This window comes from Ruminococcus sp. XPD3002 (genome assembly GCA_900119535.1).
Taxonomy (GTDB): domain Bacteria; phylum Bacillota; class Clostridia; order Oscillospirales; family Ruminococcaceae; genus Ruminococcus; species Ruminococcus flavefaciens_H.
In genome coordinates, this window is sequence record FPJT01000002.1 from 230,686 (window position 1) to 346,028 (window position 115,343).

Here is a 115,343-nt window from a genome sequence, read left to right on the forward strand (position 1 = left end):
ATAATGAAGTTGACATGCTCGGAAACGTTGACATCGATGTTAGTCTGTGATACAATAGTAAAGTTGATTCAGAGGAAAAAATAAATGGATCGTCGGATAGGACTTCAGGATGAGATGCCTGTTGTTTTATCCGGCATTTTTTGCGGAGGTATCTATGAAAAACAATGATTTTACAAGCGGTGCTATCCTGCCTAAACTGCTGAAATTCATGCTTCCTGTACTGTTCGCCATGTTTTTGCAGGCAATGTATGGAGCAGTCGATCTTCTCGTTGTGGGACAGTTTGCGGATAAAGCGGATGTTTCGGCAGTTTCTACAGGCTCGCAGATAGTTATGACGCTGACTAATCTGATAGTCAGCTTTTCAATGGGAATAACAGTTGCAGTGGGACAGAGGATAGGTCAGAAGCGTCCCGACGAAGCCGCACAGACTATTGGTACTGGGCTGGTTATATTTGCGATAACGGGACTTGTTTTCACGGTGTTGAGCCTGTTCGGAGCCACAGGTCTTGCAAGTATGATGCAGGCGCCTCCCGAAGCCTTCGACACTACAGCGGACTACATAAGGATATGCGGCGGAGGCTTTCTGGTCATCACGGCATACAACCTTCTCGGAAGTATCTTCCGCGGACTCGGCGACTCGAAAACTCCGCTAATAGCAGTAGGTATAGCCTGCGCATTCAATATAATCGGTGATCTGTTATTTGTTGCCGTATTTGGTATGGGAGCTTCGGGTGCAGCTCTTGCAACTGTTATGGCACAGCTTATAAGTGTTGCTGTATCATTTGTAATGATAAGACATGCGAAACTGCCGTTTGATTTCCACAAAGATAAGATAAAGCTGAAAAAGAGCTATGCTCAGGTGATATTCCGTATAGGTACACCTATAGCGCTTCAGGATTTCCTTGTGGGCATATCTTTCCTTGTAATGCTTGCAATAGTCAATCGTCTCGGAGTTACAGCTTCGGCAGGTGTCGGAGTTGCGGAAAAGGTGTGTGTGTTCATAATGCTGGTGCCTATCTCATTCATGCAGTCCATGACGGCGTTCGTAGCACAGAATTACGGCGCAGGAATGCCGCAGAGGTCAAAGCTTGCACTGAAAACAGGTATCTCGGTATCGTTTGCATTCGGAGTTGTCATGTTCCTGTTGACGTTCTTCAGAGGAGACCTGCTTGCAGGGATATTCTCGCAGGATGCAGATACTGTTCAGGCGGCGTGGGACTACCTTAAGGCGTATGCCATAGACTGTCTGACAACATGTTTTCTGTTCTGTTTTATCGGTTATTTCAACGGCATCGAGAAAACGAAGTTCGTTATGCTTCAGGGCATATGCGGAGCATTCCTTGTAAGGATACCTGTAGCGTTCCTGATGCAGCATATAGGAAATGGTTCACTTTTTCTCATTGGTGTTTCGATACCGTGTTCAACAGTCCTTCAGATCATAATGTGTTTTGCAGCTTATCATTACTTCAATAAAAATGATAAAATGCTGACGGAGAATACGTAAGAATTATCGGGGAGACCTTTCTGATGAGAGATCTCCCCGATAAATGTATATAAACCTTTTGAATAAGCATTATTCATATGTGATACCCAACACGCACATAACGGCATCTATCGTTTTTTCACGTAATACATCATAGTCCATTTCCACTGCGCTTTCGTTCATTTTCATATGGCAGTACTGTTCCATTATACCTACGGAGAGGTAAGCCTTTTCGCGGATATTAACCGCCTCGGGAAGCAGAACGGTCAGTTTTTCTATGACATTTTCCATTTTTTGACTGCTTATACTGTTATAGAGCTTACGAACGTCCTCATCGGTATGCTGAAGTCCTTCAAGCTCCTCATGTATATCACGGAATTTCAGATGCAGTTCCTCGAACCCTTTCAGCACAGCCCTGAGATATGAAGTTATATCCGCAGTAACTTCGGGAATGTCAATGCCGTCGATATGAGCGATGCTGACTATGTTCCCGGCTGCATATTCTATAGCAGAAAGGAGTATGTCCTTTTTGTTGCGGAAATACCTGTAAGCGATTCCCGTGGAGACATCCGCTTCGGCAGCTATCTCGTCTACTGTAGTGCAGTGATAGCCTTTTTTTGAGTACATCGAAAGTGCAGAACGGAGTATCTTTTCCTTTGTCTTTTGTGACCTTGCCTGTATAGGCATTGCAGTATCTTTCATTACTTCACCCTCTTCGGGACAAATGCCCTGAACATGTCATACCCGAGTCCCTTTGCCGCGGAACTGTCTGCGGCATTTTCGATAAATCGCATTTCTCTTTCTGAAAGCCTGATATCGGCAGCTTCTGCAAGCTCACGGACCTGTTTCGGCTTGCGGCAGCCGCATATCGGTACAATGCCTTTGTTTATACAAAACGCCTCCGCTACCTGCGGAACGGTTATATTATGATGCTTTGCAACAGCTATCAGCACACGGTAAAGGTCACGCATCTTCTTTTTCTGACGGTCCATTATCAGCTTCATGATGGTCTTTTTTCCTTTTACTCTCGGATCGGTCAGGAGTCCTTCTTCAAGCACTGCCCATGCCCAGAATGAGATATTGTTTTCCCTGCACCAGTCCACGAGTCCGTTCTTTTCCCATTCACGGGCAATGATGCTGTAATGGTTCTGAACTCCGTAAAGGGGGATGCCGTTCGCTTCAAGTACTTTTCTGGCAAGTCTGCACTCTTCAAGATCGAAGTTTGAAACGCCTATATTACGTATCTTTCCCTCTTTGTAAAGCTCGGATATTTCCGCAAGATGCTTCTCGATATCAACAGGCAGATGCAGCCAGTATATGTCAACATAGTCACGTCTGAAGTCGGAAAGGTCCTTTTCAAGCGACTTGCGGACGCAGTTCCTTTTGTATCTTCCTGTCGGGGTAAACTTAGCGGACAGCAGGATATTATCCGTACCAAACTCGCCTATCATCTTCTGTGCTTTGCCCAAGCCGTAATCACGGGCAAGGTCGTACATTTTCAGTCCGAGCTTTTCGGCTTCGTTCATTGCTTCACGGATGACACTGTCCTCAACGCAGCTTCCACGGAGCAGTTTTCCGTAGACTTTTCCGCCCCAGGAATTTGTACCTATAACAGCCTTTATATCGTTCATATTTATTTCTCCCTTATAAAATGTGAGGATTATCTCATGTTTAGTATACCGCAGAAAATCGCAGTTGTCAATAGAAAGTGAGAAATTTCTCACATTTATACAGATCATTCAGCATTGACATATGCTCTCCTTCATCGTATAATGATAAAAGATGTAAAAAACGGAGGTATAAATATGAAAAAGGCGATTAAGATCACAGGTAAAATATTGCTTGCATTGCTGATGCTGATAATACTATTCCTGCTTGTTATGTTTATCAGCAACAGAATAATGATGAACAGCGAAAAGGAACTCCTGAAAACCTATCCCGGAGAACTCGTTGAAGTGGATGGACACAACATGAACGTTTATACTAAGGGCGAAGGAGAACATACACTCGTATTCCTGTCGGGCAGCGGTACAGCCGCACCTGTACTTGATTTCAAGAGTCTGTACAGTCTCCTTGAAGATGACTACAGGATAGCTGTAGTTGAAAAATTCGGCTATGGCGCAGCAGACGTAGTTGATGAGGAAAGGCCCTTTGATACGATACTTGAACAGGACAGAAAAGCACTTGAAAAGCAGGGCGTCAATGCTCCTTATATACTTTGTCCGCACTCCATGTCCGGAATTGAAGCGATCCTGTGGGCGCAGAAGTACCCTGATGAAGTCGAGGCTATAGTGGGACTGGATATGGCGCTTCCGAGACACTATGATGAACTCGATCTGGAAGGAGTTGAAAAAATGGAAAAGCTTGCTTCGTTTGCAAGTAAACTGGGATTGACAAGGCTTTTCTATACCGACAGTTCACTTCCTGCGGCACTTGATGAAAATGATAAAAAGCTATACAAGGCAATAGCCGCAAAGATAGCTGTAAACTGTGACATAATATACGAAAGCAACGCTATACCCGATGCATGTGCAGAGATAGACAGCATGCCGATACCTGATGTTCCGACTCTGCTTTTTGTTTCGGATGGAAGTGAGGTGGACGTTCCAAGCTGGATATCCGCACAGAAGGACTACGCTGAAAAAATATCTGACGCAGAGGTCATAGAACTTGGATGCGGACATTATGTACATAATTTCAGGCAGAAAGAGATAGCGGAGAAAATGAACGGGTTTATCTCATCGATCGATACAGAATGAACGGTGATATATTACATCGGATAAACGGTTGTTGCAGTTCTGTCTGTTATCGGATTTTTCTGCAATAACATGAGATACCACAGTACGGAGGGCGAAATGATGGACAAAAAACGTATACTTATCGTAGATGATGATACTGATCTTTCATTCATAATTTCCGAGATGCTTGAAGGCTGCGGCTATGAAAGCCTGCGGGCTGTAAGTGCTGAGGAAGCGTTTGATATACTTTCACACAAGAGCTTTCACCTGATACTTCTTGATATTAATCTTCCTGATTCCGAAGGCTTCGAGATATGCCGTCAGCTGCGCGAGGTATCGGATGTTCCGGTTATATTTGCAAGCGCGCGTACTGCCGAGGATGACCGCATCAGAAGCTTTGATATCGGCGGTGATGATTACCTGCCGAAGCCCTATTCCATGAAGGAGCTGCTTTCACGGGTTAACGCCCTTATAAGACGCGCTTACGGTCAGACTGAGGACAAACAGCTATCCTTCGGCAGCGTCGTGATAAATACAGCTACAAGGACTGTAACACGGAACGGCAAGAAGGTCATGCTTGCACAGCGTGAATTTGACCTTCTTGTATATCTTTGCCGCAACAGGAACACAGCAATACCGAAAGAAAAGCTTCTTTCCGAGGTGTGGGGAGCATTTGCCGAGGTAGAACCTTCAACGCTTACCGTGCATATACGCTGGCTTCGTGAAAAACTGGAGGATGATCCCGCCTCGCCGAAATACATCAAAACTGTCTGGAGACTTGGATATATGCTGGAGGTGGATGAATGAAAAAGCTCATAAGTGCGGCAGTGCTTTTTGCCGTTATCATCATAACTGTCTGCGGAATATCGTATTTCAGCGCTTCCGACATTTCAAACAGGAAAGGCAGCTATATAGTCAGTCTCAACGAGATAGAAAAGCTATGTGAACAGGGAGATGATTCTGCTGCATCAGAAGCTGCGAGAACGCTGAAAAGTGAACTTATAGCTGATGCACGTATACCTGAGGGGCAGTCCGCTGTTCTTGTTACAGGGGCGCTGTGTCTGCTGTTTCTTGCGGGAGTGAGTCTGTACTGCGGCATCGTTATAATACATCCCTTTCATAAGCTGTCGGATTTTGCAGATAAGCTTGCAGGCGGTGATCTGGAGATTCCTCTCGTATATGAGAGAACTAACTACTTCGGAAGGTTCACATGGGCGTTCGACAGTATGCGGAGGGAGATATTACGTGCCCGTGCATGCGAGCGTGAAGCTGTTGAAAATCAGAAGACCGTTATCGCGGCACTATCTCATGATATAAAAACTCCCGTAGCTTCTATACGGGCATACACAGAGGCACTCGAACTCGGTATAGGCAGTTCTCCCGAAAAATGCAGACAGTATACAGAGGTGATAGTACGCAAGTGCGATGAACTTTCAAAGCTGACCTCTGATCTGCTTACTCATTCCCTTACCGAGCTTGAACGTCTGAAGATGTCCCCTGAGGAGTTTGAACTGGGAGAGCTTCTCAGCAAGGCTGTTGCCGATATATCTCCTGACGGAAGCGTGGAGTTGGAGATGCCTGCTGAGAAAACAGTAGTCTATGCCGATCCCGAAAGAGTAGTTCAGATAACCGAGAACCTTATAAACAATGCGAAGAAATATGCAGGTACGGGTTTAAAGATAACGGCAGAACGCAAGGATAATATGGCGGAGATACACTTCCGTGACTATGGAAGCGGAGTTCCCGATGAGGATATGCCGTTTATCTTTGGTAAGTTCTACCGCGGCAGCAACAGCCGTCAGCAGAGCGGTGCAGGTCTCGGACTGTATATAGTCAGGTATATAGCAGAGCAGTCGGGCGGCAGCGTAAGATGCAGGAATACGGACAACGGTTTTGAAGTTACAGTGAGCCTTCCCTTGAAAAATAATGATATCACATAAGGATTTCTTAATAGTTTCTCTGTTAGAATAGAATCATGAAATGTCAGGAAGGAGAACTGCAATGAAAAAAACTATTCTATCGGCAAAGGAAGTGTTCAAGAGCTTCGCTCATAACGGTAAACAGGTCCATATTCTCACAGGGATGAACGTTGATATATATGAGGGAGATTTCACTGTGATAATGGGCGCTTCGGGATCGGGCAAGTCAACGACTCTGTACGTACTTAGCGGCATGGACGGTGCTACAGGAGGCTCTGTAATTTATAACGGCGAGGACCTTACCAAACTCAGCGAGAAAAAGCTTTCGGTCCTGAGATACAGTGATTTCGGCTTCGTGTTTCAGCAGATGCACCTTGTAAGCAACCTCAGCCTGTACGAGAATATTATAGTTCCCGGCTATCTCAACAAGAAAAGAAGTGCTTCAGAAACTGAAAAACGTGCGGATGAACTGCTTGAAAAAATGGGGATATCCGATATAAGGGATCATCTTCCTTCACAGTGCTCAGGCGGTGAACAGCAGCGCTGTGCTATTGCAAGGGCGGTTATCAACGAACCTAAGCTTCTCTTTGCGGACGAGCCTACAGGTGCGCTGAACAGGAAGAACACCTCCGAGGTGCTGGACCTGCTGACTGAACTTAACAGGAACGGTCAGAGCATACTTATGGTCACTCATGACCTGAAGGCTGCCTGTCGTGCATCAAGGATACTTTACATAGAGGACGGCAGGATAATCGGCGACCTGGACCTTGCAATGTACGATGAAAAGGATGAAAAGAGCCGCGAGACACAGGTGAACGCATGGCTCACATCACTGGAATGGTGAGGTGAGAGCATGAAAAGTATACTTAAACTGATGCAGGCGCATATCCGACGCGGAAAAGATGCGTTTTTTGGAATACTCCTGCTTATGTCGCTGATAACCTTTTCATTTTCTGGTACAGTCAGCAATGATGATGTTCTGAGGAATGAACTGGAAAAGAACTTCGCTGAGGAGAATGTCGGAGATCTGGTCATAATGATGTATGATGATAACCTCACCGAAGATATGCTGAGTTCTCTTGACAGTAATACCAAAGTTGCAGGATACAGCGTGAAAAAATTAATGTATCTCAAAAGCTTGCCTGTTGTTGACGGTCATGAGGAAGAGGTCGTACTTAATTTCCGTCGGTGGAATGAAGATATCAACATATTCAATGACAGCAGCGACGGTTTTACTGAGGACAATGAACTTAAACAAGGTGAGATCTTACTACCGTACAAGCTGAAGATGAACAAGCGGATGAAGCCCGGTGCAGAAATATCCTTTACGACAAGCAGCGGCAGGATCGAGAAATATACCGTCAAGGGCTTCTATGAGGATAAGGTGTTTGGCGCTACAACAGTTACCGACAGCTATTGTGTGCTTCCCGAAGAGGATTATGACAGACTTGCGGCAGAAGAACTTGACCATACCGACAGTCCCCGCCGTCTGCTGCTGATGGCCGCTGAGATACATATATATGCCGCAGACGGTGTTACTGCCGCAGATCTCAGCCGTGATCTGACGGATGGTCCGCTGATAAGATCGGCAAATGCTGTTTCAAGTCGTCAGCATCTCATGGAACTGTTTGAGATGTATTCCAATACAGGTACAAGAGGTATGGCTGTATTTACACTTATTCTTCTGACTGCGATACTTATAACCATGCATAACAGTATCAGCGCATCCGTGGAAATGGAGTATACCGATCTCGGGATACTTCGGGCGCTTGGTTTTTCTGTAAGCAGGATAAGGCTTATCTATGTTGCTGAATACGTCCTTGCACTCGTTGCGGGAAGTATACTCGGGATCGTTGTATCGATACCTGTATGTGCCGTGCTGATACGCAAGTGGATGAACATAACCTGTATACTGACCGATACAGGGGTATCCCTTTTCAAATGCGCGGTGATGGCGATAGCAATGATATTAGTATGCATCGGTTTCATATTTATAGCAACGTCAAAGGTCTCGCACATCTCACCTGTAAGAGCGATATCAGGCGGAAGAAGCGAGGTCTACTTTGACAGCCGTCTTAACAGCAGGATAAGAAAGCATCCGTTTTCACTGTCCCTTGTTCTCAGACAGCTTAACACTCACCGCAGAAACTATGCGGGAACTGCTTTTATCGTTGCGATACTTGTTTATTTCCTTGTCAGCATCACTCTCCTTACGGCAAATCTTGATCCCGACAAGCTGTTTTCAACCACAAAGGGTGAAATTAACATTCTGAACACAGGCGGTCTGACAATAAGCAATGCCGATGAGATCGAGGATGCTGTACGTGAAATGGACAGCGGTGCATCACTGTATACGAAGTCCGCACACAGGATGATAGTGGACTGGGAATTCGTGTCTGTAGATTCATTCCGCCGTACTGAGGATCAGTATGATATCATTGACGGCAGACAGCCGAAGTTCGACAATGAGATAATGCTTACAAAGAATCTTGCTGATGATCTCGGGAAAACGATAGGTGATACGGTAACAGTCACCTATATGGACAAAAAGGAGGAATACATAGTAACAGGCTATTTCCAGACGATATTTGAATTCGGTAATGTTTCGATGATGACATCGGAAGGTATGACGAAGCTCGGATATAATGATATACGGGAGGCGCAGGTCAGTCTCAGCGATACTTCAAAAAAGGACGAAATAACAGACATGCTCAACAGTCGGTTTGCTGACAGACTATCAGCAAGCGAGAACAAGGAGAGCGCAACTATGCTTACCTATAAAAAGATAGTCAATGTGCTTATGAATTCAAGCATATATACGATGTATATCGTTATACTGATATTTGCAGCTGTTGTAGTTGTTATGCTGTGCAGACGTTCATTTATCCGCGAACGCACCGATATCGGCATATTCAAGGCACTGGGCATGTCAGCAGGCAGTCTCAGGAATCAGTTTGCGCTGAGGTTTGCAGCTGTTGCGCTGATCGGTTCTGTTGTCGGAGGAGCTGCAAGCGCTTTTCTGGCACGTAAAATGATAGCGTTCATGCTAAAGATAGTCGGACTGACCGATATTAAAGCAGCAGTATCACCCATGACTTTTGCACTTCCTGCGGCAGCGGTATGCATTTGCTTCTTTGTGTTTGCATATATTGTTTCAGGAAAGATAAAGAGCGTGGATGTAAGAGAACTGATAACTGAATGACCATGATATAGTTTGCAGGACCGTTTCCGAATAAAAGTCGGGGACGGTCCTTTTATGCTGTGCAGTATTTACAGCTATAAAGGGTATGGATTGTATAAGATGCATAAAGTGGGCGATGCTATTTGATTTTAACTAACGCTTGATGTATAATTAATGTGTACTCAATAACCGCATAATGGCGGTTATTGCCCCGAACTTCGTTCGGGGAGCGCAAATTCTTCATAAAATATTGAATTTGCGCGTCGCATTTCTTTATGTCAAGCTCATTTTGCCCTTTCGGTCAAAACAAAGCGCAATAAAAATCTTTTGTATTATAAATTTTATTGCGCTTTGACAACTTAAAATCTGCTAAAACAAGCTGTATATAGCCGATTTTAAGTTGTTGAGCAGACATTAATTAATGTGTACTCAATAACCGCATAATTGCGGTTATTGCCTCGAACAATGTTCGGCGGATCAATATAAATGTAATTGAGACAGGAGGGTATCATATGCCGCATACAATTACTGTGGAGCGTGACAGTGTCTGCATGGGAGACGATGTCACTGCACCAAATACGACAACAGTGTCCGTCAACGATGAAATGCATCTTTCGGCGGTTCTCAGCCTTATCGCTGAAATAATGCCGAACATCAGTGACGATAATACTATCGTGTGGTCGGTACATAACAATGAAAAAAACGGCAAGCCGCTCGGTATGTTTGAGATAGACGATAAGAAATTAAGCGGAGTGACACTGTTTGTACCTGATAAGCCCATGAAAGAGCTCGGTGTCAAAAAAGTTTATTGCAGATATTTCCATTCACACTCGTTTTCGCTGTATTCGGAATGTCCGACGCTCGGACTGAAGGTCATGAAGCATCTCAACGTCTGCGGGAAGAAATAATATTTCCGAAATAGTGGAGATTATTTGCTGATAAGAAGGTGAAAATATGCAGGACAGATATGCAGGCGATATCGGTGATTATGGGAAACTCGGACTGCTTCGTAAGCTGTCAGAAAAGTTTAGTATCGGCATAAACTGGTACGATCCCGGAGAGCTTGATTTTGAGCGAGACAAAAATGGTGAATTCAAGCAAGAGGACGGAAAATACCGCGATTTTTCAAGTGTTGTTGATTATGCTCCTGAAATAGCATCAGCACTTGAAACTTTGAAAGATAATCATTCTATCGAAATGCTTGAAAAGCTGAAATTGATAAATAATGCAGTTTACTATAATAAAACTGTTCCAAGAGAAAATGTGGAACGTGAAAAATGGCATAAGTCCGCACTAAAAAAACTTAAAAAGTGTGACATTGTTTTCCTTGATCCTGATAACGGACTTTTATGTGATTCAGTAAAAATGGGATCCCCCCAAAGTGTCAAATACACTTATTACAGTGAGGTCAGTGATTATCTCGCACAAAATAAAACTGTGATAATCTATAATCATCGGAGCCGTAAAAAGGAAGACATGTATTTCAATGAGATCATTGAAAAGCTGTGCAGGAAAACAGGTGCTGAACGTGATTTGATACAGGTCGTAACGTTCCGCAGATTCTCCGTCAGAGACTATTTTATCATCAGCAAAGATGAGCATATGCATAATACTATAAGAGGTTTGATCAGTACATTAGTAAAGAATACATCGAATGATAATAAACCGTTTTGTACTGTTTCTGATTTGAAAAATACTCGGAGAATCAGCGATATGTTCAAAAACAAAGTAGCCGTAGTAACAGGCGGCGCAAATGGTATCGGAAAGTGCATAGCCGAGGAATTCCGCAGAAACGGAGCGGCAGTGTGCGTTATCGACAAGGCTGAGGGAGATCACTTTGTCGGCGATATTTCCGACAAGTCCGTACTTGAAAGGTTTGCACAGCAGGTCATTGCAAAGCACGTACACATCGACTTTCTCGTCAACAGCGCTCTGCCGCTGATGAAGGGCATTGACGAGTGCAGCTATGAGGAGTTCCAGTATGCTCTCTCAGTGGGAGTGACTGCGCCATTTTATCTGTCCAAGCTGTTCGCACCGCACTTCAACAAGGGCGGCAGTATCATCAATATCTCGTCCTCACGGGACCGTATGAGTCAGCCGCAGACCGAGAGCTACACTGCGGCGAAAGGCGGTATAGCTGCCCTCACTCACGCACTTGCGGTGAGCCTTGCAGGGAAGGTGCGTGTGAACTCCATATCGCCCGGCTGGATAGATACGTCATACAAGGTCTATGAAGGTCCCGACGCCTATCAGCAGCCCTGCGGTCGTGTGGGGAATCCTCTTGATATTGCAAATATGGTCATGTTTCTCTGCTCCGACAAGGCAGGCTTCATTACAGGCGAGAACATCTGCATAGACGGCGGTATGACAAAGCTGATGATATATCACGGCGACAATGGCTGGGAGCTGAAATAGGAGAAAAAGAGGAGATGTAAATGTTAACGCTGCAAGATTTGATCAATTTAGAGAATCTTTCCAAAAAATATCCTGATATTACAAGGGTGCAATATTGGTGGTATGGGAAAGATATAGAGTCACTTTATATCGGCAACGGTGAATTGCGTATTCCACCCAGTCCGTTCAGGGGAGCAGACTATAATACATTATATTTGATCGGTTCAGGAATTGACGGAAATAGAAGCATGTACAGGTTTGCAATAAGGCTTGCTAATTTCAATGATGAAACCAAGCGATATGATTACATACGAGTTCCTTTGGCACTTGATGACTATTCAAACAGATTAGTTTTATTTAAAAAGACACGTTTTACTTTTTACTGCGGTCAATTAGATCTGTTTGAAGTTGAAAAAATAAATGCTCCTGATAATGGAAGAACTGTTGTACCGTTTACGGATTATGAATCTGTTGAACTTTCATTTTCAGAGCTTAGAGAAGTGGTCGCAAATAAATATTCTGATTACTATAAGCCTTTGTCTGCTGTAAAAGGCGTATATATGATAATTGACGGCAATACCGGTAAGCAGTATATAGGCAGTGCTTATGGGGATGAAGCAATCTATTCCAGATGGGCTAATTATGCGACTACATATCATGGCGGAAACCTTGAACTCATAAAGCTTTATGAAGAATGCGGAGAAGAATATTTCAATCAATTCAAATTTTTCATACTTAGGATACTGCCGAAGAAAACGCCTGTTGATGATATAATAGCAGCTGAAAATTATTATAAAGAACGTTATCTTACAAGAAAATACGGATTGAATGCAAACTGAAATGAGGTAACTATGTTGTACTTAAAGCAGGCAAATAATGAAGACATCGAAAAAGAGTGGCTGTTCCAGCGCAGTATCCCTGCGGACGAAAACGGTTTCATCAATGATTATCCCGATATAAGCAGGGAGGACTTCAATAACGCACTTGATACGATAATAGCACAGTCAAGGGGAGAGAAACTGCCTGAGGGTTATGTGCCGCAGACGGTATACTATCTCTGGGATGATGATACCATAGTCGGTACGTTCCATTTCCGCCATTATCTCTGTGAATCTCTCATTGAGGGCAGCGGACATATCGGCTATTATATAGCTCCGGGGTACCGCGGAAAAAATTACGGTACGAAGGGACTGGAACTGCTCATTGACGAGATCAGGGACAGTGTCCGCGAGGAGGAGATATATCTGCGTGTGAACAGGGATAATCCTGCATCGCTTCATGTGATGCTGAATAACGGCGGGTATATCCACCATGAAGACGAACATTCATATTTTGTGCGTATAAAGAAATGACAGCGACAGCCTATTGGTGTTTATAGCTGCATCCGTCATATGACAGTTTTATGACACTTTACTTACATAATCATGAGGATTCTTCTTTGAGAAAATGTTATCATATAAACAGACCTGAAGAGGTCGTATAAATTTTTTTCAAAGGAGGTTTTCTTATGAAAACTATGATCATCAAACCACTCGTTGTTGCTTGTCTTGCTGCTTTACTGCATGTTAATTTCGCAGCTGTTCCGGCAGCAAAAACTGAAACAGAAGAAGTTGAAACCGATACTTCCTTTGCAGAGACCGAAGAGGATGCAACTGGGTATGAGGTGACGTGCGAAACGGACGAAACAGGTGCCTGCACTGTAACTGTCATTACCTCTGACGGCGAAGAGCAGACTTTTGAGGTGCCGAGCGGCGAAAATTTCAACAAACTTGTCAGCACTGTTGACGGAGATATCACAATATACAGTGAACCCGATGAAAACGGCAATGACTGTGTATACGTATCTTCGGAATGTGTTATCGATGACGGTGAGGATGACGGTATCGAAAAAACAGGTACATGTACGATAAACCTGTCTGATGCTGACGCACCGCCGATCATTTCAGAGTAATATAAAAAAAGCCGGAGCCTGCCTGTAGGGATACAGGCAGGTGTACGGCGTTCGGAGGAATTTATGAAACAGCTGATCTATGCAGCAGATGATGAAAAAGATATTCTTGAAGTTATAGAAGGATTCCTTGAAAATGCAGGCTTTGATGTGTGTATATTCAGTACGGGAGACGCTCTGTATGAAGCGTTCCGTGAGAAGCCCTGCGACCTTGTTGTACTTGATATAATGATGCCCGGAAGGGATGGACTTACTATATGCAGGGAACTTCGTGCTATATCGGATGTTCCCATAGTTATACTGACTGCAAAGGAGAGCGAGACCGACCATATGCGCGGTTTCATGCTCGGCGGAGATGATTACCTTATAAAGCCTTTTTCGCCTTCGCTTCTCGTAGTAAGGATACAGGCTCTTCTCAGACGTGTGGGCATGAGCGGTCCTGTACATTCGTCACTTTCTTTCGGGGACATCACTTATTCGGAGGAAAGTCATGATGCACTCTGCAACGGAAAAAGCATCGGTCTTACCATGACGGAGTTCTCACTTCTCGGATGTCTTATCAAAAATGCAGGTTCGGCTGTATCAAGAAATGAGCTTCTCGATAATGTCTGGGGTATAGATAATAATGATATAGAAACAAGAGTTACTGACGAAACTGTTCGCCGCATAAGAAGGAAAATGCGCGAAGCAGGAAGCAGTGTGAAAATAACAGCCATATGGGGATATGGATATAAACTGGAGGAAGGCGATGAATAAGGTTCGTTATCGTATAGCAGTCCTTGCGGGAAGCTCAGTTATCATCGCCATTCTTATAGTTATGGTGATATTCAATATAACTATCAGACATAAGATAGAACGTGACGCATACAATTCTCTCAGCAGTGAGATGGCTTCTGCAAACGAAGGTGCTTCGATATATATGCCCGAAAGTATAATAATATCGAAGGATGATAACGGCAAGGAAGTGGCTCCCTTTTTTATGACACCTAAGGAAAAGTCCATAATGGAATGGTACGGCCCGGAAGAAAGAAAGGGTATTTTAAAAGCAGTTATAGACGGAAATACTTACTATCTGAAAAAGGAAGAAAAGGATGAACTTGGTGATACGGTTTATATGGGAGGATATTATGTGACCGATGATGATGGTGAAGATGATATGTACAGCGTTGAAACGAGTATAGCTACCAGCGGTGATATAGAAAGTATGATCTCATATATCGATGTTACAGGCGAGATAAAAATGATAGGACGTATGGACATTTTCTTCATACTTACCGCACTGCTGATAGGTACGATAAGTGCTGCTTCGGGTTACTGCATAGGACGCAGACTCGAACAGAATCAGCTTGCACAGAAGCAGTTCTTCGAGAACACATCCCACGAGCTGAAAACTCCGCTTACAGCCATTCAGGGTTATGCGGAGGGCATTGAAAAGGGAATAATAACCGACATGGCGAAGACGGGACAGGTCATATCTGCCCAGACTTCAAAAATGAGCCGAATGATAGAGGAGATACTCTGTATCGCAAGGATAGAAAGCGGAGCGGTCAGACTTGAAAAAGAGACCGTTGCACTTGATGAACTGATACAGGACTGCCTTATGCCCTTTGAAGGAACGGTACAGAATAAGGGACTTGAAGTTAAACTCGGACTTTCTGATATAAAGGTCGAAGCGGATGCGGAGAGACTGGAACATGCGATCTCAAATCTGCTAATAAATGCCATAAAATACGCTCAGACACGAATAGAGATATCGTGCAGCAGCAAAAGCATATGTATCTCCAATGACTGTCCTCCTATTTCGGACGATGTGCTGAAGCATATTTTCGACCGTTTCTATACAGGTCGGGACGGCAATACGGGGATAGGTCTGTCTCTTGCGAAGGAGATAATCGAGCTTCACGGCTGGCATATCCGTGCAAAGCGGCTGGATAACGGGATAATGTTCAGTGTAGAGCTTGAGTGAGATGCTCCTGCGGCATTGAAAAAACAATAACAGAACAGGAGAAAAAATGGGTTCATTACTTCTTGCGGTCATTTATCTGGCATTTATAAGTCTCGGACTTCCTGATTCACTTCTGGGTTCGGGATGGCCAACTATGCAGGCGGATTTCGGAGTTCCTTCATCATATGCAGGATATGTGTCGATGTCCATATCATTCATGACTATACTGTCTGCGCTTATCGCACCGACGCTGATAAAAAAACTGAAGACACAGTGGATAGTTGTGTTATCGATATTACTGACAGTCGTGGGACTTATCGGCTTCTCTTTTGCAAAAAGCTATGCTGTCCTGTTTATGTTCGTTGTGCCTTATGGCTTTGGGGCGGGTTCTGTGGACTCGGCTCTCAATAACTATGTAGCCAAACACTATTCCTCGTCAGTGATGAATTTCCTGCACTGCTTCTATGGTGTGGGAGCTATGATAAGTCCATATATTATGTCACTTGCCCTTGCAAAGGCACACTGGAATGAAGGCTACCGCTGGACTGCTTATATACAGACGGGAATAATGCTTGTATGCTTGCTTTCGGTACCTCTTTGGAAGCGGAGCGTGTCCGATGAAGCGGACGACGAACAGGAAAGTGCAGGTATAAGAGATGTGCTGAAGCTTCACGGTGTTATACCTACACTTATAGCGTTCTTTGCATACTGTTCGGGAGAAAGCACATGCTTTCTCTGGACGTCCAGCTATTTTACAGGAACAAGGAATGATATCAGTGCCGAAACGGCAGCGGCTTTTGGTTCGCTGATATTCGGCGGACTGATGCTCGGAAGACTGATATCAGCATTTGTATCGGACAAACTGGGAGACAGACTTCTGATACGCATTGGAATAGCTGTTGAAGCTGTCGGTATTCTGATGATGCTGATGCCTTTTGAGAGCTTTATACCTGCTGCTGTCGGATTTGCGGTAACGGGTATCGGCATGGGACCTGTTTATCCTGCGATACAGCACATGGCTCCCGTGAACTTCGGCAAGAAAAACAGCGCAGCAGTGATAGGACTGCAAATGGCTTCGGCTTATATCGGAAGCACGTTTATGCCTATGGTATTCGGCCATATACAGCAGGCTGCCGGAATATGGATAATGCCGCTGTATCTGACGATATTCGCTGTAATGACAATAAGCCTTCTGGAATTTGCTTACAAACGCCTCAGAACATGATAAGTAAAAAGCCGCCTGTGTGCAGTATTGAACACAGGCGGCTTAGTATATGGAATCAAATTGAAATGGATGAGTTATCTTAAAGACTCGATACAGCTTTCTATATCTTCGGCGGAGAAACCTGACGTTCTGATGACCATTATATGCTCATCATCTATCCTTCTCGCATAGCTGATGTGGTGCTGTGAAAATGCATTGTAGCTTGCTTTGCAGTAGCTGACTCCGCTGATAGTTACTTCCTCGGGACCGCTTACATCGGTTGCTTCGATATCGGTAAGTTCCAGTTCGCTGCGTCTGATGAATTCTTCGGGTGATATATCCGGAGTTTCGGGGTATCTGAGCTTTGTATCATAGAACCAGACATCTGCCATTTTTACGCTGTCCGTATCCTCGCTGTATGAAGCGGAAGCATCTAAAATACCTGTCAGATAGAAATCCTTATCTTCGGGACTCATGAACCTTGTGGGCATCATATAGTGAGTGTAAAGGTCGGCTTCATCAAGGAAATGTGCGGCTTCGGGAAGTGTGAGCTTTATTCCTGCATAATCGGAAATATAGACGTTTCCCTCAGAGGTTCCTTTTTTGATCTCAAAGCCTTCGGATGAATCGCTCTGCGAAACGGTTTCTTCAGAACCTTCGGTGTCTGTTTCGGATACGTCGGTTTCAGCAGATACTGCCTCTTCGGTATTCAGTTCGGGTTCTGTATCTTCGGTAGGCTGTGGACTTGTTTCCGAAACTGCTGCAATAGTGGATACGGCTGAACTTTCTGCATTAGGGGTAGTTGTATTATTTCCGCAGGAAGTAAGTGTGCAGACTGCGGCTGCAAATGCAATGATAGCTGTTATTTTTTTCATAATGGTTGACTCCTTTTACGTATTTTTACATGTGGAAGCACTTTAACTTCCTTTCATAAGTACTATTCGTACCAGTATGATAAACTGTAACAGTTAAAATGAAATTTTTTTACAGTTCGTCACGAATGAAAAGGCATGAACGTTTCCTTTGCTTGAATAATTCGGAAATTCCGGCAGATAATATTACCGCACCAATTATTCTCGGAGGTAATAAATATGAAAGCAACAGGAATAGTAAGACGTATCGACGATCTCGGGCGTGTAGTGATACCAAAGGAGATAAGACGCACAATGCGAATCCGTGAAGGTGATCCTTTGGAAATATATACCAATAACGACGGCGAAGTTATATTCAGAAAGTATTCAGCCATAAATGAAATGAGCGAAAATGCAGGCTATATCGCAGATATAATGCACAGGACAGCAGACTGTCCCGCACTTGTTTTTGACAAGGACCATGTTGTGGCTTCTTCGGGAGTCTCAAAGCGTGAATTTGCAGAACGCAGGGCTTCTTCTCAGCTGGAGGAGCTTATGGATAACCGCGGACAGTATTACTGTCCCGACGGAAGGAACAACCGTTTTTACCCTGCCGAAGGCGTGGAAAAGACAGCTATTGCGGCAGTGCCTATAATAACGGCAGGTGACGTATCGGGAGCGGTAGTTTTTCTTACGTCGGATAAGTACACCGAAGCTACCGACCTTCAGAAGAGTCTTATAAGTGCGGCGGCGCAGTTCCTTGCCAGACAGATAGAGTGATATATAATGCAAAGAGATCCACCATGCAGAAAAATGGCGGATCTCTTTATGTTTATCGGTTCTTTTGGGGACGAAGCTCCTGAAAGAAAGCTCCGCACCTGTTGCAGTACCACAACAGTCTGCCTGAGCGGTACATTGGCAAATTGATATTGATACCCCATTCGGGATATTGTCTGAACATCATGACGCTTGCATCCGATACATAAGCTGCAAATGTTATATAATGCTCCTTTGTCATTGGATGATCGGAGGTGATGTACCATTCTCCGCCCGTATCCTCGACCTTTAACATTTCGCTGTCCTCCGCCTTTTTGAATTCAAGGGGAGTGAGTACATTTCCGCAGCAGGTGATCTTTGCCTCGGAAGTTGAGGTCATCACGTTGCCGCACTCTTTGCAAACGTAGAATCTGAGTTTTTTCATATTTCCTTTCTCACTTTCATTTTTATCGATCTCGCCCTTAAGCAGAACCTGTATATCCGTGCCGAATACCTCAGCCAGCGCCGAGAGAAGCGATATATCGGGACATCCGCTTCCGCATTCCCATTTTGATACTGTTTTATCGCTGACGCTGAGATAGTCTGCAAGCTGTTTCTGTGTCATTCCCAGTTCTGTTCTGAACTGCCTTATGAGTTTTCCCGTTTTCATCTGATCCATAGTATCACCTCTGTTATCAATGTGTTGTTTCCGCTGATATTTATTATACGCTAAAGGCGCTGTACAGTCAATCTACGCTCCGTAGGATGCATCTCGGAACATCGTTTGACAATTCCCTTTCAGGATGATATAATAAATGTGTACTCAATAACCGCCTGATGGCGATTATTGCCCCGAACTTTGTTCGGGGAGCGCAAATTCTGCATAAAACAGTGAATTTGCGCGTCGCATTTCTTTATGTCAAGCTCATTTTGCCCTTTCGGGCAAAACAAAGTGCAAGAAAAACTTCTATATAATAATTTTTTCCTGCACTTTGACAACTTAAAATCGGCTAAAACAAGCTGTATATAGCCGATTTTAAGTTGCTGAGCAGACATTAATAATATTTAAGACTCTTTTCCGAACGGAGAAGCAATAATTATGACCATATGCGCTTTGCGCTGAAAAGGAGAGTATATCATGAGCGGAAATTACAATAGCTATGAAAGTCCATTCTGTACACGTTATGCAAGCGAGGAGATGCAGTACATTTTCTCGGCAGATAAGAAGTTCACAACCTGGAGAAAGCTCTGGGTAGCACTGGCAAGAGCAGAAATGAAGCTCGGTCTGCCTGTTACCGAGGCTCAGGTTAAACAGCTTGAAGAACATATAAACGATATTGATTACGAAATGGCTGCCGAGCGCGAGAAGATAACACGCCATGACGTTATGGCTCATGTATTCACATACGGTCAGGCTTGCCCCGATGCCGCAGGTATCATCCACCTCGGAGCTACATCCTGCTATGTCGGAGACAATACCGATGTTATCATCATGCGTGATGCTATGCAGGTAGTACGCAGAAAGCTCCTGAACGTTATGAACAACCTTGCAAAGTTCGCAGAGCAGTATAAGGACATGCCTTGTCTGGCTTATACTCACCTTCAGCCCGCACAGCTCACTACAGTCGGCAAGAGAGCTACACTCTGGCTCAACGAGCTCCTTATGGACTTCGAGGACTTAGAATACCGTATATCAAAGCTGAAGCTTCTCGGAAGCAAGGGCACAACAGGTACACAGGCTTCATTCATGGAGCTTTTCGAGGGCGATACCAACAAGATAAAGCAGCTTGAAAAGATGATAGCTGAGGAAATGGGCTTCGATGCAGTTGTTCCCGTATCAGGTCAGACCTATTCACGCAAGGTGGATTCAAAGGTGCTGGAGGTGCTCAGCGATATCGCACAGACAGCAAGCAAGTTCTCTAATGACATGCGTATACTCCAGTCCTTCAAGGAAATGGAAGAACCCCGTGAGAAGAAGCAGATAGGTTCATCAGCTATGGCTTACAAGCGTAATCCTATGAGATGTGAGCGTATCACTTCCCTTGCACGCTATGTCATGATAGACAGCCTAAACCCTGCATTCACAGCAGGTACACAGTGGTTCGAGAGAACTCTTGACGACTCGGCAAACAAGCGTATCTCAGTTGCAGAGGCATTCCTCGGAGTGGACGCTATCCTCAACATCATGATGAACGTTACAAACGGTATAGTCGTATATCCCGAGATGATACGCCGCCGTGTAATGGCAGAGCTTCCTTTCATGGCAAGCGAGAACATAATGATGGACGCTGTTAAGAAGGGCGGAAACCGTCAGGAGCTTCACGACCGTATCATGGATTACTCTATGGAGGCAGGTGCAAACGTCAAGGAGCGCGGTCTCGATAACAACCTCTGCGAACTTATCGAAGCTGATCCTATGTTCATGGTAACAAAGGAGGAGCTGGACGCTGTTCTCAAGCCCGAGAACTATACAGGCAGAAGCTCACAGCAGGTTGACGAGTTCCTTGCAGAGTGCATAAATCCTGTCCTCGAAGCCAACAAGGATATCCTCGGCGAAAGCTTTGAAATGAAGAACTAAACGCAGCCTTCGGCTGCTCAGTTGAGAGTTTTTGATACCCTCCGCTGTCAAGAGCAGCTTTTTCAACTCTCAACTCTAAACTCTCAACTTTTTGCGATATTCCGCACTCTACGAAGCGTAGACTCCGCTTGATACCGTAATTCTACGCCTCATGGGTGTACTTTTTCTCCGCGGCATGATACACTTTTCTCAGAAAGGAGGACACATGAATGGATCAGGTAAAGATCGGCAGATTCATCTCTCAGATGAGAAAAGAAAAAGGACTTACACAGAAACAGCTTGGCGAAGAACTCCTTATCAGTGATAAGACAGTTTCCAAGTGGGAGACAGGCAAGGGTATGCCCGAGGTGTCCCTTATGCTCCCCCTCTGTGAAAAGTTAGGTATCAATGTAAACGAGCTCCTCACGGGCGAGCGTATCCCCGACGAGGACTACAAGAAAAAAGCGGAGGAAAATATTATGAATATCATGCGTGAAAAAGAGGAAAGCATAAGAAAAATAATCATTTCGGCTATTTCAGCCGCTATCGCAGTACTTGCAAGCGTTACGATCATATTAGTGGCAGGCACACTGAAAATGGAAACATGGCAGAGGATTCTGCTTATCGCAATAGCCGTGATCGTTATGGCAGGCGGTATCGCTGTTGCCTGCATGGCGGATCTGAGCGCAGGCACCTATGAGTGCACTCACTGCGGAGCACGTTTCGTTCCGTCTGCAAAGAGCTATATTTTCGGCGCTCATACTATTACAAAGAGAAAGCTCACCTGCCCAAAATGCGGCAAGCGTTCATACTGCAAGCGCAGATTAACTCACTAAACGCAGAGCCTGCGCACCCTTGCCACGCGAGCTGAGCCAGCTTGCTCACTATTACTAAATTTGTAAAATGTACATTGCTTACGGCGCTTTGTATAAATTACGCCCTGTAGGAGCGCCCGCAGGATACAAATATTATTGTCGGGCGGCGTTCCGCCGCCCCCACACTGAAACATCAAACAGGTAAATAATAAAATGAAAAAAGAATATCTCGAAGCAGGCAAGATAGTCACCACCCACGGCATACGCGGCGAGGTGAAGATAATGCCTTACACTGACAGCCCCGAGCTTCTTGCGGAGTTCGACAGGCTGTTCATCGGCAAGAACAAGGAAGAATTATATATCGAGCGCTCCCGTGTGTTCAAAAACATGGTCATAGCCAAAATAGAGGGCATAGATACTCCCGAGGCGGCTGAGAAACTCCGTAACAAGATCCTCTATATGCACCGTGATGACCTTGAACTGGACGATGATACCTATTTTATACAGGACCTTATCGGTCTTGAAGTCCGTGATGCTGATACGGACGAGGTCTACGGCAAAATAGCTGACGTCCTTGAAACAGGCGCAAACGATGTCTACGTCATAAAGGGCGAGGACAGAGAGTACCTCATACCTGCGATCGCAGATGTGGTAGTTTCAACGGATATCGACAATAACCTCATGACTATACGGCCGCTGGAGGGACTTTTTGACTGATGAAGATAGAAATAGCTACACTTTTCCCCGAGATGTGTGAGGCAGTTCTCGGCGAGAGCATAGTCGGCAGGGCAAGAAAAGCAGGCAAGATAGAAGTTCACTGCCGACAGATAAGAGAATACACTCAGGATAAGCACCGCAGAGTGGATGATACTCCATACGGCGGCGGTATGGGAATGGTAATGCAGTGCGAACCGATATACAACTGCTATAAGGCAGTATGTGAGGAGTTCGGCACAAAGCCCCATACTATATATATGTCCCCGAAGGGAAAGATTCTGACTCAGGAACGTGCCAAAGAGCTTGCACAGCTCGACAGTATACTTATTATATGCGGTCACTACGAGGGCGTAGATCAGAGAGTCATCGACAAGATAGTTGACGAGGAGATATCCATAGGGGATTACGTCCTTACGGGCGGAGAGCTTCCTGCTATGGTGCTTACGGACTGCGTTGCGAGGATGTGCAAGGGAGTTCTTTCCGATGATGTGTGCTTCGAGGACGAGAGCATATACAGCGGACTTCTTGAATATCCGCACTATACCCGTCCCGAGGTCTGGGAGGGTGAGGCTGTACCGCCTGTGCTGCTTACGGGACACCACAAAAATATTGAGCAGTGGAGGCATGAGCAGAGTCTTGCGATAACAAAGGAAAGACGTCCGGACCTCTTTAATAGTTACTCTCAAAATAAAGATTGACCATTTATTGCGGTTTAGCTTGTTAAAATGTGTCTGAATTGTTAATATGAATTCTATATATCCCCATTGTAATTATTGATAAACAACTTGTATACTTTTTAAAATTTTCTCCGATAAGCATATTCAATACAATCCTATGTTGAAAGTTGTCGGTTTTGCACAACGAATCTCAACAATTTTTTATGGTGATAATCCACAAGCGGATGAAATAAAACCGATTCCGAATTCGTCTAAATGTAGAATTTAAAGGTTTTACGGCTCTTATCCGCAAAAATCCGTTGACTATCACGAAAATTGAAGGTATAATTAAGACAGCAAATGAAACGTGGTCACTTTAACGCCTAATGAATGTTTCTTAATTATGAACGAGAAACTTCATAAGTGGTCAGCTAAAGTTTGCGAAAAAACAGCTCCGTGAGAGGGGCTCCACCATGATAAGTCTTGAAAAAGACTTTGCACAGAGAATAGGAGAGTTGTATATGTTTGTAAGAGAAGTAATGGTAAAAAATCAGGTCGGACTTCACGCAAGACCTGCAACCTTCTTTATTCAGAAGGCTAACGAGTTCAAATCGTCTATCTGGATCGAAAAGGAAGAGCGCAGAGTAAACGCTAAGAGCCTGCTTGGTATCCTTTCACTTGGTATCGTTGGCGGCACTAATGTAAAAGTTATCGCTGACGGCGCTGACGAGAGAGCTGCTGTAGATGCACTCGTTGATCTCGTAGACAGCGGATTCAGTGAAGAAAACAGATAAAGAATAAACCAATAATTTTGGCGGTCACTAAGCTGTGACCGCCATTTTGTTTTTTATGCGCCGTTCATGGTGTCATACATTGTCTCGGCAAATATGCCGTATCCACGGGTAGGATCGGCTACGAATACATGAGTTACAGCACCGATAAGCTTGTTATCCTGTATTATTGGACTTCCGCTCATGCCCTGAACTATACCTCCTGCGGTATCAAGAAGCAGGGGATCGGTTATGTGTATGACCATATTCCTGCCTGTATCATCAGCTTTATAGTCCACACGCTCTATCTCGGCGGAGTACTTTTTGGGTTCTCCCCCCTGTATAGTTGAAAGGATATATGCCTTCCCTGTTTTTACGTCCTGACGCCGTCCCATCGGGAAACTTCGGATGTTTCCGGAAAAATCACCTTTTGCGGTAAGAGTTCCGAAAACGCCGCTGGATGTGTTCTTTTCCAGTATACCTATGGTCACTCCGTTATCAAAAGAACCCTTCAGCTCTCCGGGGATGCCTTTTTCGCCTTTTTGGGCTTCGGTTATATCTACAGATACCGCCTCGCCGCTGTGAAGGGGAACGTTCTCTCCCGTATCCGAATCGCAGACAGGGTGTCCGAGACCTGCAAACTGTCCCGTAGCAGGATCGAAGAATGAGACTGTGCCTATTCCTGCGATGCTGTCTCTTACCCACATTCCGCCGCGCCATACTCCCTCGGCGCTGTATACGGGCATGAGGTCGATATTACTGTCTGTACCGTTCCTGTTTATGATGAGCCTGACGGCTTTTCCGCCGCTGGAGCTGATTATCTGCTGTAATTCGCCGTTTGATGAGACTTTTTTACCGTCGGCAAGCTTTATTACATCTCCCTTTTGTATACCCGAAGCATCGGCGGGACATATCCTGCTTCCGTGGGTATCCGTCACTTCCCCCAGACCTGTTACCATTACGCCTTCCATAAGAAGCTTTATACCGAATGGCATACCGCCTGCACAGAGTACGGGAGTTTCCTCCTGTTTTACCGCTACCGATTTTACGGGAACAGTCCCGAACAGTGCAAGAGTAGCCGAATCGCCCTCGGGACTGTCGATACAGCCGATATCGGGGTAATTTGCGATACGGAGCTCTGTTCCTGCGTCTACGGTCACAGCATCGGGAAGCCTTACAGAGTAATATTCTGCCGTACAGAAAATCCCTGCGAGTACAGCCGCAAGCACTGCCGCTATACCTCTGGAAAATCCTCTTTTCAGCTTCATTACATACCTTCTCTCGTTTTTTTGTATCTTTGCAGATACAGTTATAGTTTTACTCGGAGTGTTACTTTTTATTCTGTAGTTTTTTTCAATTTGGTTTTCATAACATAAAGAAATGTGATGCGCAAATTCTTTATATTTTAGGGAATTTGCGCTCCCAGAACAAAGTTCGGGGCAGTAACCGCCCAAAGGCGGTTACTGAGTACACATTAATTATAACACGTAAAAAACGGGAAAAAGGTCGGTTTGCGGAGCTGTTATCCTTGTGGTTCGGGCGGTGTGAACCAGCTAACGGTAAAGCCTTCGTGGTTCTGTTCCTGTTCGATGATGATGTTATCGTTTTCATCGGACCTTACTCCTCTGCCCCATGATGCCGAGTAGGTATAGAATCTTTCGCCGCTTTGGAAACACGACTGACCGAAGCCTATGGGGAATTCCGTACCGATATCGGGTATGATGAAGTAGTGGAAATTGCCGCCGTTGATGACTATTCCGCTTTCAAAGGCTATACCACGGTCGCCTATCTTGCTGATATCCATGATATAGCGTTCCATTTTGTTAAGGTCGTATACATAGAGAGTCGCTTTGGTATTGCCTGTCATCCTGTCCGCTGAAATTACGTAAACACGGTCACGGAATGTGCCGTTAAGATCGCCTCTTACCTCGGTGGTGAGGGTGTAATAGTCGGAATCCACAATAAGACAGCGGTCCTCACTCTTTTTCGGAACTGCGAGGATATCACCGCTTGAGCCATATCCGTACCATGCGAAGAAGTTCGAGGTTTCGATCTGCATCTTCTCGGTAGGTTCGGTCTCTGTTACAGAACCGTTTTTCAGGTTCAGCACGTAAACAACAGCCTCATTGCCGTCTTCACTGAATTCGGTAAATGCAATATCGTCGGTGCAGTCGAAGAAGTTCCACACTTTGCCTGTGTAAAGGGTTTCAAGGGAACCGTCCTTAACGTGGCATACTTTGGAGCGCTGTACCTGCATAAAGCCTTCTTCGTTTGGTTCCGCCTCATCGGAACAGATTAGGTAGACTTCTCCGTTACTTATTTTCATATCACTTATGGATAATCCCTTGTCGGGGGAGCTGTGGCGGAAAACCTCCGCAGTTTCTTTCGTGTTCATATCGTAGCTCCACACGGAGATATCGTGGAAAAGAACACTGTTATTCGATTCCATGCAGAGGTCATCGTAGTTGACAATGAGGTAGAGGGTGTTTCCGTCTGCCTTGACATTTGTTATCATGCCGATGCTCTCGTAATCGCAGATGGCGGTACATACCTTGTGCGTCCATTCTTCGTGATAGGCAGGCTCAGCAGGAAGCTGAGGTATATAGCGGTCACGTACACTCTCCGCCTTGCAGGGTGAAAGCCGTGAGCCGAGGTCGATGTCTGAAAGGTCGCATGTGCCCGAGTCGAAGGGCACATCCTGCATAAGGCTGATATTGACGTTTATGTCCGTAAAATCGGCATCGGAAAGCTCCCTTTTCTGAGTGGGGACATCATTGACGCTATTGTCTGAATCGGGAGCTTCACCATTGCCGTCGGAAGAAGAAGGAGAAGCGGATTTTTTACTGTCTGACTGTGGCTTTGCGGCTTTTTCCGTACTGTTTTCGGACTTTTCAGCCTGTACCGTGTTTTCGGAAGTCGTTACCACGGTATCCGATACGGTCTGCTCCGAGGAACTGTCCTTATTGTTGTTCTTGCAGGAGAAAAGGCTTGTTATAGCCGTGAACGCCATTAATAACGCAATTGATCGTTTCATATCATTTTCACTCCTTATCTATCCAGAAAAGCTCGGTAGGCATGGTGTGGCTTCCAATATTTCCGTTCGCTGCGGGATAATCTATTGTGAGCATAGTGTATCCGCCGCTGTATTCCGAGTACCAGCCGAATACTCCTTTTACTTCCTTCTCGAATATCTGTCCGATGTCGGGAACTGCTGTAAGCAATCTTCCGCCCTGTGAAAAGCCCATTATACCTTTGCCGACATCGAAATAGCCTGTATTTGCGCTTGTAAGCTGAAGCATATGCCTTTCACCGCGGTCAAGGTCGTAGTGGTAGAGGACTGATCTTCCGGCACCAAGTAATTCATCCTGTGAAATAACTGTACAGTCCCTTTCGTGGGCAGAGATAAGACGCAAGCCTCTTAGTCCCGTATCTATGCGGTAATCATCGGTCACAACGGAATAGGTGCGGTCTTCATTTTTTTCGAGCCTTGCTGTGCCTTTGCCGTATATCATGGGAGGCTCGTTGCTATCAACATGGGGCGCTATCATCGTTAATTCTCCGCTGTCCATATCGTATTCCTGCACATAGCTGTAGCTGTCTATAATGTCACGGACAAATCCCACAAGGAGAACTCTTTCACCGTCGCAGTCGTGTATATGGTCGAAATCACCCTTGTAAAGAGTAGTGATACTTCCGTTTTCTTTGTTTATCTCAACAAGCTCGCCCAGATCGTCAGCATACATTACACCTATCAGCTTGTCACGAACGCAGAAGAGGTTGTATACCGAGTAGTCCCTGTCCGTACCTTTGAGTTCCGTGATCTCGGTCATTTGCTTTGTAACTGCATCCACCGAGTATATCACAGTACAGTGGCTGTTATAGCAGTAGTCGTCATACAGCACACTGAGGTAAAGGGTATCACCGTCAAATGCGTAGGAGGCGAGTCTCGGCTTATCGGGACCAGCGTGTCCTTCATCGTATTCCCTGCATTTTTCCTCATATTCGGGATCGTCGGGACTTGCTTCCCAGTATGGATCACGTATTTTTTCAGCTCTGCAAGGAGTCTCTCTCGTTCCGAAATCAAGTTCAGAGAGGTCGAGACTGTGTATCTCAAATGGCGGTTCGTTGTCCGTATGAGTGACGTTCATTGTAACCTCGCTGAAGCTGTTTTCTGCAAGCTCGATGAATTCGGCAGGTTCCTCCGCCGAGTCCGAAGCCTGTGATCCAGTCGATGCGCTGTTTGCTTCGGGACTGCTTTCGGTTGAAGTGCTTTTGCCTGTTTCCGTACTCTTTTCAGCCTGTACCGTGTCTGCGGAAGTCGTTGCCGCAGTATCCGCTGAAATCTGCTCCGAGGAACTTTCTTTATTGTTGTTCTTGCAGGAAGTAAGTGTCATTAATGAAACAAGAGCGAGAATGATAAATTTTTTCATATTTTATGCCTCCTCTATGATATGCACTATTCTAAAATATCCATTCTTTTATTGTTAGATAAAGGTAGGTATATAAATAAGTGACTTTAAGGGACGAAAAAGACTAAATAAAACAAATAACTTTATTCAGGCTCTTCTGAACGTCTTAAAGCGTCCAGTGTGAAGTCTTAAAGAAGTCTTAAGAATGTCTTAAAATAGCGTAATTTCGGGATTTTTGTATTGACACCGACAGGAATTTGTGTTATTATTTTAACATCGGCTGTGCATACATCCGTGTAAAGATATGAAAGAAAGAGGGTTTTATTAATGGATAAGGTCCTTGAGGTAAAGGAGCTTTCAAAGCAGTATACCAAAGTGCTTGCTGTTGATAAAGTTTCGTTCGATATCGCTCCGGGAGAGATCTTCGCCCTGATAGGTCCCAACGGCGCAGGAAAGACCACTACCATACGAATGATATCAACGCTGCTGACTCCGACTTCGGGAGATGCGATAGTTGCAGGAAACAGCATCGTAAAAGCACCGAAAAAGGTAAGAGAATCCATAACCTACCTTCCCGATGAGGCAGGTGCTTACAAGAATATGAAGGGTATCGAATATCTGCGGTTCATGGCAGGTCTTTTTACAAACGATCCCAAGAAGGTAAACGAGTATGTTGAACGTGCAAAGAGCATAAACAAGCTCGGCGAACGTCTCAATGACAAGCTCGGAAGCTACAGCCGCGGTATGATACGTAAGGTACTGCTTTCCCGTGCGGTAATGACTCAGCCTAAGCTTGCGATACTTGATGAGCCTACCAGCGGTCTTGACGTACTCAATGCCATTGAGATAAGAAAGACCATAAAACAGCTTGCGGCAGAAGAAGGCATGTCCTTCCTGCTTTCATCCCATAATATGCTTGAGATAGAGTTCGTTTCGGATCGTGTCGGCATAATCGCCAAGGGACATCTTCTCGTAACAGGCAGAACGGATGAACTTAAAGCAAGATACAATGCAGCTAATCTTGAAGAAGTATTTGAAAGGGTGGTGAACGGAAATGAAATTCTTTAACCTCCTGAAAAAAGAGATAAAGGACCTTGTGAACCTTCAGATGATCATGGGAATAGTTGTAGTAATGATGCTGTTCTTCATGCTCGGAAATGTAATGGGAAGCACTATGGATGAGGTTTCCAAAATGGGAAGCACCATTAATCTCTGCGACAGGGACAATACTGCTCTTACTGCCGAGATCATCGATATGATGAAAGAAAACGATACAGAGATAAAGCTTGTCGATTCACAGGGCGATGATTATGCAGCGATACTCAGTTCAAATGATATCGATAATCTCGTGATAATCCCCGAGGGATTCTCAGAAGCCTTTGAAAAGGGTGAGAAGCCCGAGGTCATCAATATAACCCGAATGAAATCGGCATCTGCGTTCGCAAGCATTACAAGCGACAACACTGCGGCTACGGATCAGATAAGCTCATGCCTTACGGATCTGCGCTATAAGGATGCGGATATCTCGGAGGATGAACGTGATATCATCACTGATCCTGTTGAGGTGGTTGATAATACCGTTGTAGCTGATAAATCGGCAAAGATATCGTCCCTTGTGGTTGCAGGAAGCCTTTCATTGCAGGGCATGCTGCTTCCCATAATAGTATTTGTACTCATTATGATGACTTCTCAGGGACTTATGAACGCTATCTCGACCGAAAAGATCGACAAGACTCTTGAAACACTTCTTTCAACTCCCGTTTCAAGAACATCCATACTCGGCGCAAAGATGCTTGCAGCTGCAATAGTTGCAATGCTTCAGGCTGTAGCGTATATGATAAGCTTCTCAACATTTGCCGCAGGAATGGCAGGCAATATGGGTTCTGCAATAAACACGGGGACCAATGTTGCATCGGATGCGGATACTTCGGCTATCATAGGCAAGGTAATGTCCAGCAGCGCAGCAATGAATCAGCTCGGACTTACTCTTTCGGTTACCGATTATCTTCTTGTTGGACTTCAGCTCTTCCTTACCATAATGATATGCCTTTGTGTATCGCTTATACTCGGTTCACTTGTAAGCGATATGAAGTCCGCACAGACTCTTATACTTCCGCTTGCACTTTGTGCAATGATACCGTATATCATAACCATGATGACGGATGTTAACTCGCTTCCTACTGCACTTAAGCTTGTGGTATATGCTATACCTTTCACTCATACATTTACTTCGATACCGAATCTGATGTTCGGTCATGATAATGTATTCTTCATCGGACTTATCTATCAGATATTATTCTTTGCTGTATGCCTCTTCTTTGCACTCAGACTATTCAATTCGGATAAGATACTCACTGTATCACTTAATCTCGGACAGAAATCAAAGTTCAAGAAGAACCAGAAGCAGTATACCGATGACTGATAAATAGCTGTTCAAAGGGGACACTCCTGCATTTATGATGCGGAGGTGTCCTCTTTTTGTCACTTTTGTCACTTTTGTCACCTGTCACCTGACACTGTACACGAAAAAAACATTGTCATTTATGTCACAAAGCATATAGTAAGCCATTTTTAATAATTGTTAATATATATATCCAACTATTTGCTTTTTTCAGTTCATACCCCGAGTGACGGGTGACAAAAGTGACAAAATGCATCAATAAGTTGTCAGGAAGCTGTTATAAGAACTGAGTGCAGGGGACGCCTTTGGCGGTACGCACAGTAAGCAGAGAGCAGAAAAGTTACAGAATTTATACGATGTAACGAAAATGTTGTAATTTGTAAATAAATATCAATGGCAATGTTATGAAATATTGGTTGACTTGATAGCCTTATTGTGATATTATATAGAAAAACCTTAGTTCAAAGGAGGAAATGGAAATGAAAAAAATATTGATATCAGCAGCATTCGCTGCAACAGTTGCACTTACATCCTGCGGAGACAGTATGTCGACAAACTCTGCGGCAGACGCTCACAATAAAAATGCACCTGCTTATGAGATGCAGGCTGATAATGCGGCATACAATTCCGATAGCAGTGCGGCAGAAAGCTACGATGCAGAAGAATCATCCGACAGCTCAGCTGCATCCGAGGACCTTGAACAGAATATCCTTAAGGTAGTCAACAAGCAGATGCTTGTATATTCCTGCGATATGAATATAGACGTCCTTGAATTTGACGAATCTGTTGATAAGTTCCACGACCTTATTGACAAATACAAGGGTTTCATAGAGAGCGAAAGTTACAGTGACGGCGGTAATTCAAGCAAGTGGCAGTATTCCGAGGACGAGAAGTGGAAGACTCTCAACGCAGTTATAAGAGTACCGAGTGCGGATTATGACAATTTCTGCAAAGAGGCGGAGGAAATAGGCGATATGCGTATGAAGAATGCTTCCGTCCAGAACCTTACCACCGAATATTCCGACCTTACCACCACTCTTAAGATATACGAGGCAAAGGAACAGCGCTATCTTAAGCTTCTTGCCGAGATAGAGGACGAGAGCAGGGCACTCTCAATGGAAAGAGAGCTTACCGATATACAGGTTCAGATAGCAAATATCAAGACTCGCATGAACTCGATAGAGAACGATGTCGCTTATTCCTACATCAACCTCAGCCTGAACGAGGTGCGTGAGTATCAGGAGGTCAAGGTAAGAGAGCCTGAGGATACCTTCGGTCAGCGCTTCAAAATAACAGTCAAGAAAACAACAAACGGCTTCCTGAACTTCCTTGAAGGACTGCTGTTCGTTATCATAAGCATGCTTCCATACCTTATCCTCATAGGAATAGCTGTATTTGCCATAGTGAAGATAAGAAAGTCGCTCACCAATAAAAAGAAGAGAGAATATGAAGAGCGTGAAAGAAAACTTAACGCTTCAAGGAGCGAGTCCATTGCGGAAACTCATCCGGAGGAGTCTGCTGAGGAGAAAAAGGACGATATCCTCTGATATCGGCGCAGCAACAGACGGTTGCTTGATTACAGATGTAAAAGATGATATAATGTCTGTGAGGTGAAAAAACTATGGAAACCAAAGACATTATACTCGGATTACGCACAAAAAACAATCTCTCACAGGAAGAACTTGCTGAAAAGGTCTTTGTTACAAGACAGGCTGTTTCACGCTGGGAAAACGGCGAGACTGTCCCCAACACCGAGACACTCAAGCTGTTGTCTTTGCTGTTTGATGTATCGATAAATACACTGCTTGGCTCTCCGAGAAAGCTGATATGCCAGTGCTGCGGTATGCCGCTTGATGATACTTCAACAAGCAGGGAACCTGACGGTTCATTCAACGAAAGCTACTGTAAATGGTGCTATACGGACGGCAAATACACCTATTCCAGTATGGAAGAACTGACAGACTTCCTTTCTCAGCACATGGCAAACGAGAGCTTTACTCCCGAACAGGTAAGGGAATACCTGGGGAATATGCTCCCGACTCTTGAACACTGGAAGAAGTGAATCTGTGCTTCGGACGGTGTTCATTAAAAAGAATACGTATAAATGAGGGAAGTACTATGTATAGTGCTTCCCTCAGATTCTTTTCGTTATATGTTATCAGTCTTTGCTGCTGAGCTGCTTCTTGTATCTTCTCTCTCTTTCGAGCACGATACCAAAGACCACAGACATAAATGTAAGACCAAACCAGTCTGAGCCTGTAATCTGGCTGAATGTGGCATGAGGATCGAAGAACTCCGAGAAATAAACAACTGCTGCTGTAATGAGAGTTACGACGTAAACTGCCTTAAAAACGAAGAATGCTATCTTTTCTGACTTTTTCATAATAATTACTCCTTTAGGTTCGTATTTTTTTCCGGGGCTTTTCCCCGTTTCCATGATCTTATTATACACCGCCGCAAGTCTTTTGTCCTTCGTCTTATATTACAGAACGTTACAATTATGAAATGTTATGCCGACTTGATAACTACGAGATGCAGCATAGGTGTGCATTTCGACGATAATTGTGAAAACTTGTTATTACCTCTTGAAAATAAGGAAAGAATATAGTATAATAATATGGATAATATAATCGGGAGGTATGCTCTTTCCGAGAAAAAAGGAGGAACAAAATGGCTAATACAAAAGCCGTCAGCAGTAAGCCGTCGGGTGCATTGTCAAACCCGTTTCAGGCAAGTCCCTACGTTAAGTACAGACCGCTGTACTATATCGCAGCATTCCTGATACCTGCGCTGCTGACATTCATTGCTTACGCCTTGTTCGGTGTTTATCCGTTCAATGGACGTTCAGTACTGACTCTTGACCTGAACGGTCAGTACGTATACTACTTTGAAGCTATCCGTGACGCTTTCTGGGGCGGACGAAGCGCTCTTTACAGCTGGGAGAGAAATCTCTCGGGAGGTTTCCAGGGCGTTATAGGCTATTATCTCGCCAGTCCGTTTACCTTGATAGTGGTGCTTCTGCCAAAGAAGTTCATACTCGAAAGTCTGATGATAATGCAGATTTGCAAGGTCGGAGCCGCAGGAACCTCTTTCTGTGTGTACGCTCAGAAGTCGAAAAAGGTGCCGCCGCTGCAATCGGTCATCTTCTCTACGATGTATGCGCTTATGGCATTCGTTGCGATACAGCTCATCGATCCTATGTGGATCGACGGACCTATCTTCCTGCCGCTGATAATCCTCGGTGTTGAATACCTCATCGACGACGGCAGAAAGATAAACTATATCATCCCGCTTGCTATCATGTTCATTGCCAACTTCTATATCGGCTTCATGGTGGCAATATTCGTGGCATTATACTTCGTGTTCTATCTGTTCTTTGGTACAGACCGCAAGTTCAGGAATTCTATGGACTACGCAAGAACATTCGGCAGAATGGTTCTTGCAACAGGCGTTGCACTGATGTGCAGCTATATCATGATAATGCCTGTATACAACGCTCTTGCACTTGGTAAGTTTGACTTCTCAGAGCCTGATTACAGCTTCAAGACCATGTTCAATCCGCTGGAGCTCATTCCTACTCTGCTGCCGAACCAGTATTACTCCGTAAACGTGGATGAAGGTACAAGAATGTACGGACGTCCCGAGATATACTGCGGAGTTCTGTCGCTCGTACTCGTACCGCTGTTCTATATGAACAAGAATATCCGCAGAAACAAGAAGATCGGCTATTCGCTGATACTCTTCGTGATGTTCTTCAGTATGTACATCAAGCCTATCAATATGATGTGGCACGGCGGTCAGGATCCTAACTGGCTCCCTTACAGATATTCATTCCTGATATCATTTATACTTGTCGCAATGGCAGCCGAGGCGTTTGCAAACCTCAGAGAAAGCGAGATATCTATCAAGCACGTATCGGAAGTTTTTGCAGGTCTTGCAGTTCTTGTATTTATTTTCAGTACTGTAATGTCCACGTTCAATTACAACGAGGAGAAATACAAGTACGTTGCAAAGTTCCCCTATAAGACCACAGAGAACTATAACGGTCAGGACTTCACACATATCTGGCTCGGAACTCTCTGCTTCGGACTTATCCTTGCTGCTGTCTATCTTGCAGGCATCTATCTCTACAGCACTGTCAAGAAAAAGAAGGATGCCCGTATAATAAGTCTCTTTATGGCAGCTCTTGTCATTTTCGAGGCAGGCTACAACACCTATGATACTATCTGGAAGATACACAAAGAGGTCTATTACTCAGACCACAAGACCTATGATGTTATCAAGGACGCATATAAGGTAGTGGACGAGCTTGAAGAAAAGGACAGCTCCTTCTACCGCTCTGAAAAGACCTTCTTCCGTACAGTAAACGACAACCAGGCATGGGGACTTAAGGGTATATCCCACTCCAGCTCTGTCATGAACGGACGTATACTCCGCTTTATCGAGACTCTTGGATACTCTTTCAAGACCTATGAGACAAGATACGACGGAAATACTCCTGTTGCGGATTCGCTCCTCGGCATAAAGTACGTCTTCGACGATCCCGCAAAGCATACCGAAGGCAATAAGAAGTCGCTTCTCAGCCCTTACTACAACAAGATATACTCAACTACCTATACGGACGATTCAAGCAAGCAGGCTACTCTCGATGTATACGAGAACCCCGATGCTCTTCCGATAGGCTTCATGGCTGACGATGATATCACAATGCTCAGCTTCCTCGGAAACGATAACCCCTTCAACAGCATGAACAACTTCCTCAGCTCGATGACGGGAAATACTCCGAGCTATACAGGTGCTCTTGAACCTAAAGAATACTTCAAGAGAATAGACATCGATCCTTCAACAGACGTTGTTCTGAATGACTGCTGGGAATCTGATTACGGCGGACAGCACTGCTATAATGCAAATGCAGGTGCAGGCGATCCTACTGTAAGGATACACCTTACAACTCAGTCTGATGACGCACTTTACATGTTCCTTAAGTCTGATAACGCAAAGAAGAGCAACCTCTGGGTATCTACCACAAAGAACGCTGAAACAGGAGAGTTTGAGGATTTCTCATCCTACGGCTCATACTACGACGGCTATGACTATTCTATCGTAAATCTCGGAAAGTTCCCTAAAGGCACGGAAATGGAAGTAAGACTTACTATCCTTCCTACAGGTGACGGCGGAGCTTATGTAGGTTCCAACGAGTACATCATGGTAAAGGATTTCCAGTTCTATCACCTTGATTACGAGACATTCCACAACGACATATCAGCTCTCAAGGAACATCCGTGGGTTCTTGATATGAACAAGACAAAGGATAACTACCTTACAGGTGAGATAGACGCTCAGGAGGGACAGATAATGTACACATCCATCCCTTACGAGCCCGGCTGGACTATCAAGGTAGACGGCAAGAAGGTCGATCCGCTCTATGTTGAGGCTGATACTGCCGACGGTACAAAGCGTATGCAGAATACTGTTGCAGGGGATCTCGGTTCGATAGTAATACTTGATGCTATGATAGGTCTCAGACTTCCTGCAGGTCATCATACAGTAACTATGAAGTATTCGCCTCCGGGATTCAATACAGGTATCATACTCCTTCTTCTCGGTATTGCAGCATGTGTTGCATTCTATATCACAGACAGAAAGAGCAATCCTGTAATGATCGCCGAGAGAAAGGCAAAAGAACGCAGAAAGGCAGGACTTCCCGAAGTTAATGCTGCTGACGGAAAGAAGCCTGTACAGATAATCAAGTCCAAGGGCAGCGAAGTAGCCGCAAAGGCGGAAGCTGTAAAGGAAAAGGCTGCCGAAAAGGCAGAGCAAGCCGCTGAAGCAGTTGAAAAGGAAGTGCGCGAGACTGCTGAGGATATTGCCGAAAAGGCTGACAAGACCGCTGAAGCTGTTAAAGAAACTGCCAAGGATGCAGTAAAGACAGTGAAGAAAGAGGTAAGCAAGCCGGCACCGAAGAAAAATAACGGCGGCAAGAAGAAAAAGAAAAAATAACCGCACATAATGCGGTCTGACATCAGAAAAAAAGCCCGACGGGAGCGCTCCTGTCGGGCTTATTATTTTATTGAACTGTTTTAGTAGGGGAGTCGGAACTTTCCTGCGCGCCATACGCCTTCGGAGTCTATTACTACCGAGAATTCCTCTTCCTCGGAGTAGGGACCTTCTCCTCCGAAATCTGTTTCGTCATAGTAGTTGGTAACGGTGAAGAATATCTCATCCTCGCCCTTTGAGCGTATATCGGTTATCTTCGAGTAGCCATAGAATATATTTGCTCCTCTTGAGCCGTCCAGAGCGTAAACATGACCGTCCTTTTCCATGTAGAGCAAATCCAGTTCGTCGGGATATCTGTCGCTGAATACCTTGTGGTAATCCGCTCTTATGTCCGCCATTGAAGTGATATTCGCATCCTTTATGCGGTAGAACTGCCAGTTGTACTGGTTCTCGATGTAGTCGTTCATATCAAGCTCATAGGGTGAACCTACGGTGAAGTACCACTGAGTCTTGCAGGCGGACTCGTAAAGTGCCTGTGCCGCAGCCATAAGAGTCTGGTCGTCGGCTTCGGCGGAATCCTCCTTGAACTGTACAGCGCCGTTTGCATCATATGTAAAGTTGGCATCCGAGCTGCCTGACTGAGCGGCAGTTGTTACTGATGCTGCTGCGGTTGTGACGGACTGAGTCTGTGTTTCGGCTGCCTTTTTTGTTGAAGCAGCGGTTTCTGTAGCGTCAGATTCTGTCTCGGCTTCTGTTGCTGCTTCTGTAGTGGAAGCCGCAGCTGTACTTACATCGGAGTGGTCGGCTTTGCCTGTTTTTTCGTTACAGGATGCCGCACATGCTGCAAGTGTCAGTGCAGATAGCATGGCAATAGTGCGTTTCATTATCAAATATCCTCCTGTTCATCGTCCTCAAGGTTGAAATCTATAGTACCGTCGCTGACGTTCACCGCCGCACATACTACTCTTACGGTCTGTCCGAGAGTGTAGGAAACACCGCTGAACTTCTCAGTCAGCGAGACAGGTTCGGAGTAGTCATACTCGCCCTCGGGGAGGGTGCGGATGTGGACAAGTCCCTCAACGGTATTCGGAAGCTCGGCATAGAAGCCGAACTCGGTAACGCCTGATATTTTAGCAGTGAAGCTCTCGCCGATGTGCTGCTTCATATACTCGGCTTTATAGCAGTCCTCACACTCACGCTCTATGGCAACAGCTCTCAGCTCCGCAGAGGATGAGCGCTCCGCAGCGTTTGCGGCAAATCCGCTGTATCGCTTGGTGAGCCATGTGTTGTCATAGCCTGCAAGGATGTCCGTTATCATGCGGTGAATGGCAAGGTCGGGATAACGTCTTATAGGCGAGGTGAAGTGAGCGTAGTCATTAAGCACCAGTCCGAAGTGTCCCAGCGGCTCGTTGGAGTACTTTGCCTTTGCCATTGAGCGCAGCACCATCATATTGACCGCCTCGAACTTGTCGGTATCTCTTGCGTTTTTCAGTATCTCGGCAGCGTGTGCAGGCTTGAATTCGGTAAAATGCGGATAAGCTACTCCTGCCTTGCGGAGCATCTCGCAAAGTGCCGCAGTTTTTTCCTCGGGAGGTGCTTCGTGTACTCTGTAAACGAACGGCACCTTCTTGTCCCTTGCAAGTTTTGCCGCAGCTTCGTTGGCTGTCAGCATGAATTCCTCTATTATGCGCTCTGCCTTTCCTCTTTCACGGGGCACTACATCGACACATACGCCTTCATCGTTGATTATCAGCTTGCTCTCGGCGGTTTCAAGCTCGGGAGCGTGTCTGCGTTCCTTCTTTGCGATAAGTATATCTGCAAGCTCGTTAAGGAGCGGTATCTCCTCTGCAACTACAGCGTACTTTTCCTTTATCGCATCGTCGGCAGAACCTTCGAGTATGCGGTTTATCTCGGTATAAACGCCCTTTACACGGGAACGGATAACGCTCTTGCAGAAGCGGTAGCTGAGCATCTCGCCCTCTTTAGAAAGCTCCATGAATGCAGAGAGAGTAAGTCTGTCCTCATCGGGATTAAGGGAGCAGATGCCGTTTGAAAGCTCCTTCGGGAGCATAGGGATGACCTTATCGGCATAGTATATACTTGTGCCTCGCATGAGAGCTTCCTTGTCAAGTGCGCTGTTGCCCTTTACGTAGTGTGAAACGTCCGCTATGTGGACTCCGAGACGGTAGCCCTTTGGTGTACGCTCGACCGATACAGCATCGTCAAGGTCCTTGGACTCGGCACCGTCAATGGTGAATATCGCCATATCACGAAGGTCCTCGCGGTTGTTGAAGTTGTATTCCTGAACTCCGCCCTCGGATATTTTCTTTGCTTCTTTAAGTACCTCTGCCGAAAACTCGGTAGGAGCGCCGTGGATGCAGAGTATGGACTGAGCGCAGGATGCTGCAAGCTCGGAATTTCCGAACACTGATACGATACGGACCTTATGCTCTGCGTGTCTGCGTCCCCTGAAAACTATCTCGGCAAGGACCTTGTCGCCGTTGCTGAACTTTGTATTGCCGTCCTTCACTATGATAACGTGGTTTTTGGAAGCGGTATCGGGAACGAGGTATGGTGTATCGTCCACGAATTCTATTCGTCCCGTAAGCTCGGATGAACCGAAGCTTATGATATCCTGTACTTCACCCTCGGGTTCGCCCGAACGGGAGGGGATGTCCGCAATGAGTACACGGTCGTGGGGCATTGCGCCAAGCATGCACTTTCCGGGAATGAAATATTCGATGCCGTCATCTGTGACAGCGAATCCGAATGTACGGCTGAGACGTGTTATCTCGCCGACTTTGAGTCCGAGTGCTGAACAGAGAGCGGCTTTCATGCCCTTGCGTACCGTAACTACGCCCTCTGTGCGGAGCTCGTCAAAGGCTGCGGCGAAGTTTTCGTGTCCCGATTTCTTTGTTCTGCACTTTGATTCAAGTTCACTTATTGGCATTGCTTTTTTGTTGTATGTTCTTAAAAATGTAACTATCTTATGCTTATAGCTTTCAACGCTTACTGCGCCGGTATTTTTCTTTTTTGTCTTTCCTGACATATATTATCTCCTTATTTCCTTATATCTTTCCTGTTTTCAAATTAAATGTGACTAAAAAAACAAGCCCCATGACCGTCAGTCACAGGGCTTTATGATGTTCTTACTTATCAGTGAACAGCGGGATGATATTAACAGCAAGAGTAGCAATGAAAAGGATGATACCTAATGCTCTTGTTATCTTGTTGAGAATAGCCTCCTTGCTGCGTCCCTCATTCTTGCCGTAGAACGAATCAGAGCTTGCGCCTGTAAGAGCAGCAGTCATGCTGTCCTGGGATTTCTGCTCCTGAGCGAGACAGATGAGAACGATTATAACGCTTACTATAAGAAGGACGATGCCTCCGATTATTTCAAGAACTGACATAAAAAATGACCTCCGAAAAATGTTTTATGATACGGCATAAAGCCTGTATATTTCAATGAACTATGTTATTATAACATAAATGCGGAGGTTTTGCAAGGGGGTGACGTGAAAAAAGCGCAAGAATTTTTCATGTTGGTTTTGTTGAAAACTTACAATAGCCCCTTGTTTTCTGCGGAATCAATGGCGTTATCCACTGCTTCGGTATCGACTCCGATTATCGGACTGCCGTTGACTACGGTGACGGGAAACCCACGCTGACCTGTAAGCTGAAACAGCTTGTTGTAGTTTTCCTCGGTTGTAACGTCCATGCATCTGTAGCTTACTCCTCGCTTATCCAGATGCTCCTTCATTCTGCGGCTCAGCTCGCAGGCTTCGGCTGAATACAGTTCTATCATGGTACACCTCCGGTAATGATACTGTCTTTAGTATTGTCAATGGGGCGGAGTTTATTCTTTTATTGGTATTTTGCTTGACAGTATAGGAAGTATGTGATATAATGTTACTTGCGTCAAATCAATTAAACGTTTAATTGTTTCGTTGGCTAACTGTTTCGGAGGTGATAAAATGATACGGAACAAGGATTTGGTGGGAGCTTTCGAGAGCATCCACCTGCTGAGAAAACTCTTCGTAAGACGCATCAGCGAGACTTCTCCACTGCATTTCAGTCAGGTTGCCATTATGAAGACCATAGAGCAGAACGAGAACTGCACTCAGTCCACCATTGCGGAAAGACTATGCGTAACTCCCGCATCTGTGGCAGTATCCACCAAAAGGCTCCAGAAGGCGGGACTCATAACCAAAACAGTCGATTCGGATAATCAGCGCTGCAAAAGACTTGCCCTTACCGAAAAAGGCAGAGAAGCAATAGAGCATCATATCAGCCTTTTCAGGGATTACGATGAACTCGTCTTTTCCGATCTTACTGAGGAAGAGAAAGAGAAGCTCATGGAAGTCCTCGGAAGAATGATAAGCAGAATGAAGGAAATAGAAGGTATAGAAGGAGAGTTCTCCGATACGCTAAAGCTCCAGTGTATGCTCCACAAGCGCATGACCGAGCTTGATAACGAAAAAGAATAACAGGAAAGGAGTATTGCCTATGTTCAGAACTATTTTCTCACATGTCGGACAATACAAAAAACAGGCCCTGCTGACGCCGCTTACTATGATAGGCGAGGTCGCTATGGAGGTGCTTATACCGACGGTAATGGCACTTATCATCGATAACGGTATCAAAAAGGGAAGGATAGGCTATGTTGCAGGCATGGGACTTCTCATGGTCGGTATGGCTATCGTATCCCTCAGCTTCGGTGCATTAGCAGGAAGACTCAGTGCCGTTGCAGCAATGGGTTTTGCAAAGAATTTAAGAAGCGACCTTTTCCACAAGGTACAGGACTTCTCATTCGCAAATGTGGATAAATTCTCCACAGCTTCACTGACAACGCGTCTCACCACAGACGTGACCAATATACAGAATGCTTTCATGATGTTCATACGTTCAGCCTGCCGTGCGCCGATAATGCTCATATTTGCGCTTGTTATGGCTATAAGGATGAATTCAAGACTTTCCGTGATATTCCTCTGTGCAGTACCTGCACTTGCACTCGTAATGGGATTCATCATGACTAAGGCACACCCTATGTTCAAGGCGATGCTTGCACTTTATGATAAGATGAACTCGGGAGTTCAGGAAAACCTCATAGGCATCAGAACAGTAAAGGCGTTCGTCCGTGAGGAGTATGAAAACAAGAAGTTTACCGAAAATACGGAAGCTGTACGTCAGGCACAGGTACGTGCTGAAAAGCTCGTTATAACTACAATGCCTGTAATGCAGTTCATCATGTACACCTGCATCATATCGATACTCTGGTTCGGCGGTCACATGGCTGTAAAGGGACAGATGGAAACAGGTGAGCTTTCAACTTTCATAACCTACGTGGGACAGATACTCATGTCTCTGATGATGATATCATTCCTGTTCATGATGTTCATAGTATCAAGAGCGTCAATGCAGAGAATATATGAAGTTCTTACGGAAAAGCCTACCGTTACCGATCCCGCTTCTCCTTCAGATGACGTAAGGGACGGCTCTGTAGTATTCGACAATGTAAGCTTCAGCTACTTCGATGATATGAACAATCTTGCACTTGACCATATTGACCTGACTATAGAGTCAGGCGAGACTATCGGTATAATCGGCGGTACAGGTTCATCAAAGACCACTCTTGTACAGCTTATCCCGCGTCTTTACGATGCAACGGAGGGTACAGTAAAGGTAGGCGGAAAGGATGTACGTGAATACAGTCTTGAAGCCCTCAGAAACAATGTTGCAATGGTGCTTCAGAAGAATGTCCTTTTCTCGGGTACAATAAAGGATAACCTTAAGTGGGGCAATCAGGATGCAACTGATGAGGAGATAACAGAAGCCTGCAAGGCTGCCTGCGCTCATGAATTCATCGAGAGATTCCCTAACGGTTATGATACAGACCTCGGACAGGGCGGCGTAAACGTTTCAGGCGGTCAGAAGCAGAGACTCTGTATAGCAAGAGCACTTCTGAAAAAACCGAAGATAATAATTCTTGATGACTCGACCAGTGCGGTAGATACCGCTACGGACAGCAGTATACGCAAGGCTTTCCGCGAAAAGCTGGCAGATACCACCACATTCATCATTGCACAGCGTATATCATCCGTTAAGGATGCGGACCGTATCATAGTTATGGATAACGGTAAGATAAGTGCTGTAGGTACTCACGATGAGCTTCTTGAAACAAGCCATATATACCGTGAGGTATACGATTCTCAGCAGAAAGGAGCGGATGAATAATGCCTCCTAAGAAGAATATGGGACCTGTACAGAAGCCTGCGGACATGAAAAAAGCGATAAAGCGCATAGCAAGCTACATGTACGGCTTCAAGCTGCACTTCATTTTTGTTGTTATCGGAGTAGTTATCAGTGCTTTTGCAGGCATTGCAGGAAACTTCCTCCTCAAACCGCTTATCGATAACATCGAACAGGCGCTTAAAACAGGCGACTGGAACAAAAAGGGATTCGTCGGCATACTTGCAGCAATGGCAGGAGTTTACCTCTTTGGCGCATTATCCACATTTGTGTATCAGCGCCTTATGATGCGTGTATCGACCACCACCCTCATGAGAATAAGAAATGACCTCTTCAATAAAATGGAATCACTGCCGATAAAGTTCTTTGATAAGCACACACACGGCGAACTCATGAGCCTTTATACCAACGATACCGATACGCTCCGTGAAATGCTCGGAAACAGTATCGCACAGTTCATAAGCTCGGCGGTTACTATCGTCGGAGTATTTGTTGCTATGCTGATATACAGCTGGCTGCTGACTATTATAGTAGTCATAATGCTCTTTGTTATCATTCGTGTTATCGGATTTATCGGAGCACGAAGCAGTAAGGGCTTCATAGCTCAGCAGGCTGCACTCGGTAAGACAAACGGCTATATCGAGGAGCTTATCGACGGTCAGAAGGTTGTTAAGGTATTCTGCCACGAGGATATAGCAAATGAAGAGTTCGACCGTCTGAACGACGAGCTTTGTCAGGCTGCAACAAGAGCAAATACCTTCGCAAACATTCTCATGCCTATCATGAACAATCTGTCATATCTCCACTATGCTGTAACAGCTATTATCGGCGGTATCATGACAGTAAAGGGATTCGGCGGAATGACTGTAGGTACTGTCATCTCATACCTCCAGTTCACACGTTCGTTCTCGATGCCTATAACTCAGGTATCACAGCAGCTCAACTCGGTTCTTACTGCTCTTGCAGGTGCAGAGAGAATATTCCGTGTTATAGACGAAGAACCCGAAGCTGACGATGGTTATGTTACACTGGTAAGCGCTGATATCGCGGAGGACGGTACTATAACAGAGTCCGATAAGCGTACAGGACGCTGGGCATGGCGTCATCCTCATAAGGCAGACGGTACTGTCACCTACACCGAGGTGAAGGGACGTCTTGAACTGGATGATGTTTACTTCGGATACGAACCTGAAAAGACTGTTCTGAACGGTATAAGCCTTTTTGCCGAGCCCGGACAGAAGATAGCCTTCGTAGGTTCAACAGGTGCAGGAAAGACCACTATAACCAACCTTATCAACAGATTCTACGATGTACCTGACGGCAAGATACGCTACGACGGCATCAACATCAACAAGATAAAGAAAAGTGACCTTCGCCGTTCACAGTCCATAGTTCTTCAGGATACCCACCTTTTCACGGGTACTGTAATGGACAACATACGCTACGGAAAGCTCGATGCTACCGATGAGGAGGTCTATGCAGCAGCCAAGCTTGCAAATGCGGACAGCTTCATAACTCACCTTGAAAACGGCTATGATACCGTGCTCACAGGTGACGGCGGAAATCTCTCACAGGGACAGCGTCAGCTCCTTGCAATTGCAAGAGCTGCAGTTGCAGATCCTCCCGTACTCATACTCGATGAGGCTACAAGCTCTATCGATACACGTACTGAGGCTCTCATCGAAAAGGGCATGGACAGTCTTATGGACGGTAGAACAGTTTTCGTAATTGCTCACAGACTTTCAACTATCCGCAACTCCAACGCTATTATGGTACTTGAACACGGAAAGATAATCGAGCGCGGCGACCATAACAGTCTTATTGCACAGAAGGGCAAGTACTATCAGCTCTATACGGGCATGTTCGAGCTCAACTGACGGTACTTCTGAAACAGACAATCACTTTTATGTTCTATACATTATCGGGGAAAGGCTTTCAACTGAGAGTCTTTCCCCGAATCTCTTTATATGCAGACAGAAGGGGGGGCTCAGTTTTTGAGTGCAAACAATATACCGTAATAAAAGGCTGATTATCCGAAAGCTTTTAGTTGACATTGCCTTATTTTTGCGGTATAATGACATTGATGACCTGATTCATCAGATACTGTGTTCGTGAAATATTGCAGTATAAAGGAGGAAAAAGAGTATGATATGTAAAAAATGCGGAAAATTCGTTGAGGACGGTGCCAGATTCTGCGAGGAATGCGGCGCAAAAACAGATGTGGACGATATTCTCGTTGACAAGACAAAAGCTGCACTGGACGAAGCTGCTGAAAAGGCAGATAAACTGAGGAAAGAGACTCGTTCGGAAGCAGACAGGCTTATAGATGAAGCACTGGACAGCGCAAACAGAGCGAAAAAAGCTGCCGATGATGCACTGAATGAAGGCGTGAACGCTGTAGATGAGACAGTACCGCCTAACGGTATCCCGATGCCTGCACCTTCGGCTCCCGTGATGAACGGATCTGATACCTTCGGAAACCCTGCACCTCCGCCGTTTTATGACGAGCCTGAGGAAGAAGCTCCGCAGCCTGATGAGAGCTCAAAGGACTACGGCGAAAAGAAAACAAAGGTCGGCGCAGGAAGAATAATCGGCGCAGGTATAATAACTGTTATCGCACTTCTTCTCCTTATACTGCTCAGCATCATGTTCTGCATGAAGCTCGGTATCTCGGGAAATATAGTAAAGAACCGCGTTGAGAAAATGAGCATAACTTCGGTTCTTGACGGTCAGCTGGACGGCAAACCCGTTTACGATGATATTTACGGAAGTCTTGCATTCTCGGACCTCACAAACGGTTCAGCAAGCAGATCTGATTTCCGCGAGTATCTTGCAAAGACCGATCTTCTGGGATTTGCGGCAGAAAAGGCAGCAGCTTACACCGATTACATGATGAACGGAAATATCGCTGATCCTTCCGTTTCAAACAACGATATAACAGCTTTCTTCGAGGGCAACTCGGGAGTTGACAAGGAAGTATTCGGCTATGAGCTTAAGATCGCCGATTACAACAAGCTCCGCAGTCAGCTTGAAAAGAACAAGGTTGAAGAAAATCTTTCACTTGATAAGTGGAGCAGGACAGTGGGATTCAGCCTTGATAATCTCAGCTATCTTTTCTCGTTCATAACACTCGGTATAATCCTCGCACTCATCCTCGTACTGCTCATCTGGATCGCAGTTATCGTTGATAAGCGCGGCAAGCACCTTATGGGAGCTTACGGTAATATCTTCATGTGGAGCGGTATCATCGTGTTTACGATAGGTGCAGTTATCATCGCAGGCGGCGCAATAGCTTATATGCTTACGGGAGAGGCTGTATTCTACATAGGTTCTAACGTACTTCTTCCATTTGCACTCTTTGCAGTTGCAACAGGCGCTTTAGAGTTCATTTTAGGTTCTCTCTTCAAGAGAATAAGAAGAGCTATAAGACGCAAGGAAAAGAGAAATAAGGCTGTAGAAAAGGCACTTGCTGCTAATTCGTAAGAATATGACAGTGTGACAGGTGCAATAACTGCATAAAATACAACGGGCGTATCTTTCTAAAGAAGGATACGCCCGTTTCTATTTTGAAATTATACTGCTGTATCAGTCTATTTTCGGAAGCTTTGCAAGAGACTTCTGTATCTCCTCATCTGTAGGGATATAGTCGCTCATCTTGCCGTCGTTGAAAGCAGCGTATGCATACATGTCAAAGTAGCCTGTACCTGTAAGACCGAAGAGAATAGTCTTTTCCTCACCTGTTTCCTTACACTTCATTGCTTCATCGATAGCTGCTCTGATAGCATGGCTGCTCTCAGGTGCAGGGAGGATTCCCTCAACTCTTGCGAACTGCTCAGCTGCCTGGAATACAGAAGTCTGTTCTACTGATCTTGCTTCCATAAGTCCCTGATCGTAAAGCTCTGAGAGGATAGAACTCATGCCGTGGTAACGGAGTCCGCCTGCGTGGTTAGGTGAAGGCATGAAGCCGCTTCCGAGTGTGTACATCTTCTGGAGAGGGCAAACCTTTCCTGTATCACAGAAATCGTAAGCGTAAGTACCGCGTGTAAGGCTCGGGCATGATGCAGGCTCTACTGCGATGATCTGATAGTCAGCTTCACCGCGGAGCTTCTCACCTACAAACGGAGAGATAAGTCCGCCGAGGTTTGAACCGCCGCCTGCACAGCCGATGATGATATCAGGCTTTATACCGTATTTATCCATAGCGATCTTTGTTTCAAGACCGATAACTGTCTGGTGGAGAAGTACCTGTGAAAGTACGCTTCCGAGTACATAGCGGTAGCCTTCTTTTGAGGTAGCTGCTTCTACTGCTTCGGAGATAGCGCATCCGAGACTTCCGTTTGTATCAGGGAATTCAGCGAGTATCTTTCTTCCGACTTCTGTTGTTGTTGAAGGTGAAGGAGTTACGCTTGCGCCGTATGTACGCATTACCTCACGGCGGAAAGGCTTCTGTTCGTACGATACCTTTACCATGTATACGTTGCAGTCCAGTCCGAAGTATGAGCAAGCCATTGAAAGTGCAGTACCCCACTGACCTGCGCCTGTTTCTGTAGTAACGCCCTTGAGTCCCTGCTTCTTAGCGTAGTAAGCCTGTGCGATAGCAGAGTTGAGCTTGTGGCTTCCGCTTGTGTTGTTGCCCTCGAACTTATAGTAGATCTTTGCAGGAGTATCAAGAGCCTTTTCGAGACAGTATGCTCTTACCAGCGGTGCGGGACGGTACATCTTGTAGAAGGACTGTATCTCCTCGGGGATGTCGATATACGGAGTTGTCTCGTCCAGTTCCTGCTTTACAAGCTCGTCACAGAATACGTGGCTGAGCTCCTCGGCAGTAACAGGCTTTCCTGTTGCAGGATTGAGAAGAGGTGCAGGCTTTTTCTTCATATCAGCACGAACATTGTACCACTGCTTGGGAAGTTCGTCCTCTGATAAATAGATCTTGTAAGGTATTTTTTCGTTTGCCATGATGATTTTCTCCTTTTCAAAGTTTTCAGGGTTTTGTCGGATAAAACGAAAAGCTCCTATCCGACATTGATAAATGCCGGGACAGGAGCTGATTTTACTTAGCTTCTGCGGTGCCACCCCGCTTGCTGCAACATTGCAGCCTCTTAAGTGTACTTCATACACAGGCTTTGATAACGCAGTTCCACTGCGGCGCGCATACTCACGGCAATGCCGTTTTCAGTCTGCCCTCAGAGGTCCATTCACCTGTATTCCGCATACCGTCTTTCACCATGCGACGGCTCTCTGGGATGCTTCCTGCAAGCTACTTACTCCTCTTCATTGGTTTATATTAAAAGCATATCACAAAATAAACCTGTTGTCAAGTAGTTTTTTGTGCCTTGAAAATCATTTTTTATGTCACATCGTATCCGTTACGAGTTCCTGAGTTCTCTTGCTGCTTCTGAACAGCGAAATGAGTATCATTGCAGCAGATACTGCAAAGACAGTCAGATCTACTGCCAGTGCTGCTTTGCTGTTTACAAGGAATCCGAGCTTGTTCTGCATCGGAGAAGTAAAGAGCACGTAAACAAGGTTCGATACGAAATGGAAAACTATCGTATATGTGATATTCTTTGATTTCAGATATATCAGGATCATAAGTAATCCCATGATCTCGAGCGTTATGTTCAGCAATGCCTTATGACAGAGTTCCCATAACAATATAGAGCATATAATGAAGATCACTTTTTTATGCATTTTTGTTTTGCTGCTTATACATGTTTCTGAAAGTCCCCAGCGGAAAAACATTTCCTCAACTATAGGACTGAGTATGATAACATTAACGATATTATTGACATTCAGCCAGTTTTCATCAACAGGCATGGTGCCTTCCTTTATCGAAAAATATGTTATTGCAAGCCGCATGAATAAAGAGCATATTGCGATTCCTGCAAGCATAAGCGGACTCGTTCTTTTTATGTTTTCTTTCTGCTCTGCAATAGCAGGTCTGTTGTACTGACGCATGAATATGAATATCAGTATGATGCTAAGCAATGAGCTTATTCCAAAATCATTCTTCAGATACATTCCTATGCAGAATTTTGGCGCAAGAAATATCAGTGCAAGTACGAAACATTTTTTTAATTTGTCTGCTAAAGTGCTTTTCATTATAGGTTCCTCTTCTGCTTTGATTTCTTATATGATAATATTATATCATATACAGGATGAAATGCAATGCTTTCACGGTTAACGGTCGGTGAAATCGGTTATTCGGCAGATCGGAGCGATTATCTGTGGGAAAGTAATGTTGATTGGGAGAAAATAAAAAAGCATACCGCTCTGTTTTATGAGAGGGTATGCTTTTAAGCGAAGAGCATTCAGTGTAAAAGAATAAATAAGAATCTTCCGATGCATGAACCGAACCCGACTGCAGAACCTGCACAAAGGAACGTTGCAAATATTAATACTGCATATTGCAAAGCGGGACGTTTTGAGAGATATTTAAAAACTGTTTTAGCATGAGTTATAACCTTTTTCTTTATAAAATGTTTACTTCAGTTTTTATAATAGCTTGAAGCCCAAAAACACAATTTTCGTTAAACGTTCGGTGAAAATGGTTATTCGGCAGGTCGTATCACCACTCTGCGAAAATCATCTAATAAAGCAAAATACTCTCTTTCTATTAGAATAATAGAGTATAGTTGCTATCAACGATAACTATTTGTTTTTATTTTTCTTGTATATATTTTTTATTATAATAGGAAAACTAATAATCCCATTTACAAAAAGTAAAATCACGTATGCAATTGAAATGATTAAGCAAAAAATATTTTCTTTACCTAAAGAAGCTACGTATATCATAGGGATTCCAAGCAAGAAAAGAATCACAGAACGTTTAGCTGCTGGTGTTTTTATTAATTCTTCATTTTCATTATATTTACACACAATAAATCACTCTCCATAATAAATAGCGGTAGTGAATATCAAATCGTAAACAGTCATTCACTATCAATATTAACTATAAAATATACGTTACTTTGCAAAGTAGTCTGCAAGTGTAGCTCCACCAACAGCGCCTGCGCCTGCGCCTGTAATTGCGCCGCCAACAAGACCTACTGCCGCTCCGCTTAAAGTGCCAATACCAGGAATAGTAAATGTTCCTACTGCTCCTCCAGCAACAGCACCAGTCATTCCGCCACCAACGCAGCCTACTACGCCGCCTACTACAGCACCAACTACATGATACCATTTACCGCCTTCGAGCATCTCCATTTCATCGTTAGAGAGTTCAACAAAACCATAATTCATTACATTTTCCATTGTAAATTCCTCCTGAATTTTTTTAATATTGTTTTTTAATGTATTTATATCAAAGCCATTCCATACTACGCGCGCTTGAAGGTTAGGCTGAGATACCTTAGAAAAGGAATTTCTGAGGTGTTTTCTTTCTTTGTGCTCACCTCATGATTCTATTATAGCATGATGCAAAAAAAACACAATAGTTTTCCGTTAAACGGTAGGTGAAAACGGGTTTTTGGGGGAATGGTCGGTGAAAACGGTTATTCGGCAGATGAAAATGCTTTTTTGCGGAAAAAGATAATAAAAAGCATACCGCTTCGTTTTATGAGAGGGTATGCTTTTAAGAGAAGGTCATTCAGTGCAAAAGAGTAAATAAGAATCTTCCGATGCATGAACCGAACCCGAATGCAGAGCCGGCACAGAGTATCGATACGAATATTAATACTGCGTATTGCAAAGCAAGACGTTTAGAGAGATAGTTTAAAAATGTTCTCAGTATGGATGATTACCTCCTTATATCTTTATGAGTCGGTTTATATATTATCACAGCAGAAAGAAAAAAGCAACATTTTTCCGTTAAAAAGACGTTGAAACTGTTTATACGGCAAAAAACAGCTTGTTTGATCGGATCATGACACTATTCCCGAACGCTCTATGCCTTCTGTAAAGTATTTCTGAAGGCATACATACATTATAAGTATCGGAGTTATGGAAATAAGACAGCCTGCCTCTTTCCAGACTATCTGCTCACGGGGAGACACATCCGCTGTTGCCGAATTAAAAAGACGTACCTTCAGCTCTGTATCGAGGTTCTGGAGCATCAGAGCTATAGTTCTTGTATTGGTGAAGAATGTGGAGCTTACGTAATAGTCGTTCCAGTACCATACGACCGAGAAAAGGAAAACCGTAAGGAAAGCCGACGCTGCGTTAGGAGCCATGACCTGAATGAAGGTGCGGAGCGGACCGCATCCGTCGATGTATGCGGCATCTTCAAGTTCACGGGGGAGTCCCCTGAAAAACTGGCGGAAAATAAGTATCATCAGTCCTGCACGAATACCGTTTGCGGTTAGTGCAGGAAGGTACATTGTAGCCATAGAGTCGATAAGGTTCACCGTAAGGTCGCCTATGCCGAAGAAGCGGAACTGCGAATACAGCGGAAGGGATATGACCTGCGGCGGAACGAGTATCATCATTATGACTATACCGAAGAGAAGCTTTTTGCCTTTGAAGCTGAATCTTGCAAAGCCGTATCCTGTTATGGCGCAGGATATGACCTGTACCAGTGAACAGCCGATATTCAGTATCAGTGTATTCTTCAATGTGTTCCAGAAGTCCATAGCCTGAACAGTTTCTTTCAGAACGTCAAGGGTATAATGACGGGGTATCCACATTACTGTAGGATCGTTCATATCGCCGCGTTCACGGAAAGTACAGCTTACCATATATATAAGCGGATAGAGGATAACGAAGCTGAGTCCTATGAGGATGAACGTCCTGAAGAAAGGCCACACTCTGTCCGTAACAGCTTTTCTTCTGAAATAGGAGCGTTCCTCTTTTGAGAATTCGGGTTTATTTTCCGTGGTATTTTCGGGAACAGTCTGTATATTTGTATCAGTCATACTTTAGCCCCCTATTCTACCTCGTAGTATATCATTTTGTTTACGATGAGCGTTATAACTACTATTGCAGCCATTACCACTGCAAAGTATACCCACGCCATTGCGGAAGCTTCTCCGAAGCGCCAGTCCTCGCCCATATCGTGTATACGTTTCATTACCGCATTGGTGGGACTTGTAAAGGAATCGATGACGGTGAATATAAGGTTTGCGAGAATATATGGACTTACGCAGGGGAAGGTTATCTTCCAGAAGTATTCCCATGCTGTAGCACCCTCGACCTGTGCGGCTTCTCTTGCGGTGGAGGGTATAGTCTGCAATGCGGCAAGAAAGAGGAGGATCTGTATGCCTGCACTCCATACTATACCGAATATATTATCCGCAACTGCCGATATCATACCGCTCATTTTATCGCTTATGCCGTAGATACCCAGAAAGCGAAGAAGCTTTCCAACAAGGTCCGTAGAGAACATTGTGGAGAACTGCTCTGCTCCCGAATTGCCTGTAGAGCTCATATCTCCCGATATAATGGCGTATACGGGACCTGTTGCGATTATTACGGGAAGGAAGAATACAGCTCTTGCAAGAGTCCTTCCGCGGAACTTCTGATTCAGCATGACTGCAACGAAAAGCGAGAATATAAGTATCAGCGGAGTTTTCCACAGAGTTTCAAGGAGAGTTGATTTCAGAAGGTCGGTGTATTTGCCGTCCTCGGTAAGAACATATTCATACTTATCAAGTCCCACGAACTCCGTCACCATTCTGCCTGTACCGACAGATACTTCGCTGAACGAGTAGCAAAGCGACTTGACAAGCGGTATAAGGAAGAATATAAGCGTTCCTATCATCCACAGGGACAGGAATCCGTAGCCGTAAAGTGCCTTTCTTCTCTGATAGGAGAGTCTGCGCCGAGGTGATTTCTGTTTGTTTTCGCTCATATCCTCACTTCACCTCCTTGCTGCTGAGGAATATGGTATTGCCGTCATAGGTAACGGTCTTTGCTTCAAGGTCGGTAACTACCTTAGTGCCGTCGGAATAAACGGTAGTTATAAGGTCGCCGCCGTTTTCTGTCTTATAGTCCTCTATAGTGCATCCGCTCACCTTTTTGAGAAGCGGAGAAAGAAGACGGTAGCTTTCGGCAGCGTGGTCAGTATGAGCGCTGCTTGCGGCATAGTAATATATATCGTATTCGGTGTCTTTCAGCTCACTGGTCTCGGAGCTGAGCAGGTCGTATTTCAGACTGCTTCCCGTAGCCGCAGCCATAAGCAGCAGCCTGTCTCTGTCGGGATCGCCGTTTACAGCTTCCGTTGTATATGGTATAAGACCGTGCATAACAATCTGATAGAAAGGCACATCCTCGTTGAAGATATCAAATCTGCTGGAGGACATAGGAACGTCCGTTATACAGCTTACGTAAGGAAACAGGAAGGCGTTGGCATTTTCTGCAAGTATGCCGCTTTCAAGGGAATAACTGAGCTTTTCGCAGTTTTCTTCAAGAAGCTCCGCACATTTTGCACGTGATATCGAGTTCCTGCCGTAATCGCCGTAAAGTGAAGCTGTCATATCGCCAAGCGAAACGCCTTCAAGACCTGCGGCGCTGTAGTTTTCCGCAGTTTCACCGTAGACTTTTCCGAAGGAGACAGGTGATAAAAGGGACAGATTCTTTCTTGCGCCGTCGGGCACACCGTAAGCTTTATCGTAGCTGACTATGCGTGAGTATGAACCAGATACCCTTACAGCGGTGTCTCCGAATGAATTGTAGCCGTTGCCCGAATAGAAGCACCTGTAGTCTGCGGAAGGGTAAAGCCTGATGTCGTTTGCGGATGCGTAGTTTATGAGTGAAGTGAACTCTCTGCTTCCGCCGAGTACCGATGAAGGCTTTGCGGAGGTATCTATCTTGCTGCATATACCATCATCGGTCCAGTTGTCATATTCTGCTGTGATACTGTCCGCACCTTTCTCTTTCAGCTCGGCGAGGATAGCCTCAGCTTCACCGAAATCTGTAACGGACTGCTTCATATTGACAGGTATGCCGAGTACAGGCTTTTTCTTCTGAACTCCGCCAAGTAGTTTTACGTAAAGCGGTGAAGAGTTTGCCTCTGCACGGGGAGTTATATGCTCCTCGTTTATAAGGTAGTTCCTGTAGCACTCTGCAACGTCCGTATAGTCTGCATCTTCTGCGGTAATGGGATAGTAGCGGAGCTCGATATCATCGGACTTTATGGGACCGCTCTCGAATACCGTCAGCTTATCGCTGTTATTTCCCGACATATAGAAAGTATCACTGCTTCGCATTACGAATGTGAAGTTACAGAAATTGTATGTGGTGTTGGACTGCCCCGAGGTCTGTGCAGTAATGTATGCGTTGGTATCTCCGCCCGAAGCTACAGTAAGCAGGGCGTTATCCTCTTTTACTATGCCGTATACGGGCATGTATATCTGCTCGGTAATTGCGCCCCTTGTAGTTGGTACGGCAGTGCAGTCGGGACCGTAGACTCTCTGCGAATAGGCATTTACGTCCATAGTTTTCCCGTTGTTGAAGTGTACAAGCGCACCGCTTCCGTCAGGGATAACGAAATATCCCTCCTCGTTTTCGCCGCCTGCACCGAATGAACTCATAATTGTCAGTTCCGTGGCAAGATTTGCGGAGTTGGTCTCTTTTATCTCGCTGACCTTTACAGAAGCCTTAAGGCAGTCCTCTTCGAGAGTGTACTCAACGGGGACAGTAAAGCCCGCGGATGAGAAGGTGTATACCGCTTTTATGCCGTTTGCGGTATCAGTCACTTTTATATCGCATTCGTTGCCGCCTGAGCGCAGTACATTGTTCACTGAACGGCTTGCAGGCACTCCGTAGCGGAGTTTCAGCGACGAACGCATATCGTCTGTTACAAGCGGAGTTGCAAGACGGTCTCTTCCTGCGCCGAGAGGTGAGGACCACCATATGTATCCGGTTTTTTTGTTCTCGATGCCGATATTTGCATAGCGGTCGTCAACTATCATGGAGTAGTTCTCATTCTCTGCGTGACGCCTGAACACTCCGAGAACCTGTTTTTCATCGGCTGACAGCCATACGAAGCTGCCGTCCGCAGTGGATGTGTATACAGTTTTATCGTCATCTCTGCCTTTGAAGCGGTATGAGGAGGTTATCTTTGTAAGCTTTCTGTCTGTAAGGAACAGCTCTTTTTTATCTGATGAACGGAACAGGCAGGGTTCGTCTATGGTGGATATGACCTGACGGATACTCAGTACCTTTGACTTGTCCTCGCTGACGGTCAGCATGAAGCGTCCGCCGTCGCTTATGTACATAAGTCCCTCGTCGGACTTACTGCCCTTTTTGAATGTAGCCGCAGGAGCACCTGTTTTCTTGTCTACTGCGGTAAGTTCGCCAAGCTTTTTCAGTTCGCTGACGGTCTCATCGGTCTTTTTCTGTTCGTCGGTGTATTCCGACTTCTTTTTTGGTTTACCGCCGACAGCTTCCCATAGTTCGTCATCGAAGTCCTTATCCTTAAGGTACACTTCAAAACCGTCCGCCTCGCCTATCTTTTTAAGGTAGGTCTTTATATGCTCAGCTGAAGCTGTAACGTTTTCCACCGACTCCTTACGCTTTGTGTCGGCAGGCTTTGTATCGGTCTCTTCTGTCTGTTCGGGGATAGTTATATCGTCCTCACTGCTGTCTGCATAGGCATTTCCCGATACCGTGAGCAGAGCTGCTGCCGTCAGACACAGGAAAAGCCTTTTAATTTTTCCTTTCATGCTTTCACCGCCGTTCGCTCAGACACGTACCCTGTAGGATATCTCGGTGTATATGGTGTAAAGGAAGATGTAGACCTGCTGTAACAGTGACATTGAAAGCACCAGCAGGAACAGCATTATGAGCATAGCCGCAATGGTCAGCAGTATAGCCAGTACCGTTTTGCCGAAGGTGTACTGATGTACCGATCTTATTGCCGAGAACAGGAGTATCACCGTCCAGACAGTACCGATTATCTGAATTATCTGTATGAATACCGATTCATCACGTATAAGGAAGTGGGACAGCAATGTTGTTATAAAGGACTGCGCCACAAAGGGGATAAGAGCGTAGGCGCTGTATATGCATATGTTACGCATGGTGCCTTCGCCGTCCAGAAGAGTGCATACGGACCAGTTTCCCACTACCCATACCGCAAACAGTACGAAGCTCTGTATTATGTATGGCATGATGTTGAATATCTTGTCATAGGTCGCATAGAACTGAAAGCCGTAGAGTCGGCTCACGGCAATACGTGAGAGGAACAGCAGGAACACGATGAAGAAGGCTATTTTCAGCGAGCCTGACTTCTTCCAGCGCATATCCTCAAATCCCTCGGCAGGGTGAGTTACTGCGTACTTAACCCACTGCGCCTGAGTAAGGTCCATCATGTGCTATCCCTCCTTTTTCTCTGTAGTAACAGCTTTGCGGTGATTTTTCCTGAGTTTGCCGGTTAAGGCGAGTAAAACAGCCGCTGCTGCGATGACTGCGGCAATGATGCCGAAGTTTGCCCTTAGCCACTCCATACGGTAGCCCTCGAAAGCCTTATTGTATATGTCACTTGCTTCCGCAAGCTTTGCGTATTTCATTGCGCCCTTATAGTCGCCCTGCCTGAGAAGTCCCGAAGCCATTCCCACATAGGCGCGCAGGTAGTTTCCGTCGTATTCAAGGACCTCCTGCCATGGACCTATAGCCTCGTCGTAGCGTCCGTCATTGTGGAGAGCAGCCGCCTTGTGGACTATGCTGCCGAAGTCTGTTTCGGTGAAAACTGTCACTGTATTCTTGCTTGAATCCAGTACGTAAAGGTCGTTCCCGAAGGATTCAAGTGCGGCAGGCTGGTCGAAGCCGCCAAGCTGTTTTGATACGGCACCTGTTATGAAAAGCAGTCCGCAGTCCTCATCGTACTGGAAGACTCTGCCCGATGTAAGGTCGAGGCAGTTGATATTGCCGTCCTCTGCGATGTCTATATCGCATATGGCAGGAGCCATAAGTCTGTTCTGTGAGGTATCGTATACGGGAGTGTAGTCGCCGAATATAACGTCCATATTTGCGAAAATGTTCTTTCCTGCGGCGTTTAGCTTCTTCACTGTATCGGTGGACTGAGTTGAAGAAGCGGAGCATGTGAAGATGAAATCGCCGTCTATATCGAAGCTTGTTATTCCCGAGGGGATGTTTCTCATCTGGCGGGCTTTTTTCTTTTCGGAGATGAACAGCCTTCCGAAAAAGTCGCCTATCCTCTGCATAGTCGGCTGAACTCTGTTTGCGCCGTAGAATCCCGTGAATACGCCGTCTGGCGAGAACATTGCCGCACCTGTGGTTATATTGCTGAGGACTACGTATACATTGCCTGCCTTGTCGGCAATTACTTTCTGCGGAAGAAATGTCCTGTTCCTGTCATAGACCTCCGAATCGGGCTTGGTTATCTCCATTTCGACGCTGCCCTGAGTATCGCATACGAGTACACGGGAGTTATCATGGTCCGCAATGTACATATACCCATTGTAGGGGGATACAAAGACTCCCGTGGGAGCTTTAAGCCGTGTGGTGCTGCCGTCCTGCATTGTGAAGCGGTCGTATATCTCAACTGTGGAGCTGAGTCCGCTGTCTGCGGCGACTATCCTGTTGTTGCCTGTATCGGCGATGTAGAAAGTGCCGTCCGTACCGCAGAACAGGTCACTTGGTGAACTGAAGGGAGACGTACCGAGGTCGGTGCCTGAAACTGCGCGTTCCGCTATATATCCTGCCTGAGAGGGGATAGGCTCACCCCAGCAGTCGTAGTTATAAACCTCGTAGGGTTCACCTGCGAAAGCCGCAGGGAATGAACCTCCCCACAGTACTGCTGCCGAAGCAAGGAGAGCGGCAGCTCTTCTGATGATGTTCCTCACAGAGCCACCTCCTATTCCTTTATGCCCGAATGCGCCATAGTCTCGATTACCTGACGCTGTGCGAGCATGAAGAATATGACAGGCGGAAGCAGCATGAATACAGCCGCCGCCATTGCAACGCCTGCCTTGGCGAGTCCCGAGGCTGCTGCCTGAGTTACCACAGTGGGGAGAGTTTTATACTGCTCCTTGAACACCCAAGAACCTGCCTGTATGTTCCATGCGCCCTGAAATGCGAATATCATCAGCGTCATGAGTGCAGGCTTCTGATTCGGTATGACTATCTGCCAGCAGATGCGGAAAAGTCCTGCACCGTCCACCTTTGCAGCCTCTATCATGGCATCGGGTATCTGCGATATGGACTGACGCATGAGGAAGAGTCCCATAGGCGATGCCACCGAGGGGAGTATAAGTGCCAGAGGATTGTCAATAAGATGCAGTTTGGACATAACTATGTACTGCATGATGTATATTACGTTGCTCTGATACAGCAGGGCGATTACTATGATGCTGTTTATGGCTTTGCTTCCGGGAAATTTGCATTTCGCAAGGGTAAATGCAGCCATTGATGAGAATATGCACTGCAATACCGTTACGGATACCGTCACCGCAAGACTGTTGAAGACGTACCTTGAAAAGGGTACACGGTTGCTGTTGAGGTCACGGAACATATCCCTGAAATTGTCAAGAGTGGGACGTACCGCATACAGCTTCGGAGGAAATATGAAAAGCTCCTCCACAGGCTTGACTGACATGACTATAGTGAGGTATATGGGAAGTACCATGAACAGTCCCGTAACTGCAAGAAACAGTCCGATAGCGATAGTACCGCCGTGTTTTCTGCCTGCCTGTCGGTTTGAGGCTTTAAGCTTGTCTGTATTGGTCATATAAAGCCTCCTTAGTCGGTATACTTGCCGAGAAGTCGGCTGATGAGACGGCTGCAGATGTACATTGCCACGAAAAGCACCATGCATATTGCGGATGCATAGCCCATTTCAAAGCGTACCCAGCCGTAATCGTAGGCGTGAGTCATAATTGTGTGCGCCTTGTAATCAGTACTCGGGAATCCCACAAGGTTCTGAGCCACAGTGCCTGCTGTAAAAGAGCTTACTATCTGCATAACTGCGGCAAACATGAGCTGCGGTCCCATAGAGGGGAGAATGATGTATCTCAGCTCCTGCCAGCGGTTGCGGATACCTTCTATAGCTCCTGCCTCGTAGAGTGAGCGGTCGATGTTCTGGAAGCCTGCCCTGAGGGCAAGGAAGCCTGCGCCAAGTGAGATCCATAGCTGTACCACTATAGTGACTCCGAGAACGTATCTGCCGTCCGTAAGCCACTGTATAGGGGCGCGTATCAGTCCCGTATTTATAAGGAACGAGTTGGCATAGCCGTTCATATCGCCGCTGAAAATAAGCTGCCATACGGTGTATACGTTTGCCATTGAGGGGGCGTAGAATATGAGAGTGAACAGAGTTCGGAGCTTCGGTGGGAGTTCGTTTATAAGCCACGCCAGCAGAAAGCACAGCACATAGCTTACGGGACCTGTCAGAAGCGCAAATACCAGCGTTACTCTTATAGAGCGGATGAATACCTTGTCCGAGAGGAAGAGCGTTGCGTAGTTTGAAAGTCCCACGAACTTCGGCGGCTCTGCCATATTGAAGTCGGTAAATCCCATAGGCAGGGACATTATGACAGGTATGACCGTGAATATGATGAAGAACAGCATGAAAGGCGCTATCATGCCGTAGCATTCCTTGCTGCGCTTTACCGAGCGCCACAGTTCACGGCGCTGCTCTTTTTTTGTGCGTTTTCCGATGTTTTCGGCAGATATTTCAGCCAAAGCTTCCGCCTCCTTTCATTCAGCCGCTGTATTTTTCGATCTCACGGCGTTTTCTTTCTATCTCGTCATTTATATCCCTGTTGTACCAGATAAGTGTATCACGGGGATTTTCGCCTTCGTTGACTGTTTCACGGAAGGCATTCATTATATTTCTCGTAACTGCATAGGATGCAGGTATTATCGGTATCTCTGTAAGCTGACTGCGCTGGGCGTTCAGACGTTCAAGCTCGTCCTTTGACCATGAAAGGCGCTGTAATGCTTCGGTGTTTGCGGTGTCGAAGCGTCCCATGATACCCATTAGTCCCTCTATCTGCGAAGCGTACTCCACCTGCGTTTCAGTATCGGTGAACCAGCTTATGTACTTCCAGGCGTCCTCTTTGTTCTTGACTTTGCTGAATATGACAGCTCCCGAGCCGTTGGAGTTAGCCGCATGGGATATGCTTCCGTCACTCTGTACCGTACCGGGCACCTGACAGAAATCCCAGAGTCCCTTTATTTCGGGAGCAGCAGCGGAAAGCTGATTGAAGAAGGTATAATTGGAAATGACTATGGGGTATTCGCCTGTGCGGAATCTGCTGAAAGGATCGTAGCTCTGTTCAAAGCTGTACTTAGTGTAGAAGTCCGTCCACTCCTCAAAGGACTGCACTGCATCAACTGTACTGAAGCAGGATGCGGACAGGTCCTCGTTATAGTAATTCTGTCCCTTCTGCAGCATGAGCATTGCGAAGGTGTGTCCCGTTTCCGTTGCGGGAGAGATGTTATTCGGAGGAAGCACCAGTCCTGCGGACATGTAGTTCCTTTGCAGGGCAGGGAGCATGTCTATGAGCTCCGACCAGGTCTCGGGGGGAGATGTTATTCCGAGCTCCGAGAGTATATCCGTTCTGTAAAACATCATCGGCCATGACTGACTTATGGGAAGTCCGTATATGCCGTTTCCGAATGTGTAGGGAGTCATTGCGTTTTCCTGGAAACGCTGTGCAGTTTCGGCATAATCGGGGAACTGCGAAACGTCCTCGATGAGTCCTCTTGCAGCAAGATTTACGGGGAATTCACCGCCTAAGAACAGCGCAACATCGGGACCTTTGCCTGCAAGGGATGCTTCGATGATGCCGCCTGATACAAGGTTAACCGATACGGGGATGCCATATTCGGGGATGAAGCTGTTTTCGGTAAGCTCCTTTACGACCTGAGCCTGGTCACGTCCGAGACTTACCCACACATTCAGTGCATCCTTGTCATCAACATCCGAGAGTGTCGTATAGTCCTCGAAAAACGAGCCGAAGAATGAGCGTATGCCGAAAGAAATGGCTTCCCAGAGTTTCGGCTTAACACGGCTGAAGCTTCTGCCCTCCGAGGCAAGCTCTATATAGTCCACTTCAAGGGGCTGGTCACGGTAGTCCCTGAGCCATGCGGAAACGGAGGTAAGGCTGTCCTTTATCTGCTTCATATAGTCGGGTATAAGCAGGGGATGCTTTACGCATTTATCCAGTATCACTGCGAGATTTTCCAGTATAGCGGCTTCGGAGCCTTTGCTGTCCGAGATCGCCTCTATATCGTTGCGGATGGAGCGGAGTTCGCCCGAAAGACGGGTAAAGTCGTCCGTAAGGGTAGGTATTTTTTCGTGGACGTAGTAATCTGTGTATTTATCGGGAGACGGTCCCGTTATCATCAGTATGCTTCTGTAGCATTGGTCAAGCTCCCTGACTGCGGAATCAAGTCTCTGAAGGGGTTCGCCTATCTCGCCTGTAACGCACTCCATAGCTATAGTGTGGTCACGACCGCCTTCGAGGTATACCGATATTTCCTTTCCGTCAGCGGAAGGCTTTACAAGCTGCCAGTCCTTGTCATATCCGAATTTTATATCGTCCAGTTCCCGGCAGGGAACTTCTCCGTCTATATAGAGTCTTCTGTTGGAGCTGAATCCTCGCATCTGATCCTGACGCGCCTTTATGCCTATTCTGTACCAGCCGCCTTTTCCTATCTCTTCCGCAGGTATAACCCATTCCGCAGTCTGTGCGGATTTTTTCCATTTTCCGCCTCCGCCGAGAGTGTTGTAGACTACCTTTACAGGATCGGCAGGTGAGGCGAGACAGCTTGTGCTGTCTGTAGTGGGACACAGCGTCGGATCGGACTTGTATGCGGCATTTTCGCCCTCTATGCGTATCAGTGCGGACTCTGTGTCCTTTGATGCTCCGCCAAGTGAAGCAACGTATTCGGTATATGTGGGGAGCGCTTCGGGAGAGCGTATATCTATCGTATCTATGGCGAACTCCGCACGTTCCGAGGAAATGCCGAGGGTATGGTGTCCCTTTTCCAGATAGAACGCAAGGGGCGCATCGTACAGACCGTCGGGATCGCTTATTGACCGTGTGAGCCACATGCCGTCCTGAACCTGCGAAGGACGCACCTGATTACCTCTTGAATCTGTGTAGATATCCTTCTTGTTCACCCATACACGGCTGAGAACTACCCTCGAAGCCGAGTCAAAGGGAGTACTGCCGTCGACAGTCAGTGAAAGCTCGATATCAGAACTGCCTGACTGCATGGGGAAATAGGTCATATCGATGCAATAGCTGCCTGTTTCGGGGACATCTATATCGTAAGTGACTTGCCCCTCGGCGCTTGACCACACCAGAACATCCTCGTGAAGCTCATCATCAGAGCCGTAGCTTTCAACGGTGAATTCGCCGTTCTCTGCGGATGAATAGTCCGAGCCCTTTATGCTGATCTCGGTATCTTCGGGACAGCTTTCGCCGTGTGTACCGAGGTATTCGTGATACGTAGGAACAGACGTGTCTATGGGCTTGATAGGGTAATAGCCGCTGTCGGGAGTATCGGCAGCAAGTGAAGCCGTCGGGAAGCTGACAGGTATCATAAGGCATGAAAAAATACCCGAAAGCAGTTTCAGGCATAGTTTTTTTCCATTCATATCATCAGTCCCCCTTTTGCGGACAGTCTGTTATCCCTCGTTGCTGCACCGTGGTGATAGTGCATCCGAGAGCATCGGAGCGGAGTGATTCGGGGTGCATTTTTACATAAATAAGTATATCAAATATGCGTTGTATTGTCAAGAACGCAGGAGAGTTGTCACTGTTACCGATCGAGATAAGAACTTACGATATAAATACAATAAGATACAAATAAGCGGGGTGCATTGTGAGGGACAGGGTTCCTTATTGCACAAAGCGATCAGCAAAAAGAGACCGCCGAAGCGGTCCCCTTGCTGATCGTTATTGATATCAGAGTGTATCGATTATATCGAGAGAATGACTCTCGTTCATTGAAGTACACATCTCGATGAACTTGTCGAGAGGTACGTTCTTGAGCTGCTTGTTTCCTCTGATGTTGATAGATACCTGTTCATTTTCAGCCTCGCTGTCACCGATGATAACAACATACGGATCCTTGTAGTCCTTGAATCTTCTGATCTTGTTCTTCATGTTGTCGTCTGTGTAGTCAGCTTCAACTCTGATTCGGTTCTTTTTAAGGAGTGCGGCTACCTTCTTAGCGTACTCGTTGTGCTCTGTTCTGATAGGAACGATACCTACCTGCATTGGTGAGAGCCAGAACGGGAATGCACCCTTGAAGTTCTCTGTGATGATACCGATGAATCTCTCGAATGAACCGAATATAGCACGGTGGATCATTACAGGCTGCTTCTCAGATCCGTCTGAAGCGATGTACTTCATGCTGAAGTTGAGAGGAAGCTGGAAGTCGAGCTGGATGGTACCCATCTGCCACTCACGTCCGATAGCGTCCTTCATCTTAAGGTCGATCTTTGGACCGTAGAATGCACCGTCGCCCTCGTTGAGCTCATAGCCGTCGGGACCGTACTTTTCTTCGAGGATAGCCTTAAGGTCAGCCTCAGCCTTGTTCCATACGTTTATATCGCCCATGTAGTCATCGGGACGTGTTGAAAGCTCTGCCTTGTATTCAAGACCGAATGTATCGTATATCTCTGTTGCGATATCCATGATATCGTTGATCTCTGATGATATCTGCTCCTCAGTTACAAGGATGTGAGCGTCGTCCTGTCTGAACTGCTGAACACGGAAGAGTCCGTTGAGCTCGCCTGACTTCTCCTTACGGTGGATAACGTCTACCTGATTGAACTTAAGGGGGAGCTCCTTGTAGGAACGCTGCTTGTTCATGTAAACCTTGATAGCGTTAGGGCAGTTCATTGGCTTAGCACAGTATACTTCGTTCTCGTCCTCGGAAGGGATAACGAACATGCCGTCCTGGTAATGATCCCAGTGACCTGAAGTTACCCAGAGCTCCTTCTTGGAGAGCACAGGACCTGAAATCTCGGTGTAATCGTGTTCCTCGTGAACGCCTCTCCAGTATTCAAGAAGTGCGTTGAAGAGCTTCCAGCCTCTTGGGAGCCAGTAAGGCATACCGGGAGCAGTACGGTCGAACATGAAGAGAGCGAGCTCCTTGCCGAGCTTCTTGTGGTCGCGAAGCTTAGCTTCCTCGATCATCTTTATGTATTCATCCAGCTGTGAAGCCTTAGGGAATGCGATAGCGTAAACACGGCTGAGCATCTTGTTGTTCTCGTTGCCTCTCCAGTAAGCACCTGTGCATGAGAGAAGTTTGAATGCCTTTACGGGACCTGTTGTCATAAGGTGAGGACCTGCACAGAGGTCTGTGAATTCGCCCTGCTTGTAGAATGAGATAGGCTCACCCTTGCCGACATGCTCCTCGCAGAGTTCTACCTTGTAAGGCTCGTCCATATCCTTGAGCTTAGCTACAGCGTCAGCAGGTGCAAGCTCGAACTGCTCGAGTTCGAGGTCTTCCTTGACGATCTTCTTCATTTCAGCCTCGATCTTTTCGAGTTCTTCGGGAGTGAAAGGCTTTTCAAGGTCGAAATCATAGTAGAATCCGTTGTCGATAGCAGGACCGATAGCAAGCTTTGCTGAAGGATAAAGTCTCTTAACTGCCTGAGCAAGGATATGTGAAGCAGTATGCCAGAAAGTCTTCTTACCGTCGAGACAGTCGAATGTGCATACCTCGAACTTGCAGTCGCTGTCGATAACTGTACGGAGGTCCTTGACCTCTCCGTTGATCTTGACACAGCATGCAGCCTTGTAAAGTCCCATGCCTATGCCCTTGATTATTTCTGCGGCTGACTGTGCAGCTTCGATCTCTCTTGCGCTGCCGTCAGGAAGTGTTAATTTTATCATGGTTATTTCTCCTTTTTAATATTTTCGTTTATGAATAATTCATCGTTCTCCCAATTTTCGGGATTGGATTCGATGTATTGCCAAATCCTGGATAATTCCTTGTCATTACGAATTATATGATCATAATAATTACGCTGCCAAGGAGAAAATCCTGCTTCTTTTGTTACCAGAATTTTTAATGAACGTATCAATTTAGGTAACGATTGTGTAGGGGGCGATGCCCACATCGCCCCATCGTGGTTCGTATAATCATTTTCAATTTTTATAATCAGATGGATATGGTTTGGCATAATAACATATTTTTTTATGCCATTTATATTTTCAATATGTCTTTTTAAGATCCGACCGATATTTGATAATTCGAACGGTAATGGCGTTGTAATATTGTTATTTTCATTAATGTTCGGGGCGATGTGGGCATCGCCCCCTACAGGTTTGCTGTAATCCCAAAAATAATGCTGTTTATGCTTCGTGCATATAGTCACGAAATACGCGCCGTTCCGTGAATAATCGTAATTTTTAAGGCGGATATCTTTTCTGTGGGGCATGTCCATATCAACCTACCCAGCCTGTCACCTCGAAAATATCTGCAAACAGTTCTATGTGGACTCTGTCACGCATAAAACCGTCATCGGTACCTGTATCGAAGCAGACGATGATATCTCCCTCGTCGAAGTCGATGTAAACATTTTCCAGCGAGAGTAGCTTTGCCAGCGCATCGGGAGAACCTCCCTCATAGTAGCCATCATCGATTATCATTTCGGCGATAGTATTTTTGCTTCCGTCGAGTTTATCGAGCTTTTTGGCTATCTCCGAGAGGTTTTTCATAATGTCCTCTTCATTTTCCGTATAGAATCGGACGGTCTGAGTGGTACCCCAGAGCTTATAAGGCAGCTCGTAGGCTTCTTCCTGCTTGTTGTAAATTATATTGCTCATACTTATCACCTCCCGAAGCGCAAAAAAGTCCCTTAAGCCTTAAGCAGGCAAAAGGGACGATAATTACCGTGGTTCCACCCTGATTCACACGGATGCTATCCGTATCTCAAGTGCTCTGTAACGGGAGCGCCCGTCGTTTATTGGACGAACTCGGAGGCGGTGTGCTGTGATCCCGACTGCTACTGCCTTGCACCGAACGGCAGCTCTCTGTAAACAGTTATATCGGACCGAGCCTTCCTCTTCACAGTTTTAAGTGTATAATGTAATAATAGCATAGATTTATAGCTTTGTCAATAGTTCTTTGAAAAACAATCCAGAAAACGGAGGACACGTATCGTAAGGAATGTTAAGAAGCCCTGTCAATAGCCTGCTTTATGTAAGGAAGCACCTGTTCACGGGGGATGTTGAGGGCATAAGCGAACTCGTCATACAGCATATGTTCGGCTTCGGTGAGGAATCTCTCATCGGAGGAGTGGAGCTTTTTGTGTCCCTCGTTGAGCTTCAGCTTGCGGGAATAGAGAGTTTTTATGAGCTTAACAAGCTCACGTCTGTCGCCCTGATCGATTATCGAGCGGAACTCCTCTTTGCGCTGAGCGTCGTTATCGATCCATATATCGCTTTCTTCGGGCATTATACTTATCAGGTCCTCGACTTCTTTCTTTGAATATACCTGACGCATCTTATCAAGAAGCGGACTGTTTTCGGTAGGCACATAGAATGTATTTCTATCGTCGCCTACAGGCTGAAAAACGTAGTATTCCACATCTTCGCCGCTGAAATCACGAGTCTCTATGGCTTTGATGATACACACACCGTAAGAAGCATACATAACTGCGTCATTAACGTTATACATAACAATACCTCCCGAAAAAATAAAAAGGTGCAGACGCTCAACCGGATTTACATCAGAATTAGCGACTACACGTTGATACTATTATTATAACATAATTCCGTGCAAAATGTCATAGGCATAATGTACAAAACTGGAAAACGGATTTGTCTATTCTGCGCATGGAACAGGAAAGGGAGTCCTGATTAGGACTCCCTTGAAATACGAGTTATATCTGTGTTGAGTAGTTAGGAGCTTCCTTGGTGATGTAGATATCGTGAGGATGGCTCTCTTTAAGTCCTGCACCTGTGATGCGGATGAACTGAGCGTTATCGTGGAGCTTGGGGATGTTTACGCAACCGCAGTAGCCCATACCTGAACGGATTCCGCCGACGAGCTGGAAGATAGTATCAGCAACAGGGCCCTTGAAAGGTACACGGCCTTCAACACCTTCCGGAACGAGCTTCTTAGCGCCCTCCTGGAAGTATCTGTCCTTGGAGCCGTTAGCCATAGCGCCGAGACTTCCCATTCCGCGGTATACCTTGAACTGACGTCCCTGGTATATCTCAGTCTCACCGGGAGCTTCTGCACAGCCTGCAAGGAGTGAACCGAGCATTACTACGTTTGCACCTGCGGCGAGAGCCTTGACTATATCGCCTGAGTATTTGATACCGCCGTCAGCGATAACAGGGATACCGTACTTCTGAGCAACACATGCAACATCATAAACAGCAGTGATCTGTGGAACGCCGATACCTGCAACTACACGGGTAGTACAGATAGAACCTGGTCCGATGCCGACCTTTACGCAGTCTGCGCCTGCCTTGATGAGGTCCTCGGCAGCGGCTGCTGTAGCGATATTACCTGCGATAACAGGGATATCGGGGTAAGCTTCCTTGACCATTGAGAGACATTTGAGGATGTTTGCACTGTGTCCGTGAGCAGAGTCGAGAACGAGTACATCGACCTGAGCATCGATAAGAGCCTTAGCTCTGTCGAGAACGTTTGCTGTAACGCCGATAGCAGCGCCGCAGAGGAGTCTGCCCTTAGCGTCACGTGCAGAGTTAGGATACTGTACCGATTTCTCGATATCCTTTATAGTGATGAGTCCCTTTAAGTGACCTCTCTTGTCAACTATCGGGAGCTTTTCGATCTTGTGCTTGCGGAGGATCTCCTGAGCCTGTTCGAGGTTAGTACCTACGGGAGCAGTAATGAGGTTGTCCTTTGTCATGACCTCGGAGATCTTCGCATTGAAGTCTGTAAGGAAGCGCATATCACGGTTTGTGATGATACCGACGAGCTTGTTCTTGTCATCAACTATCGGAACGCCTGATATCTTGTATTTACCCATAAGCTCATCAGCGTCTGCAACGATGTGATCCTCGGTGAGCGAGAACGGGTTAACGATAACTCCGTTTTCCGAACGCTTAACCTTGTCAACCTCATCAGCCTGCTGTTCGATAGTCATATTCTTGTGGATGATACCGATACCGCCCTCTCTTGCGATAGCGATAGCCATACGTGAATCTGTGACAGTATCCATAGCGGCAGTCATGATAGGTGTGTTGAGAGTGATAGTTTTAGTGAGCTTAGTGGTAAGGTCGATCATGTTGGGGGTAACGTCTGATTTTGCGGGTATCAGAAGAACATCGTCAAAGGTGAGACCCTCTTTCTGAAATTTGCTGTTCATGTCCGTAAGCATGCTAATTCCTCCTTAATACTTCCCGGTCCCCTGCGTTTGTAAGGGACACCAAACGTGGGTTTATTACTTTTAATGATACTATTTTTTCGCCCGAGTGTCAATAGCTGAGAGAAAACTTCCGCTATAGAAAAATGATGTGCAAAACCGTCGGCTTTTGGCGAAAAAAGCAATTTACCGCTGTAAATCGGTTAGGGGAGTGAAAAACGGGCGCACTTATGTACGCCCGTTCTCCGGTTATTTGTATGTTATGATAATATAAAATGAAGACTTATCGCCTTTATGTTACTTGGTGCTTGTGGCAGCAGTAGTTACCGCTGCCTTTGCGGTAGTTGCAGCCGCCTTTGTTGTGGACTTCACAGCCGCAGTTGTCGCAGCAGCTTTAGTTGTAGCCTTCGGTACTGTAGTTGTGACCGTCGGCTTAGCGGTAGTCTTAGGGACTGTGGTCGTAATAGTAGTCGTGACTGTAGTTGTGGATGTTGTTGAAGATGTAGTCACGGTAGTTGATGTAGTGGTAACGGGCTCGTCACCGAGAGTTGAAAGACGTGCGTACTCAGCAAGTATTGCCGAAGCGTCGCCTGCATCTATCCTGCCGTTCTCGTCGAAGTCGCCCATGTATATCTGATAACTCGTGAAAGTACCCTCTGCCGCAGTTGAAAGACGTGCGTACTCCTGTAGTACAGCGGAAGAGTCGGAAGCGCTTACAAAGCCGTCCTTGTCAACATCTCCTCGCCTGTCCTTCTTTGGATCGATAAAGCTTATGGAGTAATTGTCGGCATATGAATCTGCATGGGAACCTCTTTCACCGAGAATGAGGAAATTCTCGTCGGATTTATAATATCCGCTTCGCAGGTCGTAGTATTTGCCGAGAGCGTTGTATTCGATGTAGGTATCCTTCGGTATGGTCACAACGGAAAGACCGCTGCATCCGAAAAAAGCCTCCTGACGTATGTAGTTCAGCTTGTCGCTGAAATTAACATCGGTCAGTGAGATACAGGAAGAAAAGGCTGAATCGTATATATCCTCGGCACCTGAAAGGTCGATGGTTTTAAGTGAAGTGCATCCCATGAAAGCGCCCTGTCCGTAATTGCTTACGCCCTTGGAGTTCTCGACCTTTTCAAGCGAGATGCAGCCTGCAAAGGCGTTGCTGCCGATAGTTTCGAGTGTGTCTGGAAGCTTCACGGAAGTTATATCTGTGTTATTGAAGAAAGCCTTGCTACCTACGTTGGTTACCGGGTAGTCTTCAAGAGACAATGGCAGCTTGACTTCGCCCTTTGCGTTCTGAGCGCCGACTATAGTGACGAACTTTTCGGTCTCGTCGTCGTACCAGGAATAGTTCTCATCTACCGTGTAGCTGTAGATTATCCCGCCGATAACAATGGTCTTTACTTCGGGAGTATCCTCCTCTGCGTAAGCCGAACCGTTCATAAGGGCGGCAGAAAGCATTACGGCAGAGGTAAGAAGTGATATTTTCTTTTTCATCATATACCTTCTCTCTTGCAGATATTGCCATTTATCATTACAAGTAAGGGTTCGGACATAAGGTCGAGCGGATCACAGCCCTTCGGGTAGATCTGTATATCGGCATCCTTGCCCTTTGTGAGAGTGCCTGCAACGTCCTCTATACCGAGTATCTCGGCAGGTACAACAGTAAGCGCCCTGAGAGCTTCCTCACGGTCGAGACCGCCCTTTACGGCAGCCTGTGCCGAAAGCGGAAGGTACTGTATCGGGATAACGGTATGGTCTGTACAGATAGCGATCTTTACTCCGTTTTCGTGGAGGACTTTTGCGTTTTCGAGTTCAAGTCCGCGCATTTCGGGCTTGCAGCGGTCGCAGATTATAGGACCGCAGATAACGGGAACTTCCTCTTCTGCGATGATATCGGCTATCTTGTGTCCCTCTGTGCCGTGTATGATAACGGGATCGAGGCTGAACTCCTTTGCGATGCGTATAGCAGTACATATATCGTCCGCACGGTGACAGTGGAAGAATGCTTTCTGCTTGCGGTCGAGGAGGGGCATGAGTGCTTCGCACTTTATATCGTACTCAGGCGGTTCGTAGTTCTCGTTATCCGAGTAGTAGCTGTCCATATCGTGGGAATAGCGGCGTGTTTTATAGAGTCCCTCACGTATAATGGCGGTAACAGCCATACGTGTCATGGGAGTTTCATTTTTGTCGCTGTAAACACGCTTTGGGTTCTCGCCCATAGCGAACTTGATGCCGCATGTTCTTACGAGCATATCGTCAACACGGCGTCCTGCGGTCTTTATCACGCATATCTCACCGCCGCAGGCATTGGCGCTTCCGGGACAGGAAGCCGCTGCGGTTATACCTCTCATCCTTGCTTCCTCGAAGCAGCGGTCGAAGGGGTTGATGCCGTCGATAGCGCGCATCTGCGGAGTGAAGGGATCTGTGGACTCGTTGCAGTCGTCCCCCTCGAAGTCGAGACCGTCCTCGATGATGCCGAGGTGGGTATGAGCGTCGATGAATCCGGGAAGCACGATACCGCCCTTTGCGTCGATGCTGTCCTCTGTGAGAGTGTCGGGGACTCCGCTTCCCACTGCGGTTATTTTACCGTCGTTAACTTCTATCCAGCCGCAGTCTGTTACCTCTGCGGAGTTTTCCATAGTATGAATCTCTGCATTATAAATAAACATATTAACTCCGATCTATCTGAACTTTTTAACCGAATCCGCAATGATCTCAGCGACTTCTATAGGACTGCCCTGAGCGTCTACATGTATCGTTGAGTGCCTGCGGTAGATATCTATCCTGTCGTTATAACGTTTAAGCAGTTCCTCTTTTGTGGAGGAAGCTGCAATGGGACGATTGCTGTCGCCGCATATACGCTCATAGCAGGTCTCGAAGGGAACGTCCAGAAATACTACTGCTCCTGCATCGGCAGCAGCCTTTGCAGAGTCGGGATTGAGCATAGCACCGCCTCCGCAGGCAATAACAGCGGACTTTCCGCACATTGAGCGTATCGTTTCGGCTTCCACCTGACGGAAGTAGGGTTCGCCTTTTTCGGCGAATATATCGGGAATGGACATTTTCTGCGATTCGACGATAAGCTCGTCCGTATCATAAAAGCCGCAGCCGAGTTTTTTAGCTGTCAGCTTGCCGATAGTTGATTTTCCGCAGCCCATGAAGCCGCATAGAAATATAGTCATGATAATAACTCCTGATTAACTGTTCATGTTGTTTACTTCGTTTTCTACGTCAAGGATTATCTTTGAAATGTCTTCGGGTGCGAAGTGACCGCCGTACCAGTATTCGTGAGCCTTTACAGCCTGATATACCAGCATTGAAGCACCGCCTACAGCTGTTCTGCCGAGGGCGCGGGCTTTCTTCATTAGAAGAGTCTCGGTCGGGTTGTAGATAACGTCGAAGAAGCTGAGGCAGTTCTCTATAACGCTGTCGGACACTGCAACAGCATCCGTATTCGGGTACATGCCAACGGGGGTAGCGTTGATGAGAAGGTCATACTTGCCGTTTATCTCCGAAATGTCGATTATCTTTACAGCAGCGCTGCATTTTGCAAGTATCTCAGCCATTACGAGCTGAGCGTTCTTTACGTCCTGAGGGATAACAGCGATAGTGAGGTTTCCGCCGTGAAGTGCAGTCTCAATAGCTATCATTCGTCCTACGCCGCCGCAGCCGAGAAGAAGCACATTTCCGTCCAGCGGAAGCAGCTCTGCGGAACGAAGGAAGCCGTCGCAGTCGGTGTTGTATCCGACAAGTCTTCCGTTCTCGTTGCTGATGCAGTTTACCGAATTGTATCTGAGAGCACTTTCGCCGAGTTCATCGGTGAGCGGTATAACTGCGGTCTTATGCGGAATGGTTATATTGAAACCCTTAAGGCTGCGGAGCATGTCCGCACTTCCTGCGAGGTCCGCAGGATCGATATCGATGAGGTCATATGAGAAGTCCGATATCCTACTGAGCTCAAACAGCTTTTTGTGTATTAGGGGGGACATGGAATGTCCGAGAGGATGTCCTATAAGTCCGTATTTATCCATATATTTCCTCTGCCTTTCCGAGAGTTTCCATATTCTCTATATTGTATATCCTTACGTTTTCGAGAGTTCTCTTTACGAGTCCTGCGAGTGTCTTTCCGGGACCGAATTCCACGAATGTATCAGCGCCGTCAGCCTGCATAGCCTGAAGCTCGGAAGTAAAGCGGACAGGTGATACGATGTGCTTTGCGAGAAGTGAAGGCATATCGCTGAAATCTGTAAGCTCGCCGCCTGTAACGTTGGAGTAATACTTCACAGTGGGCTTGCGGAAGGTGATAGTTTTTGCTGTCTCGTAGAACTTGTCCGCAGCGGGCTGCATGAGTTTGGAGTGGAAAGCTCCTGCGACCTTCAATGGCTGAACTCTTGCCTTAAGCTCCTTGAATACCTCGCTTACCTCCTCGACGCCTTCGGGAGTACCTGCGATAACGGTCTGCATAGGCGAATTTAAGTTTACGGCTGCAACGTAATTCTTTGCGGAATCGCATACCTCGACTATCTTTTCGGGATCGATTTTCATAACTGCTGCCATAGCGCCCTTTGTGCTTCGTGCAGCCTCGTCCATAGCCTCGGCTCTTGCCTTGATAAGGCGGAAAACGTCCTCGAGTGATACCATTCCCGACATTGTGAGAGCGGCGTATTCACCGAGTGAGTGACCTGCAACGCCGTCAAAACGGAATGGGATGCCTGCGTTGTGAGTTTTTGTGATAGCCGCTGAATTGCAAACCAGTGAAGTAAGGAGAATAGCGGGCTGTGCGTTTATAGTCTGAGCGAGTTCTTCGGGAGTGCTGTCGAAGCAGACTGCTCTCATGTCTCTGCCGAGTATGTCTGAAGCGATGTCGTAAAGCTCACCTGTATGAGGGTAAGCTTCGAGGATATCTTTTCCCATTGCAGGGTACTGTGAACCCTGACCTGAAAATAGTGAAATTGTCATAACTGTAAACTTCCTTTCTGTAAGTTATACACAAGCTACTGTTTTAATTGCCGAAATTCCACACTGGATTTTGTGTAAAATGACGATATTTTGCTTTTGCCGAAGCAAAGGGATAAAATATCGTTGCAAAAAATGCGGAAATGATTTACAATATATTTGTATGCTGTGAATGCGTACATATATAATATAGCATAAAAATTCAGTTTTTACAACTGTTTTATGAGAATTCCTTCAAAGGAGATAGAAAATGGGCATCGAGATTCTCGGCACAGGAAGCTATGTTCCCGAACAGAAGCTTACAAATGACGACTTTACTAAATTCATTGACACAAACGACGAGTGGATAAGAACACGTACAGGGATCACCGAAAGAAGAATGGCAGGCTGGGAGCCTACATGGTATATGGGTGCGAAGGCTTCGGCTCAGGCACTTGAAAGAGCAGGCATATCTGCGGAAAAGATAGACCTTATCATATCGTGTACAGCTACAGCGGACTTCCACACACCTTCAATGGCAAGCGTTATACAGCGTGAGCTGGGAGCAGTGAACGCTGCTGCCTTCGACCTCAACGCCGCATGTTCAGGCTTTGTTTATGCACTGGATGTGGCTCGCCGATTCCTTCAGACAGGCGACGGCATGGAACATATACTGGTAGTTGCCAACGAATCGCTCTCCCGCTTCCTTGACTTCGAGGACCGCGGAAGCTGTATACTCTTCGGCGACGGTGCTTCCGCTGCTGTAGTTACAAAAAGCGACAAGCTCTATTCGTCTCATCTCGCTTCTGACGGCACAGGCGCACAGTATCTCTGTGCAAGAAGCTTGCAGGTAGCTCCCGAGGTAAAGGTAGAGACAGATTTCAATGACGGATTTACCGACAAGCCGCTCCACAAGCTCTATCAGGACGGCAAGGAAGTGTACAAGTTCGCTACCAAGGCACTGCCTAAGTCCTTTGAACTCGCTGCCGCAAAGATCGGCATCACAAAGGACGAGATAGACTGGTTCATACCTCATCAGGCCAATATCCGCATTATCGAGACTGCCGCAAAGCACCTCGGCGCACCTATGGAGAAGTTCATAGTAACTCTTGACCACTACGGCAATACCTCCAGCGCTTCGATACCTCTCGCACTGAACGAGGGCATCGAAAAGGGACTTATAAAGCGCGGTCAGAAGCTGGCTCTCATCGGCTTCGGAGCAGGTCTCACATACGGCGGAATAATACTCGAATACTAAGGAGATAAATTATGAAAACAAGAATCACCGAACTTTTAGGCTGTGAATATCCGATAATACAGGGCGGTATGGCATGGGTAGCAGAGCATACTCTTGCTTCCGCAGTTTCAAACGCAGGCGGAATAGGTCTTATTGCAGGCGGAAGCGCTCCGATAGACTACCTCCGCGATCAGATACGCAAGTGTAAGGAAAAGACCGATAAGCCGTTCGGTGTGAACATAATGCTCATGAGTCCGAATGCTGCCGATCTTGCACAGCTCTGCATAGACGAGAAGGTAGCTGTTGTAACTACAGGTGCAGGCAATCCTGCTGCTTATATCCCTGCATGGAAGGAAGCAGGCATAAAGGTAATACCTGTTATCCCTTCAGTCGCTCTTGCAAAGAGAATGGAACGTGCAGGTGCTGATGCAGTTGTTGCAGAGGGTACCGAATCAGGCGGACATATCGGCGAGAACACTACTATGTGCCTCGTACCGCAGGTAGTTGATGCACTGGAGATACCCGTTATCGCAGCAGGCGGTATCGCTGACGGCAGAGGAATGGCAGCTTCATTCATGCTTGGTGCAGAGGGTGTACAGATAGGTACACGCTTCCTTGCTTCAGAGGAGTGTCAGATACATCCTACATTCAAGGAACTGGTAGTAAAGGCAAAGGATACCGACAGCGTTGTAACGGGACGATATACAGGTCATCCATGCAGAAACATAAAGACAAAGTTCTCGAAGAAGCTTGCTAACGGAGAAAAGGACGGAAGTCTTACTCCAGACGAGTTCGAGAAGCTTACACTGGGTTCTCTCCGCAAGGCAGTTCAGGACGGAAATCTCGACGAGGGTTCTTTCCTCTGCGGAGCTATCGCAGGAATGATAAACGATGTCAAGCCTTGTGCAGAGATCGTAAAGGAAATAATGGATCAGGCTGAGAAGCTTCTCGGCAAGTGAGCAGAGATCAGTAAACAGTGCAGTTACAGTGTACAATCATGGTATTATTTGGAGTGAAAAATGAAACAGTATAAATTCGTAAGGGTAAAATACGACTGCTGGAGCAATCTTTACGTCTTCAAAAAAGATAAAGAAAAGATATCTCCGCGCAAGGTCATTGAGGATATGGCTGAACAGGGGTACAGATTCGTTGAGCATCTTCCTGTGCGCCGGGGCGCATACGGCAGCCTTCAGGAGTACGACCTTGTATTTGAAAAGGACATATGACAATTACATTTGTCACTGACATAATTACATCTGACCTGTTTACTTTGCAGACTAAAACGGTTAGAATCAAGAGTGTGATACAAAACTGCTCGAAAAAACATGCCGCAGTTTACTGCGGTGATAATACGGAGGTAAAATATGGCAACAGCAATAATTACAGGCGCTTCACAGGGAATCGGAGCGTGTATCGCTAAAAGACTCGCAAAAGACGGCTTCGATGTGGTCATAAACCACTATCCAAGCGACTCCGATAAGGAAAAGGCTCTGGCAGTTGCAGAGGAGTGCCGTGCTCTCGGCGTAAAGGCTGAGTGCTATGCAGCGGACGTTTCAAAGTTCGACCAGTGCGAGGCTATGGTCAAGCAGGTCAAGGAGGACTTCGGAAGCATCGATGCCCTCGTGAACAATGCAGGCATCACAAAGGATACTCTCCTTGCACGAATGAAGGAAGAGGACTATGATGCTGTTATCGCTGTAAATCAGAAGAGCGTTTACAATATGACAAAGCACGTATGCAGCGTTATGATGAAGCAGCGCCACGGACGTATCGTAAATGTATCATCTGTTGCAGGTCTTTACGGAAATCCCGGACAGATGAATTATTCCGCTTCAAAAGCCGCTATTATCGGCATGACCAAGACTACTGCAAAGGAGTTCGGTTCACGTAATATCACATGCAACGCTGTTGCTCCCGGACTTATCAGAACTCCCATGACAGATGTGCTTTCAGACGAGCTGAAGGCCAAGATGATAGATGCTGTAGCTCTCAAGCGCTACGGTGAACCTGATGAGATCGCATCGGTCGTTTCATTCCTCCTCTCGGATGACGCTTCCTACGTTACAGGACAGGTCATCGAGATCTCAGGCGGACTGTCAATGTGACCGTATACATAAAATCAAGAAAGAAAGGTATTATTTATCTATGAGCAGAAGAGTTGTTATCACAGGCCTCGGAGCTGTTACTCCGCTCGGAACAGGAGTAGGAAAGTTCTGGGAAGGAATACGACAGGGAAAGGTCGGCATATCATTGATAGATACCTTTGATACCGCAAATACAGGTGTCAAGGTATGCGGATTCGTCCGTGACTTCAATGAGGAAGACTATTTCGACGTAAAGGGATGCTTCGACAAGAAGGAATCAAAGCGTATGGACCGCTTTACAAAATACGCTCTCGTTGCAACACATGAGGCGCTTATGGATGCTGGTACGGATTTCAGTGATATCGATCCCTACAGGGCAGGCGTTCTTGTGGGTTCGGGTATCGGCGGTATCGACCTTACCCTTACAGAGTATACAAAGTTCCTTGAAAAGGGTGCAGGCAGAGTTTCTCCGTTCTATGTGCCTATGATGATAAGCAATATGGCGGCAGGCACTATCTCCATGAAGACGGGCTTCCGCGGAGCTAATTTCGATATAACCACAGCCTGTGCCACAGGTACACACTCCATAGGCGAGGCTTTCAGAAAGATAAAGGACGGCTACCTTGATGTGTGCATCGCAGGAGGTACAGAGTCCGCAAGAAGCGAGTTCACTTACGCAGCATTCTCCAATATGAAGGCGCTTACTAAGTGCGATGACGTTAACAAGGCATCTGTTCCATTCGATAAGGACAGAAGCGGATTCGTTCTCGGCGAAGGAAGCGGAATACTCATCCTTGAGGAGTATGAACACGCAAAGTCACGCGGCGCAAAGATATACGCAGAGGTCGGCGGCTACGGCGCTACCTGCGACGGATACCACATGACATCACCTATGCCGAGCGGTGAAGCAGCAGGAATGGGAATGTCCCTTGCAATAAAGGAAGCAGGTCTTGAACCTTCACAGGTGGACTACATCAACGCTCACGGCACTTCAACAGGTCTTAACGACAAGTACGAGACCGCTGCTATAAAGCTTGCGTTCGGCGATGCTGCAAAGAAGGTAAAGATAAACTCCACAAAATCGATGATAGGACATCTTCTCGGTGCGGCAGGTGCTGTTGAAGCTGTTGTTCTGGCAAAGTCCATAGAGGAAGGCTTTATCCACGCAACAGTCGGCACAACTACACCCGATGAGGAGTGCGACCTTGATTACTGCATAAACGGCAGCATCGAGCAGGAAGTCAATGCAGCCATTTCCAACTCACTTGGATTCGGCGGACATAATGCTACGGTATGCTTCAAAAAGGTCAGAGACTGAGGAGGACGATATATGGAAAAGATATATGGTCAGATAGACATAGAGACTATAGAAAAGCTTGCTGATATTGTCAACGGCAAGGAGCTTTCCGAAATAACCGTTTCAGACGGCGATAAGACTATTACCATAAAGGGCAGAAAATGTATGCCTGTTCCGATGCCTCCTGCACCGCCTGTAAGCGCTGCACCTGCGGCTGCGGAAAAACCTGCACCAAAGAACGAGGCAGTGAACGGAAATATAGTAAAATCCCCGATAGTCGGTACGTTCTATGCTTCACCATCTCCCGATAAGGCACCTTTCGTCAAAGTCGGCGACAAGGTTAGCAAGGGCGATATCATAATGATAATAGAGTCGATGAAGCTGATGAACGAGATACAGTCCGATTTCGACGGTGTCGTTGAACAGATACTCGTTTCAGACGGTCAGGCTGTTGAATTCGACCAGCCGCTCATGATAATAAAGTAAACTATGGATAACGGGAATATAAGCGGAAGAAAGTTCAGGTATATAACTCAGGAAGTAATTGACGCAGGTTATCTTAATATAACCTCCACCGATATGTTCAACGAACTGAGAGAATTCAATATACTGATGCAGGATATGCGTATGCTGAAGCTGAGGTTCTATCTGGAGTATTCTGTGGTAGTGCTGCTGAATCTGATAGTTCTCCCTCTGGGCCTGCTTCTTTTGGCGGCACCCGGAGAACTGAGATCAGGCTGGATCATGGGACCTATGAGAAAGCTTGCTTTACAGGATGAGATGTCGGCATATGCGGTTTCAGCGGTATTTGTCCTTGCGTATCTTTTCTGCTTTGTGTTCTTTGTGGTACACAAAAAGGATTACAGTCCGAAGAAATGCCTTTTGTATACGCTCTTCCTGATCCCTGTGAATCTTATCTATATCATTGTATATATATGCAATTTTTCTCTCATGTACTTTTTCAATGATCTTGACAGACGGCTGAAAAATGAGATGGGATACCCTCATTTCATCCGCATTGCAGATAGATATCCCCAGCCTGAAAAAGAGGAAGAAGAGGAACATGAGATATCATTCGATGATTACAAATCAGATGTCAACGATATGGAGACTCTGTGAATAAACCAGATAAGGAGTAAGCTATGTCCGATATACTTATGAATAAAGAGCAGATAATGGAAATTATCCCGCACCGCGATCCCTTCCTTCTCATTGACGAGATCGTTGATATGGAAGTAGGAGTAAAGGTACACGCAAGAAAGTACATCAAAGAAGAGGATTTCTGGTTCAAGGGACACTTTCCAGGATATCCTGTAACTCCCGGTGTGCTTATGGTAGAGATGCTTGCACAGGCAGGCGCTGTATGTATGCTCTCAAAGCCCGAATTCAAGGGAAAGATAGGACTTTTTGGCGGTATCGATAAGGCTAAGTTCCGCAGACAGGTAGTTCCGGGGGACGTGCTTGATCTGGAAGTTGAGATCATAAAGCAGAGAGGTCCTGTAGGTACAGGAAAGGCACTTGCTTCCGTAGGCGGCGAAAAGGCTGTTTCCTGCGAGATAACATTCGTTGTTACAGACGGCGAAAAAACAGAATGATCATCCTTCAAGGAGATAATGTATAAATGTTCAAAAAAGTACTGATTGCCAACAGAGGCGAGATAGCGGTGCGTATAATAAGAGCGTGCCGCGAACTTGGAGTGCGCTGTATCGCTGTATATTCCACAGCGGACAGGAATTCTCTCCACGCTCAGATAGCAGACGAGGCTATATGCATCGGTCCTCCTGCAACAAAGGACAGCTATCTGAATATGAACGCTATAATACAGGCGGCGCTTAATTCGGGCGCTGACGCTATACACCCGGGATTCGGCTTTCTTTCGGAAAATTCCGAATTTGCAAGACTCTGCGAGAAGAACGGTATAGTATTTATCGGTCCGTCATACGAGTCTATTGATATGCTTGGAAACAAGGCTGCAGCAAAAGAGACCATGAAGGCTGCGGGAGTACCTGTTATACCCGGTTCGGAAGGTGCTGTAAAGTCTCTTGAAGAGGCTCGTGCTATCGCAGACAAGGCAGGCTACCCCGTACTTGTAAAGGCTTCCGCAGGAGGCGGCGGCAGAGGTATACGCCGAGTGGATTCTCCAAAGGAGCTTGAAGCTCAGATGACTGCCGCACAGCAGGAGGCTAAGAATTTCTTCGGCGACGATACCGTATATATCGAGAAGTTTCTTATAAATCCCCACCATGTTGAGATACAGATAATCGCCGATAAACAGGGCGACTATATCTACCTCGGTGAACGTGACTGCTCTATGCAGCGCCGTAATCAGAAGGTGCTGGAGGAGTGTCCGAGCCCTATCGTGGATGAGGAGCTCCGCCGCAGAATGGGTGAAGCCGCAGTTACTGCCGCAAAGCAGTGCGGTTACTACAACGCAGGTACTATCGAGTTCCTCGTGGACGAGAACCGTGATTTCTACTTCATGGAAATGAATACACGTATACAGGTAGAGCATCCTATAACCGAGGAGGTAACAGGCTTCGATCTGGTAAAGGCTCAGATCGAGATAGCCGCAGGTATCCCTCTCAGAGTGACACAGGCTGATATAAAGCTGAGAGGTCACGCTATAGAGTGCCGCATCAATGCCGAGAACCCCGAGCTGGATTTCCGTCCCTCACCGGGTACCATAACAGCACTCTACGTGCCGGGAGGTCCCGGAATAAGGATAGACGGAGCCGTATATCAGGGCTATACCATAACCCCTTACTACGACTCCATGATAAGCAAGCTCATCGCTCACGGCTCCGACCGTGACGACGCTATCCGAAAGATGCGCTGGGCGCTTTCCGAGTTTATAGTTGACGGCGTTGATACCAATATCGATTTCCAGCTTGAAATAATAAACCGTCCCGAATTCATCGGCGGTAACTATGATATTGGCTTCCTTAACAGATATATGGAAAAAAATAAGAAGAAGTAAGGCGGTGACATACTTTGGGCGAAAGATTCGATAATTTTTTCGACGTTGTTAAAAAGAGATTCAACGGATACAATAACAATGATGACAGTGAACGCGAGACCGTGAAGTGTCCCAGATGTCAGAGCCTCATACTTCTTGACCGCTATGAGGAGCTTCACCGTGTATGCCCTAACTGTAACTATCACGGAAGACTTTCTACTCCCGAGCGTATAGAGATAACCTTCGATAAGGACAGCTTCCGAGAGTTTGACGGCGATATGATAAGCTGTGATCCTATCAGCTTCCCCGAGTATCCCGAAAAACAGAAGGAACTCAGGACTAAAACAGGTCTGAATGACGCTGTTACCACAGGTACGGCGCTTATCAAGGGATCTCCTGCGGTGGTAGGAATAATGGATTCACGCTATATGATGGGTTCCATGGGAAGCGTTGTAGGCGAAAAGATAACCCGTGCCTTTGAGTACGCTACGGATAATCACCTTCCTGTGATACTCTTTACCGCTTCAGGCGGCGCAAGGATGCAGGAGGGCATAGTATCCCTCATGCAGATGGCAAAGACATCAGGTGCCGTAAAGCGCCACAGCGATGCAGGTGAACTGTACATAACAGTTCTTACCGATCCGACTACAGGCGGAGTTACCGCAAGCTTTGCTTCGCTTGGTGACATTATAATCGCCGAGCCGAAGGTGCTTATCGGCTTTGCAGGAAGACGTGTCATAGAAAGCACTATGCGTCAGAGACTCCCCGAGGACTTCCAGCTTGCGGAGTTCATGCGGGACAAAGGCTTCGTTGATATGATAGTGGACAGGAAAAAGATGAGAAGTACTCTTTCGCATCTTCTTAAGCTCCACGGCTATGATAAAAAGGAGGTCTGAGATATGGACGAGAAGAAAACTGCGTGGGAACGCCTTCAGCTGATCCACACCAAGGGCAGACCTACTATAAAGGACTATATACCGCTTGTGTTCACGGATTTCTATGAGATGCACGGCGACCGCCATTTCGGCGACGATAATGCCGTTATCGGAGGTATAGCCCGTCTCGACGGACGACCTGTTACCGTTATCGGTCAGGTAAAGGGCCGTGACCTCAACGAGAATAAAGCCTGCAACTTTGCAATGCCTCTTCCCGAGGGATACAGAAAGGCACTTCGTCTTGCAAAGCAGGCAGAGAAGTTCCACCGTCCCGTTATATGCTTCATAGATACTCCCGGAGCTTATGCAGGCATGGCGGCAGAGGAAAGAGGTCAGGGCGAGGCTATCGCAAGAAACATAGCCGAGTTTATGACTCTCAGAACACCTATAATATCTATCGTTCTCGGAGAGGGCGGAAGCGGCGGCGCTCTTGCTCTCGGAGTGTGCGATGAACTGGCTATGCTCGAGAACGCACAGTACTCGGTAGTATCGCCCCGCGGCTTTGCGAGCATCCTTTGGAAGGACGCTTCACGCGAGGAGGAAGCCTGCAATATAATGAGGATAACTGCCGAGGATATGGTCGATCTCGGAGTTGCCGAGACCATTATAAAAGAGCCTTTAGGCGGCGCACATAACGATTTAGACAAAATTTCAGAAAATATTAAAGAATATTTGTCACTCAAAATCCGAGAAAAATGCGAAAAAGATATTGACGAATTACTGAAAGAACGTTATACTAAGTTTAGAAAAATCGGTGAGTTCAAAGAACACGCCGATGATCTCTCCTGCGGAAGCGGGAAAAATAAAGAAACAGGAGGAAATATGTAATGACTTTCGACAAGATCAAAGAACTTATCGTAGAGCAGCTTGGTGTCGAGGAGGACGTTGTAACTCCCGAGGCAAACATTCAGGATGATCTGGGTGCAGATTCACTTGATATCGTTGATCTTATCCAGACAATAGAGGACGAGTATGATCTTTCTATCCCTGATGAGGCAATTGAAGAGATCAAGACTGTTAACGATATCGTTAACTACGTAGAAAAGAATACAGACGCTGAGTAATCAGCTCAGCTTTACCCCTGACTTATGTCAGGGGCTTTTTTTATAAAAAAGCCTGTGATCAACCACAGGCTTAAAGCTCATTTACAGACGGAGATCATAGTTTATCGGCAAGATCGGGGAATATGCCGAGACTCCTTTTCAGTATTCCGTTCATACAGGCTATTGCTATTCCGTAATTCGTGAAGGGTACGCCCTGAAGTTCAGCAGTACGTCTGCGATAGAGCATCTCACGTTCGTTGAGCATACATCCTCCGCAGTGTATCACAAGACTGAAAGGGGAGAGGTCCTCAGGAAAATCGCGTCCCGAGGAGAGGGTTATATTCAGTTCCCTGCCTGTGTACTTTTTAAGGAGCGCAGGCAGCTTGACGCTTCCGATATCTCCGCACTGTCTGTGATGAGTGCATCCCTCGGAAATGAGTACGGTATCGCCGTCCCTGAGTCGGCTTATGGCGGAAGCACCCTCAACTGCCGTATCAAGGAAACCCTTGTAACGTGCCATGAGTATGGAGAATGAGGTCAGCGGAACGCTTTCGGGTACTATCTTGCTTACCATTCCGAAAGCCTGACTGTCGGTTATTACCATTTTCGGCGGAGCGGCAAGTCTTTCGAGAGTCATTGCCAGCTGAGTCTCTTTTGTGACCATTGCGGCAGCGTCTGCATCGAGTACATCCCTGAGAGTCTGCTGCTGTGGGAGTATCATACGTCCCTTTGGAGCAGCGGCATCTATGGGGGTTACAAGGATGACGATATCATCGGGAGAAAGCAGGTCGCCGACTATACGTCTGTCATTTCCTGAGTTTTTTGCAAGTGAAGCTATCTTTTCTTTCAGCTCGTGAATGTTCTGTCCGCTTTTAGCGCTTACTGCTATGGCATTTTCGTCGGAAACGGGACAGACCTTCTCATCTGCTTTGTTATACACTACGATATACGGTATATCCTTGTCCCTGAAAAGACGGACAAGCTCGTTATCCCATTCGGATACGGGAGAAGTACCGTCTATTACAAGTACGGCTATGTCGGTTTTTGCAAGTATCTGGCGGGTTTTTTTCACACGCAGCTCGCCAAGAGCGCCTTCATCGTCAAATCCGGGAGTGTCGATTATCTCCACGGGACCAAGCGGCAGCAGTTCCATTGCCTTGTATACGGGATCGGTGGTAGTGCCCTTTACATCTGAGACTACCGCAAGCTCCTGACCTGTAACGGCGTTGACAAGGCTGGATTTGCCTGCATTACGTCTTCCGAAAAAGCCTATGTGTATTCTTTCGCCCGAGGGCGTATCATTTAGACTCATATCATATCCTCCTTTACGGACTGTTACACGATAAAGTATACCACATCACAGCGGAAAAAGCAACTTTCCACATGAAACTATTCTGCAAATACGACTGTTTTCGGACGGGCAGAATAAAATAAAAAAATTTCCGCTTTAAATGTATTGCAAAGATAGTGAGAAGTGTGCTATAATAATAAGGTATATAGTCGGAAGTTGTATCCGGCGGCGGATAAGGTGCCGCAGATGCTTTCCGTGAACGGAGTGGATAGGTTGGATAAGATAAGGATACTGGGCATAGATCCCGGATATGCTATTGTTGGTTTCGGTGTGCTGGACTACGACGGAGTTAATTTCGTCCCCGTTGAATACGGTGCTGTACTGACCGAGGCAAATACCCCCTTCACCGAAAGACTTAAGGCTATACATGAGGACGTAGAGTTTATCTTTGAGAAATTCTCTCCCGATCACATGGCTGTTGAAAGACTTTACTTCAACTCTAACCAGAAAACTGCCATAGACGTTGCACAGGCAAGAGGAGTTACAGTTCTTTCGGCGGCAAAGAGAAATATACCCGTTTCGGAGTATACTCCGCTTCAGGTAAAGCAGTCCGTAGTAGGCTACGGCAGAGCGGAAAAGCATCAGGTAATGGAAATGACACGCATGATACTCGGTCTTGCACAGATACCAAAGCCCGATGATGCAGCCGATGCACTTGCTATCGCTATCTGCCACGGACATTCGATAAGATGGAAATGATCGTTCTCCCGCGTTATCAAGGGAGCAGTAAATAAAAGGAAGGTTTGCTATGATATACAGTCTTACAGGAAAGCTTACAGTCAAAGAGCTTGGTTTCGCAGTTGTAGAGTGCGGAGGAGTCGGCTACGGATGCAGGACCTCATACAGTACGATTGCAGCTCTTGGCGAGATAGGCAGCGATGTAAAGCTGTATACCCACATGTACGTAAGAGAGGATGCTGTAGAGCTTTTCGGCTTTGCAACGCTTCAGGAGCTCAGCTGCTTCAGACTTCTTATATCCGTATCGGGAGTAGGTCCTAAGGCGGCCACATCCATACTCTCCGACGTAACCCCCGAGCAGTTTGCATTCATAATCGCTTCGGGAGACAGCAAGACCTTTACACGCACAAAAGGCATAGGTGCAAAAACAGCTCAGCGAATAGTGCTTGAGCTGAAGGATAAAATATCAAAGGAGTCCGTTTCGGGCTCTGTTGCAAATGACGCTGCCGCATTCTCGGCAGCAGCTCCGGGAGCAGCTTCATCTTCCGTTTCAGAAGCTCTCGAGGCACTTATGGTGCTGGGTTATTCACAGGGCGAGACAGCTCCGATACTAAGGAAGCTCGATCCATCCCTCAGTACTCAGGACCTCATAAAGGAGACTCTCCGCCTTATGGCTTCAAAAGATCTCCGCTGACCATTACGGTCACACCGCGATATATATAGGTGTACCGACATAATACAGATGTCGCTGCCAATTTCTCCCTGCGGCAGAGACCGTCTGACGAAAGGAAGATGTTTTATGAACCTTGATGAATTACTGAAAGCGGCTATCAAAGATCCTTCCAAGCGCTCATTGTTCCTGCAGACACTCATAAGAAGCGATGTTTATGTTATCTGCAAGAACCCCGTAAGACAGGAAAGGGGACGTGAAGAGGGCGGTATTCAGCTTGAGCTGATAACTATACAGAACCCCTATGGTGATGTGTTCATACCGTTCTTTACAAGTTATCGTGCCCTTCAGCAGTTCGCCAAGCGCTATGTGGACTGCTATAAGATAAACTGCCTGAGACTTTTCGACCTTATCCAGTCGGTGTCGGCAGTTCTCAATCCAAATTCATACGGCAAGGAGTTCTCTTCACAGGAGATAAAGAGCATCCTCATGATCGCACGTAATCTGAAGATAAAGGCGATCTCTTACAACGAAGAGGAGACTATCACATACCGTCCGTGTGAGTATTCACTGGGACATATAACCAAGGCTGCGTCAAAGTTCCTTTCAAAGCAGCCGAATGTGGACCGTGCATTCATCATGGAAATGGTAAAGGGCTGCGAGAAGCCTCAGCTTCTGATCGTACTTGATATGATGGGCAGCACAAGAAAGCTGTTCGTACCGCTTTCCAAGTATCTTTCCAAGATGACGAAACCCAACGAGCATCTTTGCTTTATAAGCTATGAACAGGAAATGGGCAGAAAGGCGGCGGAGGCTGTCGAGCCCTTCTATGTAAGGAAGAAGCGATATTTTGAGAAATGATACCGTATCGGTCATAAAAGATAAGGAGGTGCGCCGATGATACAGACAGAGGATATGGAATTTGCTCCGAGAGTCATAACTCCCGAAAACACAGTTGAAGACAGTGATATAGACGTAACTCTGCGCCCTCAGACACTCCACGAGTATATCGGTCAGGACAAGGTCAAGGAGAATCTGGCTATATATATCGAGGCGGCAAAGCGCCGAGGAGAACCCCTCGACCATGTGCTGCTCTACGGTCCTCCGGGACTGGGTAAGACTACGCTTTCAGGCATTATCGCCCATGAACTGGGAGTCAACCTGCGAGTTACAACAGGTCCCGCTATCGAGAAGCCCGGAGACCTCGTTTCACTTCTCACCAGCCTTTCGGATAACGATGTGCTCTTCATAGACGAGATACACCGCCTTTCCCGTGCGGTAGAGGAGATACTCTACCCTGCGCTGGAGGACAGAGTTATTGATATAATCATAGGAAAAGGCCCTGCGGCACGTTCTATACGTATGGACCTCAAACCCTTTACCCTTATCGGTGCGACTACCCGTGCAGGCCAGCTCTCTGCCCCTCTCAGGGACAGATTCGGCGTTATACAGCGCCTTGAACTGTATACTACACCCCAGCTCACCGATATAATCCGCAGAAGCGCCATGATACTCTGCATACCATGTACCGCAGACGGTGCTGAGGAGATAGCAGGACGTGCAAGAGGTACGCCGCGTATTGCCAACCGCCTTCTGAAGCGAGTGCGTGACTTTGCCGATGTCATGGGCGACGGACAGATAACAAAGGAGATAGCTTCGATCGCCCTCAGCCGTCTTGAGATAGATAACCTCGGACTGGACGGTCTTGACAGGCGTATGCTTGAAATGATAATCCGCGGTTACGGCGGAGGTCCTGTGGGACTTGAAACCCTTGCTTCGGCTATAGGTGAAGAGTCCGTAACGCTTGAGGATGTCTGCGAACCGTTCCTTATGCAGCTCGGATTCCTGGGAAGAACTCCGAGGGGAAGAGTTGCTACAAAACTCGCTTACGAACACTTAGGATTCAAGCTCCCCGATCATTCGGACGGAGCCGGCGAGGGTCAGCTCTCGTTCTGAGATATGTTAAAAGGCAGAAAAAAGAATTATACCCATAATACCGCTCTCAGCAGCGCCTTCCGCCACTTCCCCATGATAAACGGGCAGGGACTGGGAGATATATCAAAGCTGAAATACGGTCTGTGTCATATGAGCTTCAACGGCTGCGAGGTAATATCGGTCTACAATGCGCTGGTTTACCTCGGTATACCGCAGCCTATAAACGAGATAGCTCTTTTCCTTGAACGCTATCGTGTGCTTATGGGCGTATTCGGATGCAGTCCCTACAAACTTGGAAAGGCTCTTGAAAAGTTCGGCGCACATTTCGAGAAACTCCGTGAAGTCGGGGATTCCGAGGCGTTCATCGTATCCTTCTGGACCGGCAGACGCTTTATGTCCTCGATACATACTGTGTTCTGCGTAAGAACACATGGCGGTATAAAAGTATACAACAGATACAATAACTGTCCCACTATGCAGCTTTGCAGAACAATGGAGGACGTCATAGGCAAAAAGCGTCCCATAGCTGTATACAGGATAATAAAGCCGTGATGCGGCTTGTAAATACTATTGCTACGCCAATTAACTCTTGAAGAATTATAGCGAAGGACAGGCAGTGAAAGGCACAGGAATACTGTCTTATTCCAAGACTTTCTGACGAAGTATTTCGCTGTCAGGACAAGCAAGAAAATTCAAGAGTTAGTTGGTGGAGCAATAAGGAAAGGAGTGTCATGATGGGAAGATTATTCGGAAAAGACGGCATAAAAGGCCTTGCAGTCACCGAGCTTACCTGCGAACTGGCTGTTCAGATAGGACGTGCTGCCGCAGAAGTTCTTGCAGGTGACGGACACGAGTCGGCGAAAATACTCATAGGCAAGGATACAAGAAGTTCGGCTGATACCATTGAGGCGGCGCTTTGTGCGGGAATATGCTCGGCAGGCGTTGACGCTGAACTGCTTGGAATAGTACCTGCGCCTGCGGCGGCTTATCTTGCAAAGGAACGTGAAGCGGCAGGAAGCATCATGATTACTGCTTCCTACAGGAATGCCGAATTCAGCGGCATACGTTTCTTCTCTTCCGAGGGAAAAAGACTCGGACTAAGCGGCGAGGAGGAGATAGAACGCCTTGTTCTGGACGCTCCTCAGGAGATAGCTCCCATACCGCGAAGGAAGTACGGAAGCGTTATCCGCAGTGAATCGGCGATAGATGAGTATATCGACTATATAAAGACCGATGTGGGAGCAGACCTCAGCGGCATAAAGGTCGCAATAGACTGCGCAAACGGAAGCGCCTGCCGTACTGCAAGACGTGTATTTACCGAGCTTGGTGCGGATATAGTCCTTATGGGGAACCGTCCCGACGGCACAAATATAAACAAGGACTGCGGATGCACATTCATAGAACCACTTATGGAATTCACCCGTTCCAACGGATGCAGTTGCGGTATCGCTCTTGACGGAAGCGGCGAGCGCTGTATAGCCGTGGACGAGAACGGCCGCATTATCGACGGCGACGAGATAATCGCTATCTGTGCAGGTCATATGAAGGAGAAAGGTCTCCTCAGACACAATACAATAGTAACAACATCAGCAAATAATCTGGGACTTATGCAGTTTGCACGTTCCAATGATATATATACAGTGACTGCGCCTGCAAACGAGCGCAGTACCATACGCAAGCTCACAGAAGGCGACTTCTGTATCGCAGGCGATCCGGGAGGATATATAGTCTTCCCCGATGTCATGCTTACGGGAGACGGTCAGCTTACTGCCGTGAAGCTGCTTGAAGTTCTTAAAGACTCGGGCAGACCGATGAGCGGTATCGCAGGAGTTGTAAAGAAAATACCTCAGGTGATGCTGAACGTCCGCATAGATCCCCGTGACAGGGAGATATGGAAGAATGACCGCACTATAACCCGTCTTATCGATGAATACGAGGGCATACTCGGCGATGACGGCAGAGTTATAGTACGTGAGATAAGCAGAGATTCACAGATACGCATAATGGTAGAGGGCGAGGACTTCACTACCATCAACGCTATGGCTGTGCGTATCGCAGATACCATACGAGAGCGGTGCAGCCGCTGAAAAAAGGAGAATAGTCTTTGAGAACAGCCGATAACTGGAAGGATTATACGATAATCGATACATCGGACGGGGAAAAGCTCGAAACATGGGGAAAAGTATCCCTTGTGCGCCCCGATCCGCAGATAATATGGAAAACAGACAGAACAGATCCCCTCTGGAGAAATGCTGACGGACACTATCACCGTTCATCTTCAGGCGGCGGAGAATGGGAATTCCGCAAAAGGATACCCGATTCATGGAATATAAGCTACGGTCCGCTGAAATTCAATATACGTCCCACAGGCTTCAAGCATACGGGACTGTTCCCCGAACAGGCAGTGAACTGGGATCTTATGTCACATAAGATAAGAAACGCAGGCAGAGAGATAAACGTCCTCAACCTCTTTGCGTATACAGGCGGTGCAACACTTGCCTGTGCCGAGGCAGGAGCTTCGGTCTGCCATGTGGACGCATCAAAGGGCATGGTACAGTGGGCGCGTGAAAACGCCTCTGTTTCGGGACTTTCCGACAGACCTATCCGCTGGATAGTGGACGACTGCGAGAAGTTCATTGCCCGTGAGATACGCAGAGGACGCAAGTACGATGCCGTTATCATGGATCCTCCGAGCTACGGAAGAGGTCCGGGAGGAGAGGTCTGGAAGCTTGAAAACTGCGTTTATGACCTTGTAAAACTCTGCTCGGGCGTACTCTCCGACGATCCGCTATTTTTCCTGATAAACAGCTATACTACGGGACTTTCTCCCTCGGTAATGGGCTATATACTGGGAAGCGTACTTACCGACAAGTTCGGCGGAAAGGTAAGTTTTGACGAGATAGGACTTCCCGTAAAGTCAACTGGAATGACACTTCCCTGCGGCGCTACCGCAATATGGGAGAAAAAATGATGAGGATAATATCGGTATTGCTTCTTTCGGCAGTTCTGATCGTTTCTGCCGTATCCTGCGGAAAAGCTGAAAAACAGTCAGAAGAGACTGCGGCGGAGACCGCCTCTGCCGAGGACTATGTATTTGATCCGATGGCAGGAATTGATATGACTGCTCAGGCGATACCCGAAACCGCGATCCCTGATGACTGGAAGGAGATAACCGACGGAAATATAGCTCTTAAGGTGCCTTCGGATATGGAGGGCAAAAGAATAAAATATGCTACAAGCGACAACGAAAACTATGTCATGTTCATGGGTGTTCAGGAATGGGAGCGGTATGACGAGAGCTTTTCCGACGAGGAATATCCTCAGCTAAACGGAGAAAACCTCAGAAACGCCTTTGCGGACGTCGGTATAGAATTTGACGGCAGCCGCAGAGATCTTTACCGTGCGCTCCTCGAGACTACTTCGGCTGTCCGCACTGATGAAAATGCAGAAAGCTTTGAGACGATCGCACTTATGAAATCGCAGGTGCTCGGAAATCTTTTCCCCGAAGTTTTTGTCAGCGAGACCGCAGACGGACCGGTCTATGTACTGATATTTCTCGGAGCGATGACTTCATACACTGATTTCAAGGACAGCTATGTTCCCGGTGAGCATACTGCTGCTTTGGTAGTTGCTTTCAGGGACGAAAATACAGAGTGTACCGCATTGATCCGCGGCAGCAGCTTTGATACGATGATGAAAATGGCATCGTCGGTCAGACTTGCAGAACCTCTGGAATAATAAGGAAAAGCTATGGAAAATATAATCGAAATCGAAGACCTTCATTTCTCCTACAAGGGCGACAGTGAAACTCCTGATGTGGAAGTTCTGAAGGGTATTGACCTTACAATAAAGAAGGGCGAGTTCGTGGCGGTACTGGGACATAACGGCTCGGGAAAATCCACGCTTGCCAAACACATCAATGCGATACTTCTCCCCACAAAGGGAAAGGTGCTTGTTGACGGTATAGATACGGCTGACGAGGATAAGCTCTTTCAGCTGAGACAGAAGGCGGGTATGGTGTTCCAGAACCCCGATAACCAGATAGTTTCCTCAATAGTTGAGGAGGACGTTGCCTTTGCACTTGAAAACCTCGGCGTTCCCTATGAGGAGATGCGCCGCCGTGTGGACGAGTCGCTGAAGGCTGTTAATATGTATGATTACAGACTCCACTCACCAAGCCAGCTTTCGGGCGGTCAGAAGCAGCGTATAGCCATTGCAGGCGTTATCGCAATGCAGCCCGAATGCATAATTCTCGACGAGCCTACTGCTATGCTGGATCCCCAGGGCAGAAAAGAAGTAATGTCCACGATCATGCGCATGAACCGTGAACAGGGCATAACAATAGTCCTTATAACACATTATATGGACGAGGCGGCGAAGTGCGGACGTGTTGTGGTAATGGACAAGGGCAGGGTAGTCCTTGATGATACGCCGAGAAAGGTCTTTTCACATGTTGAACAGGTAAAGGAGATCGGTCTTGACGTTCCGCAGGTCACAGAGCTTGCGTGGGAGCTTCGCAGGGCAGGATACGACGTACCCGATGATATAATAACCGAGGAAGAATGCGTCGAAGCTATAAAGAAGCTCTTCTGAAAGGAGAAACTGCTATGAAATGTCCGTATTGCGGAAGAAACATGAAAAAGGGCTGTATACGCGGCGATGGAAGATCGGGCGTTACATGGGTGCCTGAAGACGAAAAATACGGCGTTCTGGGACGTATGGGGTTAGAGGCAAATATCAGCGCAGCAGAGTCCGGCTTTTTCTGTTTCAAACTCAAAGGACATTACTGCGATGTCTGCGAAAAGCTCATAATAGATACACATATTTCGCTATGATCAAAGGAGAATAGATAAATTGGCTATCCTTGAAACTCAGGAACTTACATATACCTACAGTCAGGGCTCGCCCTTCGAGAAGACTGCTGTGGATCATGTAAACCTTAAAATAGAAGAAGGAGAAATGGTGGGCGTAATGGGCCATACAGGCTCGGGAAAATCAACGCTCATACAGCATTTCAACGGTTTGCTCAAACCTACCTCGGGCAAGGTACTGCTTGAAGGCAGGGACATCTGGGAGAATAAGGACAAGATAAGAGATGTCCGCTTTCAGGTGGGACTTGTTTTCCAGTATCCCGAGTATCAGATTTTTGAAGAGACCGTATACAAAGATATAGCATTCGGTCCGAAGAATATGGGACTGGACGAGGCGGAGATAAAGCGCCGTGTCCTTGAAACGGCACACGATATCGGGCTTAAGGAGGAACTTCTGGACCGTTCACCCTTTGAGCTTTCGGGAGGTCAGAAGCGCCGTGTTGCTATCGCAGGCGTTATGGCTATGGAGCCGAAGGTGCTCATCCTTGACGAGCCTACAGCAGGTCTCGATCCTGCTGGACGTGACAAGATAATCAGCCATATAAAGACATATCACGAGCGCACAAAGAACACTATCCTCATAGTTTCCCACAGCATGGAGGATATTGCAGGCTTTGCGGACAAGATACTTGTAATGAGCAAGGCAAAGCTCTTCTGCTATGACGAGACGAAAAAGGTCTTTGCACGTTCCGAGGAGATATCGGAGATCGGTCTTGATGTTCCTCAGATAACAAAGGTGTTCATGGAACTGAAAAAACAGGGACTCGATTTCGGCAAAGAGGTCTACACCGTAGGCTACGCAAAGGACTTGCTTATCAGGCAGCTCAAAGGAAGAGAGGTGCGCTGATTTGCTGAAGGATATAACTATCGGACAATACTTCCCGGGAGATAGTATCATTCACCGTCTCGATCCGAGATTCAAGATAATCATAACCTTTATATACATACTCATGCTCTTTACGGGAAGCAACATTCTCTGTCTTACCGTCGGAGCTGTGTATACAGTAATGGCGATACTGCTTTCACGGATACCCTTTAAAATGTTCGTGAAGAGCGTCAGACCGCTTCTGCCGTTCCTTATCATAACGGCTTTGCTGAACCTCTTTCTCGTTGACAGCGGAGATACCTATTTCCACTGGAAGTTCCTGAAAATAACCGAGGAAGGCGTTAATATCAGCGTATTCATGATAATAAGGATAGTTCTTCTCATAATGGGAAGCTCTCTCCTGACCTACACCACATCACCGATAACTCTTACGGACGCTATCGAAAGACTGCTTTCTCCGCTGAAGAAGCTTAAATTCCCCGTCCACGAGCTTGCGATGATGATGTCTATCGCACTGAGATTCATTCCTACACTTATTGAGGAAACGGACAAGATAATGTCCGCACAGAAGGCAAGAGGTGCAGAGATAGACTCGGGAAGCTTTATGACCAGAGCAAGAAACATGATATCGATACTTGTACCGCTGTTCATATCATCCTTCCGAAGGGCGGATGAACTGGCAACGGCTATGGAATGCAGATGCTATAACGGCGGCGAAGGCAGAACACGTCTGCGTCAGCTGAAATCTTCCGCAAGAGATTATATAGCGCTTGCAGTAACGATAATATTCTATATAGCAGCTATTGTTGTTGCACATATATTAAAGTGAACAAAGAAGGGATAATAAAATGGCTAACGGAACGACCGGCAAGACTCAAAGCAACGCTTCCTCAGAAGGATTAAAGAAATTCAGGAACAGCTGGCTTGGCAGACTTATGTATGACAAGGGCGTTTTCTATTTCATTCTTTCATTCATAATACCATCGGCAATAATGTGTTACGGCTTCGCAAAGGCGGAGATATATCCCCACGGAAACAATCAGTTCCTCGTTGTGGACCTCTGGCATCAGTACTATCCGTTTTTCAGGGTAGTAAGGGAAAAGCTCCTTACAGGCGGTTCCTTTATGTACTCGTGGCAGAACGGTATGGGCACCAACTTCCTCTCGCTCATATCCTACTATGCAGCAAGTCCGCTGAACTGGCTTTCTGTATTTGTGGATGAGAAATATACCCGTGAAGCGCTGATGTATATACTCGTAGCCAAGATAGGCTTCTGCAGTGCGTTTTTCAGCTGCTTCCTGAGATATACCTACAACCGCAAGGACCTTTCTATCGTAGTATTTTCGTCGATGTTCGCACTTTGCAGCTATATGCTCGGATACTACTGGAACGTAATGTGGTTCGATACCATTGCACTCTTCCCGCTGGTTATGACGGGAGTTGTAGCGATGTGCCGTGAAGGCAAGTGGAAGCTCTATACCATATCACTCGCACTTTCGCTTATATCCAATTACTATATCGGCTATTTCACATGCCTTTTCACTGTACTGATGTTCGGTGCAGCTATAATAATCGAGGGAAAGGGCATAAAGGACTTCTTTGTGAAGCTGTTCCTTATAATACGTTCATCCCTTATCGCCGCAGGTCTCGGAGGATTCATTCTTCTCCCTGCGTATCTTGCACTTCAGCTCACTTACAGTGCTACAAACTACTTCCCGAAGGATATTTCATGGTACGAGAAGTGGACGGATATATTCGCTAATATGCTTTCGTACAGCGAGCCTGCTATGAAGGAAGGACTTCCGAACTTCGCCTGCGGTATGCTGGCTGTGGTTATGATAGGCGTTTTCCTGCTTTCTACAGGCATAAAGATACGCGAGAAGATATTCATGACGCTCATGCTCGCATTCATTGCTGTAAGCTGTAACATGAACAAGCTCAATTTCATCTGGCACGGTTTCCACGTTACAAACCAGATACCCTACAGATTTGCATTTATATTCTGCTTTATACTCGTTGCCGCAGCTTACAGGGGATACGAGGTCATAAGCAGAAAGGGAATAAAGATATACCACATCATTGCACTTCTTCTCGGACCTGCTGCGGTATTCTACCTTAACTACCGCAAGCTCGGAGATGAATTCAAGATAGAGGGAGCTATAAAGAGCTCCATGATAATAACTGCGGCATACATCCTTATAATAGTTGCTGCAAAGATATTCCCATTCAAGGACATGAAGGCAAGAAGAAGCGTTATGAACGTATGCCTTGCAGCCGCTGTTGTATGCGAGCTTTCAAGCAATGCTGTCATCGGTGTAAAGACAGTCGGAAGCTCCGACAGACCTTCCTATCCTACACGCTATGATGAGGTAAGAGAGCTTCTTGATGATGCAAAGTCCAAGGAATCCGACCTTTTCTACCGCAGTGAGATGACAGGCACGTATACCCTTAACGACAGCTCAACTTACGGCTATTACGGAGTTTCGCAGTTCTCTTCATCTGCGATAGTTGCGGTAACACGCTACTTCCAGCGACTCGGACTCTATGGCTCTGAGGCAGGAAACAGATACTATTACAGAACTGCTCCGCCTTTCGTTAATGAGCTTCTCGGAATAAAGTATCTTATCTCCAAGAACACAATGCTCGCAACCGATGAGGACTACCTTGAATATCAGGGCGCATCGGGAGTTAGCTATATGTATAAGAACAAGTACCCTCTTTCACTGGGATTCATGATGAACGAGGAGATACTTGATATGCCTGATGAGGCTTCTCTCAATCCGTTCGAGTATCAGAACAAGATTACAAAGCTTGCAACAGGTACAGAACAGAACCTCTATGTGGCTCAGCCTATTGCACTGGTGGACTACGCCGATATGGAAGTTACCAAGAACAGTTACGGTGACTACAGCTATACCAAGCTCAACACCGATGTTCAGGCTAAGGGCTACTACGATTTCAACTGCTCTGATGACGGAACTCTCTACGGATACTGCACAAACGGCGGACTTGATTTCCTGACAGTCACTTGTGATGATGAATCAGTTGAAACAAGAGTAGATGTAAAGGACTATCCGATAGTATTCCCTATGGGCAACGGAAAGAGCGGAAGCGTCAGCCACATAACATTCATGACTGATACGGATAATGCTGTAGGACACTATAAGCTCATGGTATATGAGATGAGGAACGAAGCATTCAATGAGATATACAGTGAGCTTGCTGATGAACAGCTTGAAATAACAGAATTCAGCGATACACGTATAAAGGGCGGTCTGAATGTAAAGAAGGACGGAGTTCTTTATCTTTCGATACCGTATGAAAAGGGCTGGACAGTCAAGGTCGACGGAAATGTCGTAGAGACCTTCCCTGTTATGAACGCTATGCTCGGTGCAAAGGTAAGCGCAGGTCAGCATGAGATAACACTGGAGTATACTCCCGACGGCTTCACTATCGGACTTGCTGTAAGCTGTGCGATGCTGGTGATGTTCATTATCCTTGCTGTATTGGATGTGCTTAAAAAGAAAAAAAGCGTTCAGACTCCCGAAACTCCTGCGGCTGAGGAAAAGCCTGCTGAAATGGAGGATGTTATGAACGATATATCTGTTGCGGAGGTGCTTGCCGAAGATGAGAAATCTGAAGGTGATGACAGCGTATCGGGGGACTAATTACCACGGTTTCCAGATACAGAGCAACGCCCTGACCGTACAGGCGGTCCTCGAAAAACACGTTTCAAAGGTGCTTAACGAGCCTGTTGTTATCACAGGCTGTTCAAGGACCGATACGGGAGTTCACGCAAATAACTACTGCTTCAACGTTAAAACAGAGAGCAATATAAGTAATATCGGCTTCGTTCGGGGAGTCAACGGCGAACTGCCCGACGATATCTCGATACTAAGCTGTGAGGACGTTCCTCTCGACTTTCACGCAAGATTCGACTGCAAGGGCAAGGAGTACATCTACAAGATGCATTGCAGCGAATCAAAGGATCCGTTCTCTACTGACCTCGCTTTCCATTATCGGCGCCCATTCAGACTCGATAAGGTGAGAGAGGCGGCAAAATACATAGTTGGAACTCATGATTTTTCCAGTTTTTGTGCTGATTGCTCAAATGTTTCCACCCCGATAAGAACTATTTATTCCTTTGATATAGAAAATAGTGGGGATTCAGTGATAATGCTTGTAAAAGGCAACGGTTTTCTGTATAATATGATTAGGATAATAGTCGGCACTCTTATAGACATCAGCGAGGGCAGATTTGCTCCCGATGATATGCCTGCTATACTCGAAGCAAAAAACAGACTTGCCGCAGGAAGGACAGCTATGGCTCACGGACTTTACCTTAACCGTGTCTTCTACAGCGAAGAGGAGCTTTCCGAAGGCTGATACAGCAACTATCACAGAAAAAAGAAAGGAGGCGGTACCTGTGCCGATGTATGACGCAAATGACATTATCGAGCGGAAAAACCGGGAAAAGCGAAAACGAAGGCTTATCCGCACGATCATCATAGTTATACTCCTTCTGGCCGCAGGAGCTGTCTACATAACTCAGGAGCTGTGGCTGCCGAAGCTCCGCGGACTCGGGCGTCAGGCCCAGACTATCGTAAACGACGGCAGACTTGCCGAGGGCAACTTCCCTATAGAACTTCAGGGAAGCGGCGATTATCAGCTGAAATATACAGGGCACAGCCTTGCATTGCTCAGCGATGCATTTGTCTATTTCTATAACGAGGACGGCGCACTTCTGAAACGCCGTCAGCATTCATATACAAACCCCGTTATCGATGCCTCAAACGGAAGGCTCCTTATCTTCGAGATAGGCGGCGATGAGGTATCGGTAGAGGACGAGACTGAGGTCATCTATCACCTTGATTTTGACAATCCTATAATGTTTGCAAGACTCAGTCCCGAGGGATATACCGCGGTTGTGACCAATTCAAAGAGCTATGACTGTGAAATATTCATCTATGACCGCAAGGGCAGCTGTATCTATCAGAGAAAGTGCGTTGAATACGTCGGGGATATATGCTTCCGTGACGGCAGCAGCGGCGGAGTTATAAGCTATGTCAATGCCGATAAAGGAACTCTTGTAACTAAGGTGCAGGATGTTGAATTCAAGGAAAACGGCGAAAAATGGACATCGACAGAGATCGATACTTTCGGTCTTGAAGTCTATGGATATGACGGAGGTGCGTTCCTCCTTGGAATGGATGCCTGCGGCTATGTTAACAATGACGGTATACTGAGTTCTTACTATGAATATGACGGCGATCTTCAGGGCGGTTCAAGCGAAAACGGACAGTCCGCAGTCATTATTAATAACGATGACAGAAGAAAGTATATCCTTGCACTCTTTGACGGCGGAGGACTTCAGCCGATCACCATAGATCTCGGTCAGCCGCTTATAGATGTAACCGTCGCCGACGGACTGGCTTATGTAATGAGTCAGGATTCTATAGTTGCATATGATTTTGATGGAGCGCTTCGTTCAACAGCGCAGATAAACGATTCCTATACAGGCTTTGTAAGAAGTCAGGAAAATATATACCTTAAAGGCAGAAATAAGATCGATAAGATAAATTACGAAAGCTGATCGGATGATCGGCAGAACGAAGGGAGGAAGCATGATGCTCGTGTATCATGCAAAAAGTTATGGGAACGGAATTCTGGTGGTTTTATGATGTTATTGCTATTGCAGCAGTTCTGGTATGCATCTTTATTTCAGGTAAAAGTGGTGCGATAAAGTCGACGATAAACCTTCTTGGCTATTGTCTTGTACTTATCCTTTCATTTTCAATAAGCGGAGTTATCTCAAACGGCATTTACGAAGGCAATATAAGAGCTACAACGATCAGAAGAATAGAAAAGCATCTTTCTGATGACTGGCTTCCTGAAAAATCAAAGAATTATATCGATTCACTTGATTATATGGCTTCTCCTAAGGTTGAAAAGCTCAAGGATATTTTCTCCAAAGAGTGCGATTACGATGCTGAGATATATAAGTATCTTAATAATATCAATGCAGAGAAGGTCGATGAAGAAGCTGCTTTTACGGAAAAAATGGATGAGGGCTATGCTCTAATGATAAAAGAGCTTGTAGCTTCAGAGCTTAATACGTTCACAGCCGAATCGGCAGCTGAAAAGGTCAGAAAGGATAAAGAGGGATTCTACGAGCTTATCCCGCTGCTTCAGACGGAAGATAATCCTAAGCTTGCAGCTACAGCCCTGACTGATGATTATATAGCTCCTGCTTATACGAGCATACTGAGGCTCATAACATTTGTTATAATGTTTGTTATCCTTCTTGTAATATGGGTGCTTGCAGTAAGAGTATTCATGGGCAAGAAAGGGGAAGAAGGTGCGCTTTCAAATATAGTAGGAGGTGTCCTCGGTATAATCAAGGGCGGAATAATCGTATTTGTTATTGCAGCAATGGTACGCCTTTCTGTAATACTCGGCAACGATGAGATGCTTTTCTTCAATTTTGATGCTATAGATAAGACTATCATATTCAAACATCTTTATCAGATAGTACTTAAAATGTGACAAATTTCCATGATCCCGCATTATGCGGAGTTCGGCAGCATATGCTTCCGAAGACAACAATATATTTACAGGAGGTCATCGCCTGATGATAATGTGCAGCAATTGCAAAAAAAGACCTGCGGTAGTGTTTATCACTTCCGTTCAGGGAACAGATAAAAAGAACGAGGGACTTTGTCTTTCCTGTGCGAGAGACAGGAACATCCCACAGGTAAAGGAATATATGGATAAGCTCGGCATATCCAATGAGGAGCTGGATCAGCTCTCGGATACAATGATGGGTATGCTGGACGGAGATGCCTTTGAAATGGGCGGTTCGGGACTTATGCCCGATTTCCTTTCAAATATGTTCAACCTCGGCGGAAATGACAAGGATGAAAACAACGACGAGCCTATGGCTCCGCCTCCTCCGACTGAAAAACCGGAGAAAAGAAGTCTTTTCGGCTCCAAAAAAGACAAGAAACCGAGAGAGAGAGAACTCAAATTCCTTGGAAGCTATTGTACGAACCTTTCCAAAAAGGCTGCAAACGGTGAACTTGATAATATCATCGGCAGAGACAAAGAGATAGCAAGAGTAGTTCAGATACTCTCACGCCGTACAAAGAACAACCCCTGCCTTATAGGTGAACCGGGTGTAGGTAAGACTGCTATCGCAGAGGGCATCGCACAGAGAATAAACTCGGGCGATGTACCGTTCAACCTTACAGACAAGAAGGTTTATCTCCTTGACCTTACAGCTCTTGTTGCGGGAACTCAGTTCCGCGGACAGTTCGAGAGCCGTGTCAAGGGACTTGTGGACGAGGTAAAGCGTGAAGGAAACATCATCCTCTTTATCGACGAGGTACACAACCTTGTTGGCGCGGGAGATTCAGAGGGTTCCATGAACGCTGCTAATATCCTTAAGCCTGCCCTTTCCCGCGGAGAAGTACAGGTCATCGGTGCTACCACTTTCGGAGAGTACCGCAAATACATCGAGAAGGATTCAGCACTGGAGCGCCGTTTCCAGCCTGTGACCGTTTCCGAGCCGACAGTTGAGGAGACTGTAGACGTCCTTCTGGGAATAAAGAAATATTACGAGCAGTACCATAAGGTGCATATTTCCGATTACCTTATAAGACTCTGTGCAGTTCTTTCAGAGAGATATATCACAGACCGTTTCCTTCCCGATAAGGCGATAGACCTTCTGGACGAAGGATGCGCTCATGCATGCATACGCTCTCCCGAGATAGCCGAGTATGACAAACTGAAAAAAGAGATAAAGGTGATGGAGGAACTTGAGAAGACCATTTCTGAAGAATCCGAGCCCGATTATCAGGCTCTTGCAGAAGTAAAGGGCAAGCTCATCCATGCGAACGAGACTCTGAACGAGCTTAAGGAAAAAGCAGAGAACGTACAGGTAATGGAAGAGGATATCACAAAGGTTGTAGAGCTCTGGACGGGTATACCTGCAAGCAAGATAGCAGAGACCGAGTTCCTTAAGATAGCTAAGCTTGAAGAGGCGCTGAAGAAGCGTGTTCTCGGTCAGGACGAAGCTGTCGGAGTTCTCACCCGTGCGATAAAGCGTACAAGAGTTCAGCTGAACAAGCGCCGCAGACCTGCATCATTCATTTTCGTAGGACCTACAGGCGTTGGTAAGACAGAACTGGTAAAGGCTCTTGCAGAGGAACTGTTTGATTCTCCCGAGCCCCTTATCCGTCTTGATATGACCGAGTATATGGAGAAGCACTCCGTTGCACGTATGATAGGTTCGCCTCCGGGATATGTAGGATACGACGAGGCAGGTCAGCTTACCGAGAAGGTACGCCGCAGACCTTATTCCGTTATCCTCTTTGACGAGATAGAAAAGGCTCATCCCGATGTAATGAATATCCTTATGCAGATACTTGATGAGGGCAAGGTCGATGATGCTCACGGCAGAACAGTCAACTTCGAGAACACCATAATATGCATGACATCGAATGCAGGCTCAACAGACAAGAGCGTGGGAGTCGGCTTCAACCGTACAGAGAACGAGATATCAAAGGATAAGGCAATGAAGGGACTCCGCGAGTTCCTGCGTCCCGAGTTCATCAGCCGTATAGACGAGATAGTTGTGTTCAGCCAGCTCACTAAGGAGAATTTCGCAAGCATAGCTGCTCTTATGATAGACGAGATGAAAGAACCTCTTGCAGAGAAGAAGCTTGATATCACTTACGATCAGAAGGCACTTGATCTTATAGCTGAAAAGTCCTATGGCAAGCCATATGGTGCAAGAGATATCAGACGTGTTATCCGTCAGGACGTTGAGGATAAGGTGGCAGAGCTTATAATAAACCACGTTTCAGACATAAGCTGTATCGATATCACCGCAGAAGGTGACGAGATAAAAGTTACAGGCGTTAAAAAGGAGAGTTCGGAGGAATGAGATTCAGAGCTATCTTAGTTGCTGCGGCAATAGCAGCAGTGCTGCCATCAGCAGCTTGTTCATCGGGTAAAAGCGGACTGAGTGCAGATACTGCCAATCGTTCTTCGTCATCCTCAAAGGAGGATCACGATTATCCCCTTTCCGATGAAGCAATGAAAGCGAGATTCGCTTCTATAGACGAGGTCACAGAGGGACCTCTGCTGAAGCTGAGCGACGTTACGGCAGCACCGGGTGAGACCGCAAGAGTAACACTCAGCGTAAGCGGTGCAGCGAATAACTGGAGCGTATGCGGATTACACATAACCTATCCGGATGTTATTGAACCTGACATGCTCGATCCAGAGAACCATGAAGTAAAGTACACAAAGGGCGATGCATCAACGTATGCAACAGCGACCATATCCAAGACATGGGTGGATAATTATCCTCAGGAGCTTATCGACACTCACAAGGGATGCCTGTTCTTTACCGAGATATTCAACGGAAACAGCGGCGGAGACGGTGAAATAGTATCATTTGATTTCAAGATCCCTGAAAATGCCGAAAGCGGTACGGTCTATGATATAGGCATGTATTTCCTTGAAACTGATATGTTCATCAATACAGACAAGGACTACTCTTTTGAGAAGTATGCATTTGAGCATTTTTCGGGCGGAAGTATAACCGTCAAGTAATAACAGGAGGCGCAGCTTCCTTACATGTGCAAGTTACGGCGGGAGCATTTCTCGGAAGTGTTCCTGCCGTGTTGTTTTATCTGTAGGGCAATAAATTGTATTGATTTTTCAATTGATACCTGTTATAATTAATGTGTACTCAGTAACCGCCTTTGGGCGGTTACTGCCCCGAACTTTGTTCGGGGAGCGCAAATTCCCTGAAATATAAAGAATTTGCGTGTCACATTTCTTTATGTCAAGCTCATTTTGCCCGAAAGGGCAAAACAAAGTGCAAGAAAAACCTTTAATATCATTATTTTCTTGCACTTTGACAACTAAAAAATGGCTTTGGAAGCTATAATAAGCCATTTTTTAGTTGTTGAGCAGACATTAATCATAATGTGAAAATATATTCAGAGGAGTGCAAAACCATGGATCTTCAGCAGCTTCGTGACGGTATAGATGATATAGACAAAGAAATACTCAGACTTTTCATTCAGCGTATGGAGCTATGCAAGGGCGTAGCGGACTACAAAAAAGAACACAACATGCCTGTTTTTCAGGGCGGACGTGAAAAACAGGTCATCGACAGGATAAAGTCCCTCACAGGCGACAAGACACTCGAAGCAGGTACAGCCGCACTGTTCACAAATATAATGGACATCAGCAAGATACTTCAGAACCGTCAGCTTCTTTCGGGCGGCGAGCCGTATATATACACTACCCCTGATTTCAAAAACGCACAGAAGATAGGCTGTCAGGGTACTTCGGGAGCTAATTCCGAGACCGCTGCACGTATGATATTCGGCGATAAGAAGCCGATTTTCTATAAGACATTCGAGGACGTGTTCAAAGCAGTACAGTCAGGCGAGCTGGATTACGGAGTTCTTCCCGTACATAATTCCACCGCAGGCTCTGTTTCAAGCACATACGACCTGATGAACAAGTACAGCGTTTATATAGTACGTGAGACGATAGTTGAGATAAACCACTGCCTTGCAGCTAAGGCAGATATCACGGTCGACAGCGTGGAGAAGGTCTATTCTCATCCGCAGGCAATATCACAGTGCTGCGACTTCCTTACCGCAAACGGTCTTAAGACCGCAGAGTACGGCAATACTGCCACTGCTGCGGCAATGATAGCAGAGAGCGATCCCGAGGACAGGCTTGCTGCGATATGCTCCGTAGAGTGTGCAGAGCAGCTCGGTCTCAACATTATCGCAAGAGATATTGCGGACTGTTCGGTCAACCGCACACGTTTCGTATGTATATCCCGTGATATGCAGGTGGATTTCGAGTCCGATGCCATATCTGTTATGCTGACTATCCCACATACCGAAGGTAGTCTTTACCGACTTCTTACAAAGTTCTACATAAACGGCATGAATCTGCTCCGTATTGAGAGCAGACCTATCAGGGACGGAAGTTTCGATGCGGTATTCTACCTTGATTTCAGCGGACGTATCGACGATCCCAGCGTAAAAGCACTTATGAACGATCTGGTGGAGAATCTTGAATACTTCAGATTCCTCGGCACATACAAAAGCAAGTAACTATACCCCGGAGGTGATGTAATATGTCCCAAAGATTCAAAGAGCTTCTTGAAGAAAAAGAATTCGTATTCCTTGACGGCGGTATGGGTACTATGCTACAGTCGGCAGGCATTAGCACCGAGCATATCCCCGAGCTTCTCAACCTTACCGCTCCCGAAGCGGTTATGGATATACACAGGATGTACTCGGAAAGCGGAGCGGATATAGTTTACGCAAATACATTCGGTGCAAACCGCTATAAGCTTGAGGGAAGCGGCCATACAGTAGAGGAAGTTGTTGGCGCAGGAATAGCCAACGCACGTAAAGCCGTAGAGGGCAGATCGCTTGTGGCACTTGATATCGGTCCTATCGGTCAGCTTCTCGAGCCTGCGGGAACTCTTAAATTCGAGGAGGCTTACGATTGCTTTGCGGAGCTTGTCAGGGCAGGCAGTGAGGCGGATGTCATAGTTATAGAGACTATGACCGATCTTTACGAGGTCAAGGCTGCAATACTCGCCGCAAAGGAGAACTCTGACAAACCGATACTTGTTACGATGACCTTCGAGGAAAATATGCGAACCTTTACGGGCGTATCTCCCGAGTGTATGGTTGCTGTTGCTGAGGGCCTCGGCGTGGACGCACTTGGCGTTAACTGTTCCCTTGGTCCCGAGGAGCTCTATCCCGTACTGGATAAGCTGTGTTCTATAGCAACGCTTCCTGTTATTGCAAAACCAAATGCCGGACTGCCCGATCCTGTTACAAATACATTCAACGTAGGTGCTGAGGAGTTCGCCGAAAGCGCAGTCAAGCTTGCAGGTATAGGCGTTAAGATATTCGGAGGATGCTGCGGAATGACTCCCGATCATATACGTGCAGTAGCAGAGGCACTGAAGGGACTGAAGTACGCTCCGCAGGAGATACAGCGCAGGAGCGTGGTATGTTCTGCTGTAAATGCTGTGACCATCGATCAGCCGAGAGTTATCGGTGAACGTATCAACCCTACAGGCAAGAAGCGTTTCAAGGAAGCACTCCTTGCACATGACATCGACTACATTCTCGGTCAGGCTGTAGAGCAGATACACGCAGGTGCAGAGATACTCGATGTAAACGTAGGACTTCCCGGCATAGACGAAAAGGAAATGATGGTAACGGCGGTTAAAGCCGTTCAGGGAATCTGCGATACACCGCTTCAGCTTGATTCTACCATGCCCGAGGTTCTTGAAGCAGGTCTGAGAGTGTACAACGGCAAACCTATCGTCAATTCGGTAAACGGCGAGGACGAGTCGCTTGAAAAGATACTTCCTCTCGTAAAGAAATACGGTGCTGCAGTAGTAGGACTCACTCTTGACAAGGGCGGCATCCCAAAGACTGCCGAGGGACGTTTTGCGATCGCTGAGAAGATACTCTCCCGTGCCCTTGCACTCGGCATTCCCCGTGAGGACGTATTCATCGACTGCCTTACACTTACCGCTTCCGCCGAACAGGACGGCGTTATGGAAACTCTCAATGCGCTTCACCGTGTAAAGACAGAGCTCGGACTTCATACCGTTCTCGGCGTATCGAACATATCCTTCGGTCTGCCGAACCGTGAGACCATTACACGTACCTTCCTTACAATGGCACTTCACAGCGGACTGGACCTTCCTATTATCAACCCGAATGTGGATTCGATAATCGGTGCGGTAAGAGCTTACCGGCTTCTTGCAGGCATAGACAGGGATTCAGCCGAGTTCATAGCAGTTTATGCTCAGGACGGCAATACAGCTCCTAAGCCTGCCGCTCCCGAGAAGGGAACTCCCGACCTTATGTACGCAGTTGAGAACGGACTTAAAAACGATGCGGTCAAGGCGGCAGAGGAACTCCTTTATACCGTTGATGCTATGGAGATAATCAACAGCTACCTTATCCCTGCACTGGATTCCGCAGGCGAAAAGTTTGAAAAGGGAAAGATATTCCTTCCACAGCTGATACTTACAGCAGGTGCGGCACAGGGCTGCTTCGAGGTAATAAAGGATAAGCTTTCGCTGAATAATGCCGAGACTGTCTCAAAGGGCAAGGTAGTTCTTGCAACTGTAAAGGGAGATATCCACGATATCGGCAAGAACATAGTCAAGGTCCTTCTGGACAGCTACGGCTTCACAGTTATAGACCTCGGCAAGGACGTTGATCCCCGTGTGGTAGTCGATGCGGCTATTGAACACAAGGTCAGTCTTGTTGGACTTTCCGCACTTATGACAACTACTCTCGGCGCAATGGAGGAAACTATCGCACTTCTCAACAAGGAATACCCCGAATGTAAGACCGTTGTCGGAGGTGCAGTTCTCACGGCATCCTACGCAGAGCAGATACATGCTGATTTCTACGCAAAGGATGCTAAACAGACAGTAGATATAGCTTCAAAGATATATAATACCTGATACAGACTTTTCTCAGAACGATTTTCATGAATACAGCAATACCTTTACAATCATAAACATATCCGCCCTTTTACAGGAGGTGTCTTTTATGAATATGGATACAGGTACCGGTATAATCGTGGTGTTATTTATTGGACTGCTTCTGGCGATGATAGGTTCATCGGACAGCAAGCCCAAGAGTGACAAACCACAGAACGAAAAAGATCGTATCACTCTTGAAGCGCTCAGCGGAAAAACGCCTATTGAGGAAATTGCCGAACGTGAAGGAGTTACAGTTGACGAGATCAACGCATGGAAAGAGGAATTTATCAATAACGGGATACAATATTCCAAGAACCGCGATTATCTTGAACAGCAGCAGTTCCAGTATGAGCGGGATATAAAGTGGTTCGAGGAGACTTGTGAAAAGTTTATAGGCAGCGACTGGAAAGAGAAGACGGATTATGAAAACAGGAACAGATAAGGTGGTTTCGGAAAATGCTTAAGAAGATACTCAGCGGAGAGGCGTGTGCCGCATGCAGACTGTGCTGTATATTTGACAGGTACGATGCATGGGAGACTCCCGTATTCACCGACGAGATACGCAGAAGGATACAGGAAGCCTGTCCCGAAGCGGAGTTCGTTACAAAGGACGGCGGTTATATATTCAAGGTCGGTGAGATAGGCGAGGATCAGCTTTTCTCATGTCCTGCCCTGACCGAACACGGCTGTATGCTTGGGGACGATAAACCCTTTGATTGCAGGATATGGCCTTACAGGATAATGGAGGTAGGCGGACGCAGAGCTATTACTATCGCTTCTATCTGCGAGGAACTGTATAACCGTCCGCTTTCACAGCTGGTAGAGTTCCTTAAGGAAGGACTTGCCGACAGTATATTTGCCTATGCCGACGAGCACCCCGAGATAGTAAAACCGTATTACGAAGGATATCCCGTACTTATGTTTGAACGGAAAGAACTGTCAGATCCCGTCTGGGGTTATTGAGCAGACTATACACAATAAAAAGAGGAAGAACTGATCGGATAGTTCTTCCTCTTTTTTATATTCTGAATTGCTGATGTACTTTATTATTCGGCCTTATGCTGATCTATCATCATCCTTATAGTACCGTAAAGGTAAGGCTTCAGTGTCTTTATATCGCACGGATCATTGTAGAGTATGGATGAGTAGATAGTTGATGAAACAAGTTCGATTATCATATACAGCATGACCTCGGGATCCTTGAAGCGGTAAGGAGCTTCCGAGAGCATTTTCTGGTAAACGTCACCGAAATTGATGTCCTCATCCGATGAAGGGGAAGTAAGTGCGGATTTGAAGATTCCCCAGCTCAGGTTCTTGGAAATAAATGTGAGAAGGGACTGGTTCTCGTTGAGCTGGTCTATTATATTGTCGATTATACGGATGAGCTTTTCCTCGAAAGAAAGGGTATTGAATACAGGCTGAAGATCATTTACCGCATTTCTGAAAAGCAGGCTGGACTTATGAGCGATGAGTTTATTGCGTATATCATACTTATCCTTGAAATACAGATAGAAAGTACCCTTTGCAACGCCTGCCTTGCTAACTATATCCGAAATGGAAGTCTTGCTGAAGCCTTTGGTAGTGAAATATTCAAAAGCAGTTTTCAGCAGAGAAGATTCCTTCATCTGTTTATTGACATCTACCTTACCCATATTTATCCTCCTTGGCGTCAGAACCCTGCATTTTTGTTTTGTCCGAAAGGGCAAAATGAGCATGACATAAAGAAATGCTACGCGCAAATTCACTATTTTTGAAGAAATTTGCGCTTTCCGAACAAAGTTCGGGGCAACAGCCGCCTTCAGACGGTTATTGCGTACACATTAATTATACTTCAAAAAGGACAAAGTGTCAAGGAGGCAAAATTGACTATTAGTCATTAACTATTTTGGCGAGATGTTGTGCGTTCCTACAAAATTATGACCAATAGTCAGAAAAATACCGAAACGATATTGACTATCGGTCATTTTCAGAATATAATGTAAGTATAAAATAACTTGGAAAGGAATGATACTATGCTGAAGTTCGGTGAATTCATCGCCAGACACAGAGCGCTGATACTTGTTATCGGCATACTTCTTCTGTTTCCTGCCGCTATCGGATATATCAATACAAGGGTAAACTATGATATACTCTCATATCTTCCCGATGATATCGAGACCATGCAGGGACAGGAAATCCTTAAGGAGGAATTCGGTCAGGGAGGCTTCTCCTTCGTTATGACCGAGGGAATGACGGAAAAAGAAATAGCTGATACCGCCGATAAGATATCAAAGGTAGATCACGTTTCGGATGTTGTGTGCTACGAGAAACTCACAGACCTGAACGTACCGAAGGAGATACTTCCGCAGAAGGTCTACGACTTCTTCAACAAGGGTGACAATACCCTTATGGCAGTATTCTTCGATGATACCACTTCGGCAGATACTACTCTCAAGGCTATTGACGAGATGCGTGATATCACCGCAGAAAACTGCTTCATCAGCGGAATGTCCGCCATAACCGACGATATGAAGCACCTCTCGGACAGCGAATCGATAATATACGCAGTTATTGCAGTTATACTTACAAGTGCGGTACTCATCCTCACTATGGATTCGTTCCTGATACCTGTATTCTTCATGCTAAGCATAGGTATGGCGATAGTTTGGAACCTGGGAAGCAACTTCGTAATGGGTGAGATATCATTCATAACACAGGCGCTTGCGCTTGTGCTTCAGCTTGGCGTAACAATGGACTACTCAATATTCCTGTGGCACAGCTATAAGGAACAACAGTTATCCTACGCCGATAAAAATGAAGCTATGGCTCACGCTATAGCACAGACAGTTACATCAGTGGTCAGCAGTTCATTCACTACAGTTGCAGGCTTCCTTGCAATGTGCTTCATGACATTCACACTTGGACTGGACCTTGGAATCGTTATGGCAAAGGGCGTTATCTGCGGAGTTATCGCCTGTGTAACAGTTCTTCCTGCAATGATACTCATATTTGACAAAGCCATTGCAAAGACCTCTCACCGTGATATTTTACCGAGTTTTGAAAAAACTTCTTCTTTCATCGTAAAGCGTGCAGGTATATTCATAACAGCGGCACTCGTGCTGCTGATACCTGCGGCTTACGGTTACAACAACTACAGTGTTTACTACAAGTTGGACAGCACTCTTCCGAAGGAGCTTGACAGCGTTATTGCAAATACAAAGCTTGCCGAGGAATACAATATGAACAGCACACACATCCTGCTTGCGGATTCAGATATGGAGCGCAAAAAGACAAAGAAAATGCTTGCTGAACTGGAAAAGGTTGACGGAGTTCAGTTCACAATGGGATTTGATTCACTTGTAGGCTCTGCTATCCCCGATGAAGTCATACCCGAGGACGTAAAAAGCATACTCAAAGGTGACGAGTGGCAGCTGATACTCATCGGATCGGAATACGAGGTGGCTTCGGATGCAGTTAACGATCAGGTGACGGCACTTAACAGAGTTATAGAGAAATACGATCCCAAGGCAATGCTCATAGGTGAAGCACCTGCCACAAAGGACCTTATCGAGATAACGGACCGTGATTTCAAGATAGTCAGCATTCTTTCAATAGCCGCTATCTTCCTTATAATAGCATTCACATTCCGTTCAGTTTCGCTGCCTGTGATACTTGTATCGGTAATAGAGCTTGCGATCATGATAAATCTCGGCATATCCTATTATACCGACACAAAGCTCCCGTTCATTGCATCGGTCGTAATAGGTACCATACAGCTTGGAGCTACCGTGGACTACGCGATACTTATGACTACACGATACCGCACGGAAAGAGCTGACGGAAAGGACAAGAAAGAGGCGGTACAGACTGCACTTGGTGCATCTATCAGATCGATAATCACTTCTGCACTCGGTTTCTTTGCCGCAACTGTAGGAGTTGCAGTCTACTCCGAGATAGGAATGATATCTTCACTGTGTCTCCTGCTTTCAAGAGGTGCTTTGATATCAATGGTGGTAGTAATAGGAGTTCTCCCGTCGATGTTCATGCTGTTCGATAAACTGATATGCAAGACCAGCGCAGGCTTCGGTCAGGAGAAAAAGAGACATATATTCAGAACAGCTCACTGAAATGATAGAGAGTTTAACGATACGAACGAAAGGAAGTAATATATATGAAAAACTATAAACGCTTTATTGCAGGTGCAATTGCAGTTGCCATATCAGCAGGAGCAACAGGCTCAGTTGCTTATGCAAAGAACCTGAGTGCAAAGAATGCTCCTGCCGCTGAAAAGCAGGAAAGCGAGGCAGCCTCCGACAGTGAACGTGCTCCCGCAGAAGGCAGCTCTGCAAAGGATGAAACGGTATATGTACTCTGCAACAGCGATGCATCCGTAAAGAATGTCATAGTAAGCGACTGGCTGAAAAATACAGGCGCTTCCACTGAACTGAGCGACATATCTTCACTTGCCGACATAGTGAACGTAAAGGGCAATGAAAGCTTCTCGCAGACAGGAGAAAGCCTCGACTGGAAGGCAAAGGGCAGTGATATCTATTATAAGGGCACTACCGACAAACAGCCTCCCGTAACCGTAAAGATAAGCTATTTCCTGGACGGCAAGCCTGTTTCTCCGGAGGAACTGAAAGGCAGGAGCGGTCACGTTACAATACGCTGGGACTACACCAATACACAGAAGTCCGTAAAAGAGATAAACGGCGAAATGAAGGAGATATATGTACCATTCATGGCAGCGAGTGCCGCTGTGCTTGATACAGACCGTTTCCTCAATGTACAGGTTACAAACGGAAAAGTCATATCCGACGGCGAAAGACTCATCATAGCAGGTGCGGCATTTCCGGGACTTTCGGACAGCCTCGGACTTGAAGACACAAAGGAAATGTCAATAGATATCCCCGATTATATCGAAGTGTCCGCAGATGTTACCGACTTCAGAACTACTTCTTCCGTTACGGTAGTTTCCAACGAGATCTTTTCTGAGTTGAAGCTGGATGACAGCTTTGATTTCGGTGATCTTACGGATAAGCTTAAGGAACTGACAGAGGGCGCTGACAAACTGGAAAACGGTACAGCAGAGCTTTACAAAGGCATGAAGGAGCTTTCGTCGAAGTCAGGCAGTCTGACGGAGGGAGTTGATAAGCTGTACAACGGTTCAGATCAGCTTAAAAACGGCGCAAAGGAGTTAGCGGACGGCTCCGCAGAGCTTGCGAAAGGTGCAAAAACTCTTTCGGATTCCACAGCAGAGCTTTCAAACGGCGTAAAGGATGCAAAGGACGGCTCGAAACAGCTTACTGACGGTATCGGTTCGGCAAAAACAGGTGCTTCCGAGCTTTCAGACGGCGCTCAGAAGGTAAATGCAGGTGCTTCTTCACTGTCCGACGGCATAGACAGTGCAAAGGCAGGCTCCGATGAACTGGTAAACGGCTTCGCAAAGGTGAACGAGGGTACTTCTGCCCTGTCATCGGGCGCTGAGGCTCTGACTTCGGGAGTCGGCGCACTTGCTGACGGCGGTACTAAGGTAAGCGACGGCTCAAAGCAGCTCTCAGGCGGTATGGGTGAGCTTTCAAAGGGCGCATCGACTATCAGCAGTTCGGCAGCTGAACTTTCAGCAGGTATAACCTCCGCAAAGAACGGTGCGGACTCACTGACAGATGGCATTACCGCGGCGAAAAACGGTGCGGAACAGCTTGCGGCAGGTTCTGTTCAGCTTGAAGCAGGTTCGGAAAAGCTTGCTGAGGGACTTGGTCAGACAGGCGCTTCACTGGATGCGACAATTTCCGCAAATGAACAGGCACTTGCAGCTATGACTGCACTTTATCAGCAGTCACCTTCAGAGGAACTTGCAGCGGCAGTTGGCACATTACAGCAGACTATCGAGGCTCAGAAGCAGATATCGGCAGCTATGCAGGAGGGCGGTGAGCTGAACAACGGTGCGGCAGCTCTTAAATCAGGTGCAGCACAGCTCTCAGGCGGTCTGGGACAGCTTTCATCGGGACTTTCAGACGCTCAGAACGGTACAGCTGCATTACAGCAGGGCATGGCTTCTCTTGATGAGGGCGGCAAGGCACTGGCAGCAGGTGCAGGACAGCTTTCAGGCTCGTCGGAAACACTTGCAAAGGGTGCAGTATCACTTAGCGAAGGTGCTTCGGAACTGAACAAAGGCATTTCATCCCTTTCGCAGGGCAGTTCTGGACTGATAAGCGGTCTTGATGAGCTGATAAATGGTATAGGAAGGCTTTCGGAAGGTAATTTATCCCTTAATGCAGGTCTGGGACAGCTTTCGGCAGGTGCTTCGGAGCTGCAAATGGGCACAGCACAGCTTTCAGCAGGTTCACTTACGCTTACGGAAGGCATGACACAGCTTGACAGCGGTGCTTACGCACTGGACGGCGGACTTGCAAAGATACTTTCGGGCAGCGGTCAGTTATCGGGCGGTGCGAATACACTTTACCAGTCCATACAGAAGGCAAGCAGCGGTGCAGGAAGTCTCAGCAGCGGTGCGAACGAACTGTACAGCGGTATCGGCGCACTGAAAAGCAATACACCTGCACTTATAGAGGGAATCGGCAAGCTTGAAAGCGGTGCAAAGGAACTGAACGAGGGCATGATAAAATTCAACGACGAGGGAATAAGCAAGATATCAGGCGCAGCGGACGAACTGCTTCCCGAGCTTAAGGAGCGGTTTGCTGCACTTCGTGAGGCATCGCAGGAATACGATACATTCTCGGGCAAGGCTGAAGATATGGACGGAAGTGTCAAGTTCATATACATGATAGACGGAATAGAATAAAGCAGAAGGGGACAGCTTAATGCTGTCCCTTCAGTCTGTCAAAAAAGTATGGATTCATCAGGGAACGCCCTCTCTTGCAGGGCGTTCCCTCTTTCAAAACAGTCCACCGGACTGTTTTGAAATTCACCCTTTGCGGTGCGCTTTGTGCGGTGAGGGGCGTTGCCCCTCTAACCCCACCAAAGGCTCTGCCTTTGGAATCCGCTAAAGGGATAGTATCCCTTTAGAATCCACGAATAAATGATTTCAGGCTTTTTTTGACACTCTCAAGGTGACGGCTTAATGCTGTCACTTATGAAAAAAGAAAAGGACGGCATCATGCCGTCCCTTCCTTTGTTGTGGTTTTATGAGAGAATTGGATATCGTGGTTTATTTTGCCGCTGTAGGAACTGCGGCGAGTCTTTCAAAATACTCCTTGGAGTATGCAAGGTATTCGTTTCTGAATGTTTCGTCGTTCTGCTTTACCTCGTGGAGATAAGCGTGGAGATTGGTCTTTTCGTCCGTCTCGATGAGACAGCCTGCGATATTGGAGCAGTGATCGGAGATACGCTCCAGATTGGTGAGTATATCCTGGAAGATATATCCCAGCTCGACTGTACACTCGTCGTTCTGTAAACGGCGGATGTGACGGTTTTTCAGCTCGGTGCTGAGGTTGTCCACCACTTCTTCAAGAGGTTCGACCTTATGAGCAACAGCAAGATCGTTGCTGATATAGGACTCGATAGCCTTGTTGATATTCTCGGTTATCGCATCGTTGATTATCTTTATCTCGCTTACGCACTCGGCTGAGAAGCTGATGCCTTTTTCGTGCATTTCCTGAGCCGATTCCACAAGGTTAACGGCGTGGTCGGAGATTCGCTCGAAGTTTCCGACGCAGTGCATCATTTTTGAAACACGGCGGCTGTCCGCACCTGTAACGCTTGCTTTTGATATCTTTATGAGATAGCTGTTTATCTTATCCTCGAACTTGTCGATGATGTCCTCACGTTCGATTATCGAATCGGCAGTCTCATCGCTGTATTCGGAGGTGAGAAGGTTCAGGGCATCTATGATAGTTTCCTTGGTTATTCTTGCCATTTCGTCCGTAGCGCTTCTGCAAGCCTCAACAGCTACAGCAGGAGTTTTCAGGAAGCGCTCGTCAAGACCTGTTACAACGCTCTTGATCTCAGGTTCTTCGTTCTTTCCGTCGCGGATGATGATCTTTGAAAGAGCAACGAGCTGTTTAGTAAATGGAAGAAGGATTATTGTGGTTGCTATATTGAATATAGAGTGCATAACAGCAATGCCGACGTATCCGACGGTCTGGCTGAATATGCTGAGCTGTACAATATGCTGCAGTATCATAGCAACAGGAAGCAGTATCAATGTACCGAGAACTTTTATAAGTATGTGTATACAAGCAACTCTTTTGGCATTTTTATTAACACCGATACTTGAAATCAGAGCTGTGATACATGTACCGATATTAAGTCCCATGATTATTGGAAGTGCCATTCCATAGGTAAGTGCGCCTGTCTGAGAAAATGCCTGTAAGATACCGACAGAAGCAGCTGAACTCTGGATAATACCGGTAAAGCCTGCGCCGACAAGAACACCGAGTATAGGATTATGGAAAGCAGTGAGTATTCTCTGGAATTCGGGAGAATCTGCGAGCGGTGCAACCGAATCGGACATAAGAGTCATACCCGTCATGATTATTGCAAAACCGACGAGAATTCGACCGATATCCTTTTTCTTATTTTTCTTTGCACCCATTATCAGTATAACTCCGATAAGAGCGACCAATGGTGCGAAAGAAGAAGGCTTCAGCATTTTAACAAATGGGTTTTTTCCGTCTACGCCTGCAAGACTGAGTATCCATGCTGTAAGAGTAGTTCCGATATCTGAACCGAAGCATACGCCTATTGTTTGTTCAAGGGACATGATTCCCGAGTTAACGAATCCCACGAGCATAACGGTCATAGCCGA

General features: G+C 46.4%; 102 protein-coding genes and 1 other annotated feature (2 of these 103 only partly in view). Of the genes, 66 read left to right on the plus strand and 36 right to left on the minus strand.

Going from position 1 to position 115,343, the window contains the following annotated elements:
- Both BT127_RS02465 and BT127_RS02470 read left to right on the plus strand, forming a co-directional pair.
- On the plus strand, positions 1-50 hold the 3' end of the coding sequence (locus BT127_RS02465; RefSeq protein WP_075423442.1) for a pseudouridine synthase. It extends 565 nt beyond the left edge of the window; the window shows 50 of its 615 coding nt (coding positions 566-615); its start codon lies beyond the left edge, outside the window; the stop codon is at positions 48-50.
- Between the two features lie 104 nt (positions 51-154).
- Positions 155-1,504, plus strand: coding sequence for an MATE family efflux transporter (locus BT127_RS02470; RefSeq protein WP_075423443.1), 1,350 nt, complete (start codon positions 155-157; stop codon positions 1,502-1,504).
- Positions 1,505-1,573: 69 nt separating this feature from the next.
- Here the strand turns inward: BT127_RS02470 and BT127_RS02475 are convergent, their stop codons facing one another.
- Both BT127_RS02475 and BT127_RS02480 read right to left on the minus strand, forming a co-directional pair.
- The gene (locus BT127_RS02475; protein WP_075423444.1) at positions 1,574-2,185 is read right to left on the minus strand and encodes a TetR/AcrR family transcriptional regulator; all 612 of its coding nucleotides are present in this window, start codon (positions 2,183-2,185) and stop codon (positions 1,574-1,576) included.
- Positions 2,185-3,114: an aldo/keto reductase gene (locus BT127_RS02480; protein WP_082334879.1), complete on the minus strand. Its 930-nt coding sequence runs from the start codon at positions 3,112-3,114 to the stop codon at positions 2,185-2,187. The genes BT127_RS02475 and BT127_RS02480 overlap by 1 nt, the downstream gene beginning before the upstream one ends.
- A 174-nt stretch (positions 3,115-3,288) precedes the next feature.
- On the opposite strand from BT127_RS02480, the gene BT127_RS02485 reads away from it, so the two are divergent.
- The 13 genes from BT127_RS02485 to BT127_RS02545 all read left to right on the plus strand — a co-directional run bounded on the left by BT127_RS02485 (position 3,289) and on the right by BT127_RS02545 (position 16,833).
- Positions 3,289-4,242, plus strand: a complete 954-nt coding sequence (locus tag BT127_RS02485) for an alpha/beta fold hydrolase (RefSeq protein ID WP_082334868.1) — start codon at positions 3,289-3,291, stop codon at positions 4,240-4,242.
- Between the two features lie 96 nt (positions 4,243-4,338).
- Complete coding sequence (locus BT127_RS02490; RefSeq protein WP_318257121.1) at positions 4,339-5,028, plus strand: response regulator transcription factor; 690 nt, start codon at positions 4,339-4,341, stop codon at positions 5,026-5,028.
- Positions 5,025-6,161 carry a sensor histidine kinase gene (locus tag BT127_RS02495; RefSeq protein WP_075423446.1) on the plus strand — a complete coding sequence of 379 codons (1,137 nt, stop codon included), beginning with the start codon at positions 5,025-5,027 and terminating at the stop codon, positions 6,159-6,161. The genes BT127_RS02490 and BT127_RS02495 overlap by 4 nt, the downstream gene beginning before the upstream one ends.
- A gap of 61 nt (positions 6,162-6,222) precedes the next feature.
- Positions 6,223-6,984: an ABC transporter ATP-binding protein gene (locus BT127_RS02500; protein ID WP_009987281.1), complete on the plus strand. Its 762-nt coding sequence runs from the start codon at positions 6,223-6,225 to the stop codon at positions 6,982-6,984.
- Between the two features lie 9 nt (positions 6,985-6,993).
- Positions 6,994-9,342, plus strand: a complete 2,349-nt coding sequence (locus tag BT127_RS02505) for an ABC transporter permease (protein ID WP_075423447.1) — start codon at positions 6,994-6,996, stop codon at positions 9,340-9,342.
- Positions 9,343-9,833: 491 nt separating this feature from the next.
- Positions 9,834-10,229: a hypothetical protein gene (locus tag BT127_RS02510; RefSeq protein ID WP_075423448.1), complete on the plus strand. Its 396-nt coding sequence runs from the start codon at positions 9,834-9,836 to the stop codon at positions 10,227-10,229.
- An 805-nt stretch (positions 10,230-11,034) separates the two neighbouring features.
- Positions 11,035-11,736, plus strand: coding sequence for an SDR family oxidoreductase (locus BT127_RS02515; protein WP_075423561.1), 702 nt, complete (start codon positions 11,035-11,037; stop codon positions 11,734-11,736).
- A 20-nt stretch (positions 11,737-11,756) separates the two neighbouring features.
- Positions 11,757-12,554, plus strand: coding sequence for a GIY-YIG nuclease family protein (locus BT127_RS02520; RefSeq protein ID WP_082334870.1), 798 nt, complete (start codon positions 11,757-11,759; stop codon positions 12,552-12,554).
- Positions 12,555-12,566: 12 nt separating this feature from the next.
- On the plus strand, positions 12,567-13,067 hold the full coding sequence (locus BT127_RS02525) for a GNAT family N-acetyltransferase (RefSeq protein ID WP_075423450.1): 501 nt from the start codon (positions 12,567-12,569) through the stop codon (positions 13,065-13,067).
- 155 nt (positions 13,068-13,222) lie between these two features.
- The gene (locus BT127_RS02530; RefSeq protein ID WP_075423451.1) at positions 13,223-13,666 is read left to right on the plus strand and encodes a hypothetical protein; all 444 of its coding nucleotides are present in this window, start codon (positions 13,223-13,225) and stop codon (positions 13,664-13,666) included.
- A gap of 63 nt (positions 13,667-13,729) precedes the next feature.
- On the plus strand, positions 13,730-14,419 hold the full coding sequence (locus BT127_RS02535; protein ID WP_075423452.1) for a response regulator transcription factor: 690 nt from the start codon (positions 13,730-13,732) through the stop codon (positions 14,417-14,419).
- Positions 14,412-15,629 (plus strand): sensor histidine kinase, encoded by a 1,218-nt coding sequence (locus BT127_RS02540; protein ID WP_075423453.1) that lies wholly within the window; start codon positions 14,412-14,414, stop codon positions 15,627-15,629. The genes BT127_RS02535 and BT127_RS02540 overlap by 8 nt, the downstream gene beginning before the upstream one ends.
- Before the next feature lie 46 nt (positions 15,630-15,675).
- Positions 15,676-16,833 carry an MFS transporter gene (locus BT127_RS02545; protein ID WP_075423454.1) on the plus strand — a complete coding sequence of 386 codons (1,158 nt, stop codon included), beginning with the start codon at positions 15,676-15,678 and terminating at the stop codon, positions 16,831-16,833.
- A 74-nt stretch (positions 16,834-16,907) separates the two neighbouring features.
- Here the strand turns inward: BT127_RS02545 and BT127_RS02550 are convergent, their stop codons facing one another.
- Entirely contained in the window at positions 16,908-17,687 is a 780-nt protein-coding gene (locus BT127_RS02550) for a hypothetical protein (protein WP_075423455.1), read from the minus strand.
- A gap of 216 nt (positions 17,688-17,903) precedes the next feature.
- Between BT127_RS02550 and BT127_RS02555 the strand changes: the two genes are divergently transcribed.
- Complete coding sequence (locus BT127_RS02555) at positions 17,904-18,443, plus strand: stage V sporulation T C-terminal domain-containing protein (RefSeq protein WP_075423456.1); 540 nt, start codon at positions 17,904-17,906, stop codon at positions 18,441-18,443.
- Positions 18,444-18,495: 52 nt separating this feature from the next.
- Here the strand turns inward: BT127_RS02555 and BT127_RS02560 are convergent, their stop codons facing one another.
- Entirely contained in the window at positions 18,496-19,098 is a 603-nt protein-coding gene (locus BT127_RS02560) for a helix-turn-helix domain-containing protein (RefSeq protein ID WP_075423457.1), read from the minus strand.
- A 459-nt stretch (positions 19,099-19,557) separates the two neighbouring features.
- On the opposite strand from BT127_RS02560, the gene purB reads away from it, so the two are divergent.
- The 5 genes from purB to BT127_RS02585 all read left to right on the plus strand — a co-directional run bounded on the left by purB (position 19,558) and on the right by BT127_RS02585 (position 23,958).
- Positions 19,558-20,997: an adenylosuccinate lyase gene (gene purB, locus BT127_RS02565; RefSeq protein ID WP_075423458.1), complete on the plus strand. Its 1,440-nt coding sequence runs from the start codon at positions 19,558-19,560 to the stop codon at positions 20,995-20,997.
- A 209-nt stretch (positions 20,998-21,206) separates the two neighbouring features.
- Positions 21,207-21,812 carry a helix-turn-helix domain-containing protein gene (locus BT127_RS02570; protein WP_075423459.1) on the plus strand — a complete coding sequence of 202 codons (606 nt, stop codon included), beginning with the start codon at positions 21,207-21,209 and terminating at the stop codon, positions 21,810-21,812.
- A 192-nt stretch (positions 21,813-22,004) separates the two neighbouring features.
- Positions 22,005-22,508, plus strand: a complete 504-nt coding sequence (gene rimM, locus BT127_RS02575) for a ribosome maturation factor RimM (protein ID WP_075423460.1) — start codon at positions 22,005-22,007, stop codon at positions 22,506-22,508.
- The gene (gene trmD / locus BT127_RS02580; RefSeq protein WP_075423461.1) at positions 22,508-23,206 is read left to right on the plus strand and encodes a tRNA (guanosine(37)-N1)-methyltransferase TrmD; all 699 of its coding nucleotides are present in this window, start codon (positions 22,508-22,510) and stop codon (positions 23,204-23,206) included. The genes rimM and trmD overlap by 1 nt, the downstream gene beginning before the upstream one ends.
- A gap of 479 nt (positions 23,207-23,685) precedes the next feature.
- Positions 23,686-23,958, plus strand: coding sequence for an HPr family phosphocarrier protein (locus BT127_RS02585; protein WP_075423462.1), 273 nt, complete (start codon positions 23,686-23,688; stop codon positions 23,956-23,958).
- A gap of 53 nt (positions 23,959-24,011) precedes the next feature.
- Here BT127_RS02585 and spoIVB read toward each other — a convergent pair whose 3' ends face one another.
- From spoIVB to BT127_RS02600, 3 genes are all read right to left on the minus strand, one after another.
- Positions 24,012-25,202 (minus strand): SpoIVB peptidase, encoded by a 1,191-nt coding sequence (spoIVB, locus tag BT127_RS02590; protein ID WP_075423463.1) that lies wholly within the window; start codon positions 25,200-25,202, stop codon positions 24,012-24,014.
- Between the two features lie 254 nt (positions 25,203-25,456).
- Entirely contained in the window at positions 25,457-26,968 is a 1,512-nt protein-coding gene (locus tag BT127_RS02595; RefSeq protein WP_139275360.1) for a hypothetical protein, read from the minus strand.
- Between the two features lie 7 nt (positions 26,969-26,975).
- Positions 26,976-28,364 carry a hypothetical protein gene (locus tag BT127_RS02600; RefSeq protein ID WP_075423465.1) on the minus strand — a complete coding sequence of 463 codons (1,389 nt, stop codon included), beginning with the start codon at positions 28,362-28,364 and terminating at the stop codon, positions 26,976-26,978.
- 306 nt (positions 28,365-28,670) lie between these two features.
- Here BT127_RS02600 and BT127_RS02605 point away from each other — a divergent pair, with 306 nt between their 5' ends.
- From BT127_RS02605 to BT127_RS02620, 4 genes are all read left to right on the plus strand, one after another.
- Positions 28,671-29,411, plus strand: a complete 741-nt coding sequence (locus tag BT127_RS02605; protein WP_075423466.1) for an ABC transporter ATP-binding protein — start codon at positions 28,671-28,673, stop codon at positions 29,409-29,411.
- A complete protein-coding gene (locus BT127_RS02610) occupies positions 29,398-30,765 on the plus strand; it encodes an ABC transporter permease (protein ID WP_075423467.1) in 1,368 nt (455 codons plus the stop codon). The genes BT127_RS02605 and BT127_RS02610 overlap by 14 nt, the downstream gene beginning before the upstream one ends.
- Positions 30,766-31,223: 458 nt before the next feature.
- Positions 31,224-32,291, plus strand: coding sequence for a DUF4349 domain-containing protein (locus BT127_RS02615; protein WP_075423468.1), 1,068 nt, complete (start codon positions 31,224-31,226; stop codon positions 32,289-32,291).
- Positions 32,292-32,365: 74 nt separating this feature from the next.
- The gene (locus BT127_RS02620) at positions 32,366-32,806 is read left to right on the plus strand and encodes a zinc ribbon domain-containing protein (protein WP_075423469.1); all 441 of its coding nucleotides are present in this window, start codon (positions 32,366-32,368) and stop codon (positions 32,804-32,806) included.
- A gap of 96 nt (positions 32,807-32,902) precedes the next feature.
- On the opposite strand, the gene BT127_RS02625 is transcribed toward BT127_RS02620, so the two are convergent.
- Positions 32,903-33,127 (minus strand): hypothetical protein, encoded by a 225-nt coding sequence (locus tag BT127_RS02625; protein ID WP_075423470.1) that lies wholly within the window; start codon positions 33,125-33,127, stop codon positions 32,903-32,905.
- Between the two features lie 287 nt (positions 33,128-33,414).
- Between BT127_RS02625 and BT127_RS02630 the strand changes: the two genes are divergently transcribed.
- Positions 33,415-36,744, plus strand: coding sequence for a YfhO family protein (locus BT127_RS02630; protein ID WP_075423471.1), 3,330 nt, complete (start codon positions 33,415-33,417; stop codon positions 36,742-36,744).
- An 80-nt stretch (positions 36,745-36,824) separates the two neighbouring features.
- Here BT127_RS02630 and BT127_RS02635 read toward each other — a convergent pair whose 3' ends face one another.
- The 4 genes from BT127_RS02635 to BT127_RS02650 all read right to left on the minus strand — a co-directional run bounded on the left by BT127_RS02635 (position 36,825) and on the right by BT127_RS02650 (position 40,546).
- Positions 36,825-37,625: a hypothetical protein gene (locus BT127_RS02635; protein WP_075423472.1), complete on the minus strand. Its 801-nt coding sequence runs from the start codon at positions 37,623-37,625 to the stop codon at positions 36,825-36,827.
- A gap of 2 nt (positions 37,626-37,627) precedes the next feature.
- Entirely contained in the window at positions 37,628-39,790 is a 2,163-nt protein-coding gene (gene rnr / locus BT127_RS02640) for a ribonuclease R (RefSeq protein WP_075423473.1), read from the minus strand.
- A gap of 100 nt (positions 39,791-39,890) precedes the next feature.
- Complete coding sequence (gene secG / locus BT127_RS02645; RefSeq protein WP_075423474.1) at positions 39,891-40,151, minus strand: preprotein translocase subunit SecG; 261 nt, start codon at positions 40,149-40,151, stop codon at positions 39,891-39,893.
- A gap of 149 nt (positions 40,152-40,300) precedes the next feature.
- Positions 40,301-40,546 carry a glutaredoxin domain-containing protein gene (locus tag BT127_RS02650; protein ID WP_075423475.1) on the minus strand — a complete coding sequence of 82 codons (246 nt, stop codon included), beginning with the start codon at positions 40,544-40,546 and terminating at the stop codon, positions 40,301-40,303.
- A 169-nt stretch (positions 40,547-40,715) separates the two neighbouring features.
- Here BT127_RS02650 and BT127_RS02655 point away from each other — a divergent pair, with 169 nt between their 5' ends.
- From BT127_RS02655 to BT127_RS02670, 4 genes are all read left to right on the plus strand, one after another.
- On the plus strand, positions 40,716-41,228 hold the full coding sequence (locus tag BT127_RS02655) for a MarR family winged helix-turn-helix transcriptional regulator (RefSeq protein WP_075423476.1): 513 nt from the start codon (positions 40,716-40,718) through the stop codon (positions 41,226-41,228).
- Between the two features lie 19 nt (positions 41,229-41,247).
- A complete protein-coding gene (locus BT127_RS02660; protein WP_075423477.1) occupies positions 41,248-42,975 on the plus strand; it encodes an ABC transporter ATP-binding protein in 1,728 nt (575 codons plus the stop codon).
- Complete coding sequence (locus tag BT127_RS02665; RefSeq protein ID WP_075423478.1) at positions 42,975-44,867, plus strand: ABC transporter ATP-binding protein; 1,893 nt, start codon at positions 42,975-42,977, stop codon at positions 44,865-44,867. Before BT127_RS02660 ends, BT127_RS02665 begins: the two co-directional genes overlap by 1 nt.
- Positions 44,868-45,135: 268 nt before the next feature.
- A complete protein-coding gene (locus BT127_RS02670; protein WP_075423479.1) occupies positions 45,136-46,473 on the plus strand; it encodes a zinc ribbon domain-containing protein in 1,338 nt (445 codons plus the stop codon).
- Positions 46,474-46,575: 102 nt separating this feature from the next.
- Here the strand turns inward: BT127_RS02670 and BT127_RS02675 are convergent, their stop codons facing one another.
- From BT127_RS02675 to fabD, 21 genes are all read right to left on the minus strand, one after another.
- Complete coding sequence (locus BT127_RS02675) at positions 46,576-47,949, minus strand: TrpB-like pyridoxal phosphate-dependent enzyme (protein WP_075423480.1); 1,374 nt, start codon at positions 47,947-47,949, stop codon at positions 46,576-46,578.
- 74 nt (positions 47,950-48,023) lie between these two features.
- Positions 48,024-48,277 (minus strand) — a binding site (T-box leader).
- A 68-nt stretch (positions 48,278-48,345) separates the two neighbouring features.
- Positions 48,346-49,095, minus strand: coding sequence for a CPBP family intramembrane glutamic endopeptidase (locus tag BT127_RS02680; protein ID WP_075423481.1), 750 nt, complete (start codon positions 49,093-49,095; stop codon positions 48,346-48,348).
- An 864-nt stretch (positions 49,096-49,959) separates the two neighbouring features.
- A complete protein-coding gene (locus tag BT127_RS02690) occupies positions 49,960-50,247 on the minus strand; it encodes a hypothetical protein (RefSeq protein ID WP_075423483.1) in 288 nt (95 codons plus the stop codon).
- A gap of 608 nt (positions 50,248-50,855) precedes the next feature.
- Positions 50,856-51,845 carry a carbohydrate ABC transporter permease gene (locus BT127_RS02695; RefSeq protein WP_082334873.1) on the minus strand — a complete coding sequence of 330 codons (990 nt, stop codon included), beginning with the start codon at positions 51,843-51,845 and terminating at the stop codon, positions 50,856-50,858.
- 11 nt (positions 51,846-51,856) lie between these two features.
- A complete protein-coding gene (locus tag BT127_RS02700) occupies positions 51,857-52,780 on the minus strand; it encodes a carbohydrate ABC transporter permease (RefSeq protein ID WP_075423484.1) in 924 nt (307 codons plus the stop codon).
- Positions 52,781-52,784: 4 nt separating this feature from the next.
- Positions 52,785-55,595 carry a DUF5696 domain-containing protein gene (locus BT127_RS02705; RefSeq protein WP_075423485.1) on the minus strand — a complete coding sequence of 937 codons (2,811 nt, stop codon included), beginning with the start codon at positions 55,593-55,595 and terminating at the stop codon, positions 52,785-52,787.
- A gap of 18 nt (positions 55,596-55,613) precedes the next feature.
- Positions 55,614-56,243, minus strand: coding sequence for a Yip1 family protein (locus BT127_RS02710; protein WP_075423486.1), 630 nt, complete (start codon positions 56,241-56,243; stop codon positions 55,614-55,616).
- Positions 56,244-56,246: 3 nt separating this feature from the next.
- The gene (locus BT127_RS02715) at positions 56,247-57,737 is read right to left on the minus strand and encodes a hypothetical protein (protein WP_082334874.1); all 1,491 of its coding nucleotides are present in this window, start codon (positions 57,735-57,737) and stop codon (positions 56,247-56,249) included.
- 11 nt (positions 57,738-57,748) lie between these two features.
- On the minus strand, positions 57,749-58,621 hold the full coding sequence (locus BT127_RS02720; RefSeq protein WP_075423487.1) for a carbohydrate ABC transporter permease: 873 nt from the start codon (positions 58,619-58,621) through the stop codon (positions 57,749-57,751).
- An 11-nt stretch (positions 58,622-58,632) separates the two neighbouring features.
- Complete coding sequence (locus BT127_RS02725) at positions 58,633-59,574, minus strand: carbohydrate ABC transporter permease (RefSeq protein WP_175541902.1); 942 nt, start codon at positions 59,572-59,574, stop codon at positions 58,633-58,635.
- Positions 59,575-59,593: 19 nt separating this feature from the next.
- Entirely contained in the window at positions 59,594-62,503 is a 2,910-nt protein-coding gene (locus BT127_RS02730; protein ID WP_082334875.1) for an extracellular solute-binding protein, read from the minus strand.
- Between the two features lie 310 nt (positions 62,504-62,813).
- Positions 62,814-64,754 (minus strand): threonine--tRNA ligase, encoded by a 1,941-nt coding sequence (gene thrS, locus BT127_RS02735; protein ID WP_075423488.1) that lies wholly within the window; start codon positions 64,752-64,754, stop codon positions 62,814-62,816.
- A 2-nt stretch (positions 64,755-64,756) separates the two neighbouring features.
- Complete coding sequence (locus tag BT127_RS02740) at positions 64,757-65,302, minus strand: transposase (RefSeq protein WP_139275362.1); 546 nt, start codon at positions 65,300-65,302, stop codon at positions 64,757-64,759.
- A gap of 7 nt (positions 65,303-65,309) precedes the next feature.
- On the minus strand, positions 65,310-65,690 hold the full coding sequence (locus tag BT127_RS02745; protein WP_075423490.1) for a hypothetical protein: 381 nt from the start codon (positions 65,688-65,690) through the stop codon (positions 65,310-65,312).
- Between the two features lie 346 nt (positions 65,691-66,036).
- On the minus strand, positions 66,037-66,543 hold the full coding sequence (locus BT127_RS02750; protein ID WP_075423491.1) for a CarD family transcriptional regulator: 507 nt from the start codon (positions 66,541-66,543) through the stop codon (positions 66,037-66,039).
- Positions 66,544-66,748: 205 nt separating this feature from the next.
- The gene (gene guaB / locus BT127_RS02755) at positions 66,749-68,221 is read right to left on the minus strand and encodes an IMP dehydrogenase (RefSeq protein WP_075423492.1); all 1,473 of its coding nucleotides are present in this window, start codon (positions 68,219-68,221) and stop codon (positions 66,749-66,751) included.
- A gap of 282 nt (positions 68,222-68,503) precedes the next feature.
- Complete coding sequence (locus BT127_RS02760) at positions 68,504-69,703, minus strand: leucine-rich repeat protein (protein ID WP_075423493.1); 1,200 nt, start codon at positions 69,701-69,703, stop codon at positions 68,504-68,506.
- A complete protein-coding gene (locus BT127_RS02765; RefSeq protein ID WP_075423494.1) occupies positions 69,700-70,875 on the minus strand; it encodes an amidohydrolase in 1,176 nt (391 codons plus the stop codon). The genes BT127_RS02760 and BT127_RS02765 overlap by 4 nt, the downstream gene beginning before the upstream one ends.
- A 12-nt stretch (positions 70,876-70,887) precedes the next feature.
- Positions 70,888-71,388, minus strand: coding sequence for a shikimate kinase (locus BT127_RS02770; RefSeq protein WP_075423495.1), 501 nt, complete (start codon positions 71,386-71,388; stop codon positions 70,888-70,890).
- A gap of 15 nt (positions 71,389-71,403) precedes the next feature.
- Entirely contained in the window at positions 71,404-72,237 is an 834-nt protein-coding gene (locus tag BT127_RS02775; RefSeq protein WP_075423496.1) for a shikimate dehydrogenase family protein, read from the minus strand.
- Positions 72,230-73,165, minus strand: a complete 936-nt coding sequence (gene fabD / locus BT127_RS02780) for an ACP S-malonyltransferase (RefSeq protein WP_075423497.1) — start codon at positions 73,163-73,165, stop codon at positions 72,230-72,232. Before fabD ends, BT127_RS02775 begins: the two co-directional genes overlap by 8 nt.
- Before the next feature lie 247 nt (positions 73,166-73,412).
- Here fabD and BT127_RS02785 point away from each other — a divergent pair, with 247 nt between their 5' ends.
- From BT127_RS02785 to acpP, 12 genes are all read left to right on the plus strand, one after another.
- On the plus strand, positions 73,413-74,399 hold the full coding sequence (locus BT127_RS02785) for a beta-ketoacyl-ACP synthase III (RefSeq protein ID WP_075423498.1): 987 nt from the start codon (positions 73,413-73,415) through the stop codon (positions 74,397-74,399).
- Between the two features lie 11 nt (positions 74,400-74,410).
- Entirely contained in the window at positions 74,411-75,337 is a 927-nt protein-coding gene (gene fabK / locus BT127_RS02790) for an enoyl-[acyl-carrier-protein] reductase FabK (protein WP_075423499.1), read from the plus strand.
- 60 nt (positions 75,338-75,397) lie between these two features.
- Positions 75,398-75,604, plus strand: a complete 207-nt coding sequence (locus tag BT127_RS02795; RefSeq protein WP_075423500.1) for a DUF4177 domain-containing protein — start codon at positions 75,398-75,400, stop codon at positions 75,602-75,604.
- A gap of 138 nt (positions 75,605-75,742) precedes the next feature.
- On the plus strand, positions 75,743-76,483 hold the full coding sequence (gene fabG, locus BT127_RS02800) for a 3-oxoacyl-[acyl-carrier-protein] reductase (protein ID WP_075423501.1): 741 nt from the start codon (positions 75,743-75,745) through the stop codon (positions 76,481-76,483).
- 40 nt (positions 76,484-76,523) lie between these two features.
- Positions 76,524-77,780, plus strand: coding sequence for a beta-ketoacyl-ACP synthase II (gene fabF, locus BT127_RS02805; RefSeq protein WP_075423502.1), 1,257 nt, complete (start codon positions 76,524-76,526; stop codon positions 77,778-77,780).
- Positions 77,781-77,792: 12 nt separating this feature from the next.
- Complete coding sequence (accB, locus tag BT127_RS02810) at positions 77,793-78,245, plus strand: acetyl-CoA carboxylase biotin carboxyl carrier protein (RefSeq protein WP_082334876.1); 453 nt, start codon at positions 77,793-77,795, stop codon at positions 78,243-78,245.
- A gap of 3 nt (positions 78,246-78,248) precedes the next feature.
- Positions 78,249-78,878 (plus strand): hypothetical protein, encoded by a 630-nt coding sequence (locus BT127_RS02815; protein ID WP_075423503.1) that lies wholly within the window; start codon positions 78,249-78,251, stop codon positions 78,876-78,878.
- Between the two features lie 23 nt (positions 78,879-78,901).
- Entirely contained in the window at positions 78,902-79,354 is a 453-nt protein-coding gene (gene fabZ / locus BT127_RS02820) for a 3-hydroxyacyl-ACP dehydratase FabZ (RefSeq protein WP_075423504.1), read from the plus strand.
- 26 nt (positions 79,355-79,380) lie between these two features.
- The gene (accC, locus tag BT127_RS02825; protein ID WP_075423505.1) at positions 79,381-80,736 is read left to right on the plus strand and encodes an acetyl-CoA carboxylase biotin carboxylase subunit; all 1,356 of its coding nucleotides are present in this window, start codon (positions 79,381-79,383) and stop codon (positions 80,734-80,736) included.
- 14 nt (positions 80,737-80,750) lie between these two features.
- Entirely contained in the window at positions 80,751-81,611 is an 861-nt protein-coding gene (gene accD, locus BT127_RS02830; protein WP_075423506.1) for an acetyl-CoA carboxylase, carboxyltransferase subunit beta, read from the plus strand.
- Positions 81,612-81,614: 3 nt separating this feature from the next.
- Positions 81,615-82,478, plus strand: a complete 864-nt coding sequence (locus BT127_RS02835; RefSeq protein ID WP_075423507.1) for an acetyl-CoA carboxylase carboxyltransferase subunit alpha — start codon at positions 81,615-81,617, stop codon at positions 82,476-82,478.
- Entirely contained in the window at positions 82,478-82,714 is a 237-nt protein-coding gene (acpP, locus tag BT127_RS02840) for an acyl carrier protein (protein WP_075423508.1), read from the plus strand. Before BT127_RS02835 ends, acpP begins: the two co-directional genes overlap by 1 nt.
- Positions 82,715-82,808: 94 nt before the next feature.
- Here the strand turns inward: acpP and hydF are convergent, their stop codons facing one another.
- Complete coding sequence (gene hydF / locus BT127_RS02845; protein WP_075423509.1) at positions 82,809-84,005, minus strand: [FeFe] hydrogenase H-cluster maturation GTPase HydF; 1,197 nt, start codon at positions 84,003-84,005, stop codon at positions 82,809-82,811.
- A gap of 261 nt (positions 84,006-84,266) precedes the next feature.
- On the opposite strand from hydF, the gene ruvC reads away from it, so the two are divergent.
- The 22 genes from ruvC to BT127_RS02955 all read left to right on the plus strand — a co-directional run bounded on the left by ruvC (position 84,267) and on the right by BT127_RS02955 (position 107,557).
- A complete protein-coding gene (gene ruvC, locus BT127_RS02850) occupies positions 84,267-84,743 on the plus strand; it encodes a crossover junction endodeoxyribonuclease RuvC (RefSeq protein WP_075423567.1) in 477 nt (158 codons plus the stop codon).
- Between the two features lie 49 nt (positions 84,744-84,792).
- Entirely contained in the window at positions 84,793-85,416 is a 624-nt protein-coding gene (gene ruvA / locus BT127_RS02855; protein WP_075423510.1) for a Holliday junction branch migration protein RuvA, read from the plus strand.
- 105 nt (positions 85,417-85,521) lie between these two features.
- Positions 85,522-86,253 carry an enhanced serine sensitivity protein SseB C-terminal domain-containing protein gene (locus BT127_RS02860; RefSeq protein ID WP_075423511.1) on the plus strand — a complete coding sequence of 244 codons (732 nt, stop codon included), beginning with the start codon at positions 85,522-85,524 and terminating at the stop codon, positions 86,251-86,253.
- Positions 86,254-86,289: 36 nt separating this feature from the next.
- Positions 86,290-87,348 carry a Holliday junction branch migration DNA helicase RuvB gene (gene ruvB, locus BT127_RS02865; protein ID WP_075423512.1) on the plus strand — a complete coding sequence of 353 codons (1,059 nt, stop codon included), beginning with the start codon at positions 86,290-86,292 and terminating at the stop codon, positions 87,346-87,348.
- A gap of 3 nt (positions 87,349-87,351) precedes the next feature.
- Positions 87,352-87,879: a hypothetical protein gene (locus BT127_RS02870; protein ID WP_075423513.1), complete on the plus strand. Its 528-nt coding sequence runs from the start codon at positions 87,352-87,354 to the stop codon at positions 87,877-87,879.
- Positions 87,880-88,058: 179 nt separating this feature from the next.
- Positions 88,059-89,414, plus strand: coding sequence for a phosphohexomutase domain-containing protein (locus BT127_RS02875; RefSeq protein WP_082334877.1), 1,356 nt, complete (start codon positions 88,059-88,061; stop codon positions 89,412-89,414).
- A gap of 17 nt (positions 89,415-89,431) precedes the next feature.
- Complete coding sequence (locus BT127_RS02880) at positions 89,432-90,298, plus strand: class I SAM-dependent methyltransferase (protein WP_075423515.1); 867 nt, start codon at positions 89,432-89,434, stop codon at positions 90,296-90,298.
- The gene (locus tag BT127_RS02885; RefSeq protein ID WP_139275364.1) at positions 90,295-91,065 is read left to right on the plus strand and encodes a hypothetical protein; all 771 of its coding nucleotides are present in this window, start codon (positions 90,295-90,297) and stop codon (positions 91,063-91,065) included. The genes BT127_RS02880 and BT127_RS02885 overlap by 4 nt, the downstream gene beginning before the upstream one ends.
- Positions 91,066-91,077: 12 nt before the next feature.
- Positions 91,078-91,920 (plus strand): energy-coupling factor transporter ATPase, encoded by an 843-nt coding sequence (locus tag BT127_RS02890; RefSeq protein ID WP_075423517.1) that lies wholly within the window; start codon positions 91,078-91,080, stop codon positions 91,918-91,920.
- A gap of 14 nt (positions 91,921-91,934) precedes the next feature.
- Positions 91,935-92,162 (plus strand): PF20097 family protein, encoded by a 228-nt coding sequence (locus BT127_RS02895; RefSeq protein ID WP_075423518.1) that lies wholly within the window; start codon positions 91,935-91,937, stop codon positions 92,160-92,162.
- Positions 92,163-92,181: 19 nt separating this feature from the next.
- Positions 92,182-93,045, plus strand: coding sequence for an energy-coupling factor transporter ATPase (locus BT127_RS02900; protein ID WP_075423519.1), 864 nt, complete (start codon positions 92,182-92,184; stop codon positions 93,043-93,045).
- 1 nt (position 93,046) lies between these two features.
- Positions 93,047-93,853 carry an energy-coupling factor transporter transmembrane component T family protein gene (locus BT127_RS02905; protein ID WP_075423520.1) on the plus strand — a complete coding sequence of 269 codons (807 nt, stop codon included), beginning with the start codon at positions 93,047-93,049 and terminating at the stop codon, positions 93,851-93,853.
- Between the two features lie 19 nt (positions 93,854-93,872).
- On the plus strand, positions 93,873-96,692 hold the full coding sequence (locus BT127_RS02910; protein ID WP_075423521.1) for a YfhO family protein: 2,820 nt from the start codon (positions 93,873-93,875) through the stop codon (positions 96,690-96,692).
- Positions 96,652-97,410 (plus strand): tRNA pseudouridine(38-40) synthase TruA, encoded by a 759-nt coding sequence (truA, locus tag BT127_RS02915; RefSeq protein ID WP_075423522.1) that lies wholly within the window; start codon positions 96,652-96,654, stop codon positions 97,408-97,410. The genes BT127_RS02910 and truA overlap by 41 nt, the downstream gene beginning before the upstream one ends.
- A gap of 46 nt (positions 97,411-97,456) precedes the next feature.
- Entirely contained in the window at positions 97,457-98,617 is a 1,161-nt protein-coding gene (locus BT127_RS02920; protein WP_318257127.1) for a DUF5711 family protein, read from the plus strand.
- Between the two features lie 47 nt (positions 98,618-98,664).
- A complete protein-coding gene (locus tag BT127_RS02925; RefSeq protein ID WP_139275366.1) occupies positions 98,665-99,570 on the plus strand; it encodes a hypothetical protein in 906 nt (301 codons plus the stop codon).
- A gap of 85 nt (positions 99,571-99,655) precedes the next feature.
- The gene (locus BT127_RS02930) at positions 99,656-101,971 is read left to right on the plus strand and encodes an ATP-dependent Clp protease ATP-binding subunit (protein WP_175541903.1); all 2,316 of its coding nucleotides are present in this window, start codon (positions 99,656-99,658) and stop codon (positions 101,969-101,971) included.
- A complete protein-coding gene (locus BT127_RS02935) occupies positions 101,968-102,645 on the plus strand; it encodes a cohesin domain-containing protein (protein ID WP_075423524.1) in 678 nt (225 codons plus the stop codon). Before BT127_RS02930 ends, BT127_RS02935 begins: the two co-directional genes overlap by 4 nt.
- A 410-nt stretch (positions 102,646-103,055) precedes the next feature.
- Positions 103,056-104,177 (plus strand): chorismate mutase, encoded by a 1,122-nt coding sequence (locus BT127_RS02940; RefSeq protein ID WP_075423525.1) that lies wholly within the window; start codon positions 103,056-103,058, stop codon positions 104,175-104,177.
- A gap of 23 nt (positions 104,178-104,200) precedes the next feature.
- Positions 104,201-106,573: a homocysteine S-methyltransferase family protein gene (locus tag BT127_RS02945; protein ID WP_075423526.1), complete on the plus strand. Its 2,373-nt coding sequence runs from the start codon at positions 104,201-104,203 to the stop codon at positions 106,571-106,573.
- A gap of 88 nt (positions 106,574-106,661) precedes the next feature.
- Positions 106,662-107,036, plus strand: coding sequence for a hypothetical protein (locus tag BT127_RS02950; RefSeq protein ID WP_075423527.1), 375 nt, complete (start codon positions 106,662-106,664; stop codon positions 107,034-107,036).
- Between the two features lie 14 nt (positions 107,037-107,050).
- Positions 107,051-107,557 carry a YkgJ family cysteine cluster protein gene (locus tag BT127_RS02955; protein ID WP_075423528.1) on the plus strand — a complete coding sequence of 169 codons (507 nt, stop codon included), beginning with the start codon at positions 107,051-107,053 and terminating at the stop codon, positions 107,555-107,557.
- 83 nt (positions 107,558-107,640) lie between these two features.
- Here the strand turns inward: BT127_RS02955 and BT127_RS02960 are convergent, their stop codons facing one another.
- The gene (locus BT127_RS02960) at positions 107,641-108,246 is read right to left on the minus strand and encodes a TetR/AcrR family transcriptional regulator (protein ID WP_075423529.1); all 606 of its coding nucleotides are present in this window, start codon (positions 108,244-108,246) and stop codon (positions 107,641-107,643) included.
- A 360-nt stretch (positions 108,247-108,606) separates the two neighbouring features.
- On the opposite strand from BT127_RS02960, the gene BT127_RS02965 reads away from it, so the two are divergent.
- Both BT127_RS02965 and BT127_RS02970 read left to right on the plus strand, forming a co-directional pair.
- The gene (locus BT127_RS02965) at positions 108,607-110,700 is read left to right on the plus strand and encodes an efflux RND transporter permease subunit (RefSeq protein WP_075423530.1); all 2,094 of its coding nucleotides are present in this window, start codon (positions 108,607-108,609) and stop codon (positions 110,698-110,700) included.
- Between the two features lie 44 nt (positions 110,701-110,744).
- Positions 110,745-113,378, plus strand: coding sequence for a phage tail family protein (locus BT127_RS02970; protein WP_075423531.1), 2,634 nt, complete (start codon positions 110,745-110,747; stop codon positions 113,376-113,378).
- Positions 113,379-113,744: 366 nt separating this feature from the next.
- Here the strand turns inward: BT127_RS02970 and BT127_RS02975 are convergent, their stop codons facing one another.
- Positions 113,745-115,343, minus strand: partial view of a Na/Pi cotransporter family protein gene (locus tag BT127_RS02975; RefSeq protein WP_075423532.1) — the 3' portion only. It continues 201 nt past the right edge of the window; the window shows 1,599 of its 1,800 coding nt (coding positions 202-1,800); the start codon falls outside the window, past its right edge; the stop codon is at positions 113,745-113,747.

Bases quoted from the DNA above. Each gene is read 5' to 3' on its own strand.
- BT127_RS02705 (WP_075423485.1), bottom strand. From the start codon at position 55,595: ATGAAAGGAAAAATTAAAAGGCTTTTCCTGTGTCTGACGGCAGCAGCT.
- ruvA (WP_075423510.1), top strand. From the start codon at position 84,793: ATGATATACAGTCTTACAGGAAAGCTTACAGTCAAAGAGCTTGGTTTC.
- purB (WP_075423458.1), top strand. From the start codon at position 19,558: ATGAGCGGAAATTACAATAGCTATGAAAGTCCATTCTGTACACGTTAT.
- BT127_RS02485 (WP_082334868.1), top strand. From the start codon at position 3,289: ATGAAAAAGGCGATTAAGATCACAGGTAAAATATTGCTTGCATTGCTG.
- BT127_RS02530 (WP_075423451.1), top strand. From the start codon at position 13,223: ATGAAAACTATGATCATCAAACCACTCGTTGTTGCTTGTCTTGCTGCT.
- BT127_RS02535 (WP_075423452.1), top strand. From the start codon at position 13,730: ATGAAACAGCTGATCTATGCAGCAGATGATGAAAAAGATATTCTTGAA.
- BT127_RS02675 (WP_075423480.1), bottom strand. From the start codon at position 47,949: ATGGCAAACGAAAAAATACCTTACAAGATCTATTTATCAGAGGACGAA.
- BT127_RS02940 (WP_075423525.1), top strand. From the start codon at position 103,056: ATGGATCTTCAGCAGCTTCGTGACGGTATAGATGATATAGACAAAGAA.
- BT127_RS02935 (WP_075423524.1), top strand. From the start codon at position 101,968: ATGAGATTCAGAGCTATCTTAGTTGCTGCGGCAATAGCAGCAGTGCTG.
- BT127_RS02620 (WP_075423469.1), top strand. From the start codon at position 32,366: ATGGAAACCAAAGACATTATACTCGGATTACGCACAAAAAACAATCTC.
- BT127_RS02610 (WP_075423467.1), top strand. From the start codon at position 29,398: ATGAAATTCTTTAACCTCCTGAAAAAAGAGATAAAGGACCTTGTGAAC.
- rimM (WP_075423460.1), top strand. From the start codon at position 22,005: ATGAAAAAAGAATATCTCGAAGCAGGCAAGATAGTCACCACCCACGGC.
- BT127_RS02730 (WP_082334875.1), bottom strand. From the start codon at position 62,503: ATGAATGGAAAAAAACTATGCCTGAAACTGCTTTCGGGTATTTTTTCA.
- spoIVB (WP_075423463.1), bottom strand. From the start codon at position 25,202: ATGAAGCTGAAAAGAGGATTTTCCAGAGGTATAGCGGCAGTGCTTGCG.
- BT127_RS02475 (WP_075423444.1), bottom strand. From the start codon at position 2,185: ATGAAAGATACTGCAATGCCTATACAGGCAAGGTCACAAAAGACAAAG.
- rnr (WP_075423473.1), bottom strand. From the start codon at position 39,790: ATGTCAGGAAAGACAAAAAAGAAAAATACCGGCGCAGTAAGCGTTGAA.
- BT127_RS02885 (WP_139275364.1), top strand. From the start codon at position 90,295: ATGATGAGGATAATATCGGTATTGCTTCTTTCGGCAGTTCTGATCGTT.
- BT127_RS02930 (WP_175541903.1), top strand. From the start codon at position 99,656: ATGATAATGTGCAGCAATTGCAAAAAAAGACCTGCGGTAGTGTTTATC.
- BT127_RS02870 (WP_075423513.1), top strand. From the start codon at position 87,352: ATGTTAAAAGGCAGAAAAAAGAATTATACCCATAATACCGCTCTCAGC.
- BT127_RS02965 (WP_075423530.1), top strand. From the start codon at position 108,607: ATGCTGAAGTTCGGTGAATTCATCGCCAGACACAGAGCGCTGATACTT.
- trmD (WP_075423461.1), top strand. From the start codon at position 22,508: ATGAAGATAGAAATAGCTACACTTTTCCCCGAGATGTGTGAGGCAGTT.
- BT127_RS02960 (WP_075423529.1), bottom strand. From the start codon at position 108,246: ATGGGTAAGGTAGATGTCAATAAACAGATGAAGGAATCTTCTCTGCTG.
- BT127_RS02615 (WP_075423468.1), top strand. From the start codon at position 31,224: ATGAAAAAAATATTGATATCAGCAGCATTCGCTGCAACAGTTGCACTT.
- accB (WP_082334876.1), top strand. From the start codon at position 77,793: ATGGAAAAGATATATGGTCAGATAGACATAGAGACTATAGAAAAGCTT.
- BT127_RS02745 (WP_075423490.1), bottom strand. From the start codon at position 65,690: ATGAGCAATATAATTTACAACAAGCAGGAAGAAGCCTACGAGCTGCCT.
- fabG (WP_075423501.1), top strand. From the start codon at position 75,743: ATGGCAACAGCAATAATTACAGGCGCTTCACAGGGAATCGGAGCGTGT.
- BT127_RS02945 (WP_075423526.1), top strand. From the start codon at position 104,201: ATGTCCCAAAGATTCAAAGAGCTTCTTGAAGAAAAAGAATTCGTATTC.
- BT127_RS02540 (WP_075423453.1), top strand. From the start codon at position 14,412: ATGAATAAGGTTCGTTATCGTATAGCAGTCCTTGCGGGAAGCTCAGTT.
- BT127_RS02740 (WP_139275362.1), bottom strand. From the start codon at position 65,302: ATGCCCCACAGAAAAGATATCCGCCTTAAAAATTACGATTATTCACGG.
- BT127_RS02795 (WP_075423500.1), top strand. From the start codon at position 75,398: ATGAAACAGTATAAATTCGTAAGGGTAAAATACGACTGCTGGAGCAAT.
- BT127_RS02970 (WP_075423531.1), top strand. From the start codon at position 110,745: ATGAAAAACTATAAACGCTTTATTGCAGGTGCAATTGCAGTTGCCATA.
- BT127_RS02480 (WP_082334879.1), bottom strand. From the start codon at position 3,114: ATGAACGATATAAAGGCTGTTATAGGTACAAATTCCTGGGGCGGAAAA.
- BT127_RS02925 (WP_139275366.1), top strand. From the start codon at position 98,665: ATGCAAAAAGTTATGGGAACGGAATTCTGGTGGTTTTATGATGTTATT.
- BT127_RS02815 (WP_075423503.1), top strand. From the start codon at position 78,249: ATGGATAACGGGAATATAAGCGGAAGAAAGTTCAGGTATATAACTCAG.
- BT127_RS02835 (WP_075423507.1), top strand. From the start codon at position 81,615: ATGGACGAGAAGAAAACTGCGTGGGAACGCCTTCAGCTGATCCACACC.
- BT127_RS02680 (WP_075423481.1), bottom strand. From the start codon at position 49,095: ATGAAAAGCACTTTAGCAGACAAATTAAAAAAATGTTTCGTACTTGCA.
- BT127_RS02720 (WP_075423487.1), bottom strand. From the start codon at position 58,621: ATGACCAATACAGACAAGCTTAAAGCCTCAAACCGACAGGCAGGCAGA.
- BT127_RS02710 (WP_075423486.1), bottom strand. From the start codon at position 56,243: ATGATGGACCTTACTCAGGCGCAGTGGGTTAAGTACGCAGTAACTCAC.
- BT127_RS02555 (WP_075423456.1), top strand. From the start codon at position 17,904: ATGAAAGCAACAGGAATAGTAAGACGTATCGACGATCTCGGGCGTGTA.
- BT127_RS02505 (WP_075423447.1), top strand. From the start codon at position 6,994: ATGAAAAGTATACTTAAACTGATGCAGGCGCATATCCGACGCGGAAAA.
- ruvB (WP_075423512.1), top strand. From the start codon at position 86,290: ATGATACAGACAGAGGATATGGAATTTGCTCCGAGAGTCATAACTCCC.
- BT127_RS02765 (WP_075423494.1), bottom strand. From the start codon at position 70,875: ATGTTTATTTATAATGCAGAGATTCATACTATGGAAAACTCCGCAGAG.
- BT127_RS02955 (WP_075423528.1), top strand. From the start codon at position 107,051: ATGCTTAAGAAGATACTCAGCGGAGAGGCGTGTGCCGCATGCAGACTG.
- BT127_RS02495 (WP_075423446.1), top strand. From the start codon at position 5,025: ATGAAAAAGCTCATAAGTGCGGCAGTGCTTTTTGCCGTTATCATCATA.
- thrS (WP_075423488.1), bottom strand. From the start codon at position 64,754: ATGATAAAATTAACACTTCCTGACGGCAGCGCAAGAGAGATCGAAGCT.
- BT127_RS02600 (WP_075423465.1), bottom strand. From the start codon at position 28,364: ATGAAAAAATTTATCATTCTCGCTCTTGTTTCATTAATGACACTTACT.
- truA (WP_075423522.1), top strand. From the start codon at position 96,652: ATGAGAAATCTGAAGGTGATGACAGCGTATCGGGGGACTAATTACCAC.
- BT127_RS02630 (WP_075423471.1), top strand. From the start codon at position 33,415: ATGGCTAATACAAAAGCCGTCAGCAGTAAGCCGTCGGGTGCATTGTCA.
- BT127_RS02545 (WP_075423454.1), top strand. From the start codon at position 15,676: ATGGGTTCATTACTTCTTGCGGTCATTTATCTGGCATTTATAAGTCTC.
- BT127_RS02770 (WP_075423495.1), bottom strand. From the start codon at position 71,388: ATGACTATATTTCTATGCGGCTTCATGGGCTGCGGAAAATCAACTATC.
- BT127_RS02470 (WP_075423443.1), top strand. From the start codon at position 155: ATGAAAAACAATGATTTTACAAGCGGTGCTATCCTGCCTAAACTGCTG.
- BT127_RS02500 (WP_009987281.1), top strand. From the start codon at position 6,223: ATGAAAAAAACTATTCTATCGGCAAAGGAAGTGTTCAAGAGCTTCGCT.
- BT127_RS02660 (WP_075423477.1), top strand. From the start codon at position 41,248: ATGTTCAGAACTATTTTCTCACATGTCGGACAATACAAAAAACAGGCC.
- guaB (WP_075423492.1), bottom strand. From the start codon at position 68,221: ATGCTTACGGACATGAACAGCAAATTTCAGAAAGAGGGTCTCACCTTT.
- accC (WP_075423505.1), top strand. From the start codon at position 79,381: ATGTTCAAAAAAGTACTGATTGCCAACAGAGGCGAGATAGCGGTGCGT.
- BT127_RS02665 (WP_075423478.1), top strand. From the start codon at position 42,975: ATGCCTCCTAAGAAGAATATGGGACCTGTACAGAAGCCTGCGGACATG.
- BT127_RS02635 (WP_075423472.1), bottom strand. From the start codon at position 37,625: ATGAAACGCACTATTGCCATGCTATCTGCACTGACACTTGCAGCATGT.
- BT127_RS02860 (WP_075423511.1), top strand. From the start codon at position 85,522: ATGAACCTTGATGAATTACTGAAAGCGGCTATCAAAGATCCTTCCAAG.
- BT127_RS02510 (WP_075423448.1), top strand. From the start codon at position 9,834: ATGCCGCATACAATTACTGTGGAGCGTGACAGTGTCTGCATGGGAGAC.
- BT127_RS02750 (WP_075423491.1), bottom strand. From the start codon at position 66,543: ATGTATAACGTTAATGACGCAGTTATGTATGCTTCTTACGGTGTGTGT.
- BT127_RS02690 (WP_075423483.1), bottom strand. From the start codon at position 50,247: ATGGAAAATGTAATGAATTATGGTTTTGTTGAACTCTCTAACGATGAA.
- BT127_RS02875 (WP_082334877.1), top strand. From the start codon at position 88,059: ATGATGGGAAGATTATTCGGAAAAGACGGCATAAAAGGCCTTGCAGTC.
- BT127_RS02605 (WP_075423466.1), top strand. From the start codon at position 28,671: ATGGATAAGGTCCTTGAGGTAAAGGAGCTTTCAAAGCAGTATACCAAA.
- BT127_RS02785 (WP_075423498.1), top strand. From the start codon at position 73,413: ATGGGCATCGAGATTCTCGGCACAGGAAGCTATGTTCCCGAACAGAAG.
- hydF (WP_075423509.1), bottom strand. From the start codon at position 84,005: ATGAGTCTAAATGATACGCCCTCGGGCGAAAGAATACACATAGGCTTT.
- BT127_RS02650 (WP_075423475.1), bottom strand. From the start codon at position 40,546: ATGATAGAACTGTATTCAGCCGAAGCCTGCGAGCTGAGCCGCAGAATG.
- BT127_RS02515 (WP_075423561.1), top strand. From the start codon at position 11,035: ATGTTCAAAAACAAAGTAGCCGTAGTAACAGGCGGCGCAAATGGTATC.
- BT127_RS02910 (WP_075423521.1), top strand. From the start codon at position 93,873: ATGGCTAACGGAACGACCGGCAAGACTCAAAGCAACGCTTCCTCAGAA.
- BT127_RS02895 (WP_075423518.1), top strand. From the start codon at position 91,935: ATGAAATGTCCGTATTGCGGAAGAAACATGAAAAAGGGCTGTATACGC.
- acpP (WP_075423508.1), top strand. From the start codon at position 82,478: ATGACTTTCGACAAGATCAAAGAACTTATCGTAGAGCAGCTTGGTGTC.
- BT127_RS02595 (WP_139275360.1), bottom strand. From the start codon at position 26,968: ATGAAACGATCAATTGCGTTATTAATGGCGTTCACGGCTATAACAAGC.
- secG (WP_075423474.1), bottom strand. From the start codon at position 40,151: ATGTCAGTTCTTGAAATAATCGGAGGCATCGTCCTTCTTATAGTAAGC.
- BT127_RS02625 (WP_075423470.1), bottom strand. From the start codon at position 33,127: ATGAAAAAGTCAGAAAAGATAGCATTCTTCGTTTTTAAGGCAGTTTAC.
- BT127_RS02775 (WP_075423496.1), bottom strand. From the start codon at position 72,237: ATGGATAAATACGGACTTATAGGACATCCTCTCGGACATTCCATGTCC.
- fabK (WP_075423499.1), top strand. From the start codon at position 74,411: ATGAAAACAAGAATCACCGAACTTTTAGGCTGTGAATATCCGATAATA.
- BT127_RS02950 (WP_075423527.1), top strand. From the start codon at position 106,662: ATGAATATGGATACAGGTACCGGTATAATCGTGGTGTTATTTATTGGA.
- BT127_RS02525 (WP_075423450.1), top strand. From the start codon at position 12,567: ATGTTGTACTTAAAGCAGGCAAATAATGAAGACATCGAAAAAGAGTGG.
- BT127_RS02570 (WP_075423459.1), top strand. From the start codon at position 21,207: ATGGATCAGGTAAAGATCGGCAGATTCATCTCTCAGATGAGAAAAGAA.
- fabZ (WP_075423504.1), top strand. From the start codon at position 78,902: ATGTCCGATATACTTATGAATAAAGAGCAGATAATGGAAATTATCCCG.
- BT127_RS02550 (WP_075423455.1), bottom strand. From the start codon at position 17,687: ATGAAAAAAATAACAGCTATCATTGCATTTGCAGCCGCAGTCTGCACA.
- BT127_RS02655 (WP_075423476.1), top strand. From the start codon at position 40,716: ATGATACGGAACAAGGATTTGGTGGGAGCTTTCGAGAGCATCCACCTG.
- BT127_RS02670 (WP_075423479.1), top strand. From the start codon at position 45,136: ATGATATGTAAAAAATGCGGAAAATTCGTTGAGGACGGTGCCAGATTC.
- BT127_RS02700 (WP_075423484.1), bottom strand. From the start codon at position 52,780: ATGAGCGAAAACAAACAGAAATCACCTCGGCGCAGACTCTCCTATCAG.
- fabF (WP_075423502.1), top strand. From the start codon at position 76,524: ATGAGCAGAAGAGTTGTTATCACAGGCCTCGGAGCTGTTACTCCGCTC.
- BT127_RS02490 (WP_318257121.1), top strand. From the start codon at position 4,339: ATGATGGACAAAAAACGTATACTTATCGTAGATGATGATACTGATCTT.
- BT127_RS02890 (WP_075423517.1), top strand. From the start codon at position 91,078: ATGGAAAATATAATCGAAATCGAAGACCTTCATTTCTCCTACAAGGGC.
- fabD (WP_075423497.1), bottom strand. From the start codon at position 73,165: ATGACAATTTCACTATTTTCAGGTCAGGGTTCACAGTACCCTGCAATG.
- BT127_RS02920 (WP_318257127.1), top strand. From the start codon at position 97,457: ATGTATGACGCAAATGACATTATCGAGCGGAAAAACCGGGAAAAGCGA.
- BT127_RS02560 (WP_075423457.1), bottom strand. From the start codon at position 19,098: ATGGATCAGATGAAAACGGGAAAACTCATAAGGCAGTTCAGAACAGAA.
- BT127_RS02760 (WP_075423493.1), bottom strand. From the start codon at position 69,703: ATGATGAAAAAGAAAATATCACTTCTTACCTCTGCCGTAATGCTTTCT.
- BT127_RS02520 (WP_082334870.1), top strand. From the start codon at position 11,757: ATGTTAACGCTGCAAGATTTGATCAATTTAGAGAATCTTTCCAAAAAA.
- BT127_RS02585 (WP_075423462.1), top strand. From the start codon at position 23,686: ATGTTTGTAAGAGAAGTAATGGTAAAAAATCAGGTCGGACTTCACGCA.
- BT127_RS02695 (WP_082334873.1), bottom strand. From the start codon at position 51,845: ATGACTGATACAAATATACAGACTGTTCCCGAAAATACCACGGAAAAT.